The organism is Anaerobacillus sp. (genome assembly GCF_046314235.1).
Taxonomy (GTDB): Bacteria; Bacillota; Bacilli; order Bacillales; family Anaerobacillaceae; genus Anaerobacillus.
On the sequence record NZ_JBKBWN010000001.1, the window covers coordinates 1 to 115343 of the forward strand.

Annotated in this window: 112 protein-coding genes, 1 other RNA gene, 1 riboswitch and 1 other annotated feature (1 of these 115 running past the window's edge); of the genes, 23 read left to right on the forward strand and 90 right to left on the reverse strand. The window is 36.6% G+C overall.

What is annotated here, in order from left to right:
* Both ACK4M9_RS00005 and ACK4M9_RS00010 read left to right on the forward strand, forming a co-directional pair.
* A partial coding sequence (locus ACK4M9_RS00005; RefSeq protein WP_409846596.1) for a sodium:solute symporter family transporter occupies positions 1–713 on the forward strand: 713 nt, incomplete at its 5' end.
* A 195-nt stretch (positions 714–908) separates the two neighbouring features.
* Positions 909–1481: a hypothetical protein gene (locus ACK4M9_RS00010; protein ID WP_409846597.1), complete on the forward strand. Its 573-nt coding sequence runs from the start codon at positions 909–911 to the stop codon at positions 1479–1481.
* A 105-nt stretch (positions 1482–1586) separates the two neighbouring features.
* Here the strand turns inward: ACK4M9_RS00010 and ACK4M9_RS00015 are convergent, their stop codons facing one another.
* The 24 genes from ACK4M9_RS00015 to ACK4M9_RS00130 all read right to left on the reverse strand — a co-directional run bounded on the left by ACK4M9_RS00015 (position 1587) and on the right by ACK4M9_RS00130 (position 24603).
* Positions 1587–1829 carry a YrhC family protein gene (locus ACK4M9_RS00015; protein WP_409846598.1) on the reverse strand — a complete coding sequence of 81 codons (243 nt, stop codon included), beginning with the start codon at positions 1827–1829 and terminating at the stop codon, positions 1587–1589.
* Positions 1830–2037: 208 nt separating this feature from the next.
* Positions 2038–2733, reverse strand: a complete 696-nt coding sequence (gene mtnN, locus ACK4M9_RS00020) for a 5'-methylthioadenosine/S-adenosylhomocysteine nucleosidase (RefSeq protein ID WP_409846599.1) — start codon at positions 2731–2733, stop codon at positions 2038–2040.
* Positions 2734–2873: 140 nt separating this feature from the next.
* Complete coding sequence (locus ACK4M9_RS00025) at positions 2874–3551, reverse strand: DUF1510 family protein (protein WP_409846600.1); 678 nt, start codon at positions 3549–3551, stop codon at positions 2874–2876.
* A gap of 77 nt (positions 3552–3628) precedes the next feature.
* Positions 3629–5407: a peptidoglycan D,D-transpeptidase FtsI family protein gene (locus ACK4M9_RS00030; protein ID WP_409846602.1), complete on the reverse strand. Its 1779-nt coding sequence runs from the start codon at positions 5405–5407 to the stop codon at positions 3629–3631.
* A gap of 276 nt (positions 5408–5683) precedes the next feature.
* On the reverse strand, positions 5684–6160 hold the full coding sequence (greA, locus tag ACK4M9_RS00035; protein ID WP_409846603.1) for a transcription elongation factor GreA: 477 nt from the start codon (positions 6158–6160) through the stop codon (positions 5684–5686).
* A gap of 255 nt (positions 6161–6415) precedes the next feature.
* Complete coding sequence (gene udk, locus ACK4M9_RS00040) at positions 6416–7051, reverse strand: uridine kinase (RefSeq protein ID WP_409846604.1); 636 nt, start codon at positions 7049–7051, stop codon at positions 6416–6418.
* On the reverse strand, positions 7051–8328 hold the full coding sequence (locus ACK4M9_RS00045) for a peptidase U32 family protein (protein WP_409846606.1): 1278 nt from the start codon (positions 8326–8328) through the stop codon (positions 7051–7053). The genes udk and ACK4M9_RS00045 overlap by 1 nt, the downstream gene beginning before the upstream one ends.
* Positions 8329–8341: 13 nt before the next feature.
* A complete protein-coding gene (locus ACK4M9_RS00050) occupies positions 8342–9271 on the reverse strand; it encodes a peptidase U32 family protein (protein WP_409846607.1) in 930 nt (309 codons plus the stop codon).
* An 11-nt stretch (positions 9272–9282) separates the two neighbouring features.
* Positions 9283–9921, reverse strand: coding sequence for an O-methyltransferase (locus tag ACK4M9_RS00055; protein ID WP_409846608.1), 639 nt, complete (start codon positions 9919–9921; stop codon positions 9283–9285).
* Positions 9922–10122: 201 nt separating this feature from the next.
* Positions 10123–11256 carry an endolytic transglycosylase MltG gene (mltG, locus tag ACK4M9_RS00060; protein ID WP_409846609.1) on the reverse strand — a complete coding sequence of 378 codons (1134 nt, stop codon included), beginning with the start codon at positions 11254–11256 and terminating at the stop codon, positions 10123–10125.
* A 242-nt stretch (positions 11257–11498) separates the two neighbouring features.
* The gene (locus tag ACK4M9_RS00065; protein WP_409846610.1) at positions 11499–11801 is read right to left on the reverse strand and encodes a DUF1292 domain-containing protein; all 303 of its coding nucleotides are present in this window, start codon (positions 11799–11801) and stop codon (positions 11499–11501) included.
* A gap of 88 nt (positions 11802–11889) precedes the next feature.
* Complete coding sequence (gene ruvX, locus ACK4M9_RS00070) at positions 11890–12306, reverse strand: Holliday junction resolvase RuvX (protein WP_409846611.1); 417 nt, start codon at positions 12304–12306, stop codon at positions 11890–11892.
* A gap of 1 nt (position 12307) precedes the next feature.
* A complete protein-coding gene (locus tag ACK4M9_RS00075; protein WP_409846613.1) occupies positions 12308–12574 on the reverse strand; it encodes an IreB family regulatory phosphoprotein in 267 nt (88 codons plus the stop codon).
* 99 nt (positions 12575–12673) lie between these two features.
* On the reverse strand, positions 12674–15310 hold the full coding sequence (gene alaS / locus ACK4M9_RS00080) for an alanine--tRNA ligase (RefSeq protein ID WP_409846614.1): 2637 nt from the start codon (positions 15308–15310) through the stop codon (positions 12674–12676).
* A 402-nt stretch (positions 15311–15712) separates the two neighbouring features.
* Entirely contained in the window at positions 15713–16795 is a 1083-nt protein-coding gene (locus tag ACK4M9_RS00085) for an AI-2E family transporter (protein WP_409846616.1), read from the reverse strand.
* Between the two features lie 222 nt (positions 16796–17017).
* Complete coding sequence (locus tag ACK4M9_RS00090; RefSeq protein ID WP_409846617.1) at positions 17018–17206, reverse strand: hypothetical protein; 189 nt, start codon at positions 17204–17206, stop codon at positions 17018–17020.
* 83 nt (positions 17207–17289) lie between these two features.
* A complete protein-coding gene (locus ACK4M9_RS00095) occupies positions 17290–17481 on the reverse strand; it encodes a hypothetical protein (RefSeq protein ID WP_071317955.1) in 192 nt (63 codons plus the stop codon).
* A gap of 15 nt (positions 17482–17496) precedes the next feature.
* Positions 17497–17976: a PRC-barrel domain-containing protein gene (locus tag ACK4M9_RS00100; RefSeq protein WP_409846618.1), complete on the reverse strand. Its 480-nt coding sequence runs from the start codon at positions 17974–17976 to the stop codon at positions 17497–17499.
* 94 nt (positions 17977–18070) lie between these two features.
* On the reverse strand, positions 18071–20347 hold the full coding sequence (gene recD2, locus ACK4M9_RS00105; RefSeq protein WP_409846619.1) for an SF1B family DNA helicase RecD2: 2277 nt from the start codon (positions 20345–20347) through the stop codon (positions 18071–18073).
* A 106-nt stretch (positions 20348–20453) separates the two neighbouring features.
* On the reverse strand, positions 20454–21107 hold the full coding sequence (locus ACK4M9_RS00110) for a tetratricopeptide repeat protein (protein WP_409846620.1): 654 nt from the start codon (positions 21105–21107) through the stop codon (positions 20454–20456).
* A gap of 69 nt (positions 21108–21176) precedes the next feature.
* Positions 21177–22283, reverse strand: coding sequence for a tRNA 2-thiouridine(34) synthase MnmA (gene mnmA / locus ACK4M9_RS00115; protein ID WP_409846621.1), 1107 nt, complete (start codon positions 22281–22283; stop codon positions 21177–21179).
* Between the two features lie 18 nt (positions 22284–22301).
* Positions 22302–23444: a cysteine desulfurase family protein gene (locus ACK4M9_RS00120; RefSeq protein WP_409846622.1), complete on the reverse strand. Its 1143-nt coding sequence runs from the start codon at positions 23442–23444 to the stop codon at positions 22302–22304.
* Positions 23445–23558: 114 nt separating this feature from the next.
* Positions 23559–23978, reverse strand: a complete 420-nt coding sequence (gene cymR / locus ACK4M9_RS00125) for a cysteine metabolism transcriptional regulator CymR (RefSeq protein ID WP_409846623.1) — start codon at positions 23976–23978, stop codon at positions 23559–23561.
* Entirely contained in the window at positions 23911–24603 is a 693-nt protein-coding gene (locus ACK4M9_RS00130) for a YczE/YyaS/YitT family protein (RefSeq protein WP_486303939.1), read from the reverse strand. The genes cymR and ACK4M9_RS00130 overlap by 68 nt, the downstream gene beginning before the upstream one ends.
* A gap of 168 nt (positions 24604–24771) precedes the next feature.
* Between ACK4M9_RS00130 and ACK4M9_RS00135 the strand changes: the two genes are divergently transcribed.
* Together ACK4M9_RS00135 and ACK4M9_RS00140 are read left to right on the forward strand one after the other, a co-directional pair.
* Complete coding sequence (locus ACK4M9_RS00135) at positions 24772–26097, forward strand: AAA family ATPase (RefSeq protein ID WP_409846624.1); 1326 nt, start codon at positions 24772–24774, stop codon at positions 26095–26097.
* 464 nt (positions 26098–26561) lie between these two features.
* Positions 26562–27209: an RsfA family transcriptional regulator gene (locus ACK4M9_RS00140; protein ID WP_409846625.1), complete on the forward strand. Its 648-nt coding sequence runs from the start codon at positions 26562–26564 to the stop codon at positions 27207–27209.
* A 49-nt stretch (positions 27210–27258) separates the two neighbouring features.
* Here ACK4M9_RS00140 and ACK4M9_RS00145 read toward each other — a convergent pair whose 3' ends face one another.
* The 20 genes from ACK4M9_RS00145 to ACK4M9_RS00240 form a co-directional block, all read right to left on the reverse strand.
* Positions 27259–27978: a LutC/YkgG family protein gene (locus ACK4M9_RS00145; protein ID WP_409846626.1), complete on the reverse strand. Its 720-nt coding sequence runs from the start codon at positions 27976–27978 to the stop codon at positions 27259–27261.
* Position 27979: 1 nt separating this feature from the next.
* Positions 27980–29410 (reverse strand): LutB/LldF family L-lactate oxidation iron-sulfur protein, encoded by a 1431-nt coding sequence (locus tag ACK4M9_RS00150; RefSeq protein ID WP_409846627.1) that lies wholly within the window; start codon positions 29408–29410, stop codon positions 27980–27982.
* Positions 29411–29423: 13 nt separating this feature from the next.
* On the reverse strand, positions 29424–30143 hold the full coding sequence (locus ACK4M9_RS00155; RefSeq protein ID WP_409846628.1) for a (Fe-S)-binding protein: 720 nt from the start codon (positions 30141–30143) through the stop codon (positions 29424–29426).
* A gap of 175 nt (positions 30144–30318) precedes the next feature.
* Complete coding sequence (locus tag ACK4M9_RS00160; RefSeq protein ID WP_409846630.1) at positions 30319–32109, reverse strand: L-lactate permease; 1791 nt, start codon at positions 32107–32109, stop codon at positions 30319–30321.
* Positions 32110–32559: 450 nt separating this feature from the next.
* Positions 32560–33321, reverse strand: a complete 762-nt coding sequence (locus ACK4M9_RS00165; protein WP_409846632.1) for a tRNA threonylcarbamoyladenosine dehydratase — start codon at positions 33319–33321, stop codon at positions 32560–32562.
* A gap of 471 nt (positions 33322–33792) precedes the next feature.
* A non-coding RNA gene (ssrS, locus tag ACK4M9_RS00170) (6S RNA) lies at positions 33793–33971 on the reverse strand.
* An 89-nt stretch (positions 33972–34060) separates the two neighbouring features.
* Positions 34061–35335 carry a homoserine dehydrogenase gene (locus tag ACK4M9_RS00175; RefSeq protein WP_409846634.1) on the reverse strand — a complete coding sequence of 425 codons (1275 nt, stop codon included), beginning with the start codon at positions 35333–35335 and terminating at the stop codon, positions 34061–34063.
* Positions 35336–35382: 47 nt separating this feature from the next.
* Positions 35383–35535, reverse strand: a riboswitch (SAM riboswitch).
* Positions 35536–35695: 160 nt separating this feature from the next.
* Positions 35696–37483 carry an aspartate--tRNA ligase gene (aspS, locus tag ACK4M9_RS00180; protein WP_409846635.1) on the reverse strand — a complete coding sequence of 596 codons (1788 nt, stop codon included), beginning with the start codon at positions 37481–37483 and terminating at the stop codon, positions 35696–35698.
* Positions 37484–37509: 26 nt separating this feature from the next.
* Positions 37510–38781 (reverse strand): histidine--tRNA ligase, encoded by a 1272-nt coding sequence (hisS, locus tag ACK4M9_RS00185; protein ID WP_409846637.1) that lies wholly within the window; start codon positions 38779–38781, stop codon positions 37510–37512.
* 171 nt (positions 38782–38952) lie between these two features.
* Positions 38953–39191, reverse strand: a binding site (T-box leader).
* 70 nt (positions 39192–39261) lie between these two features.
* On the reverse strand, positions 39262–39438 hold the full coding sequence (locus ACK4M9_RS00190; protein WP_409846638.1) for a hypothetical protein: 177 nt from the start codon (positions 39436–39438) through the stop codon (positions 39262–39264).
* A 167-nt stretch (positions 39439–39605) separates the two neighbouring features.
* The gene (gene dtd, locus ACK4M9_RS00195; protein WP_409846640.1) at positions 39606–40043 is read right to left on the reverse strand and encodes a D-aminoacyl-tRNA deacylase; all 438 of its coding nucleotides are present in this window, start codon (positions 40041–40043) and stop codon (positions 39606–39608) included.
* Positions 40044–40056: 13 nt separating this feature from the next.
* On the reverse strand, positions 40057–42231 hold the full coding sequence (locus ACK4M9_RS00200; RefSeq protein ID WP_409847331.1) for a RelA/SpoT family protein: 2175 nt from the start codon (positions 42229–42231) through the stop codon (positions 40057–40059).
* 215 nt (positions 42232–42446) lie between these two features.
* The gene (locus ACK4M9_RS00205) at positions 42447–42962 is read right to left on the reverse strand and encodes an adenine phosphoribosyltransferase (protein ID WP_409846642.1); all 516 of its coding nucleotides are present in this window, start codon (positions 42960–42962) and stop codon (positions 42447–42449) included.
* A gap of 85 nt (positions 42963–43047) precedes the next feature.
* Positions 43048–45387 (reverse strand): single-stranded-DNA-specific exonuclease RecJ, encoded by a 2340-nt coding sequence (recJ, locus tag ACK4M9_RS00210; RefSeq protein ID WP_409846644.1) that lies wholly within the window; start codon positions 45385–45387, stop codon positions 43048–43050.
* A 63-nt stretch (positions 45388–45450) separates the two neighbouring features.
* Positions 45451–45759, reverse strand: coding sequence for a LapA family protein (locus tag ACK4M9_RS00215; protein WP_409846645.1), 309 nt, complete (start codon positions 45757–45759; stop codon positions 45451–45453).
* 74 nt (positions 45760–45833) lie between these two features.
* The gene (locus tag ACK4M9_RS00220) at positions 45834–46730 is read right to left on the reverse strand and encodes a cation diffusion facilitator family transporter (protein ID WP_409846647.1); all 897 of its coding nucleotides are present in this window, start codon (positions 46728–46730) and stop codon (positions 45834–45836) included.
* Positions 46731–46925: 195 nt separating this feature from the next.
* On the reverse strand, positions 46926–47849 hold the full coding sequence (gene secF, locus ACK4M9_RS00225; protein WP_409846649.1) for a protein translocase subunit SecF: 924 nt from the start codon (positions 47847–47849) through the stop codon (positions 46926–46928).
* Positions 47839–49128 (reverse strand): protein translocase subunit SecD, encoded by a 1290-nt coding sequence (gene secD, locus ACK4M9_RS00230; RefSeq protein WP_409846651.1) that lies wholly within the window; start codon positions 49126–49128, stop codon positions 47839–47841. The genes secF and secD overlap by 11 nt, the downstream gene beginning before the upstream one ends.
* 222 nt (positions 49129–49350) lie before the next feature.
* Positions 49351–49632: a post-transcriptional regulator gene (locus ACK4M9_RS00235; RefSeq protein ID WP_409846652.1), complete on the reverse strand. Its 282-nt coding sequence runs from the start codon at positions 49630–49632 to the stop codon at positions 49351–49353.
* A 126-nt stretch (positions 49633–49758) separates the two neighbouring features.
* Positions 49759–50244, reverse strand: a complete 486-nt coding sequence (locus ACK4M9_RS00240) for a COG2426 family protein (protein WP_409846654.1) — start codon at positions 50242–50244, stop codon at positions 49759–49761.
* Positions 50245–50441: 197 nt separating this feature from the next.
* Between ACK4M9_RS00240 and spoVB the strand changes: the two genes are divergently transcribed.
* The gene (gene spoVB, locus ACK4M9_RS00245) at positions 50442–52016 is read left to right on the forward strand and encodes a stage V sporulation protein B (protein WP_409846656.1); all 1575 of its coding nucleotides are present in this window, start codon (positions 50442–50444) and stop codon (positions 52014–52016) included.
* Between the two features lie 234 nt (positions 52017–52250).
* Here the strand turns inward: spoVB and ACK4M9_RS00250 are convergent, their stop codons facing one another.
* Both ACK4M9_RS00250 and ACK4M9_RS00255 read right to left on the reverse strand, forming a co-directional pair.
* On the reverse strand, positions 52251–52922 hold the full coding sequence (locus ACK4M9_RS00250) for a DUF421 domain-containing protein (RefSeq protein ID WP_409846657.1): 672 nt from the start codon (positions 52920–52922) through the stop codon (positions 52251–52253).
* A 132-nt stretch (positions 52923–53054) separates the two neighbouring features.
* The gene (locus ACK4M9_RS00255; RefSeq protein ID WP_409846658.1) at positions 53055–54344 is read right to left on the reverse strand and encodes an ArsB/NhaD family transporter; all 1290 of its coding nucleotides are present in this window, start codon (positions 54342–54344) and stop codon (positions 53055–53057) included.
* Between the two features lie 217 nt (positions 54345–54561).
* On the opposite strand from ACK4M9_RS00255, the gene ACK4M9_RS00260 reads away from it, so the two are divergent.
* Entirely contained in the window at positions 54562–54948 is a 387-nt protein-coding gene (locus ACK4M9_RS00260; RefSeq protein WP_409846660.1) for a TIGR04086 family membrane protein, read from the forward strand.
* A 60-nt stretch (positions 54949–55008) separates the two neighbouring features.
* Here ACK4M9_RS00260 and yajC read toward each other — a convergent pair whose 3' ends face one another.
* From yajC to nadB, 12 genes are all read right to left on the reverse strand, one after another.
* Positions 55009–55275 (reverse strand): preprotein translocase subunit YajC, encoded by a 267-nt coding sequence (gene yajC, locus ACK4M9_RS00265; RefSeq protein ID WP_409846662.1) that lies wholly within the window; start codon positions 55273–55275, stop codon positions 55009–55011.
* A gap of 171 nt (positions 55276–55446) precedes the next feature.
* Positions 55447–56586 (reverse strand): tRNA guanosine(34) transglycosylase Tgt, encoded by a 1140-nt coding sequence (tgt, locus tag ACK4M9_RS00270; RefSeq protein ID WP_409846664.1) that lies wholly within the window; start codon positions 56584–56586, stop codon positions 55447–55449.
* Positions 56587–56635: 49 nt separating this feature from the next.
* Positions 56636–57664, reverse strand: a complete 1029-nt coding sequence (gene queA, locus ACK4M9_RS00275) for a tRNA preQ1(34) S-adenosylmethionine ribosyltransferase-isomerase QueA (protein ID WP_409846666.1) — start codon at positions 57662–57664, stop codon at positions 56636–56638.
* A 121-nt stretch (positions 57665–57785) separates the two neighbouring features.
* Positions 57786–58004 carry a DUF2905 domain-containing protein gene (locus tag ACK4M9_RS00280; RefSeq protein ID WP_409846667.1) on the reverse strand — a complete coding sequence of 73 codons (219 nt, stop codon included), beginning with the start codon at positions 58002–58004 and terminating at the stop codon, positions 57786–57788.
* Positions 58004–59002: a Holliday junction branch migration DNA helicase RuvB gene (gene ruvB / locus ACK4M9_RS00285; RefSeq protein WP_409847333.1), complete on the reverse strand. Its 999-nt coding sequence runs from the start codon at positions 59000–59002 to the stop codon at positions 58004–58006. Before ruvB ends, ACK4M9_RS00280 begins: the two co-directional genes overlap by 1 nt.
* A 31-nt stretch (positions 59003–59033) precedes the next feature.
* Positions 59034–59642 carry a Holliday junction branch migration protein RuvA gene (gene ruvA, locus ACK4M9_RS00290; RefSeq protein WP_409846668.1) on the reverse strand — a complete coding sequence of 203 codons (609 nt, stop codon included), beginning with the start codon at positions 59640–59642 and terminating at the stop codon, positions 59034–59036.
* 308 nt (positions 59643–59950) lie between these two features.
* Complete coding sequence (locus ACK4M9_RS00295; RefSeq protein ID WP_409846669.1) at positions 59951–60571, reverse strand: BofC C-terminal domain-containing protein; 621 nt, start codon at positions 60569–60571, stop codon at positions 59951–59953.
* 224 nt (positions 60572–60795) lie between these two features.
* Complete coding sequence (locus ACK4M9_RS00300; RefSeq protein ID WP_409846671.1) at positions 60796–62199, reverse strand: YhcN/YlaJ family sporulation lipoprotein; 1404 nt, start codon at positions 62197–62199, stop codon at positions 60796–60798.
* Between the two features lie 231 nt (positions 62200–62430).
* Positions 62431–63672: a SafA/ExsA family spore coat assembly protein gene (gene safA / locus ACK4M9_RS00305; protein WP_409846673.1), complete on the reverse strand. Its 1242-nt coding sequence runs from the start codon at positions 63670–63672 to the stop codon at positions 62431–62433.
* Between the two features lie 353 nt (positions 63673–64025).
* Complete coding sequence (nadA, locus tag ACK4M9_RS00310) at positions 64026–65129, reverse strand: quinolinate synthase NadA (RefSeq protein WP_409846675.1); 1104 nt, start codon at positions 65127–65129, stop codon at positions 64026–64028.
* 66 nt (positions 65130–65195) lie between these two features.
* Complete coding sequence (gene nadC, locus ACK4M9_RS00315) at positions 65196–66029, reverse strand: carboxylating nicotinate-nucleotide diphosphorylase (RefSeq protein ID WP_409846676.1); 834 nt, start codon at positions 66027–66029, stop codon at positions 65196–65198.
* 37 nt (positions 66030–66066) lie between these two features.
* Complete coding sequence (nadB, locus tag ACK4M9_RS00320) at positions 66067–67644, reverse strand: L-aspartate oxidase (protein WP_409846678.1); 1578 nt, start codon at positions 67642–67644, stop codon at positions 66067–66069.
* Between the two features lie 318 nt (positions 67645–67962).
* Between nadB and ACK4M9_RS00325 the strand changes: the two genes are divergently transcribed.
* Positions 67963–69081, forward strand: coding sequence for an IscS subfamily cysteine desulfurase (locus ACK4M9_RS00325; RefSeq protein WP_409846680.1), 1119 nt, complete (start codon positions 67963–67965; stop codon positions 69079–69081).
* Between the two features lie 11 nt (positions 69082–69092).
* Complete coding sequence (locus ACK4M9_RS00330; protein ID WP_409846682.1) at positions 69093–69644, forward strand: transcription repressor NadR; 552 nt, start codon at positions 69093–69095, stop codon at positions 69642–69644.
* A gap of 247 nt (positions 69645–69891) precedes the next feature.
* Here the strand turns inward: ACK4M9_RS00330 and pheA are convergent, their stop codons facing one another.
* The 4 genes from pheA to ACK4M9_RS00350 all read right to left on the reverse strand — a co-directional run bounded on the left by pheA (position 69892) and on the right by ACK4M9_RS00350 (position 73287).
* Positions 69892–70779, reverse strand: coding sequence for a prephenate dehydratase (gene pheA / locus ACK4M9_RS00335; protein WP_409846683.1), 888 nt, complete (start codon positions 70777–70779; stop codon positions 69892–69894).
* 16 nt (positions 70780–70795) lie between these two features.
* The gene (locus tag ACK4M9_RS00340; protein ID WP_409846685.1) at positions 70796–71248 is read right to left on the reverse strand and encodes an ACT domain-containing protein; all 453 of its coding nucleotides are present in this window, start codon (positions 71246–71248) and stop codon (positions 70796–70798) included.
* Between the two features lie 172 nt (positions 71249–71420).
* Entirely contained in the window at positions 71421–72704 is a 1284-nt protein-coding gene (obgE, locus tag ACK4M9_RS00345) for a GTPase ObgE (protein WP_409846687.1), read from the reverse strand.
* Positions 72705–72738: 34 nt separating this feature from the next.
* Complete coding sequence (locus ACK4M9_RS00350) at positions 72739–73287, reverse strand: Spo0B C-terminal domain-containing protein (RefSeq protein WP_409846689.1); 549 nt, start codon at positions 73285–73287, stop codon at positions 72739–72741.
* A 429-nt stretch (positions 73288–73716) separates the two neighbouring features.
* Here ACK4M9_RS00350 and ACK4M9_RS00355 point away from each other — a divergent pair, with 429 nt between their 5' ends.
* The 3 genes from ACK4M9_RS00355 (at position 73717) to ACK4M9_RS00365 (ending at position 76324) form a co-directional block, all read left to right on the forward strand.
* The gene (locus tag ACK4M9_RS00355; protein ID WP_409846691.1) at positions 73717–74565 is read left to right on the forward strand and encodes an ABC transporter ATP-binding protein; all 849 of its coding nucleotides are present in this window, start codon (positions 73717–73719) and stop codon (positions 74563–74565) included.
* Positions 74498–75265 carry an ABC transporter permease gene (locus ACK4M9_RS00360; RefSeq protein ID WP_409846693.1) on the forward strand — a complete coding sequence of 256 codons (768 nt, stop codon included), beginning with the start codon at positions 74498–74500 and terminating at the stop codon, positions 75263–75265. Before ACK4M9_RS00355 ends, ACK4M9_RS00360 begins: the two co-directional genes overlap by 68 nt.
* Positions 75266–75331: 66 nt before the next feature.
* The gene (locus ACK4M9_RS00365) at positions 75332–76324 is read left to right on the forward strand and encodes an aliphatic sulfonate ABC transporter substrate-binding protein (RefSeq protein ID WP_409846695.1); all 993 of its coding nucleotides are present in this window, start codon (positions 75332–75334) and stop codon (positions 76322–76324) included.
* A 36-nt stretch (positions 76325–76360) separates the two neighbouring features.
* On the opposite strand, the gene hemY is transcribed toward ACK4M9_RS00365, so the two are convergent.
* From hemY to ACK4M9_RS00405, 8 genes are all read right to left on the reverse strand, one after another.
* Positions 76361–77767, reverse strand: a complete 1407-nt coding sequence (gene hemY / locus ACK4M9_RS00370) for a protoporphyrinogen oxidase (protein ID WP_409846697.1) — start codon at positions 77765–77767, stop codon at positions 76361–76363.
* Positions 77767–78714 carry a ferrochelatase gene (hemH, locus tag ACK4M9_RS00375; RefSeq protein ID WP_409846698.1) on the reverse strand — a complete coding sequence of 316 codons (948 nt, stop codon included), beginning with the start codon at positions 78712–78714 and terminating at the stop codon, positions 77767–77769. The genes hemY and hemH overlap by 1 nt, the downstream gene beginning before the upstream one ends.
* 121 nt (positions 78715–78835) lie before the next feature.
* Positions 78836–79882, reverse strand: a complete 1047-nt coding sequence (gene hemE, locus ACK4M9_RS00380; RefSeq protein ID WP_409846700.1) for a uroporphyrinogen decarboxylase — start codon at positions 79880–79882, stop codon at positions 78836–78838.
* 377 nt (positions 79883–80259) lie between these two features.
* Positions 80260–81783 carry a spore germination protein gene (locus ACK4M9_RS00385; protein WP_409846702.1) on the reverse strand — a complete coding sequence of 508 codons (1524 nt, stop codon included), beginning with the start codon at positions 81781–81783 and terminating at the stop codon, positions 80260–80262.
* 8 nt (positions 81784–81791) lie between these two features.
* Positions 81792–82985: a Ger(x)C family spore germination protein gene (locus tag ACK4M9_RS00390; protein WP_409846704.1), complete on the reverse strand. Its 1194-nt coding sequence runs from the start codon at positions 82983–82985 to the stop codon at positions 81792–81794.
* Positions 82986–82989: 4 nt separating this feature from the next.
* Positions 82990–84111, reverse strand: a complete 1122-nt coding sequence (locus tag ACK4M9_RS00395; RefSeq protein WP_409846705.1) for a GerAB/ArcD/ProY family transporter — start codon at positions 84109–84111, stop codon at positions 82990–82992.
* 9 nt (positions 84112–84120) lie between these two features.
* Positions 84121–84318, reverse strand: coding sequence for a hypothetical protein (locus tag ACK4M9_RS00400; protein ID WP_409846707.1), 198 nt, complete (start codon positions 84316–84318; stop codon positions 84121–84123).
* Positions 84319–84532: 214 nt separating this feature from the next.
* Entirely contained in the window at positions 84533–86674 is a 2142-nt protein-coding gene (locus ACK4M9_RS00405; protein WP_409847335.1) for a transglycosylase domain-containing protein, read from the reverse strand.
* A gap of 281 nt (positions 86675–86955) precedes the next feature.
* Between ACK4M9_RS00405 and ACK4M9_RS00410 the strand changes: the two genes are divergently transcribed.
* Together ACK4M9_RS00410 and ACK4M9_RS00415 are read left to right on the forward strand one after the other, a co-directional pair.
* A complete protein-coding gene (locus tag ACK4M9_RS00410; protein ID WP_409846709.1) occupies positions 86956–87684 on the forward strand; it encodes a cytochrome c biogenesis CcdA family protein in 729 nt (242 codons plus the stop codon).
* 152 nt (positions 87685–87836) lie between these two features.
* The gene (locus ACK4M9_RS00415; protein ID WP_409846711.1) at positions 87837–89015 is read left to right on the forward strand and encodes a M20 family metallopeptidase; all 1179 of its coding nucleotides are present in this window, start codon (positions 87837–87839) and stop codon (positions 89013–89015) included.
* A gap of 78 nt (positions 89016–89093) precedes the next feature.
* Here ACK4M9_RS00415 and ACK4M9_RS00420 read toward each other — a convergent pair whose 3' ends face one another.
* The 4 genes from ACK4M9_RS00420 to ACK4M9_RS00435 all read right to left on the reverse strand — a co-directional run bounded on the left by ACK4M9_RS00420 (position 89094) and on the right by ACK4M9_RS00435 (position 93599).
* Positions 89094–89825: an EcsC family protein gene (locus tag ACK4M9_RS00420; RefSeq protein ID WP_409846713.1), complete on the reverse strand. Its 732-nt coding sequence runs from the start codon at positions 89823–89825 to the stop codon at positions 89094–89096.
* Between the two features lie 30 nt (positions 89826–89855).
* Positions 89856–91070: an ABC transporter permease gene (locus ACK4M9_RS00425; RefSeq protein ID WP_409846715.1), complete on the reverse strand. Its 1215-nt coding sequence runs from the start codon at positions 91068–91070 to the stop codon at positions 89856–89858.
* Positions 91071–91072: 2 nt separating this feature from the next.
* Positions 91073–91810 (reverse strand): ABC transporter ATP-binding protein, encoded by a 738-nt coding sequence (locus tag ACK4M9_RS00430; RefSeq protein WP_409846716.1) that lies wholly within the window; start codon positions 91808–91810, stop codon positions 91073–91075.
* Between the two features lie 205 nt (positions 91811–92015).
* A complete protein-coding gene (locus tag ACK4M9_RS00435; protein WP_409846717.1) occupies positions 92016–93599 on the reverse strand; it encodes a long-chain-fatty-acid--CoA ligase in 1584 nt (527 codons plus the stop codon).
* A 291-nt stretch (positions 93600–93890) separates the two neighbouring features.
* Here ACK4M9_RS00435 and ACK4M9_RS00440 point away from each other — a divergent pair, with 291 nt between their 5' ends.
* Positions 93891–94322 carry an HIT family protein gene (locus ACK4M9_RS00440; protein WP_409846719.1) on the forward strand — a complete coding sequence of 144 codons (432 nt, stop codon included), beginning with the start codon at positions 93891–93893 and terminating at the stop codon, positions 94320–94322.
* Positions 94323–94572: 250 nt separating this feature from the next.
* Positions 94573–95673, forward strand: coding sequence for a 3-phosphoserine/phosphohydroxythreonine transaminase (gene serC, locus ACK4M9_RS00445; protein ID WP_409846721.1), 1101 nt, complete (start codon positions 94573–94575; stop codon positions 95671–95673).
* 55 nt (positions 95674–95728) lie between these two features.
* Here the strand turns inward: serC and ACK4M9_RS00450 are convergent, their stop codons facing one another.
* Positions 95729–95929 carry a hypothetical protein gene (locus tag ACK4M9_RS00450; protein WP_409846723.1) on the reverse strand — a complete coding sequence of 67 codons (201 nt, stop codon included), beginning with the start codon at positions 95927–95929 and terminating at the stop codon, positions 95729–95731.
* Between the two features lie 156 nt (positions 95930–96085).
* Between ACK4M9_RS00450 and ACK4M9_RS00455 the strand changes: the two genes are divergently transcribed.
* Complete coding sequence (locus tag ACK4M9_RS00455) at positions 96086–96448, forward strand: YtxH domain-containing protein (protein WP_409846724.1); 363 nt, start codon at positions 96086–96088, stop codon at positions 96446–96448.
* A 381-nt stretch (positions 96449–96829) separates the two neighbouring features.
* Complete coding sequence (locus ACK4M9_RS00460; RefSeq protein WP_409846726.1) at positions 96830–97408, forward strand: HTH-type transcriptional regulator Hpr; 579 nt, start codon at positions 96830–96832, stop codon at positions 97406–97408.
* Here the strand turns inward: ACK4M9_RS00460 and ACK4M9_RS00465 are convergent.
* Both ACK4M9_RS00465 and ACK4M9_RS00470 read right to left on the reverse strand, forming a co-directional pair.
* Positions 97401–97739 (reverse strand): DUF1878 family protein, encoded by a 339-nt coding sequence (locus tag ACK4M9_RS00465; protein WP_409846727.1) that lies wholly within the window; start codon positions 97737–97739, stop codon positions 97401–97403. The genes ACK4M9_RS00460 and ACK4M9_RS00465 overlap by 8 nt on opposite strands.
* 97 nt (positions 97740–97836) lie before the next feature.
* Positions 97837–98421, reverse strand: a complete 585-nt coding sequence (locus ACK4M9_RS00470; protein ID WP_409846729.1) for a YpmS family protein — start codon at positions 98419–98421, stop codon at positions 97837–97839.
* A 95-nt stretch (positions 98422–98516) separates the two neighbouring features.
* On the opposite strand from ACK4M9_RS00470, the gene ACK4M9_RS00475 reads away from it, so the two are divergent.
* Positions 98517–98699, forward strand: coding sequence for a hypothetical protein (locus tag ACK4M9_RS00475; RefSeq protein WP_409846731.1), 183 nt, complete (start codon positions 98517–98519; stop codon positions 98697–98699).
* 277 nt (positions 98700–98976) lie between these two features.
* Here the strand turns inward: ACK4M9_RS00475 and ACK4M9_RS00480 are convergent, their stop codons facing one another.
* Together ACK4M9_RS00480 and ACK4M9_RS00485 are read right to left on the reverse strand one after the other, a co-directional pair.
* On the reverse strand, positions 98977–99063 hold the full coding sequence (locus tag ACK4M9_RS00480) for a YjcZ family sporulation protein (RefSeq protein WP_409847337.1): 87 nt from the start codon (positions 99061–99063) through the stop codon (positions 98977–98979).
* Positions 99064–99179: 116 nt separating this feature from the next.
* Positions 99180–99263, reverse strand: coding sequence for a YjcZ family sporulation protein (locus ACK4M9_RS00485; protein ID WP_409847338.1), 84 nt, complete (start codon positions 99261–99263; stop codon positions 99180–99182).
* Positions 99264–99443: 180 nt separating this feature from the next.
* Here ACK4M9_RS00485 and ACK4M9_RS00490 point away from each other — a divergent pair, with 180 nt between their 5' ends.
* Positions 99444–100310 carry a peptidylprolyl isomerase gene (locus ACK4M9_RS00490; RefSeq protein WP_409846733.1) on the forward strand — a complete coding sequence of 289 codons (867 nt, stop codon included), beginning with the start codon at positions 99444–99446 and terminating at the stop codon, positions 100308–100310.
* A 198-nt stretch (positions 100311–100508) separates the two neighbouring features.
* On the forward strand, positions 100509–100616 hold the full coding sequence (locus ACK4M9_RS00495; protein WP_409846735.1) for a YjcZ family sporulation protein: 108 nt from the start codon (positions 100509–100511) through the stop codon (positions 100614–100616).
* A 125-nt stretch (positions 100617–100741) separates the two neighbouring features.
* Here ACK4M9_RS00495 and ACK4M9_RS00500 read toward each other — a convergent pair whose 3' ends face one another.
* The 11 genes from ACK4M9_RS00500 to ACK4M9_RS00550 all read right to left on the reverse strand — a co-directional run bounded on the left by ACK4M9_RS00500 (position 100742) and on the right by ACK4M9_RS00550 (position 111917).
* Positions 100742–101020 (reverse strand): sporulation YhaL family protein, encoded by a 279-nt coding sequence (locus ACK4M9_RS00500; protein WP_409846737.1) that lies wholly within the window; start codon positions 101018–101020, stop codon positions 100742–100744.
* 153 nt (positions 101021–101173) lie between these two features.
* On the reverse strand, positions 101174–102118 hold the full coding sequence (gene yhaM / locus ACK4M9_RS00505) for a 3'-5' exoribonuclease YhaM (protein ID WP_409846739.1): 945 nt from the start codon (positions 102116–102118) through the stop codon (positions 101174–101176).
* 27 nt (positions 102119–102145) lie between these two features.
* Complete coding sequence (locus ACK4M9_RS00510; protein WP_409846741.1) at positions 102146–103480, reverse strand: sensor histidine kinase; 1335 nt, start codon at positions 103478–103480, stop codon at positions 102146–102148.
* Complete coding sequence (locus ACK4M9_RS00515) at positions 103477–104157, reverse strand: response regulator transcription factor (protein ID WP_409846743.1); 681 nt, start codon at positions 104155–104157, stop codon at positions 103477–103479. Before ACK4M9_RS00515 ends, ACK4M9_RS00510 begins: the two co-directional genes overlap by 4 nt.
* Positions 104158–104279: 122 nt before the next feature.
* Entirely contained in the window at positions 104280–105044 is a 765-nt protein-coding gene (locus ACK4M9_RS00520; protein WP_409846746.1) for an ATP-binding protein, read from the reverse strand.
* A gap of 213 nt (positions 105045–105257) precedes the next feature.
* A complete protein-coding gene (locus ACK4M9_RS00525; RefSeq protein ID WP_409846748.1) occupies positions 105258–107279 on the reverse strand; it encodes an AAA family ATPase in 2022 nt (673 codons plus the stop codon).
* A gap of 4 nt (positions 107280–107283) precedes the next feature.
* Complete coding sequence (locus ACK4M9_RS00530) at positions 107284–108522, reverse strand: metallophosphoesterase family protein (RefSeq protein WP_409846750.1); 1239 nt, start codon at positions 108520–108522, stop codon at positions 107284–107286.
* A gap of 221 nt (positions 108523–108743) precedes the next feature.
* Positions 108744–109127 carry a hypothetical protein gene (locus tag ACK4M9_RS00535; protein ID WP_409846752.1) on the reverse strand — a complete coding sequence of 128 codons (384 nt, stop codon included), beginning with the start codon at positions 109125–109127 and terminating at the stop codon, positions 108744–108746.
* Positions 109128–109240: 113 nt separating this feature from the next.
* Positions 109241–110083, reverse strand: coding sequence for an HAD family hydrolase (locus tag ACK4M9_RS00540; protein ID WP_409846754.1), 843 nt, complete (start codon positions 110081–110083; stop codon positions 109241–109243).
* A 236-nt stretch (positions 110084–110319) separates the two neighbouring features.
* Complete coding sequence (locus ACK4M9_RS00545; RefSeq protein WP_409846756.1) at positions 110320–110667, reverse strand: YlbF/YmcA family competence regulator; 348 nt, start codon at positions 110665–110667, stop codon at positions 110320–110322.
* Between the two features lie 113 nt (positions 110668–110780).
* Entirely contained in the window at positions 110781–111917 is a 1137-nt protein-coding gene (locus tag ACK4M9_RS00550; RefSeq protein ID WP_409846758.1) for a DUF445 domain-containing protein, read from the reverse strand.
* A 167-nt stretch (positions 111918–112084) separates the two neighbouring features.
* Here ACK4M9_RS00550 and ACK4M9_RS00555 point away from each other — a divergent pair, with 167 nt between their 5' ends.
* The 3 genes in view from ACK4M9_RS00555 to ACK4M9_RS00565 are tightly spaced (at most 4 nt apart) and all read left to right on the forward strand, a layout consistent with a single transcriptional unit that may run on beyond the window.
* Positions 112085–113473 (forward strand): YheC/YheD family endospore coat-associated protein, encoded by a 1389-nt coding sequence (locus ACK4M9_RS00555; protein ID WP_409846760.1) that lies wholly within the window; start codon positions 112085–112087, stop codon positions 113471–113473.
* A gap of 4 nt (positions 113474–113477) precedes the next feature.
* The gene (locus tag ACK4M9_RS00560; protein WP_409846761.1) at positions 113478–114554 is read left to right on the forward strand and encodes a YheC/YheD family endospore coat-associated protein; all 1077 of its coding nucleotides are present in this window, start codon (positions 113478–113480) and stop codon (positions 114552–114554) included.
* A protein-coding gene (locus ACK4M9_RS00565; RefSeq protein WP_409846763.1) for a YheC/YheD family endospore coat-associated protein crosses the window boundary here: on the forward strand, positions 114554–115343 show its 5' portion. Its footprint extends 611 nt past the window's final position; the window shows 790 of its 1401 coding nt (coding positions 1–790); it begins with the start codon at positions 114554–114556; its stop codon lies beyond the right edge, outside the window. Before ACK4M9_RS00560 ends, ACK4M9_RS00565 begins: the two co-directional genes overlap by 1 nt.

Consider the following 115343-nt stretch of genomic DNA (forward strand, 5'->3'; position numbering starts at 1 on the left):
GAGATACTGATAAATTAACAATTATTTTAAACTTAGTTTATAACCCTGAGTGGGTTACTGCATTAGTTATCGCTGGAGCAATCTCAGCAGGTTTATCTACATTAAGTGGTAACCTCCTTGATATTGGTGCCTTAATTTCTCAAGATATTGTAACAACGCTTAAACCAAATTTAACAAATAAAACAAAAGTTCGTCTTGGTTATATTTCGATTGCCCTTGGTGGAGTTGCAGCGGTTCTTTTAGCAATAGAACCACCAGCCTTCTTGATTGTAAGTATTCTTTGGGCTTTTGGGCTAGCTGGTACGACAAATGCTCCCCTCATTATAATGGGAGTTTGGTGGAAACAAGCCAACCGTTTTGGCGCAATTGCTGCATCTCTTTTTGGGGGTATCGTTTATGTTGTTGTTTCTCCATTCGTATTCCCTGAAATTGTCGTAAGCGGTCATGCATTAACTGATAGTATGGGACTTTCAGGAGGAATGCTTGCCGTTCCGCTTAGTTTTGTCATCTTAATTGTAGTATCCTACATTACAAACCGTATTCCATCATTAAATGATGAAAAATCAAAAAGTGATATTAATAAACTTGTTGAAAGAATCCATGGCTGGACTGATATTAATCCGAAACGCTACAACAGTACACTTGGTGCCTTTATTATTACGTTTGTTTGTGCATTAGTAGCTATTTGGGCGATTATGCCATGGCAGTTTTAGTGAATAGTAGACATTTTTTAGTAAAAAGAGGTAGAATTTAAGAAGGGCACGGGAGTAATCATGCATTAAAAATCTGATTACTCCCCGTGTTTATCGGAAGAATTGCGAGAACTAGTGAAATTTATCAGTAGCCGCTATTTCCTTAAATATTTTACAGAAGATATAAAGCACCTAAATTTTAAGTTGGAGGGGAATATGGAGAAGACTATTCAAATTTTAAAAGCATTAGTACTTAACAAAGAAGCGATTAGAAAACTTTCTGAACCAAATAGTAACTGGAGATTACTGAGTATGTGTATTACTGTTTTACTAGGTTTAGGTTACGGGTATACAGCTATTTCAATTAATAGTGAAACCATCGCTTCATTCGAAACGCCGCTATTAAGAGACACAATTGTCCCCGCCCTCTTTTTATTTTTTGGATTTCTTATGATTTTAATAACAAAAGTAGGGCTTTCATTATTATTATGGGCTGGATCTAAAGGATTAAGTGGTCAGGGCTTATTAAAGATCTTATATCGAAATACAACAGTAGCACTCATCCCTTCTATTATTGCTTTACCTGCTTTTATTTCTCTTCAAGTCGGTTCACCACTGACACCAATCATGTTACTCTCCCTATTTGTTGCGGTAATTTGGATTTACTTAATATGTTCAAAGGTAGTTGAGGTTACTCAAAAATTTGTACCATGGCGCGCTTACTTGGCCGTGTTGTTAGCCTTCATTTTTTATATGAGTATTTATTATATTGTTTTACCACCTGCATAAGAAAAGCGCAGAGTTCGCGAAGCAAAACATCAAGTCAAATTCAAAAACTCATCTTGTAAAAAATGTAAAAAAAGACCTCTACATCAGGCAAAGAGTAGAGGTTTTTTAGTCTTCGCTATAGAGTTGCTCTTGAAATTTCATTGCTTTTTTATGAAACAAAGCACTAAACGCTAATGAACTGACACTTAAGCCTATTAAAACTAATAGAGAATTTTGACTAACACCTTCGTTAGGAATAATTAACCCAATAAATAAAAATACACTAAGAGCTAACAAGATAAACGCAAATCGCTTGTAATCGGCAATCTTATCTTCTAATACTTTAGTTACACTCGTTTTGTCTGTCATTATGTTCAACCTCCAACAAACTCTATTAAATTTGTTTACTCTTTTCTATAAATACTATTCTAGTATAGCATGGTCTAGAGTTTGAGATTACATGTAAATAAAGCCAAAACTGAGCTCCCTATTACAACTTTGTGTCAGGAAAATTCCTCATTATGTTTTAAGCATAGAAAAGAGTGACTCACAAATCAGTCACTCTCAAAGTTGATTTTTAGTTTTTTATATGCTCAAGCATCAATAATACAAGGTTTGCTGAGTTTACCGCAGCTTTTTGTAAAAATTGATCATAAGACATTTTCGCATCGCTTCCTGCAATATCACTTAGTGAACGAATGATCACAAATGGACAATCAAATTGATAACATACTTGAGCGATAGCTCCAGCTTCCATTTCTGCACAATAAGCATTAACAAAGCGATCTTTTAGTTCAGCAACTCTTCTTTCATCACTCATAAAAGAATCTCCCGATAAGATCAGCCCTTTTACGGAATGAACACCGACTTCATGTGCACTTTTTTCTGCTATAGATACTAGCCTATCATTTGGCGTATAGAAGGCTGGCATCCTTGGTACTTGACCGAACTCATAGCCAAATACTGTAGCATCAACATCGTTATAGCGAACCTCAGTAGAAATAACGATATCACCAACTTTTAAAGATTGTTCAAAACCTCCAGCTGATCCAGTATTAATGATGTAATTCGGGTTATATTTTTCAATTAACAACGTTGTACCAATTGCTGCATTGACTTTCCCAATCCCTGATTTTAATAAAACTACATCAATGCCGTTTAATGTGCCACTATAGAATTCACAGCCAGCAATTGTTTCATCTGCTTTATTGTCAAGTTTTCCAATTAATAATTCTACCTCTTCATCCATTGCTCCAATAATTCCAATTTTCATATGTATCTTTCCTTTCTATTACTACATGTTTTCATATTATCTCACTATAGACGTAAAAAAACAAAGTGCCAGTCACCCGCACTACTATAAAAGTGTTACGGTGTCGTGAGCTGACACTTAGAGACTGCTTTTAGTCCAAACTAATTATCGTCTGATTCACCATCTTCTGAATTTGTTGTAGACGATTGTGGAGGGGTGTCATAAGGATTTTCATTTAATTGCTCGACAGAAACTGGCATCCATCCTTCATTTGTTACCCACTCTATTCTTACTTTATAAGGAGTTGTTCTAGTTGCTGCATCAGAAACATATCCTACAGCACTTAGGTGGTCGCCACCATTTCCAACGCGCCATAAAATGATATTATCACCTAATCCCGTTGCAACTTGAAAAGCCCTTGTCATTTCTTCCCAGTTTACATGGTCTTTTTGATATACGGCAGCAAATGGTTCTTGTTGCACTGTACCAATAGGTTTCCAGGCTCCGCTTTGAGAACTACTCTCTCCTTCACCGGCCTCTGCTGTTTCACTTTCATTAGCTGGATTAGCTTCTTCTTCTGTTGATTCAACAGCATCATTAGAAGCTTCTTCATTACTAGGTTCTTCCACTTCTCCATCTTCAATAACAGAATCAACTTGTTCTTCGATTTGATCCCCCACTGCTTTTTCAGAAGATTTTCCACCTAAAAGAAATTGTCCTCCTACTAGCAATATGAGAAATATGACAACTCCAATTGATATATTTAAAATTTTATCAACTTTCTTCCGTTTTTGTTTATATCTTCGTGCACTACTTCCGTAATAATCTTCTTCTCTCACTTTAACCCCTCCTATGTAGACTACTAGTATCCATTATAATAAAAGCCAGCTGATATTTCGATAAAAATTAAGAAAAATCAGTTCACTTTTTCTTTAACTTCTAAATGTTCATGGAGAAATTCAACAATTTTCTTGTACGCTTTTAATGTTTTTATATTACCATTTTCGTGGTTTAAATCAACGATAACCATGACAAATTGCGGCTTATTTGTTGGAAAATATCCAGCAAACCAGTGACTCAATTGTTGTTTATTTAATCCCTTTTGTGCTGTACCAGTTTTCCCGGCAACAGAGTATGCGCTATTGTGTAAGATTGAATGAGCAGTTCCTTTCTCACTTTTCACTACAGCACTTAATAACTCTTGAAGGCGCATTGCTGTGTATTTAGATATTTGTTCACTATCTTCTAAGTTTTGTTTTGGAAACTCAACAGCAGTTGTTCCATTTTCGTAGACAATTTTTGATGCACTACGAACTTGTCTTTTTTCTCCACCACGAGCAATCGTAGCAAGCATGTTCGCTACTGCAAGAGGAGTGACCTGAACATTTTTTTGGCCAATTGCAGTTTGACTAATAGCATAAAGATCACCAATATCTTTTTCATCGATAATGATCGTACCTAATTCTTCTTCTGGAAAATGTGTGATTTCTTGTAAACGATAAATATCACCTCTCCAACCGACTTTATTAACTAACCCTAATTTCTTAGCGTAGAGCTCTAAAATTTGTGGATCCTTACGAATTAATTGATTAGCTAGCTGACTAAATGTATAGTTACAGCTTTGTGCAAAGCTATCTAAAAATGTAAGGGTACCAAGTCGCCTAGGTTCTTCATTGTCACCATATAAATTTTTATTACAATCAAATACGTCGAGTTTATTGACGAGGTTTAGATCAATTGCAGCTGCTGCAACAACAATTTTAAAGATCGATCCTGGAGTATAAGCTGTCACCATATGATTTTTGGCTCCCTCATCAAATGGAAAATGAACATCAAAGGTGGGCATACTTACAAGAGATAAAAGATCGTTTGAATTAGCATCAATAATAACTGCCCCACCTTTAGTAATTCCTACTTCATGTAAAGCGTCCATAACAAAAGTTTGGATTTCCTTATCGATGGTCGTTATTACTTCTGTAGGGTGGTAAGGATCGGCTGGAGCCATGTAACGCACATCGAAGCCGAAAAGGGGGCGATTTAAATTATCAACAAAATAAGCCAACTCAGAACTTCCCTGGGACACTAAAAATGGGTCAAAAGCTCGTTCCATCCCTGACACACCTATTTCAGTATGGAGTGAGATTGTTCCGTTCTCAACTTGTGTTCCATACCTTCGTTTTATTTCATCGGCATTTTCACCAACAACCCCGATTAAATGTGGTGCAAGATTTTCGACGCGTTCTTGTACGTATTGAGCGTAAACACCTGGGATTTTTAACTCATTGATTTTTTTCATTTCCTCAGTGGAAATGACACGACGCTTCCCGTTAATTTCAAATAGAATTGGCTCATTCTTATCTAAAACTGCGTCAATTAATTTTTGACTATCAACCTTTAAGATTTCTGCCACCTTGGCAACTGGCCAAAAATGCTCTCTCAAAAATGGAAATAATATCAAACTCGGATAATAGTCCATATGTAATGATTGACCATGTCGATCTTTAAAATATCCTCTTCCTGAATGCAACACAAACTTTTTCGTTCTTTGTTTAATGCTTTCTTCTACTAAATCCACATCGTATTTTGATAAATGATGTGTAGCAATGAGCTGCACATAAGCCAGTCTGAACATAAATAAAAGCAACACCAAATTGAATAAAATTAACATTTGAACAATACGTTTATGTACAATCACACTGCCCACCTCCACTTTATCCATTGTTACTTTTTGAGCGGAGTTTATTCAATTTAGAGGACCGATAATTAGTTAAACTAATGATCATCTTACTTCGAAGCTTCATTGTTTTCAGCTAAAAAAAAATGAGACTGTCCCATAAGTATCAGAGCACCTCGAAGTCATACTATAGATAGAATTGTATGTTTCTACAAAATCTATTTATAGTAGGCGAGGTGACTGATGCTTTTGATTATGGGACAGCCTCATCGAATTGACAAAAGCGTGTATGAGTCCTTATTTTATTTCTAAAATTTCAACTTTCATTTCTCCACCAGGTGTCTGAACCGTTACTTTATCTCCAACAGTTTTACCTAGTAAGCTTTGTGCCAATGGTGAGTCATTTGATATTTTTCCTTCGAATGGATCACTCTCTGCACTACCAACGATTGTATAAATCTCTTCATCACCATCCGGAAGTTCCTTGAACTTCACCGATTTCCCTAGAGATACAACAGAAGAATTTGTCTCATCTTCTTTTATGATTACCGCATTGCGGATCATTTTTTCTATTGTAACAATACGGCCTTCTACAAAAGCTTGTTCCTCTTTTGCTGAATCGTACTCTGAGTTCTCAGATAAATCGCCAAAAGAACGAGCAATTTTTATTCGCTCAACTACTTCTTTTCTTTTTTCACTCTTTAGAAAATCTAATTCTTGTTGCAACTTTTCTTTCCCATTTAACGTCATATAAAACTTTTTGTCTTCACTCATCTTGTTCTTTCACTCCTTAAAATTATCTACATTTAAGTTACTATTTGGTAATTGTTTTGCTTTCATACACTTTGGTAAGGTTTTCAATATTTCTAAGCAAAAATTATAAAAGTAAAAATGGATAAAGTAATATCAGCCAACTATATGTATAGAGAAAAGCTTAGCATTCACCAAAGTCGGTTATGCACAAGCTTTTCATTACATCTTATAAGATCTAGTGCAACGGAAAAATTGAAAACCTTATTTCCTATGCTATTACAAAATTTCTTTTTCTTCAAGGATTGTTCTAATTTTTGTCACCATTAGATCAATTGCGACACGATTTTGCCCACCTTCAGGGATAATAACATCTGCATAACGTTTAGTTGGCTCAACAAACTGTAAATGCATCGGTCTGACAATTGAAGTGTATTGATGTATGACCGAATCTAATGTTCTGCCTCGCTCTTCAATATCTCTGACAAGTCTTCTAATGATCCGAATATCAGCATCCGTATCAACAAAAAGCTTAATATCCATTAAATCACGAAGACGCTTATCTTCTAAAATTAAAATACCTTCCAAGATAATAACATCTTTTGGCTCAACAAAAGTTGTCTGTAGGGCTCTTGTATGATTTGCATAATCATAAATTGGTTTTTCAACTTCAGTATAATTTAGTAGCTTTTGTAAATGTTCTATTAACAAATCGTTGTCAAAAGCCAATGGATGATCGTAATTTGTACGCACACGCTCTTCCATTGTTTTATGACTTTGATCCTTATAATATGCATCTTGTTCAATCATTAATATTGATTTATCTTTAAAATTTTGATAAATTTCTCTGGCGACCGTTGTTTTTCCTGAGCCTGTTCCTCCGGCAACACCAATGACAACGGGTTTCTTTGTCATCATAATACTCCTTTACGCATCATATTATTAGGGAATAGTGGTTTGTCCACTTTAAACTTTACAATTTGTAGTGGATGCCTTGCCGCGTCCATTTGTTCCCCGGTTTTCGCATCGAAAATATCTCCTACAGTAACCGTAAAGTTTTCAATCTCTGGGCCAAAGAACTCAACTTTATCACCAGGTTTGAAGTAATTTCGTTGCTGTAATGTGACAATTCCTGTTTCTGGATCATACTCTAAAACAAGTCCTGCAAAATCATAAGTTGTATTCTTTCCTTCAGTTCTTCCAAATAATTGTTCTTTGTAGGTTGGTGTACTTTCAAAAAAAGAAGAAGCTGTATCACGGTTTGCACATTTGTTTAATTCTGCAATCCATTTCGGATCCATTTTAAAATTATCTGGGTCAGCACAGTATGCGTCAATCACTTTTCGGTATACAGAAGTGACAGTCGCAACATAATGAATTGATTTCATTCTACCTTCAATTTTCAAACTGTCAATACCAGCCTCAATCACCTTTGGAATTCCTTCTAATAAGTTTAGGTCTTTTGGACTCATTGAAAAAGGCAAGTCTTGTTCTGAAAACAGTGGATTTTCAATCACACTTTCTTCGTCTTTTTGTTCGTATAAATCATAATCCCAACGACAAGATTGGCAACAACCACCTCTATTAGAATCCCGTGCAGTCATATGGTTACTTAGGACACAGCGCCCCGAATAAGAAATACACATCGCACCGTGTATAAACGTTTCAATCTCAATATCGACGTTTCTCTTCATTTCTAACATTTCTTCTAACCCTACTTCCCGAGCTAGAACCACACGATGAAGGCCTTCTTCCTTCCAAAACTTGATTGCCTGCCAATTCGTTAATGATTGCTGAGTGCTTAAGTGCACTTCAACTTTTGGCGCAACTCTCTTACATGTTTCAATGATAAGTGGATCAGCAACAATGATACCAGCTACACCCACATCTTGGAGATCTCGCAAATACTCCTCTAGACCTTCCATATTTTCATTATGGGCAAAGATATTAGTTGTTACATAAATTTTTGCCCCATATTTATTTGCAAACTCAACACCTTCACGCATTTCATCTATTGAAAAGTTATCAGCGTTTGAGCGGAGCCCAAATTCCTGACCACCGATAAAGACTGCATCTGCGCCATAGTGTACAGCAATTTTTAATTTTTCTAAGCTACCAGCAGGGGCTAATAACTCAGGCTTTTTCAGTATCACACGTTTTCCTTCTGGCGTGACAGTCGAAATTTGTTCCATCGAAAACCCCTCCTTAATAAACAGTTTCTTTAAAGAAAAATCCAGTATCTAATTTTCGATTCGCAGGTTGAATTTTCTCAATTTCTTGCAAATAATAGTATTTCTTATCTTGGTAGGCGTCCGGGTCGCGTAGGAAGAGCTCAACGGCCTCATTAAACAGTGCAGTGACTTTCTCTAAGTAGTCAACACTTTTTAGAATGCCATCAATTTTAAAAGCATCTACACCTGCCTCAAGCATATCTTCTAACTCATCAATAATACAAATATCATTTGGACTCATAATATGCGTCCCATTTTCATCTTCAAAAATGGGGTATTTAGCATCTCGTTCAGGATCATGTAAAATCAATGTCCGATCTTTACTCCGACCTTCTACTTTCAAGTCTTTCCCTTGAAACTCCATGTAGTTACCAAGCAAAGTTCGTTTTGATTGAAACATACATGTCATCCCATGTACTTGCACTTCAATTTCAACTTCTGCATTTTCCTTTGTTTCAACAATGGCATCCATATTAATTTCTCTGGCCATAACTGCACGTTTAGCGCCTTTTTTGCCCCAATAATTTGCTGTAAAGTAGTTAGTAGCTGTTGTCTCTGTATTCCAATGGAGCTTCATCTGTGGGGCAACTTCTCTAGCTACCATTAATACTGCAGGGTCACCAAAAACAATGGCATCTACACCTATTTCAGCTAAAAATGATATATAGTCTGGTAGCAACGGTAATTTGTCATTATGAAAGAGTGCGTTCATCGCAACATATACTTTCGCCGCAGATTGATGTGCAACCGTAACTGCTTCCCTAATATCATCTTTTTTAAATTCACCAGCAAGGCGTAAACCGAATGTTTCTTCACCAATAATAAATGCCGTTGCTCCTGCTTTTATTAATCTGCTAATATCCTCTACTTTTGTCGGCGTTACAAGTAGTTCAGGTTTCTTCATGTTTTCACCACCTATTTTTTCTTGGATATGGCCATTCCATCACCTATTGGATAGAAGGTCGTCTCATACTGCTCATTTGCCATTAACATCTCATTATAAATTCGTAAATTTGTAACCATTGTCCGTATCCCTTTAGCAATTTTACCTTCATTTGCTACGATACCTTTAAAAAGCACATTGTCACTTACAATAAGACCATTCTGTTTTACCAATGGGCTATATTGCTCAAAAAACCGTTTATATTGACCTTTTGCAGCATCTATAAACAAACAGTCAAAAGTACCAAACTGCTTGATCTCAGAAGCCACTTCGAGGGCATCACCAAATATTAGGGTAACACGACTTTCAAGATTCGCTCTTTTAATAAACTCTTTTGCTATTAGATAACGTTCCTCATCTCTTTCAATTGATACTATATGACATTGAGGAAGTCTCTGGGCAACACGCATAGCTGAATAACCGATAGCTGTTCCAATTTCCAACACTTTACTCGTCCCAGCAAATGAAAGAATTTGTAACATCGCTTCGATACTAACAATATCCATAATTGGAACTTCATGTTCCTCGGCATATTGCTCCATTTCAGTTAATAATGAGTTTCTCGGTTTTATTAAAGAGCTTAAATATCCACTTACTTCCTCCGAGACCATGAGAAAAGCCTCCTTATATAAAATCTATACATCTAAAAGAACGATTTATTGTAACACAAACAGAAAGAGAATGCGAATTAATCACACTCTCTAAGAAAAGCGCATAGCGCCCTAGGAAAAAGTCTACTTTTTCCCCGGTTAGCTCCGACTAGCAAATGTCCTGCAAGGAAAAAGTGTGCTCTTTCACTTTATCACTTTTTCCTAATTATCACGATATTGCCTAATAATCTCTTGATGCTGCTGGAAAGTTTCGGTGTAGTGAACCTTTCCTGTACTATCTGCATAAAAATAAAGATATTTATGTTCTTCTGGTTGTACTGCTGCTTTTATTGATGCTTCACCTGGGTTATTAATTGGTCCAACCGGGATTCCGGGATAACGATACGTATTATATGGTGAATCTATAGTAGTATCTTTGATCATTGTCCTAGACAAATGTGTTCCGTGAGCATAGGCAACAGTAGGGTCTACCTGTAAGGCCATATTGATTTTTAAACGATTATAAAGAACTCCTGAGATAGTATAACGATCTTCAGTTTTCTGAGCCTCACCCTCAATGATCGAAGCGAGTGCCAAAATTTCATGAATGTTATAATCATTTTCTTCAATTTCAGCAGAATATTTTCTAAGAACTTGTTCCGTTCTTTCTATCATTGCTTCGATAATCGTTTCAATAGAAGGGTTTTCTTCAAGAAAATCATATCGAGAAGGGAATAAATAACCTTCTAATGGCCATCTTATCCGACTATCTAAAATATCTTCTGATAAAATTGGGTAACGAGCAATTAAGTTCTCAAGATATTCACGATCTAAAACCTTCTCTTCGAGTTCTTCAATTGTATGATCAGTATTTTCAGAAATCACCTTTAAGACATTTTCAAGCCATCTTCCTTCAGGAACAGTAAATGACAACGCATATTCTTGGAGAATAGTTCCCTCTTTTAATGCTGCAATCATTTCATCCATAGTCATAGATTTGGATAACTGATAGTTTCCTGCCTGAAAGCCTGATTCATTCTTATATCGGACATAATAACGAAAGAAACTAGCATTATAAATGAGTCCGTTTTCTTCTAAAATAATTCCAATTCTAGTAGGCGTTGAACCAATAGGAATATCAATACTTACCAGGTCTTCACTTGTTTCGTCAACAGGCTCTAGTGCCCCTTTAACATAATAATAGGCCGAGGTACTTGCAACACCAAAGGCGATCATAAGCAAAAACAAACAAACTAATACTATTTTCCTAACAATACTTGCTTCTTCCTGACGTTCTTTTAACAACTGCTTTTTAATTTCTTGCATTGATTTTTTTGTGTTTTCTTCTGAAGACATTATTTTCCTCCCCCTCAAGTTGTGCTATAGAGGATTTTTTTATAGATTCATTTTGCACTCTTTTTAGTACAACACTCCTATTATACTATATTTCAACAAAATTTCATTAAATATGTGGAATAATATTGTAAAATCAATTAATTAACAAATGAGTCGGTAAGTATTAAACTGTTTTTTCTTTAAGAATCTCTCTCAAAAAAAAAAAACAGCCCTCCCTAAGGAGAACTGTCTAGTTAAACATTTTACTCGTCTTCGTCTTCATCTTCGCCTTCTTGGAATGTGTTAAGCATTTCCTCAACAATTTCCCATTCTTCGTCAGTTTCAATTGGGATAAGCGATAAATCATCATCGCCTTCACCAGTTTCTTCATAACGGAACGCATGTACTTCTACTTCTTCATCATCACTATCTTCATCACCAACTGCGATTAAAACCATGTATGACTTACCCGTTTCATCTACATCAAATGTAAATAATACTTCAAATAAATGCTCATCTCCGTTTTCATCGGGAATAATTATACGTTCTCTTTCTGCATTTTCCACAATAACACCTCATTTTTTATATTTCAAAATGCTTTTAAATACTCATAAGTTAATATTGACATATTTCCTTGTTTGCATTCGTATTACATTATGATGATGAATCTAAGTATCCTTGCAAGATCATAACCGCTGCCATTTTATCAATGACTTTCTTTCGCTTTTTACGACTCATATCTGCAGCTATAAGCATCTTCTCAGCAGCAACTGTCGTTAAACGCTCATCCCACAAGATAACCGGTAGTGCAAATCGCTGTTTCACCTCTTCAGCAAATTGCTGGCACGCTTCGCCACTAGGACCTATTGTGCCATTCATGTTTTTAGGTAAGCCAACTACTACTTTATTAATATCTAGATCTGTAATTAGTTTGCTTAATTTATCCCAATCACTTTGAGGATTTTCACTGTCTCTTTTAATGGTCTCGACACCTTGTGCGGTCCATCCTAATTCATCACTTGCTGCCACGCCGATCGTTTTCGTACCTACATCTAATCCTAATGTTCTCATATTACTCCTCTTGGTGCTGTGATAAATACGATTTTACCAATTCTTCAATCAGTTCATCTCTCTCATGCTTACGAATTAATGATCTTGCATCTTTATGCCTTGGAATATAAGCAGGGTCTCCTGACAATAAATAACCGACAATCTGGTTTATTGGATTATAGCCCTTCTCCTCCAACGCTTCGTATACAGTTAGTAGTACATCTTGCACATTCGTATCTTCCGAGTAATCTTGGAAATTAAATTTCATCGTATTATCCATTGAACTCATCACAAACACCTCTTTCCCTACAGTCCATTATTGATCTTTTGAAAGATCAATAGTGGACAAAAAATTCTATTACCCATATTGTACACTAACATGAATTATTTAGGAAATTGTTTTCAGAAATTCTGGTACAAAATCCAAGGCTTCTTGAAGCTTTTCTGGATTTTTCCCTCCGGCTTGAGCCATATCTGGTCGACCGCCACCGCCACCGCCGCAACGTGTGGCGACTTCTTTCACTATATTTCCTGCATGGTACCCATTCTTTATTAAGTCACTCGTGACTCCAGCAACAATATTTACTTTCCCAGTATTGACAGCACCTAGAACAACAATACCTGAACCTAGCTTGTTTTTTAATGTATCAACAAGTCCACGAATACTATCCATGTCGGCAACATTTACAATTTGGGCAATCACAGAGACATTATTGACCTTAATAACGTTATCAATAAGTCCACCTGCTTCCATATTCCCTAATTTTGCTCCTAAAGATTCATTTTCACGTTGTAACTTGCGAATTTGTAATTGTAGCTGCTCTACTTTATCTGGTACGTCTTTTAAATTAGCTTTTACTAGGCTTGCCGCTTCTTTTAATAACTCGACTTGGGAATTCATGTGCTCATATGCACCTTTTCCTGTTACTGCTTCAATTCGGCGGATTCCTGCACCAATTCCAGACTCAGAGACGATTTTAAATAGACCAATCTCAGCTGTATTTTTCACATGGCAACCGCCACATAGCTCAAGACTATAATCTCCGACTTGGACAACACGGACTACGTCCCCATATTTTTCACCGAATAACGCCATGGCTCCCATTGCCTTCGCCTCAGTAATTTGCTTATTAGATATATTTACAGAGATAGCATCCCATATCTTTTGATTAACAATAGCTTCTATTTTGGCTAGCTCTTCAACGGTTACTTGACCAAAATGAGAAAAGTCAAAACGTAAACGGTTTTCAGAGACTAACGATCCAGCTTGGTTAACATGCTCGCCTAAAGTATCTTTTAAAGCTCGATGAAGAATATGAGTCGCTGTATGATTTTTAACAATACCGATACGCTCTGTTTCTTCAACGGTTGAAGTGAGCTTCATTCCTGTTCTAACCGTTCCTTCAATAACCTTTATTGTATGGAGATTTTGTCCATTAGGTGCTTTTTGGACATCTTCAACTTGAAGTAGAACGCCTTCTGCTTTCATTGTACCTCTATCAGCAACTTGCCCACCACTTTCAGCATAAAAAGGCGTTTTATCAACGATTACTTTAATTATGTCACCTACACTTGCTTCAGTTACTAGCTGCTTATCTTTAATCATAGCTTCAATCAATGAAGTAGCAGAGAGGTTTTCATAACCAACGAATTCACTTTCAACTTTTAATTCACCAAAGACACTGTCTTGCGTTTGCATTGAATCACCGGTTTGACGGGCGGCACGTGCTCTTTCTCTTTGCTTCTCCATCTCCAGTTCAAAACCATTTCTGTCAATTGTCAACCCAGCTTCCTCTACATATTCTTCTGTTAAATCTACTGGGAACCCGTACGTATCATAGAGTCGGAAAACACTTTCACCAGATATCATCTTTTTATTCGCTTCTTTTGCTTGTTCGATTACTTTTGATAAAATGGTTAAGCCTTCATTTAATGTTTCATGGAAACGCTCTTCTTCATTCTTAATCACCTTCTGAACAAACTCAGTTTTCCCCTTTACCTCTGGATAAAAATCGACCATAATCTCAGCAACTACTGGAACCAACTCATACATAAAGGGACGATGAATATTGATCAATTTTGCATAGCGTACTGCTCTACGAAGCAAGCGTCTAAGGACATAGCCACGTCCTTCATTTGAAGGAAGAGCTCCATCAGCGACCGCAAAACTTACAGTTCGAACATGATCTGCAATTACTTTAAACGATACATCATTCTCTTTATTTGACCCATAAGAAGTTCCTGAGATTTGTTCTGTTGCCTTAATGATTGGCACAAAAAGATCAGTATCGAAATTAGTTGGGACGTCTTGAACAATTGAAACCATTCTTTCAAGTCCCATTCCCGTATCAATATTTTTCTTTGGTAACGGTGTGTATGTTCCATCAGGATTATGGTTGAACTGTGAAAACACAAGATTCCAAACTTCTAAATACCGTTCATTTTCTCCACCTGGGTAAAGCTCTGGATCAAGATCATCGCTTCCATACTTTGGGCCACGATCATAAAAAATTTCTGTATTAGGTCCACTTGGCCCTTCTCCTATATCCCAAAAGTTTCCTTCCAAACGAATAATTCTTTCCTCTGGAATACCAATTTCTTTGTTCCAAATCTCATAAGCCTCATGATCTTCTGGATGAACTGTGACTGAAAGTTTATCTGCTTCAAAACCAATCCATTTTTCACTTGTTAAAAACTCCCAAGCCCAATCAATTGATTCCCTTTTGAAATAGTCACCAATTGAGAAGTTTCCTAGCATCTCAAAAAACGTGTGGTGACGTGCTGTTTTTCCGACATTTTCAATATCATTTGTTCGAATCGACTTCTGGGCATTTGTAATCCTAGGGTTATCAGGAATGACACGTCCATCAAAGTATTTCTTTAACGTTGCTACACCGCTATTAATCCAAAGTAGTGATGGATCTTCATGTGGTACAAGTGACGCACTCGGTTCTATAGCATGTCCTTTCTCTCTAAAAAAATCTAAAAACATTTGTCTCACTTCAACAGAAGTTAAGCGTTTCATTTTTTTTGCCTCCCTTTGATTATGTTTTAATATGCTGAATAAAAATGTGAATAGAAAAAGCCCCCATCCCAAACAGGGACGAGAGCTGAACTCACGCGGTACCACCCTAGTTATGAACGAAAATCTGTTCATCACCTTAGTCTAGATAACGGTTTTTAGCCGGCAGGTTTTCGCCTGCTTTCAGGAGTAGCTATTTATTAATCTTCATCTAGAATTTCTCTCAGCCATGGAAATTCCTCTCTGCTTAAGAAAAGTAAACTTTCCTTTTATAGATGGTCTTTAATAAAGGGTTCCTTCATCAAGTTTTCATTATTTTGCTTATAGAAGTCATTATAGTTATGGTACTAACCTTTGTCAATATTAGCCTGACAACTTAATAATCACTGCTTCCACTACTAGTAGTTATAATTCAACTTCTTTCTTAGATTTTTTCTGTAATGCTTCGCGGACATGCATAATAATCACTTTCAAAATCGCTAAGATTGGGACGGCTACAATTAATCCAATAATCCCACCTACTTCGCCTCCAACAATTAAAGCGAACATGATTAAAATCGGGTGCATATGTAAACTTTTCCCGACAATTAATGGTGATAGAATATTTCCCTCAATTAACTGAATACCAAAATTAACAACTAGGCCTAGTAATACAAGTTGAAAAGATTCTGTAAAAGCAATAATCGCTACTGGGACAGCCCCTATGATTGGACCAAAATACGGAATGATGTTTGTAATTCCAATAAAAATACCCAAGATGACTGCATAAGGCATTCCAACTATCCAAAGTCCGATTGAGGCGATGATCGCAACTACTAAGCAAACTAAAAGTTGTCCTCTTATGTAGTTCCCTAAGGATACATTAATATCTCTTACTAATTCTCTGCCAGATTTTCTCCATTTACGGGGTGTTAAATACCAAGCTGTTTTTTCTAGTAAATCAAAATCTTTTAGTAAATAGAAAATTAAAAACGGGATAATAATAGCCATTAAAAAATAATCAACTAAGCCCCCTAAACTTTCAACTGTACCTACAACACCTTCAGCAGCGATTCCCTCTATATTTGTAAAAAAGCCTTCTACTTTTATGCGAAACCCGTCAGGCATCGTTGAAGTTTGCTGATAAAAATTACTAACAACATTTCGGTATACGTTAATGAATTGTGGAATGTTTTCAATTAAGTCTTTTAACTCCTCAATAATATAAGGTGTACCTTTCATTAATAAATAAGCTAGAAAAATCATAAATACAATATAGATAAGCAAAATTGAAATCGTCCTTGGAACACCAAGACTCTTCATCTGTTCAACAATCGGGTGTAATAAGTAAGTAATAACACCAGCAATTAGAAAGGGCGTAGCTACCCTTACGATTACTAATAAAACAGGGTTCCAAATTGGAGCAAGTAATAAAAATACATAGCCGCACAAAAATATAACTAACAAACTAACGAAACGGATAAGCCATTTCATTGATAATGGTTCCAAAAAAACACCCCATTTTTATCCAAGCTAATGTTATTGTTAAACAAAAGCTGATAAATTATAAGGCAAATTGAAAAGCAAAAATTAGAATTCGCACGTGCTCTTGTTAGCCAAGCTACCACAATATACTGTTTGTGTTTTGCATCTAGACATTTGTTATTTAACTCAAATACCATCTTACTCATGATAAAAACCCCTAGCATCAACTAGGGGCTTCATCGAATTTTAAGAAAACGTACGCATCATACGCTTTTGAAGTTTTTGAATTGTTTGCTTTGAAGGCATCATTTCAGCAAATTCAATGTTATTTGTCATTGGTTCCATCATTCGCATCATTCTTTTGCGACGTTTTGGATCCATCATTGTAACTGCGGCTGCACCTAAACCTATAGCAATTAATGTTGTTGTACGCAATTCATTCACCACCAATTTTAGAGTGTAATTCCAATGACTTCTTTGGTCAAATTCCCCTCTAACACTTGATGAACGATAGTTAATTAACTACTTTCAACGCTCATATCTTCATCTTCAAAAAGATCATCAAGTGAGCTTAAACTTCCGTCTTCTTCAACTTGGTGTAGTGAAAATCGTCCGTTTACGATAGTTAATTCAATAAAACAATGCCAGCAATAATATTGATTTGTACCAATTTTCCCAATATCTTTTCCTTTGCAATTAGGACAACGCATCGTAGGGGTCCTCCCTTAACAATTTAAATCGATGACTAGAACATCTTCACCAACTGTCAAGGGAGCTGTTGATTTCAACACTCGTTTCCCCTCTTTTAAATCAGCGATAAAACCGTCTGTCACCTCATACCCTACGATATTGCCCAATTTTTCATTAAAATATACATCTTCTACCAAGCCCAACTTTTCCCCTTCAGATGACATTAATGTTTTCCCAAAAATTTTGCTATTTCCATTATGAAGTGAATGATATGGAAAATGCTTTTGATCATAGTTCGATAGCTTTTTACTATCGGAAATGACTAAAGCATCGCGTCCTATTGCATCGATATTTTCTAAAGGTACAAAAAGGTGGCTGTTTAACCAACCATTCTTATCAATAAGAAAACCTGCCACATTCGTTTCATGAAATAACAAATCGATAACCTTACCGATTTCTTTTCCACCTTTTAAAGAAACAACGGATAAACCATTAAGAACGGAAAACGTTCGCAAAGTAACTCCCCCACCTTTCCGAACATTTATATCATTTGTTAAAATCGGCCAAACATGCTGGGTAACTAATTCCAATCAATAAGATAACAACAGATCAAGGTGTTCTAGCTTCTACATTTATGATGAGTTTTTCCTTAAGCATCGTATTTCGCTTCATCTCATTCTGTTGCTGAATTGCAGTCTGAAATGCCTGAACTTCACCACACAATATCAAGTATTCCTTCGCCCTTGTAATTCCTGTATAAACTAAATTACGACGCAACATCCGATAATACCCCCTTACAATTGGCATAATTACGATCGGAAATTCACTGCCTTGTGATTTATGAACACTGCAGCAATATGCTAATGTTATTTGATTTAAATCCTGTTTAGTGTAGGTAACCTCAATGCCATCAAAAGAGATGATTAATTGATCTTGTTTTTCAACATTTTCCTTAGCGTAAAATAGCGCTACTATTTCTCCTCTATCCCCATTAAAAACATTTTCCTCAGGATTGTTTACAAGCTGCAAAACAACATCACCGACTCGGTAGACTACATCTCCGAAAACAATCTCCCGTTGTTTTTCTTTTTTCGGATTAAAGATATTTTGCAGTTTTACATTTAGGGCTTCGATTCCGGCATTGCCTCGATACATAGGCGCTAGCACTTGAATGTCCTTTGCTGTATAGCCTTTTTTAATGGCATTTTGGCAAATTTGCTCGATGACAGAAATAACCTGTTCCTGACTACATGGAAAAAACCGACGGTCTACTTTCGCTTCTGTAATATCATCTGGCAAATGACCTTCTTTCATTTTATGGGCTAGCTGTATGATTGACGATTCTTTAGATTGGCGGTAAATATCAACAAGATTTACTGTCGGAACGACCTTTGAATGAAGTAATTCACTTAACACTTGTCCAGGTCCTACAGACGGAAGCTGGTCTTCGTCACCAACTAATATAACCTGAATTGAGCTTGGCAATGATTTAAAAAGCTGGTTCGCAAGCCAAATGTCAACCATTGAAACTTCATCAACAATTAACAACTTTCCTTCAATTGGATTGTCTTCATCTTTCTCAAACCCAGAATGCCCACCTTTCCAGCCTAACAGACGATGAATTGTTTCTGCTGGTAAGCCTGTTGCTTCAGACATTCGTTTTGCCGCTCTTCCGGTTGGGGCAACTAAAATAATTGGAAAAGGATTAGTTTTACCGTAATCTTTTTTATTTAAAGAAAGTCCATGGAGTTTCGCATAAGACTCGACAATCCCTCTTATTACAGTCGTTTTCCCAGTTCCTGGCCCTCCAGTTAAAATCATCATTGCTGATTGCAATGCTGTTTTGATTGCCTCCTTTTGTGATTGCGCATATTCAATTTTTAATTCATCTTCAGTCTCACCGATTGCTTTTAAAAATTCTGCTTCTGGAAACTCATCTATTTGCTCTGTGTTCGTTAGTAGTTTAGTAATATTTGTCACAAGTCCTTTTTCAGCAAAGAATAACGAAGGATAGTAGACGTTCTCGCCTTCAACAATTAGCTGACCTTCTTCTTCTAAATATAGAAGTTGCTGTTCAACCTCTTGTTTAGATATCGAATAGCTATAATCGCTAAGTAAGGTAATTGCTTCTAAAATAAGCTCATCCCTAACTAAATAAACATGTCCTTCTGATAGTGACATTTCTTGAACAATATGTAGACAACCAGCATGAATTCGCTCTGGTTGGTCTTTCGTAAAACCAAGTACTTGCCCTAATGCATCTGCTTTAGCAAACCCTATTCCTTCGACATCATAAATAAGCTGATATGGATTATTTTTAATAACTTGTAATGTTTCTTCTTTATAGGCTTGAAAAATTTTCATCGCAAGTTGTGGACCAAAACCATATTTATAAAGCTCAATTAAAACTTGTTCGATTCCTTGATGCTCAATCACCTGATGATAAATTAGTTGAATTTTATCATCCTTAAGAGATGCTATTTTTTTCAGGACATTTTTATCCTCAACAATTTTAGAAATTGCTTGGTCTCCTAGCTTGTCAACAATAGCCTCTGCCGTTTTTCGACCAATCCCTTTAAATCGTTCGCTACTTAAATAGCGAATAATTCCTTCTGTTGTTTTAGGAACTTCTTTTTCGAAACTGCTGACTTGAAACTGCTGACCAAACTTTGGATGCTCGATTAATTTTCCATAAAACGTGTATTGGTGCTCTTCATCTAACTTTGGGAGCGTGCCAACAATAGCAATTACCTTTTCAAAGAGCTCTACATTCGTATGATGAACTTTAACCCTTGCAACAGTATAAAAGTTTTCTTCATTCGAATAAATAACGGTAACGAGCTCTCCTTTAATAAAGGGGCTATCTGTGTGATTTTCTTCAATCATTTTCATAACCTCTTTTTTAGTAAAACTGGCTCTCCTTAGATTGTTATGCCTAGTTTTACTCATACTATTATCATTACCTCAAAAACCATTTTCCTTGTTTATTTGTTTAGAGTAGCGCCTCTAGTTGCTTTTTTCCGTTTCCTGCAAGGAGATGACCGGGCTGGATTTTTAACGCTTGCTCAAAACTAGCTAATGCTTTTTCGATATCTTCTTTAAACGCATAAGCTACACCTAAATTATAGTATGCATCAGCATGATTTTCATCTAGTTTTATTACTTTTTCAAGGACAGAAATCGCTTCATCAACCTGTTCTGTTTGTGCGAGCGTTAGACCATATTGAAACATTGCATCAATATCAGTCGGATTTTTCTCAGTTGCCGTAAGCAGGTTTGCTAACGCATGAGGCAAGTTCCCCAAATTATAATAACAAAGCCCGAGCATAAAGTAAGCATCAGCTTCCACTAAACCATTAGCAATAGCTTCTTTAAACATTCCAACGGCCTCTTCAAACATTTCTTGATCATAATATGTATTTCCTGCACCGTAATAAGCAGTCGCCATCGTTTGATCGATTTCTATTGCCTTTTGATAGAAAGCTATCGCTCGTTCCTTTTCTCCAATAATTGAGAGTAAGTGACCGAAGTTAACATATGCAACTGTATCGTTTGGATTTTCTTGAATGGCTTCGTTTAATATCTTCGCGGCTTCTTCTAATTTTCCTTCTTGAATGAATTGATTTGCTTTAATAATATTGTCCATCGTGATAGCCCCTTTTAAGATTATTTTTACTTTTTTCTGAAAAAAAGACTGTCCCAATTGTAATTAGGATCAGTCCACATTTTTAATTACTTTATCTATTGTTCCCCCACCTAGGCATTCATCGCCATCATAAAGGACAACTGCTTGTCCTGGTGTTATTGCCCGCTGCGGTTCATCAAAGATAACCTTCAAATTCCCATCAACTTCCTGATGAACCGTAACGCCCATGTCTGGCTGGCGATAGCGGAATTTTGCTGTACAATGAAACGTTTCAGGTTTGGGTTTGTCACTTACCCAATTAATTCCAATCGCTGTTAATCCTTCAGAATATAGACTTGGATGATGAAAACCTTGAGCGACATGGAGCACATTTTTTTCTAGATCCTTGCCAACAACAAACCAAGGTTCACCGGAACCACCGATTCCAAGACCGTGCCTTTGGCCCAGCGTGTGATACATTAAGCCCTCATGTTTTCCTTTTATTTCACCTTCCAACGTTTGCATTTCTCCAGGTTGTGCAGGTAAAAACTGGCTTAAAAATTCTTTAAAATTTCGTTCTCCGATAAAGCAGATACCAGTACTATCTTTTTTATTGGCTGTCGCAAGTTCTGCTTTTTGAGCAATTTCTCGGACTTCTTTCTTTGGTAAATTTCCGATCGGAAACATCGTCTTTGATAATTGCTCTTGTCCCAAGGCATTTAAGAAATACGTCTGGTCTTTATTGTCATCTACTCCGCGCAGCATTTTATATTCACCATCGCGAAACTCGACTCTAGCATAATGTCCTGTTGCTAGATAATCGGCACCAAGACTCATCGCGTGTTCTAAAAAAGCTTTAAACTTAATTTCTTTATTACACATAACATCTGGATTAGGAGTTCTACCTGCTTTATATTCATCTAAAAAGTAAGTAAATACCTTGTCCCAATATTGTTTCTCAAAATTGACTGCATAATAAGGGATCCCAATCTGATTACAAACACGGATCACGTCATTGTAATCTTCAGTAGCCGTACAAACTCCGTTTTCATCTGTATCATCCCAATTTTTCATAAAAATTCCAATTACATCATAACCTTGCTCTTTCAAGAGGTATGCCGCAACAGATGAATCCACCCCACCTGACATTCCTACAACAACTCTTGTATCTTTAGGGGCTTTTTCGTTTTGTAGCATGACCCCACCACCTCTCAATTACTGTTTAATTCGGCGAACAATCTTCACTATTTCATGAGCAACTCGCTCTATTTCCGCAAAAGTATTCCCTAACCCAAAACTAAATCGAACCGCAGACATCGTTCTTTCTTGATCGTTTGGAAACATGGCTGCTAGTACGTGAGAAGGTTCCAGACTTCCAGCGGTGCAAGCAGAGCCACTAGATGCCGCGATTCCTGCTAGATCAAGATTAACTAATAAAGACTCAACTCCTACCCCATGAAAGCTAACATTTAATATATGCGGTAGAAAAGAAACCTTGTCCCCATTCAAAGTATATTCGAGATCAAACTCATCAAAAATGGCTAACATCCGCGTGCGAAAAGTTAGATATTGTTCCCTTTTCGCTTCTCTTTCTCTAAATGCAATTTTAGCAGCTTCTTTCATGCCGATAATTCCCGCAACATTTTCTGTGCCAGCACGGCGTTTTCTTTCTTGATCACCGCCAAATACACTCGGATAGATTTTTTTTTCGCTATTTGCGAAAAGAAAACCAACCCCTTTTGGTCCATTAACTTTATGAGCTGATACACTTAAAAAATCAATATGCATTTCTTGCACATCAATAATTTCTATCCCATATGCTTGAACTGCATCTGTATGAAAGGCTATTCCCTTCCCATGTAAAAATTCTCCAATTCCCTTAACTGGTTGAATTGTTCCTACCTCGTTATTCCCAAACATAATTGAAGCTAATATCGTATCTTCGCGAACTGAGTTCTTTAACTCATCTAAAGAAATCATTCCATTTTCTGTAACGTTTAGATACGTAATTTCAAAACCCTTTTTCTCTAAATACTGACAAGTATGCAAAAGGGCGTGATGTTCAATCGAAGTTGAAATAATATGTTTGCCTTTTTTCATATTTGCTGTGGCATAACCGATGATTGCTAAATTGTCAGCTTCAGTACCACCACTCGTAAAGATAATTTCTTTTTCATTAGCATTAATCGTTTTAGCTAAAAAACTTCTAGCTTCATCAAGTGCTTGTCTCGTTTTCCGTCCGTATTGATGAATACTTGATGGATTCCCAAAGTTTTCATAAAAATACGGAAGCATTGCGTCTACAACCGCTGGATGAGTTGGCGAAGTAGCAGCATGATCTACATATATAGATTTCATAATTATTTTTGCACCTTCTTAATAATCAATATAGAATGTAGAATCAAATGTTAATTGCTATCTAGCCTCTTAACAATTCTCCATTCTGAATTTTACATTCTACATTATTATGGACTAAATATAAAACATATAGTATTCTTGGTTTCCTTTATCTTCGTAGTTAGCTAGGTCAGCTAATGTTGTGTTGTCTAAAACATTTTTAACAGCATCTCTTATTTTAATCCAAAGATCTCGCTTTGCAGGTTCCTCGTCTTCTAATACTTCTACAGGACTAATAGGACCTTCTAGAACACGAATAATGTCTCCTGCAGTTATTTTATCTGCTTCTTTTGCTAACATGTAGCCGCCATATGCACCGCGAATACTTTTTACTAAAAGTGCGTTGCGCAGTGGGGCAATTAATTGCTCTAAATAATGTTCTGATAAATCATGGTCTTTCGCAATTGATTTTAATGATACAGGCCCTTCACCTTGCTTCTTTGCTAACGCCATCATAATCGTTAACCCGTAACGTCCCTTTGTCGATATTTTCAACTTTTATCCCTCTTTCTATCATTCCATCTACTAAACGTTGACATTGCGGCAACGTAAAACCTACTACATTACCAATCGTGACACTAAATACAATTGTTCCTATAAACACAGGACCACCTAAAACCCAACCAATGATTAGCACAACAATCTCCATGACGAAACGAACATGCTGAACTTTCCAACCACTACGCTCAGTAATAGCTATCATTAAACTATCTCTCGGCCCTGCTCCACACTTAGGAGCTATATAGAGGCCAATACCATAACCGCAAACAATTACTCCAATCAAGAGCATAACATATTGTCCTATTGTTGTGGCGGGAGTATTAATAAATATCCGAAAAATATCAATAAAAACACCTACAAGCAACATGTTAAAAAACGCACCAAACTGTGGCCATTCTTTTGTTATTATACTCGTTATAGCTATTATACAAAATCCTACAATTATTGACCATGAACCAACTGTAAGTCCAATTTGTTTCGTTAAACCTATGTGGAGAACATCCCAAGGTGCAACTCCTAGGTTAGCCTCAATCATTAAGACAATCCCTAACGACATAACAAGCAAACCTACTAAAAAAATTACCCATCTCTTACGTATTCTGTTCTTGTCTGCTCCCACGGTTGTGTCATCCCCTCGTAGCCTTGCTACTAATCTGTACATATCACCATTAATTATATCACGATTTGCGAAATTGTTGGGAAGTATTAGAAGATGTAGATAATCGTTGCAATTCGTAATCTCATCAGTTATTCTGACTCAAAAGACTGTTAAAGAAGGTGAAGAACAGTGGATTTATTTAATTATTCGTCCGAGCAAAAAGAACGTGTAAAAGGCCCATTAGCAAGTAGGATGCGTCCTAGAACAATTGATGAGGTCATTGGTCAAGAAGATATACTCGGGAGGGGAACGTTACTTAGACGGGCAATTGAAGCTGACCGCTTAACACCAATGATTTTTTACGGACCACCAGGAACTGGAAAGACGACAATTGCAAAAGTCATCGCAAACTCAACCTCTGCCACATTTGAGCAGTTAAATGCTGTTACAGCTGGAATAGCTGATATTAGAAAAGTCATTGACTTAGCGAAAGAAAGACTATTAATGTACGAGCAAAAAACTGTTTTATTTATCGACGAAATCCACCGCTTCAACAAAGGTCAACAAGATGCATTATTACCAAATGTTGAAGACGGCACTGTGATATTAATTGGTGCGACAACAGAAAGCCCGATGTTTGAGATCAATCAAGCCTTGCTTTCTCGCTCCCGTCTTTTCCAATTAAAACCTCATACTGATAAAGATATTAAAGAGATTTTAGCTGTAGCGCTTCGAGACAAGGAACGCGGTTTTGGAGACTATCAAATTCAGATTACCGATGAAGCCTTAAATCATATTGTTAATGTCGCAAATGGTGATGCCAGGTCAGCTTTAAACGCATTAGAGCTCGCTATTTTAACAACGAATCAAAATTCAGACGGAGAAATCTCCATTACATTACGAATTGCCGAGGAATCAATTCAAAAACGGATCGTCCGTTACGACAAAAAGGGCGATAACCATTACGATACAATTTCTGCTTTTATTAAAAGCATTCGCGGTTCTGATCCAGATGCCACGCTATATTGGCTTGCCAAGATGCTTTATGCAGGAGAAGACCCAAAATTTATCGCAAGAAGGCTCTATGTTCATGCTGCTGAAGATATTGGATTAGCAGACCCAAATGCCCTGCTCATCGTTCAAGCTGCCGCTTACGCCGTCAACTTTGTCGGTATGCCTGAAGCGAGAATTCCATTAGCAGAAGCTGCCCTTTATTTAGCAACAGCACCGAAAAGTAATGCCGTAATCGTCGGCATTGACAAAGCACTCGAAGCAGTAAAAAAGGAAAAGACAGGCGATATTCCGGTTCATTTAAGAGATGCGCACTATAAAGGCGCAAAAGAATTAGGTCACGGTATTGGCTATAAATATCCTCATGACTATGAAAAAAATTATGTGCCACAGCAATACTTACCAGACCATATGTTGAATAAACGCTTTTATAATCCTTCTCTTAACGGCTATGAATTAACCGTTAACAAACGTTTGCAGTATTTTGAACAACGGAAGAACTAGTTAGATTGTAGAGTTATTTAATGGGTTATGCTTTGAAGCATAGCTCAAACTCTCAACTCTACAATGGCTTTTCTACTACCGCCTGAATGACATGGGAGAGCCCATGATGATGCTTACCTTCATAACATTCTACTTATACCCTTCTGCACTGAATATCTGATCCCACATATTCATGTAAAACAGCTCCTTTTAGCGTCTCTACTATTTTATCCTAACATTCAGTTATTTCATCTATTATATACGTCTTATACTAAGTAGTTTGACAGAAGAATTTACAGTAAAGCTAGTTTTATTTTCAAGAAGTTCTTTAATTTCATCCATGCAGGAAGGATGTTATCAAAAATTTTAGCTAGTCTATGTATATTTCAAACAAAAGCTGGCAAAAGTATTACTAAACAATTAACCATTTAACATTTTAACAATGGATAGAAAAATAGAAATGATTTAAGGAGCTGAATTTTATTATGAAAATTAGACAGGATGCTTGGTCATCAGAGGATGATTTACTACTTGCTGAAACGGTATTACGCCATATAAGAGAAGGTGGAACCCAGTTAAAAGCGTTTGACGAAGTGGGCGATGAATTAAACCGTACATCGGCAGCATGTGGTTTCCGCTGGAATGCAGTAGTTAGAAATCAATACAATGAGGCAATAAAACTAGCAAAAAAACAACGAAAAGAAATGAAACGAAGAATGTCTTATAAACCTACTACAATCCATTCAACGCAAATGGAAGCTACAGTGATGCCAACTATGACAGCACCTGAAGTAAAAGTTGCAGCGTATCAACAACAAAGTATTAGTCTCAAAGACGTACTTAACTTCATTCAATCATTAGCATCAAAGGAAGGTAGTTCATTAGAATTAAGAAAAGAAAATGAAAAGTTAATGAAAGAAAACTTACAACTTATGACTGAAAAAAAGGAATTAGAAGCGAAGTTTTCTAAGCTTGAAAACGATCATCGTGTCGTTGAAGAAGACTATCAATCATTAATTCAAATTATGAACCGTGCACGCAGAATGGCCCTCCTTCAAGATGAGGAAGAGCAAGTACAAGCACCTAAGTTTAGAATGGACAAAAATGGAAATTTAGAGAAAATAGCAAAATAGATAATACGTGCCGAAACAAAAAGCATCGGAAAACCGATGCTTTTGTTTTTTATTTATCATCTACAATGATATAAGTCGCTTTAATAGGTCCATGAACACCTACAACTAGATTTAACTCAATATCAGCACTATTACTTGGTCCCGAAATAAAGTTAATACACGATGGAATTCTGCCTTTTTGAGCCATTTGATGTATTTTAGTAGCTGCTTGTGACATCCGCGGAACAATTGAACTCTTTGGAATAATAGCAATATAGGTTGCTGGTAGTAGACTTACAGATCTACCTTTTCCTTTTTCACTAAATAAAACGACTGATCCAGATTCCGCTAGTGTAATATCGGAAAATGTAATCCCAATGTTTGCTCGTTCAGATATTGTAATATTTTCCTCCCCTAATGCTGGGTCCCAAACATGAAATTCATTCGACTCTTCCTTTGCAAACTCTTCAAATACCTCTGTTAGACTATACTCTTCAAAGCGAGGATCATTCCAATTAACAATTGATTTGCCACCAAGTTCGGCAATTGCTTCTCTTAGAACATTTGGTAACGTTTGTATAGTGGCTCTTTTAGCGACCGTATGAATTCTTTGACATTGATCTTCTAATTGAGCTGCTAACTCGTCTTGCGACATCCCTTTAAAGACTTCGTATTGAGGTCGATGCTTCCACTCAGGTCTGACAACACCCGCCGTTTTCCGCTCTCTTCCTAAAGACTTTGCAATATTATTTAGGAATTTATCTTTGTTATAAACTGTTCCAACTGTCATATTAGTTTCCTCCTTTGTCACGGTTATCAAACCATGTTCTGAACTTGTCTTTACCTTTACTTAGTTCAGGAAGGTCGCGAATATCTGTCCACAATTTTACTGGCCCTGGACCATCTGTAATAAAACCATTTTTCGTAAAAGGACTCATAACAGAAGGAGCTGATTTGGTTCCAACACCATATACAGTTGGTGATGAAGCAGCAAAAGCATACCCTTTCATTGCTAATTTCTCAGCAAATGGTGCTTTCCCTTCTTGCTCGACCATTACACGACGGTGTTCAATTAATAAATTATGCAGTGGAATTTTCACAGGACAAACCTCAGTACAAGCCCCACATAAACTAGATGCGTAAGGTAATTCCTTCCATTCATCGTAATCACCCAATAATGGATTTAGGACAGCACCAATTGGCCCCGGATAGATTGAACCATAGGAATGACCGCCAATATGACGATAAACTGGACATACGTTAATACAGGCAGCACAGCGAATACACTGAAGCGCACTTTGGAATTGTGTACCTAGAATTTTTGATCTACCATTGTCGACAATTACTAAGTGAAACTCTTCGGCGCCGTCTACGTCGCCTTCTTCTTTTATTCCAGTTAAACCGGTTACATAGCTTGTAAGCTTCTGTCCAACGGCACTTCTAGCAAGCATACTAATTAAAATATCTAACTCTTCCCACGTTGGAACAATTCTTTCCATTCCCATAACGGCAATTTGTGTTTTTGGGATAGTTGTTGCTAGTCTAGCATTTCCTTCGTTTGTAACAAGCGATATTGAACCTGATTCTGCCACAGCAAAGTTACAGCCAGTAATTCCTACTTCTGCAGTTAAGAAGTCTTTACGTAATTCTTCACGAGCAAATAAAGCCATTTCTTTTGGGTCACTCGTTTTCTTGTACCCTCTTTTTTCTGCAAAGGTTTGACGAATTTGTTCCTTATTTTTATGAAGTGCTGGTACGACTATGTGTGATGGTGGATCATGATCATCTAATTGCAAAATCCACTCTCCAAGGTCACTTTCAATTACTTCACAACCAATCGATTCAAGCGCTTGGTTCATACTAATTTCTTCAGTAACCATTGATTTCGATTTGATAATCTTCTTAGCATTTTTACTGGAAACGACACCTTTTATATAATCGTTAGCTTCATCTGCTGTTTCTGCAAAAAAGACACTACCACCATTTTTTATCACATTTTCAGTTAACTGTTCTAAATAAAAATCTAGATTATCAAGTGTATGTTGTCTAATTTCTTCGCCAAGATTTCTCCAATCTTCCCAATCTCCTAATGCACTAATAGAATCCAAACGGCGTCCTTGCATCCGTTCTTGCGCGCCAGCCACTGCTTTACGCATAAAATCATCATTGATTCCCTTTTCTACACGAGTAAAGAACTTGTCATCCCCTGTTTTAATCCCCATTTAGTTCACCGCCTTATCGACTATTTAATACTTCTGCAATATGCATAATTTTAATTGGTTTGCCCTGGCGATTAATCCGCCCACCGATGTTCATTAAGCAACCTAAATCAGCACCAATTAAAACCTCTGCTTCAGTTTCTTCGATGTGTTGTACTTTCTCATCGACCATTTGCTCAGAAATTGGAAGCATCTTTACGGAAAAAGTACCTCCAAAACCACAGCACTGTTCTTTATTTGGTAGTTCAATCAACTCTAAACCTGCTACATTTTCAAGTAACGTGATCGGAGCTTCTTTTACCCCAAGTAGACGAGTCATATGACAAGAAGTATGGTATGTTACCTTCGCGTTAAATTTAGCGCCTACATCATTGATCTTTAAAACATCTACAAGAAACTGTGTTAATTCATACGATTTATTTTTGAGCTCTTCTGCTTTTTTCTTCCACTCTGCGTCATCTTCAAATAAATGTACATATTCATGCAACATCGTTGTACAAGATCCAGACGGTGATACTACGTATTTCGCATCCTTAAAAACGTTAATCATATGCTTTGCAACTTCTTTTGTTTCGCGGTGGTAGCCACTGTTAAAAGCTGGCTGTCCACAGCATGTTTGTTTTTTTGGAAAATCAACCTCACAGCCAAATCGCTCAAGTATTTCTACTGTGCTTTTGCCAACTGACGCTGGATAAACAACGTCTGCTAAACAAGTTAAAAACAAAGAAACCTTCATCACTTTTCCCCCTAAATCGTTATAATAGATGACCCGGTCATCAGATGACCTGTTAATGAAAAATAAACGCATAAACAATATCCGTTTCTATTTCATCTTTCTAAATTATAGTTCCCCAATCTATGATAACCAATAATAGATTGGGGAACAGTGTATTTTTTCACATTTTAGTTATTTAAGCAGCTTTTTTTTGAGCTTCGTCCATTTCTCTATTTTTCTTTATACCTGTAAAGATCATGAAGATTAATAGACCGACTACAGCGACAAGAATGATAGAACCGATGTTAAAGCCAAAATCGTAAAGATAAACGTAACCAATAGAACCAGCAAATAATACATAATACATCATTGGAATTATTGTCTTACGGATCATCGAACCTTCACGCCCTACAACACCAGCTGCAGCAGATGCTGCTACTACGTTATGAACGCAAATCATGTTACCTGCTGCTCCACCGATTGCCTGTAGAGCTACAATAATAGTTGCACTTCCACCTACACCAATAAGTTCTGCTGTATTGTATTGGAAACCTGCAAACATCATATTTGAAATTGTATTACTTCCCGCTACGAATGCCCCAAGAGCACCAATAATTGGTGAGATAATTGGCCATTCTGCACCAAATAACTCAGCAGCCCCTACCGCTAATTGGAATGGCATTGCACGGAATTCATTTGTTAAAACATTCGAGTTAATAAATACTTGAACCATCGGTACTGCAAAAAGTAATGCAGGAGCAGCACTTAAAGTTGTTTTGAAAGCACCATTTGCCGCTTTACCGTATGAACTACCTTTCATACTATAAAGGACGATACAAGCAAGTGAAACTACTAAGAAAATTGCTGCTGGTAAATAAAACGGTGTTTGTGAGGATTGAATTCCTGTTTCGAATAATCCATTTTCATTTCCAAATACATTAACATAATCAATTTTAATTCCTTGTAAGAATTTCTTAACTGGTAAAAAGTCTAGGCGTGAAATTACTAGTAATGCCCCTACTAATACATATGGGAACCAAGCTTTTGCCATTGAAACTTTTGGCCCTTTAAATTCACTTGTGTCTACTTTTAAGCTACCAGACCATTCTGGATCCCAGTTTTCTTCTTTTTCAAACGCCCATGTGTGTTTTGGTAATAAAAATCCAGCTTTTGCTGCAGGAACGACGATTGCCAAACCAATTAATCCACCGAATAAAGATGGGAACTCTGGTCCTAAAAGATTTGCAATTAATGCGTAAGGAACAGTAAACGCTAAACCTGCAAAAATAGCAAACTTCCAAATTGCTAAACCTTCAGCAAATGATTTGTTTTTACCAAAGTATCTAGTTAACATTGCAACCATAACAAGTGGTAAGAAAATACCTACAATCATGTGTAAAATTGCTACTTCTCCAGCAACTTGCAATAAAACAGCTGGAAGACTATCTTTAATTGACTCAATAGAGCCTAAACCACCATTTACACCTACTAAGATTGGAGTCCCAATTGCCCCGAATGTAACTGGTGTTGATTGAATAATTAACGCTACTAATACTGCCCCCATTGCTGGGAAACCGATCGCAACTAATAGTGGAGCTGCAATTGCTGCTGGTGTACCGAAACCAGATGCTCCTTCAATAAATGAACCAAATAACCATGCGATAATAATAGCTTGAACACGACGGTCAGGTGAAACATCTGTAAACCCTTGCTTAATTGTGTTTAAAGCTCCACCTTCTTTTAATGTGTTTAATAGTAAGATAGCCCCAAAAACGATTAATAAAATATCAATCGCCATAACTACCCCACGGAAAGATGCTGCGATAACTTGTATCATTGGTACGTTCCAAACCAACAGCGCAACTGCACCAGTTACTAAGAAAGATAATGGCATTGCGCGACTCGCTGGCCAGCGTAAGATAACCAAGAACAATAACACTGATAAAATTGGTACTAATGCAATGATTGCTAATAAACCTGTACTCAAAATAACTCCCCCTAGAATTAAATTCAAATGATCATCTTGTAACCAAAGGAAAGGAAATAGTCCCCACTAAAACCTATGAATAAATACCAATAACTCCCTTTTTGGTTGACAACCATATGTTATGGTCATCAGATGATTATTTGTAAGTGCTTTCATTATATGAAAAGTATCATATTTTATCAATGATAAGTTCAAAAAAAATTCATAAATATAGTTAATTCGTATAATAGTTAAAAATAGAACTATTATAGTGTTACGATTTTTGTATATAACTACAAACAATCGCAATTTTTAAATAGCTAAAATTTACTAGAGTGGTAAAAAATAAGTTGTTTACGTAAGAAAATCGAAATAGATATGGGATATGAGGAATTAATGAGGAGTTAACTAATAAGAAGGAGAATGTTGAATTAGACATTTACAAACTTCTAATTCAACATTCTTAAGTATCTATCGCTGTATCTCTATATCCTTTAGTAGTGTAGTAATGACATGTCCTGCCATAATAAGTCCTGATACAGATGGCACAAATGCATTTGAAGAAGGGGGCATTTTAGCTTTTCTTAACGGAGATTCTTCTTGTGCTTTTGAAACAATTTCCCTCCGGATTTCTTCACGAATTTTAATTGGTTGTTCATCAGAAAAAACAACATTAACGCCTTTATGTATACCTTCTTTACGAAGTTTTGTACGAATAACTTTTGCAATAGGATCATAACTTGTTTTTGAGATATCGGCAATTCGAAGTCTTGTTGGGTCCATTTTATTCGCTACCCCCATACTCGAGATCATTGGAATTTTACGTCTCAAACATTCTTTCATCAAATGAATTTTATAGGAGATTGTATCTGACGCATCGACAACGAAATCAAGTCCATATTCAAAAAAAGCTTCATACGTTTCCTCGGTGTAAAACATCTTCAAAGCAATTACTTCACACTCTGGATTTATATCAGCAATTCTAGCCTTCATCAAATCAACTTTTGGTTGCCCAACAGTTGAAAGCAATGCGTGAATTTGACGGTTTACGTTTGTAATATCGACGTCATCTTTATCTACCAAAACTAGTTTTCCAACACCAGATCTAGCCAGTGCCTCTGCAGAAAAAGACCCTACCCCTCCAATACCTAAAACAGCAACAGTGCTATTTTTTAAAATATTTAATCCATCATGGCCAATAGCAAGTTCATTCCTAGAAAATTGATGTAACATTAAAATTTCTCCTTCCAAATTCCTATTAATACGATAGGAAATCTAAACTTCACGAATAAAAATATATCATATGCTGTATTAAATGTAAATTTCCCTTTTAATATAGTCACTATACAGAAAAGTACTAGCGCCTGGTTAGCCAAGCTACTACCTCGAGAAACTTCTTGTGCTTTGCGAAGAGTAACCGCAGGAGCAGCGACAAGCAAATGTTCTGGCAGGAAAGCAACTTCTTGGAATACTCCTGTGCAGCTTTGCGACGAGCAAGTGAAACGGCGAAGGAGCACAGTGCGTTTTTTCACTTTTTCGCTGACAGGTTATTTGACCTCGAGGGGCTGGGCGCTAGTACTAGACATCAAAAAAAAGTACTAGCGCCCTGGTAAGCCAAGCTACTACCTCGAGAAACATCTTGTGCTTTGCGATATCATAAGAAAAAAACCTAGGAGAATTCCCAGGTTTGTGTTTCGAATAGAATAGAGTCCCGACATGCCGTATTACCTATAGTTTTGAACCTGCATAAGCAGGTGGGTGCCCTGTTTAACTTCTTGTACTTCCTCTCTAGGAAGGCTTGCACGCCAAGTTAAAACTTCAAGCTCCCATATTAAAAATGTTGGCTCAAAACGTATAGTATCCTACAAACACTTCAGGACTCTCATTTGTTGTTTTTATAATATCACGATTTAATTTTGAATTCAAGTTTGTCAAAAAATGCTCGAAATTTAGACTAATTTATTCACGTTGATCATAAAGCCTTTAACTTTTCATTTTTCTTTTTAATGTGGACTTCTTTTCTAACACGTAAAACGGGGTATAGCTCTATGTTTTGCTGAATTATATTTAATTTGTGACCCGGTTCATCAACAGTTACTAACATCGCTATTTTCTCGTCATTCTCAAATTGGACAACGTCACTTACTTTATATTTTACCTGTTTTAGCAACTGATAAACCTCTTTTTCATACTTTAAATCAAATAATAAAAGAAACTCACTAAACCCTTCTTTACTTACTAGTTTTCTTTTGACTAGCTGTTGTTGAGTGTCTTTCTTTAATAATTGATGAAGATAATCTTCAATCATACTTGTCGCTGTTGGTTTTTTACCGGCACCTGGACCTGAAGCAACAAAATTACCTAACCAATCTCCTTGCAAATAAACTCCATTATTCTCATTTTCGATCGCTGTTAAGGGGTACTTTTCTTCAACAAAACTCGGTGTAATTGATCCTTTCACCTCGTCTCCATCATAATAAGCCTCTGCAATATATTTTAATTTCAACCGAAAATATTCGCCTGCTTTGAAATGCCAACTTTTTAATTGAGACAATCCTTTCCTTTGAAATTGTTCAGGTTTAGGCCAACTACCAAAACAAAGCCTACAAAGAATTTGTAGCTTGTATAGAGCATCATACCCTTCAATGTCAGCGGTAGGATCTGCCTCAGCAAACCCGCGTTCCTGTGCTTCTTTTAAAACACTTTCAAATGTACGAGTTCCATCTTGTAACTTAGTAATAATGTAGTTTGTCGTTCCATTTAAGATACCAGATACTCTCTCAACTGAAGTCCATTGCAACTGACTCTTAAGTGTATTTATAATTGGAATACCACCTGCAACTGTCGCTTCAAATCCGATGAAGGTTTCGTTTTTCTTGGCTAAGTTCTCTAGTAAAAAACCATGCTTAGCTACTAACTCTTTATTTGCTGTGATAATCGCGGTTTTTTTCGTTAATAAAAACGTTAAATAATCCAGTGCAGGTTGTTCACCACCCATTGCCTCAAAAACAACATCAAAATCATGTTTAAAAAATTCAGTAGGAGAATCTGTTAGTAAATGAAAGTTATCTACACCTAAATACCTGTTTTTGTTTCTAATAAGAATTTTTTCTACACTAATTTTTTCTTGTAAAAGGTTCTCTAGATAGTCTTGAGTTTCTGATATCCCCTCATACACACCCGAATTTACTGTACCAAAGCCTAGTAAACCAATCTTAAGCAATGCCATCAGCTCCTTTTTATCCATAAACTAGAAAAAACCTCTCCAGATAAGGAAAGGTTTTCATGTGCCTTCACTTATCTACCAGAGCCGATAGCTCTGCTGAAATTAGCACCTTGTCTTTACGATTAAGATAAACATGTGGACCACTTGCCATCACAGTAATCTTAATCTAAACAGGTTGCCGGGCTTCATTGGGTCAGTCCCTCAGCCTCTCTTGATAAGTAGTATATAATTTTCATAACAGTTACTTTTTGAATTGTATAACTATTTCAAAACTTCTAAAATTGACGTAAACACAATATATCATGTTTAATTTGAAATGTAAATTAATTCTAGCTTGGACAATCGAACTTTTTTTCAGGCAATTCGACCTTGCTTGACAGATTACGCTTGTACTTTCTCTTCCTTTTTGGGAATGACAGAAAGGTTTAACTCTTGTAGCTGAGATGAACTTACGCCACTCGGGGCATTTGTTAATAAACAACTAGCACTTGCCGTTTTTGGGAAAGCAATTGTATCACGTAAATTTGTTCTTCCTGCAAGTAGCATAATTAAGCGGTCTAATCCTAAGGCAATACCGCCATGTGGAGGTGTTCCATATTCAAATGCTTCCATCAAAAACCCAAATTGACTACGAGCTTCTTCATCAGAAAAACCTAGTGCTTTAAACATATTTTCCTGTAGTTCTCGCTCGTAAATACGTTGTGAACCACCACCAAGTTCGTATCCGTTTAAAACTAAGTCATAAGCTTCCGCTCTAACCCTTTCTGGCTCAGTAGTTAATAATTCGATATCCTCTTTAACTGGTCGTGTAAACGGATGATGTTCCGCTACGTAACGGTCTGCATCTTCGTCGTATGACAATAACGGGAAATCTGTTACCCATAAGAAATTAAATTTCGTCTTATCAATTAAATCTAATTCCTTAGCGAACTTCATACGAAGTGCTCCTAAGCTATCAAATACAACTTTCTTTTTGTCAGCTCCAAAGAATAATAAGTCGCCAATTTCAGCATTTAAAGCTTTACGCATTTCTGCTTGCTCTTCTTCGCTTAAGAATTTAGCAATCGGTCCTTTAAATCCGTCTTCCTCAACTTTTAACCAAGCAAGCCCTTTTGCACCGTAAATAGCTACGAACTTAGCTAAATCATCAATTTCTTTACGAGAATACTTTAATGCCCCACCTTTAACATTAATCCCTTTAACTATTCCACCATTTTCAATAGCGGAGGTAAATACTTTAAAACCACAATTTTTTACGATAGCTGAAAGTTCCACAAGCTCCATTTCAAAACGAGTATCTGGTTTATCTGACCCATAGCGGTTCATGGCTTCATCATACGATAATCTTTGGAAAGGAACAGTGACCTCAATTCCTTTCGTTTCCTTCATTACTTTTACCATCATTTCTTCCATCATTGATAATAAATCTTCTTTATCCATAAATGAAGTTTCAATATCGACTTGAGTAAATTCCGGTTGGCGGTCAGCTCGTAAATCTTCATCACGGAAGCAACGAACAATTTGATAATAGCGCTCGAACCCAGATACCATTAATAATTGTTTAAAAATCTGTGGTGACTGTGGCAATGCATAAAACTCACCATGATGTACTCGACTCGGAACTAAGTAATCACGTGCACCTTCTGGAGTACTCTTCGTCAACATAGGTGTTTCGATCTCTAAAAACGTATTTTCATCTAAATAATCACGAATTAACTTCGTTGTTTTATGCCTAAGCATAAATGTTTCTTGCATTTGCGGACGTCTTAAATCTAGGTAACGATACTTTAACCGAATATCCTCAGAAGCATTTACCCCATCCTCAATTTGAAAAGGTAATGATTTTGCTTTATTTAAAACTTCAATTTTCGATGCTAAGATTTCAACTTTTCCAGTTAACATCTTCGGATTAACTGTCGTCTCATTACGAGCAGTAACAGTTCCTTCTATATCGATTACATACTCACTACGAATTTTCTCGGCAATTTGAAGTGCTTCAGCTGAAACTTCTGGTTGGAATACAACTTGAACAATTCCTGATCTGTCACGTAGATCAATAAAAATTACTTGTCCTAAGTCTCGACGGGTTTGTACCCACCCTTTTAAACGGACTTTTTCACCGATTGTTTGTTCTAATATTTCTCCACAATTATGCGTTCTTCCAATCACTTTTCATTCCCCCTATTATGAGTCAGTTAACTTAATTTTTGTTGTAAATAGTTTGTCAGCTCAACTAATTGTATTTCCTCTTGCTCACCTGTTGCCATTTCCTTTACGATCGCCGCACTCTTTTCAAGCTCACTTTCGCCAATAATAACCACAAATGTTGCTTGAAAGCGGTCAGCCGCCTTCATTTGGGCTTTCATCTTTTTATCTAGATAATCTTGATCACAAGAAAGTCCTGCTTGTCGTAACTTAAAGCTGATATTTGCTGCTGCAAGTTTAGCTTCTTCACCGATAGCAATTACATAACAGTCAAGGTTTTCTGTAATTGGCAATGAGATATTTTGAACTTCTAATGCCATTAAAAGTCGTTCTATACTTAATGCAAAGCCGATCCCTGGAGTCTCAGGGCCGCCAATATCTTGGACTAGACCGTTGTATCGTCCTCCACCACTAAGTGTTGTAATTGAACCGAAGCCATCACCATCAATCATAATTTCAAAGGCCGTATTATTATAGTAATCTAAGCCACGGACAAGGTTAGGATCAACGACAAAATCAATATTCATATCGCTCAATAGTTTTTTTACTTTATCAAAATAAATGGTTGATTCCTCGTTTAAGTAATCTAGAATGGCTGGCGCAGATCCCATTAACTCATGATCTCGATCTTTTTTACAATCTAAGATACGTAGTGGATTTTTAGCAAGTCTAGCTTGGCAATCCGAACAAAATTCATTTATTCTTGGTTCGAAATGATTAACTAAAGCTTGGCGATGAGCATTTCTACTTTCAGTATCACCTAGGCTATTGATAACTAGCTTGAGGTTTTTAAGCCCTAATTCACGATAAAACTCCATTGCCAATGCAATTACTTCAGCATCAATTGTCGGATCTGCACTACCTAAAGCCTCAACACCAAATTGAACAAATTGTCGCATTCTTCCTGATTGAGGTCGTTCATAACGAAACATTGGTCCAATGTAATATAACTTCGTCGGTTGGATTGGGTTTCCGAATAGTTTATGTTCAACATAAGAACGCACCGTTGAAGCTGTTCCTTCAGGTCTTAATGTTAAACTTCGCCCACCACGGTCCTCAAATGTATACATTTCTTTTTGAACAATGTCTGTTGTATCACCAACACCTCGCATAAATAACTCCGTTTGCTCAAACATTGGTGTACGAATTTCTTTATAATTATAACGACGACATAAATCTCTTGCTTTTTCCTCCACGAATTGCCAAAGTTCTACTTTCCCGGGCAATATATCTTGTGTTCCTCTTGGTATTTTAAAATTCATTCAAACCCCTCCTAAACCTAAATATGTATCTAATTTAATGTGTTTCTCTAACCATTTAAACTGTATCCATTCTTTTCAAATGAACTCATGGCAAATAACCCTTTTACACTTTAACCCTTTAATATAGTTAAGTGTTTTAGAATACAAAAAACCCCCACCCCTGATATAAATATCAGGGACGAGAGTTTGGATCCCGTGGTGCCACCCTAATTGGACTATACTAATAAAATAAGTCCCACTTTAGACAGTTAACGCCTGTGCACGTTTTCCTCTACTAAAGTTAATCAGCTTATTCAAGGAAAAACCTAAGGAGTGTTCATTCATTAAGCACACGGAGAAATGTTTTCAGCCACGACATTTCCTCTCTAACCATGCAAGCCTTAACTACTGTGCTCCCTCAAAGGTTGTAAAAATATTTTGTTAATCGTTGTATTCTATCATACGAAGTTAATGTTTGCTTGTCAATACTGATTTACGTAATTAATTTCTGGATAGCCTCTTTTTTAGGTCTTTTACATCCCCTAAAGATATTCCAAACTCTAGGGCAAGCTCGTAATTTGTTGCGTTTTGTTCTTTTTGGATAAAGTCATGAAAGTCAACTCCAATAAGTTGATGATGTCCATTTGTTGCTCCTGTTTGTTTATTTCCTGCTCTCATAATCGACTTCCTTTCAAACTCTTTTTCCTATCATGTCCAATTTACACAAATAAAAAACCATTTTCTTCAAATTTAAGAAAAATGGTTTTTTGTCCGTTGAATTTTAAGTTGTATTTATTTAATCTAAGACTAAAATTTAATTTCTTTCTAAGTAAACAGACTAGATTTTAACTTTCTAGAAGTAGCGTAACTGGTCCATGATTTAATAGTTGGACGTCCATCATAGCGCCAAAAATTCCTGTTTCGACTTTAATCCCTTTTTCACGAAGTTTTTCGTTAAATAGGTTATATAAGTTTTCAGCAATATCTGGTTTAGCAGCATTCATAAAATTTGGTCTTCTACCTTTGCGGCAGTCTCCATATAAGGTGAATTGTGAAATCGATAAGATCTTTCCACCAACATCTAGTAACGACAAATTCATTTTTCCTGCCTCGTCTTCAAAAATTCGAAGATTCGCTACTTTATCTGCTAAAAATGCAACATCTTCCTCTGTATCATTATGGGTAATTCCAACTAAAAGCATATAACCAAAGTCGATTTGACCAACGATTTCTTCATCAACAACTACACTTGCTTGTTTTGTTCTTTGAACTACTATCCTCACTCTTTTACTCCTTTTAATGCATAATTCTACGAACAGAATAGATATCAGGAATACGTTTAATTCGGTCAACAACTTTTTGTAAATGATCAACATTGTGAATGGAGATCGTCATTAAAATTGTGGCCATTTTGTTTTTATCTGACTTTCCTGAAACAGCATTAATATTTGTTCTTGTTTCTGTTACGGCTTGAAGGACTTCATTTAGAAGACCTCTACGATCATAGCCTGAGATTTCAATATCGACATTATAGTTTTTTGTTTCTTGATTATTTCCTTCCCATTCAACAGGAAGTAATCTTGTTTTTGCATCATCTGTTTTCACATTTGTACAGTCAGCACGGTGGATTGATACACCACGCCCTTTCGTAATAAAGCCGATAATTTCATCACCTGGAACAGGATTACAACACTTAGATAACCTTATTAACAGGTTGTCGATGTCTTTTACCTTCACACCGATGCTCGTTTTCTTTGTAGGAGTATACTTTTTTATATCAGATACACGCTCAGACAATGCTTGATCTTCTAACTCTTGACCCCGTTTTTTCCGAATTTTTTCCGTCAACCTCGTCGCAATTTGCGCAGCTGTAATTCCGTTATAACCGACTGCTGCGTACATGTCTTCGTCACCTTGAAAGTTGAACTTATTTGCTACAACTTCGATATTTTCACTTGTTAAAACTTCTTTTGGCTCTATCCCATGCTTCTTAATTTCTTTTTCAACAAGCTCTCTACCTTTTGCAACATTTTCATCACGTCGCTCTTTTTTAAACCATTGACGAATTTTATTTTTCGCATGGGAGCTTTGCGTAATTTTTATCCAATCCTGACTAGGTCCATAGGAATGTTTTGAAGTTAAAACCTCAACAATATCTCCAGTATTTAAGCGATGATCTAGTGTTACCATCTTACCATTTACTTTGGCACCTATACAGCGATTTCCTATCTCTGTATGGATTCGATAGGCAAAGTCTAAGGGTACAGATCCTGATGGAAGTTCGATCACATCACCTTTAGGTGTAAACACAAATACAGTGTCTGAAAACAAGTCAATTTTTAAAGATTCCATAAATTCTTGGGCGTCATTGGCATCATTTTGCCATTCTAGTATTTCTCGAAACCAAGTCATTTTCTTTTCTAATGATTGTCCATCTGAAACTGTCTTACCCTCTTTATAAGCCCAATGAGCTGCTACCCCAAATTCTGCGATCTTGTGCATATCTTCAGAACGAATTTGGACTTCTAGCGGGTCACCCTTAGGACCAATCACTGTTGTATGAAGAGATTGATACATATTTGTCTTTGGCATCGCAATGTAATCTTTGAAACGTCCTGGCATTGGCTTCCAGCAAGTGTGAATAACTCCTAAAACAGCATAACAATCTTTAATATTCTCAACAATGATTCGTACTGCTAATAAATCATAAATTTCATTAAACTGCTTATTTTGAAGAGCCATTTTCCGATAGATACTGTAGATATGCTTTGCTCTACCGTGAATATCTGCTTTTACGCCAACATCTTCTAAACGTTCTTCAATTTTCTTGACCAGTTCAGTTATATATTCTTCACGCTCAGCGCGCTTTTTCTTCATTAAATTAACAATTCGATAATATTGCTGTGGGTTTAAATAACGTAATGCTGTATCTTCAAGTTCCCACTTTATCGTCGAAATTCCTAAACGGTGCGCAAGTGGTGCAAAAATTTCTAACGTTTCATTCGCAATTCTTCGCTGTTTTTCTTGCGGTAAGTGTTTTAATGTTCGCATATTATGAAGACGGTCTGCGAGTTTAATTAAGATCACGCGAATATCTTTAGCCATTGCCACAAACATCTTCCTGTGATTTTCAGCTTGTTGTTCTTCATGCGACTTATATTTTATTTTTCCCAGCTTTGTGACTCCATCTACCAACATTGCTACTTCATCATTAAATTCTTTGCGTAACTGATCTAACGTTACATCTGTATCTTCGACAACATCATGCAAAAATGCAGCAGCAATCGTGTCAGGATCCATCTCCAACTCAATCAAGATTTCCGCTACTTGAATTGGATGAAGAATATATGGTTCACCTGACTTACGGTATTGTTCTCCATGAGCTAAATTTGCAAACTCATAAGCCTTATTTAAAAATTCTATATCTTTATCCGGAAGATAAGAACGTGCTTTTTCTAATACTTGTTCGATCAATGGAATCACCAACACCTTACAGCCTTTAATTTATTTCTTTCTATTATCGTTATAAATCGTCCTGATGTAAAGAGAGAATGCTTTTTTTATCAGAAATGTTATTACCAAACATTAAAGTATAAACAAAGAGCGCTCAAAAGAGCACTCTCAAATAATTAGAGAACGTATATATGTTTGAAAAGGGTTAGCACTACAATTCCCTTTTTTTCTCTTTATGAATACTGAGTGAGGGAGAATATTTCGTACTTGCTTAGCTTTTCGCGGCCATCTAAATAATCTAACTCAATCATAAAGACAATTCCTGCCACAATTCCCCCAAGTTCTTCTACTAACTTTACGGTCGCTTCAATCGTTCCACCTGTTGCTAGAAGGTCATCAGCGATTAACACACGTTGACCAGGTTTGATTGCATCTTTATGAATTGTTAGGGTATCTTTACCATATTCAAGCCCATAATCTACTGTAAGAACTTCTCTTGGAAGCTTTCCTACTTTACGTACTGGTACAAAGCCAATCTCTAGTGCATAGGAAATTGGACAACCTACAACAAAACCACGAGCTTCTGGTCCAACAACTACATCAATTTGTTTATCCTTTGCAAATTCAGCCATTTCATCAATTGCCTTTTTATATACTTTGCCATTTTCCATTAAAGTCGTAATATCTTTAAAGCGAATTCCTGCCTTCGGGTAATCCGGGACAATTGTAATATAGTCTTTAAAATTCATTTTTTATGTTCCTCCTAATTGTTGATAAACGCCAGACTAATGATCCAAGCAGCTTCGAAAAAGATTGTTTTTATTTCTTACATAGTTAAACAGGTTGTAAGAAAATTTGTTCAAACCATTCTTTTAATTCATTGTAAGAAGAATAATAGAGGTCGTTTTCTAAGCTTGCCTGCTCTTGCTTACGTTTGTATGTTTTTGAGTGATTAAGGTCTTTTTTCTCGATATTTGTAGAAAGGGAAATAAGTCCATTTTTTATTGTAACAAATTCTAAATCAAAAAACACCTTAACCATAAAATCAATTGTGTCAACTGACCAACCTTTATGTTTTGCTAGCTTCGAACCATGCTTACTCAAGTCAAACGTTTGTTGCTTTGTTAAGAACGCATAGAACCACTTAAAATGGTCTCTTGACGGTATAGTTGTAAAAAAATGATTTTCATTGTGATGAAAAATCGGATAGATTCTTTCCGGTCTTTTGCCTAATGATAATAGCTTTTCTAATTGTTTTTTTTCAAAAGGCAAATCCAATAAGAGTACATATTTCCCTGTAAAATCTAGCTCAGGCAAATCAGCTTCAAAAGGGACATGGAATAAATTATAATTGTCTCCAATTTTCAAGGCTGTTAATGTTGTTTCATCAAAATATACACAGACTATCTTTTCTGACGGTAGGTGCTCAAATCGTTTAAAGTTTTTACTTCCCCGACAGTCAAAAAGTTGCCAGTCCTTAACAGCAACATCTTCAATCATTAATTGTGGTTTGCAATGGCCATTCCATTCATTTATCGAAAGTGTGCCAACCGCCGAAATTTGTGCTGCCGTTGAAATTTCTTCATAGAGATATCCAAGATGGAATCCGACACCATCTATAGTATGACCATTTTGCTCTAATTGCATTTTTAAATGATTTTCTTCACTACCAATGCGCTTCATATGCGCAAGCGAGACACGATCAATCATTACTTTAGGTGTTGGATTACTCACACCAAAGGGCGCTAGTAAACTCATTTCCTCAATGACGGGTAGTGTTATATCTGGTAATAACACTTCTATATCAACATTAGTAATCGGCACATAATCAGCATCAGTTAAAACTTCATTAGCTATTACATGTAAACGACTTCTCAGCTCATCAACATTAGATAATTTCATTGTTAATCCTGCTGCCATTGGATGACCACCAAAATGAGGGAGGATATCGCGACAGTCTGATAAATTTCTAAACATATCAAAGCCTTCAATACTTCTTGCTGACCCCTTTGCTAAACCTTTTTCTGTATCAATGGTCATAACAATTGTCGGGCGATAGTATCTCTCTACTAATCGTGAAGCAACAATCCCTATCACTCCAGCATTCCAGCCTTCTTTAGCGACAACTAAAACTTTATTGTCTTCTAAAGACGAATAGTTTTGCTCAACGATTTCAACCGCTTCCTCGGTAATCTCATTGACAATCCCTTGTCTAACTTTGTTCAATTCATCAATTTCACTAGCCAAATTCTCGGCAGTTAGCTTATCGTCACAAATTAACAGTTCTACTGCAGGGGTGGCAGAATCAAGCCTCCCAGCTGCGTTTATTCTTGGTCCAATTCCAAACCCAACATGTTCTGCAGACAATTCCTTGTCAATCATACCTGTTACTTTTTTTAAAGCGACTAAGCCAGGACGATTCGTTTTTTCCAATGCCTTAATCCCTTTTTTAGCGATTAGACGATTTTCGTCTACTAGCGGCACTAAATCAGCAATCGTTCCGATAACTGCGATATCTAACAAATCTTCTGGTGCTTGACCTAGTAACGCATGTGCTAGCTTAAACGCTACTCCAACTCCTGCTAATCCTTTAAATGGATAATAACAATCTTCTTGTTTTGGATTAACAATTGCATAGGCATCTGGTAGGACAGGCGGCGGTTCATGATGATCGGTTACGATAAAATCTAACCCAATTTCCTTGGCAACATTTGCCTCATGAACGGCTGAAATTCCAGTATCAACAGTGACAACTAATGTATAACCATCTTCCTTAGCCTTCCTTAATGCAGGCTCATTCGGTCCATACCCTTCAGTAAATCGATTAGGAATATAAAAGGAAAACTGTGCGCCCAATCGATCTAGAGCATGAATCATAACAGCGGTACTACTTACTCCATCGGCATCGTAATCACCGAAAATAAGAATTCTTTCGTTGTTTTCAATGGCTTTATGAATTCGTTCAGTTGCTTGTCCCATTCCTTTCATCATGAAAGGATCATGAAACTCTGTTTTTTCAATGTATAAAAAATGACGAGCTTCTTCTACTGAAGAAATCCCTCGATTTAATAGTAAATTTGCCACGAGTGGTGATATTTTTAATTCGCTGACAAACTGCTGTTCTAAGGAATGACCTCTTCCTTCTACTTTCCATCTTTTTTTCGATCTTAACATGAATACCACACCCCTAACCTATATAGTATACAAGAGGTTAGAAGGTGTGGCAATTTAAGTTTTTCAAGTTGTAGTATTGTCTAGTTCTGGTGCCTTTTCAGTTGGTGGCTCCGTCATAGTTTTTCTTTTTAACTCATCATTTTCAGTCTGAAGTTTTTTGAGTTGCGACCTTAGCTTATAAAATTGATAAACACCAACTCCACCAACCAAGATTGCGCCCATTAAAACAGAGCTTATAATGACGATTACAAGCGGCCACTGCGCAGTGCCGAGCATATAATTGACTGTTACTACTTCCATGTTAATAACAGCAAAGCTAGTAATTAGTAAAGCAACTACCAAACCGACAATCAAACCCCATTGCCCTTTCATTTAACCAACTCCTTTTTCTTGAGATGATATTCTACTGTTAGGGTTCGTTTTGCATTACAGCCTAATACTGTAGCTTATTCAGAAAATGGGTTTATGTGTACACGAACATCTTGGACGTGTTCAATAGTTACTAATTTTTCTTTGACTTTTTTACCTATCGCGTGGCCTTGTTCGACTGTAATATCGGGATCAACAGCAATTTTAATATCAATGATAACATAGTGACCATGTTCTCTTGCCAAAAATTCATCAATCTTTAGGACCCCTGTTACTGCCAACGCTGACTCACGCATTTCAGCTGTGTCCTCATCATGAAGGACATGATCCATCGCATTATGGATTGATTGTTTTCCAAGACCCCAAGCCATTTTTATAATAAGCACTGAGACAAATAATCCTGCTAAAGGATCTGCATACACTAACCACCCAATCCCAATATGGCCACCAATAATAGACGCACCTATACCAAGCAATGCTGCAATTGACGAAAAAACGTCAGAACGATGATGCCATGCATCGGTTATTAATGCTTCACTACGATATTTTTTACCTAGGCGATATTTGTATCGAAACATTATTTCTTTGACAACAATTGAAAAAATAACTGCATAAATGGCTATAATTCCTGGAACTTCAATTGGTTCATTGAAGGATTTTATTGCAGATAGTGCTATTTCAAAACCAACAAAAAATAGTAACACCGCAACAATAATGGCTGCAATTGACTCTGCTTTTCCATGGCCATACGGATGATCTTCATCTGGTGGTAATTTCGCAGCACGAACCCCTATTAAAACAGCGACTGAACCCACAACATCTGAGGCGGAATGGACTGCATCCGCAACTAACGCCCGACTATTTGCCAACCAACCAATAACACCTTTAATTAATGCTAGAACGATATTACCAACTATTCCAACCCATGCTGCAAACTGAACTTGCTGATAACGTTCATCTTTTTGTTCTTTCATATAATCACCTATTTCTAAATTAATTACCCCGATTAATTCATAACTAAACACGATATAGTCACAAGTATTTCCAAGTAGTCAATTTTTAAAATGTAAATATGGCTAAGCATTGTATATTTTCTAGTTTATCAATATAGTTCAAAACTAGAAAAGAAAACCGTGGTTAGCCATAACCACGGTTTTCTATTACTACTATTATGCTTCATTCTCAGCTGGTTTAAAGCGCTTTTTCTCTAAACTTTTACTTTTCCAAACTAGCCATAGTTGAGCAGCGATAAATAAAGAAGAGTACGTTCCTGCTACTAGACCTACTAACAGTGCAAACGAGAAAGTTCTGATCGCTTCACCACCGAAAATAAGTAGAGCTGCCGCAGCAAACACGACTGTTAAAACTGTGTTAATCGAACGAGCTAGCGTTTGAACTAAACTTTTATTAACGACGCGAGCTAGATCCTCAAATCCTCTAATTTTCTTCTCATAGCTAAGGTTTTCCCTTATCCTATCAAAGGTAACGATCGTATCATTTATTGAATAACCAACAATCGTCAGTACGGCTGCAATGAACGGTAAATTCACTTCCATTTGTGTGATACTAAATACCGTGATTATGAAAAAGGCATCATGAAGTAAAGCAACAATCGCCGCTACTCCATATAACAACTCAAAGCGGATTGTCACGTAAATAACAATTCCAATTGATGCAAAAATAACTGAATAAAATGCATTTCGAGCAAGTTCTCGACCTACCATTTCTGTTACGGTACTAATATTTGGCTCTGAACCGAAACTTTCATGAAAATGGCGTTGAACCTTTAAAACATCTTCCTGAGGAAGTACCCCAATAAATGAAGCATAAGCCATTTCACTACGGTCACCAGCTAAAAGGACACTATCAGGTGCCAAACCAATTTCAGCAAACTCGGCATTTACTCGTTCCGCAGTTAGTGTTTCATTGCTTAATAGTTCAACCTTTGTACCACTTTCAAAATCAATTCCTAAGTTTAAGCCAATTGTTGAAAGTAGGATAACACCAGTTAATACTAAAAGGGCTGAGAAGATAAAGAACTTTTTGCGATGTTTAACAAAATCTAGTTTTGACTCTCCAAAATTAAAGTTCATTTATCTCACTCTCCTTTACACCAAATAAACGTGGCTTCTTGTTTAAAATTCTACTGTTCACCCATAACCCTAAAAGGAGTCGTGAACCATAAACGGCTGTGATAAAGCTTGTTAATATACTTACGATCAGCATAACCGCAAAGCCTTGAACCGCCATTGTCCCAAAATAGAACAACACTGAAGCAGCTAAAATCGTCGTAATATTCGCATCTAATATAGTAGAAAGAGAACGCCGACTTCCGGCTTTAAACGCAGACATTGTCGTCTTACCTGTACGGAGCTCGTCCTTAATTCGTTCATACGTAATAATATTGGCATCAACTGCCATACCTACCCCAAGAATTAATGCTGCAATACCTGGCAACGTTAAAACTGCATTCATCCAGTTAAAAACGACAAGCACTAAGTAAATATAGAAAGTTAATGTGATAACGGCAATTATTCCCATAAAACGATAGTAAATTAACATGTAAAGGAAGATTAATGCTACACCAATAAATCCGGCATAAATTGTCATTTCCATGGCTTTTTCTCCAAGTGCGGCCCCAACTGAGTTTGAGTATACTTCCTCAAGTTTTACCGGAAGTGAGCCAGCATTTAAAACATCTACTATAAACTGGGCATCTTCTAATGTAAACGTTCCTCTAATCACAACATTTGATGTATTTAGAACTTCATCTACACTCGGGGCTGAAATGAATTTCCGCTCTGCTTCTGGTTTAAGCATCTCCGCCATAAAAGAGTCGCCTTCTTGATAGTCCATCCAAATAACAAGCTGACTTCCAAGCACCTGTCTAGTTACTTCTGCAAATTTGCTTGCACTTTTTAACGTAATTGAAGGCCACGGTTGGTTCACTTCATTAAATGTTACGTTTGCGCCACCTTGCTTAAGATCAGATCCATCAAGCATTAAATTATCATTGACATCGCGGAACGATAACTGTGCTTCTGTCGAAAGTAACTCACGTGCCGTTTGTTGATCTTCGACACCGGCAAGCTGAACACGAATTCGATTTTCTCCTTCAATCGCAATACTTGGTTCAGAAACACCAATCACGTTAATTCGTTGATTCAATGCTGTTACCGTACTATTTAAGACATCAGCATCTATTACATCACCTTCATGAGCAGGATGAACTTCATACAAAACTTCAAATCCACCTTGAAGATCTAAGCCAAGCTTAATTTCTTTTGCAACATCCAATACCGTTGTGGCAACCAGACCTGCAAGAAGTGCAACAATTAGAAAAAAAGCTGCAATCCGACCTTTTTTAACCATTTAAAAATGCCTCCTTGTGGTAAATCTCTCTATGTAAATATTATGTAAAATCTAGAATGTGAAATTATTTAGGAATGCAGTAGATGTTATGCGCTCATCTATAATTCAACATTTACATTCTACATCAGTAAAGCTTGTCCATAAATTTACAACATTACAATTATAGCTGTGCTTAGTTTCTACTGTCAATTTCAATTAAGAGGTTTGCGTTTCTATTTACCCTCAAGACTCGTTTTCATCTTCAGAAGCAAACCAATTTGGTGCTTTATAGGCTCCTACGGTAAGCCAGGTCATATAATCAGTTGCCTTCAGAGTTAATATGGAATTAACTAAGTGGTTAATTTGAACATAATTTTTCTGTTTTTGAAGCTTAGCAATCACACATTCCCATAGTTCCTCTTCAGTTGCTCTGTCATACCCAACCATATGGAATTCTTCGACTTTACTCGTTAACGCAGGCATAACATCTTCTTTCCAAACCTCAAATTGTTGTTGTTCTCCCATTACACTTCCCCCTCTTGATTAGAAAAGATAACCTAATGCCATGTTCTAAATGGCATTAGTCTTAGTTCACCTGAAATTATGATCATAAAAATCTTCGAAGGGACAAGCCCCTCTCCAAAGAAATAGTTAAAACACTGAGTAAACAAACAAACTTACCCCAAGACCAGCGATTAAAACGCCAGTAACAATCGCCAGAAAGGCTTTACGAAACGGGATAAAGAAAAGGATTGCCGCTAAGCAAGCACTATAGGCACCAGTTGTAGGGAGAGGTACTGCAGTAAATAAGATTAAGCCTAGGGCGCCGTATTTTTCAACATTTTCACTTTTATTCATTGTTCGATTATAAAGCCAATCGAAAAAACGTTTATAAAGTGGAAATCTCATCATGAACGTACTTAATGGTCTAAATAAAATTAAAATCGGGATGATCGGCAAGATATTTCCTAAGAGGCTATAAAATAACGCTTCACCATAGGATAATCCAGCTAAAAAAGCAAATGGAAGCCCTCCCCTTAATTCGAGGATTGGCATGGCAGAAATAACCACAACAATTAACTCAGGTGGTAAAAAACTTAAATTCTCAACTAAAAAATTTTGGAAACTCTCTTTCAATGAAATAACTCCCCTTTTGTGTAATAGATTTGGTTGTTAATTAACGAGTTACGTTTAGGAAAATATCGAGACTATGTAAATAAATTGTAGCTTCACAACGATAACTTTAAATAATAACTTGTCATGCTTTGTCCCCTATTAAGCATATAAATAAATACGGAAAATATCCATCATTTTTTAGAGAGTAGGGGTAGTAAATGAGCAAACAAAGCTTTCTCCAAGGAGCGTTTATATTAATACTTGCTGGATTTATCGTTAAAATCTTAGGATTTGTTAATAAAATTGTCGTAGCTAGGATCATGGGTGCTGAAGGTGTTGGTTTATATTCAATGGCTGTACCAACATTAATTCTCGTCATTACAATTACCCAAATCGGATTACCTGTAGCTATTTCGAAACTAGTTGCTGAAGCAGAAGCAGTAAATAACCGCTCAAAAATAAAACAAATATTAGTCGTCTCCCTTGCCACCACAGGGACACTAAGTATTATATTTACGATCGGAATGATCGGCTTTGCTCCAATTATATCAAAGTATTTTCTAACAGATGCAAGAGCTTTTTATCCATTAGTAGCAATATCGCCAATAGTTCCGATTGTTGCGTTATCATCGGTACTCCGTGGGTATTTCCAAGGTAGACAAAATATGAAGCCATCAGCCTACTCTCAGGTAATCGAGCAAGTCGTTAGAATCACTCTTGTTGCCGTCTTAACAAGTGCCTTTTTACCCCTTGGCATTGAGTATGCGGCAGCCGGAGCGATGATATCGGTTGTTTTCGGTGAATTAGCTTCTTTAATCTATATGATTTTTATGTTTAAAACGAAAAAGAGAATTAAAGTTAGAAAAAACTTTTTTGGAAATTTAAAAGAAGGTAAAAAAACTTTCCAAGATTTAATGGCTGTTGCTCTTCCAACTACAGGGAGTCGGCTCATTGGTTCTGTTTCATACTTCTTTGAACCAATTGTCGTATCACAGAGCTTAGCTATCGCAGGAGTTACTACGGTCATAGCGACAAAACAATATGGCGAGTTAGCTGGTTTTGCCATTCCATTATTGTTTCTTCCAACATTCATTACATATTCTTTGTCTGTCTCGCTAGTTCCTGCTATTAGTGAAGCTGCCGCAGGTAAACAATACAAATTAATCCATCATCGACTCTCCCAAGCCTTGCGCTTAGCTTTAGTCTCTGGAGGTATTTCATGTGTGATCCTCTATGTGTTTGCAGTGCCGATCATGGATCTTATGTACAATGCACCAACGGTTTCTACCTATATTAAAATAATGGCTCCTTTTAGTATTTTTCTATATTTCCAAGGACCACTTCAAGCAGCACTACAAGCGTTAAACTTAGCAAAAGCTGCGATGGTTAATAGTTTAATAGGAGCGGTTGTAAAAATCAGTGCCGTATTTGTGTTAGCTTCTAGACCCGAATTAGGAATTATGGGCGCGGCTTTGGCAATAGTTGCCGGGTTTATGCTTGTAACACTACTCCATTTTGCAACATTAGTAAAAACAATTTCGTTTACATTACATGTGCGTGAATTTTTAAAAGCAAGTATTTGTATCATTTTAAGTGGTTGGCTAGCAGTCTATCTCTATAACAGTGCCTTTTTAACTTACAGCCTTTTATCAAAAACGTTAGTGTCTATAACAATTGTCTTTCTTTCATATTTAGTATTACTAATGTTGTTTGGTTTAATAAAAAAAGACGAGATGCGTCGTGTTCCAATGGTCGGGAACTTACTAGCTCATTTTATTATAAGCAAAAATTAAGCTACGTTCTATAATTTCTGATTTTCCGATCTCAACCCTCAATGAAAATTAATTATCTTCATTGAAAATTCGCTGGATCCCCTTTCTCTTCGTTGTAAAACTCTAACGAATTTTAGAGGCTCGTTCAAGGAAATCTAGCGAAAATCTAATCGAAAGTTGTTTTAAAGTGATACTTAAACATAAAAAAACGGAAAAGTTTACGCGTAGTAAAAACTGCGAACTTTTTCCGCTTTTTTATTTTTCATCTTTTAGATCGACATAAAAAGTTTGATTATCATTCAAGGAGCAGTATGATATTTTTTTTATCTCTTTATATCCTAGCTTTCGAAGCTCTTGTCGCAGCCAAAGGGGCGTTTTTTCAATTCGTTCGAGATGTTCTGTTTGAACCACACCATCTAAAACTAAAGGTAATGGTAAGTTTACTTTCTCTGCATAATTGGGATCATTCTTTTCTCTTTCTGTTTTTTTTATGACTGATAATTCTCCTGACGGTTCTAAAATCGCAAATTCTACATCTGACACGTTTCTAATATTACTTTGCCTTAGTTGGATCATTAAGTCATCAAAGTTATACCTCTGTTTTCGCATTTCACCTTCGTCTATTTTCCCTTTATTAATTAGGACAGAGGGCTTTCCGTCAATCATTTTCCGCAACCTTTCGCTCTTCAATGATATCCAAGCCAAAGTGATTTGAATACTGCACAAAATGATGATCGGTATGATTGTATTCAACATCGGAACCCTAATATTTTCAATCGAAATAACAGCTAGTTCTGCGATCATTATCGAAACAACAAAATCTAATACAGATAATTGGCCAATTTCTCGTTTGCCCATAAAACGAAAAACGACTAGGATAATGAAATAAATCAGTACCGTTCTTAAGATTATGGTCGAAAAATCCACGCAATGATCGCCTCCTTAATTTAACATCCGAGCTTCCATATGCGTTTAACAAACCTATTTATCCTAGTTTGACCATATTTGCATAAAAAATTTGGTTTAATAATTGGAAAATATAGCTGACTTTTTTGCTTGTTAATGAAAATAAATTAAATATCTAAAATAGATATAAAAACTCGATATAACGAATGATACAAAAGCAACAGGAGCTCCTACCTTTAAAAATTCGATATAGCTAAACCCTTGATTGGCACGCGCAGCTAAGCCAGCAACGATTACATTTGAGGTAGCTCCAATTAATGTGGCATTCCCACCTAAACAAGCACCTAAAGCTAGTGCCCACCATAATGGGTCTAAATTTGTCATCCCGTAATTTTGAAACTCTATTATTACCGGTATCATTGCAGCAACAAATGGAATATTGTCGACAAATCCAGATAAAATTCCTGATGCCCATAAAATTAGCATCGATGTTTTTGGGAGGTCGCCATCGGTGTAAAAAATAATCGACTTTGCGATTTCATCTATAATTCCAACCTCTTTCAACCCTCCGACAAGCATGAATAAACCTACAAAGAAAAATAATGTAACCCATTCTACTGATTTAAATACCTCTTCAACCTGTTGCTCCTCATGAGTAAGGAGAAGCAGTAATAACGCTCCTGCCATTGCTACACTAGTGAGTTCTACTCTTAAAACAGGCTGAATAATAAAACCAACCGTTGTTAAGACAAGAACGGTGACAGATTTAAATAGTAGTGGTTTGTTTTTTAAATAATTAGTAGCGGTAACTCCCATCAATTTTAACCGATTTTCTTCTGTTACTTTAAGTTTATTACCATAGAAATATGACATTCCAGCAATTACAACCGCAAAAATAATCACAACTACTGGTCCTAGATGAATTAAGAAGGCATTAAAATTCAAATGATCTACAGCTTGCCCAATCATTAAATTAGGTGGATCACCGATTAACGTCGCTGTTCCGCCAATATTAGAAGCTAAGATCGTCACAAGTAAATACGGGATCGCTGAAATATTCAACAACTTCGTTAGGGTTAAGACAATTGGAACGATTAATAGCACTGTTGTTACATTATTTAAAAAAGCAGATCCTACCCCAGTTATTAATGATACAACGATGAGTAATGGTATAGGTCTTCCTTTTACCTTCTTGGCAACGGTTATTGCAATAAACTCAAAAAAACCACTCTGGCTTGTAATTGAAACTAAAATCATCATCGAAAGGAGCAAAGTAATTGTATGCCAATCTATATGATGTATAAAGGCTGAGTTTAAATCTAATACACCAAAAAACAGCATTAACACTCCGCCCAAACAAGCGACTAGCGCTCTATTTAGTTTTTCAGAAATGATAAGTGCGTAACTTATGAGAAATATGATAAAAGCAAAGGTTAACTCCATTACGATCCCCTTTCATGTCAATCCATTGGTACATTGTATGAAAGGTTTGTCTCATTTAGAATTTCAATTCTTGTTTAGCCCGTTCTGTAGTAGTAGTGGAAGCTTGCTAATCTTTTATTACCACTGACATCTCAAAAAAATAATTCTATTTTAGTACAAGGGTGAATAAGCTTTAGTAGGTGAAAATACAGGATTTTTTGAAAGGTGGAGGGTAGGCTTGGAAAATAGAGGCATTTTAACTTCTATGCTATACGGTCTTGTTACAATTCTAGTGATCATTCTTTCAGTAAGTTTTATCATTTCTTTACTTCTAAGATTTACATCTTTAACAGAGGCATCTTTTAATTGGGTCATTATCATTTTAACTTTCGTGGCTTTAATAATTGGTGGCTTTGTTTCTGGAGGAAAATCAAAGCAAAAAGGATGGATGGTAGGTGCTGGAACAGGTCTTTTGTATTCGTTACTCGTTTTTTTAGTCCAATACTTGGGCTATAATTCAACGTTTACACTAGAACAATATTTATTCCACGGTGGCTTTTTACTAGCAGCAATCATTGGTGGCATTATGGGTGTAAACGTTGTGAGAAATTCTAGAATGGTCTAATAAGAAAAGCAAAACGAAAGGGACTTCGTAAAAGAAAGTCCCTTTCATTTTGCCTATGTACTAGTCAGGATTAACTACTTCACGTACAGCATTGCGATCAAACGTTAGTTTTTTGTTATCTGTTACTAAAAGGATTACTTTTTCATCATCGATTGCATCAATTGTTCCATGTAGGCCACCAATTGTAATGATTTTGTCTCCCTTTTTTAAGTCAGCATGCATTTGTTGGATCTTCTTTTGACGCTTTTGCTGCGGACGTATTAACAAGAAGTAAAAAATCGCGAACATAAATAGTAATGGTAAAATCGCTGTAAAAAATTCTGGCATTGTTTTTCACCCCTTTCTAAAAATTAGAAACGTAAGTTGAATCCAAGTTAAACAGATCACTTCGTTTCAATATACTTAGGACTTAATTTCTTCGTATCGAATCCGAAAAAATTAATTCGTTTCCTAACAAGTAAACGTATTACTTTCCATTATCGCTTTTTTTTCACAAATTTAAAAGTTTTTTGCATTAGGTTTATTAAAACCATACATTTCAAAAAACTCTTCACGAAAATCTAAAAGGCGGTCTTGGCGAATAGCGTCTCGGACTTGCTCCATTAATTTTAACAAGAAATAGAGATTATGATAAGAGGTTAATCTAAATCCGAACGTTTCGTCACATTTTACAAGGTGACGAATATATGCTCTTGTATAATTTTTGCAAACATGGCAATCACAATTTTCATCTAATGGTCTAAAATCTCTAGCATATTTTGCATTTCTAACAACAAGTCTACCAGTACTAGTCATACACGTTCCATTTCGACCAATTCTCGTTGGCAGTACACAATCAAACATATCTATTCCCCTAATCGCCCCGTCTATTAAAGCATCAGGCGATCCCACACCCATCAAATATCTTGGTTTATTTGTCGGAAGATGAGGTGTCGTAAATTCTAGAACCCGATTCATCACATCTTTCGGTTCACCTACTGATAATCCCCCAACTGCGTAGCCAGGAAAGTCTAAAGAAACTAAGTCTTCAGCACTCATTTTCCGTAAATCTTCATATTCTCCACCTTGGACAATTCCAAATAATCCTTGGGTATTTGGTTGCTTATGTCCTTCTAAACAACGTTCTGCCCAACGACTAGTTCTCTGTACGGATTTCAACATATATTCATGAGTAGCAGGGTATGGTGGACACTCGTCAAACGCCATCATAATATCAGAACCTAAAGCATTTTGAATTTCCATTGCACCTTCAGGACTTAAAAATAGTTTTTCGCCACTTAAATGGTTTCGGAAATGAACCCCTTCTTCCTCAATTTTCCTTAACGCACTTAAACTAAAAACTTGGAAGCCTCCTGAGTCGGTTAAAATTGGCTTATCCCAATTCATAAACTTATGAAGCCCACCTGCTTCTTTAATAATATCATGACCCGGTCTCAACCATAGATGATATGTGTTACTTAAAATAATTTGTGAGCCTATTTCCTTTAATTCCTCTGGGCTCATCGTCTTTACCGTAGCTAATGTTCCTACTGGCATGAAAATGGGGGTCTCAAAAGTTCCATGTGGTGTGTGTACACTTCCTAAACGCGCGCCAGATTGTTTACATGTTTTTATGTGTTCATAGCGAATGGCTACCATCTATTTGTTACTCCCTTCAATAAAAATACGTATTCCTAAAAGTACAAATTTACTTTATTAGCATTGCATCTCCAAAGCTAAAAAAGCGGTACCTTTCTTTTACAGCTTCTTCGTATGCATGCAATGTGTGCTCTCGTCCTGCTAGAGCACTTACTAACATAATTAACGTCGACTTTGGTAGATGAAAGTTCGTAATCAAGCCGTTAATAGCTTTAAATTCAAAGCCAGGGTAAATGAAGATACTTGTCCACCCAGAGCTTTCTTTGAACAGACCATTATTAGCATGAGCAATTGTCTCTAATGTTCTTGTTGATGTCGTTCCGACTGTCACAATTTTTTTACCTGACTTCTTCACATCATTTAACCTCTCGGCGGTTTCAGCAGTCATCTGATAAAATTCAGCATGCATTTCATGTTCTGCAATGTCTTCTACACTAACTGGCCGAAACGTCCCTAGTCCTACATGAAGGGTAATATATACGATATGTACTCCTTTGGCTGCAATTGCCTCTAACAAGGCTTCTGAAAAATGAAGTCCAGCAGTAGGTGCTGCAGCTGAGCCACGATGTTTAGCAAAGACGGTTTGGTACCGTTCCTTATCTTCTAATTGTTCGGTTATATAAGGTGGTAATGGCATCTCACCAAGAGACTCCAAAATCTCATGAAAAATTCCTTGAAATTCAAATTCGATTACTCGACCACCATGGTCTAGCTCTTCTTTACAAATCCCTTTTAAACGGCCGTCACCAAAAGTTACAACTGTTCCTTTCCGTACTCGCTTAGCAGGCTTAACAAGAGTTTCCCACTCGTTGTTTTCAATTTGTTTCAGCAGTAAAAATTCAATATTTGCACCTGTATCTTCTTTTATTCCATAAAGCCTTGCTGGTAGCACTTTGGTATCATTTAAGACAAGGCAATCCCCTTCATCTAAATAATCGATCACATCTGAAAATGTGCGATGATTTATCTCACCATTATTCTTATCAAGTACCATTAGTCTAGAAGCAGTTCTATCTTTTAATGGGGTTTGAGCAATGAGCTCCTCGGGTAAATAAAAATCAAAATCTTTAACTTCCATTTGAATGTGTCACCTTTTTCATTGATTATTATATAAGACAGCGATACCTTAGCTCCTTTTAGAGCAAATGCACAACAAAATATAAACATACACGATGCTTGAGGTGTTTACAAGTAAATATTTACCTGAAGCGACCTACCACATATAGGATTAACGAGATGACAATACTTAAAACAATTGAAGTTACAATAGGGAAGAAAAAGACAGTATTTCCTTTTTTAACGTAAATATCCCCAGGTAATTTTCCAATTGGGAAAAAACGTCCTCCTAGTTGCCATAAAATACTTATAACAATTAAGATAACGCCAATTGTTATAAGTAATTTCGGTAAGTTTGCCATTATTTAGGTACCTCCATTTGGAAATGTTCATATACTTTATAAGTTACCATTCTCCCCCGAGGCGTACGTTGTAAAAATCCAATTTGTAATAGGTAAGGTTCATAAACATCTTCTATCGTATGTGATTCTTCTCCAATTGTAGCTGCGATTGTATCAAGACCGACTGGACCACCACGAAATTTTTCGATAATGCCTTTTAAAAACTTATGATCAATGTGATCTAAACCTAAAGGGTCTACTTGTAGTCTTTCTAAAGCATCGATCGCTAATTCTAAATTAATAAATCCCGTACCTTGAACTTGAGCGAAATCGCGAACCCTTCTTAATAAACGGTTTGCAATACGTGGGGTACCTCTTGAACGCCGTGCGATTTCGATACTTGCTTGATCTTCAATTTCAACTTGATAAACTTCTGCAGTTCTCACTACAATTTTCTTCAATTCATCATTTGTATAATAGTCTAAGCGAGATAAAACCCCAAAACGGTCGCGTAAAGGTGAAGATAACAGTCCAGCCCTAGTCGTTGCTCCAACAAGTGTAAAGGGTGGTAAATCTAAGCGGACAGAGCGTGCAGTTGGGCCCTTCCCGATGACAATATCTAAACAAAAGTCTTCCATAGCTGGATAAAGTACTTCTTCAACAACACGGTTTAAGCGATGGATCTCATCAATAAACAAAACATCGCCAGGCTCTAAGGCAGTTAAGATCGCTGCTAAGTCACCGGGCCTTTCAATAGCCGGACCTGATGTAGTCCTAATTTGAACATTCATTTCATGGGCAATGATCGTTGCCAGTGTTGTCTTCCCTAATCCTGGTGGACCATATAGCAAGACGTGGTCTAACGATTCATTTCTTAATTTTGCGGCTTCAATAAATACTTTTAAATTATTTTTTACTTTTTCTTGTCCAATATATTGTGTAAGGAATTGGGGCCGTAGTTGATTTTCGAGAGTTTCTTCCTCTTGTTGTACCTCAGCCGAAACCATTCTTTCTTCCATCATTTAACCTCCTGAAAGAGCAACTATTTCTCTATATGTTTAAAAGCATTTGTAATGCTTTCTTAATATATTGATCTGTAGGCAAATTTTCCTCGGCAAGCTTAGGTGCAATCTTCTTAATTTCTCTTTCAACATAGCCTAAAGCTTGTAACGCTTCCATTGCATCTTCTAATTCTTGAGGGTACCTAGCTTTTTGCTCGGTTTTCAGTTGATAAACTGGGCCAACTAAGCTCGGCATGAAATCAGCTAGCTTTCCTTTAAGATCTAAGATCATTTGTCGAGCTGTTTTCTTACCGACACCTGGGAATTTTGTTAAAAACGCTTCATTTTCTTCTTCAATCGCATTGACGACTTGCTGTGGCTGTCCAGAAGCTAAAATAGCTAAGGCTCCTTTAGGACCAATTCCTGATACGTTTAATAGCTTTTCAAACAGCGCCCGTTCATCTCTTGAGCGGAAGCCAAAAAGCTTTATTGCATCTTCTCTAACATACTGATATGTAAACACAGTGATTGCGTTATCTTCGTCTACATTGTAAATAAAGGGATTCGCACAAAATAGTTGATACCCTACTCCCCCTACGTCTACTACAATATATTGTGTATCTATAAAATTTACAGTTCCTTTTACAAACTCAATCAATGAATACCTCTCCTATCCTTTAAACCCGAACGTTTATTTCTATTTTTTATTTTACCATAAAAGTCATGTGGAACAACCTTAAAGGGAATCTCGCTGGGACATTCGCTTTCTCTTGGCTGTAAAATTCTAATGAATTTTACAGGCTCGTTCAAGGAAATTCAGCGACAAGTAAGAAAAGGTTGTTTTAAAATGTCATTATCAACTATTTATAATCGTAAATTTAGTCAATGCCCAAACATTTCTTTTACAGAAAATAAGCTGACTTATAGGTGTGATCAAACACCAATAGGTCAGCTTAAGAAATTGCCTTACATTTCATGTTTGGCATACTTTTTGAATATTTTAAGTACTTCTTCGTAACGGTCTCTAGATTGCACAGGTATGCCATCTTCTAACTCGCGTTGTTGATGACTTTTCAGCTTTTTCATATTGATTTGAAAAAAGGACTGAATAACTTTATCTTCTGAAGGCTTTCCTTCATAGATATTTAAAGTCCCTTCTTCTGATATCCCGAAATACCCGTTAATTTTTAATAAAGGAGAAATATCATCTACCCTTTGTTGAAATACAACTTGAGCCTCATCTTGGTCAATTAAATCCCATTCAGCATACTCTGCCCAAAAATCTTCCATTGATATTATTGTTTCTTCAACTATTTCCTCACTAACTTCTCCATCAAGATAAATTCTCGCTAAGATTACTTTCACGGTCTTAGGATCCATTACTTGATAATTGGCCATTACCGGTTTAGTATCTTCGATTTTGCCTTTATAAATATTCTCCCTCATAAGAGGATAATCTTGAGCAGTTGCTAACTGCTTAGATTGTTGTGATTGATTTAACAATAAACTAACACTGCATAATAATATTAAAAGTGCAAAAAACACTATTCCTTTTATATTCTTTCTGAACCAGCCTTTTTCTACCACAATAATCACCACCATTGACAAAATCAGTTCTAATCTTTTTGACTCATTTTATGCTTTTCCGCTTGCAACCCTTAATAAAACTGCCGCAGAATTGAAAATTTCCCCTCAAAAAAAAGCCTTTATAAATGTCCATCATTATTATCGCCAACCATAAACACTTTTATCCATATATAACAAAAAGAGGCTAGCCATCTAGCCTCTTTTATTTATTTAGTTACTATTAATTAACGTGTACGTTCAAACGGTCGTTGAATAGCTCTTCCAAAATCTTGGAACATAGCATTAATTGTAGCGCCAACTTCTTCGAATGGTTCCCCTGCACGAAGTCGATCGTCTGCTGTACGAATTTGATCGTATTGATCTCTTTCAGATACAACAATAATTTCTCTATCGCCAGTCATCCCTCTAAGTCTTTGGCGGATATCTTGCTCGATTTGCTGAGTATCTTGACCATCAGCATCAACCCCAACTAATACTCTATTGCCATGAACAATTACACGAGAATCCCTTACATTTTCAAGATCAGCTAACCGTGTTGTGTAGTTTTTTGTCGTTTCTGCATCATAGCCTCTTTGTCCAGCATTTGTTCCTTGCCTTCTTTGTCCAACATTTGTTCCTTGCCCTCTTTGGCCAGTGTTTGTATCTTGCCCGTCTGGGTAAGCAAATTCACTCATGCCAGTTCCAGGAACTACACGATCACCAGCACGGCCATTAGCGCCTTCGCGGCTACCAAAACCTAAACCACCCATGTGACCTCTACCTTGTCCATGCCCCATACGTTGTCCACCTTGACCTAATCCAGCCATACCAGTTCTACCAGTACGCTCTCTTAAAATGCCACGGTCATCAACATAACCTGGGCGATTTCCAACAATTCCTGCGCCACGATGATCACCAGTACCGAAAGCTTGTCCTTGTCCTCTGGCAGTTCCTCTCATTCCTGCATTTCCATGGATTCCTAAGCCCGTATCCATACCACGTGTTCCACCATGATAGCCTGTTTCACCTTGCCATCCTGGAGTAGCTGCAATACCGTGCCCAGTTGTGCCACCTCTACCAATTTCAGAACCTAATCCACCTGTAGTACGGCCAGCACCATGACCTGTCATACCTGCACCAGCGCCAGTACCGCGACCAAACATTCCTGTTCCTTGACCTCCACCAGTTGCTCCACCAGCGCCGCCACCAGTTGCTCCACCAGCGCCGCCACCAAACATTCCTGTTCCTTGACCTCCACCAGTTGCTCCACCAGCACCGCCACCGAACATTCCCGTTCCGTGACCTGCACCAGTTGCTCCACCAGCACCGCCACCGAACATTCCCGTTCCGTGACCTGCACCTCGCATACCAGCTCTCTCACCAGCTAAACCTGTTGCCGGCTGACGTGCATCTCTCCCAATGCCCCTTGCTCCTCGACGGTCATCTCTTGTAAACATGTCAGTGATTGGACCTTCACCTGCACGTTGACCTGTAATTCCTGTATCTTGACGTTGATCAGTGGTATGATAGCCAAAACCACGTTGACCTGCGCCACCTTGTCCTGTAGTACCTTGTTGATCAACTCCACAACCAACCAAACCACCTAATAAAAGTGTTGCTGCTGATAACGTAATCGCAATTTTTTTCATTGGTTTTACTCCTCCTTTCACAATTAATTTGTCATTCTTCCTAACAAATTAATCTGTTATATCTAGGAAGTGAGGGGGAAATATGTTTAATCAAAACGAAAAATGACCTTTTAAAATCAACACTAAACCTAAGTTTCTTCGTAATAGTTAATTTAAAACGAAGAGCATATGCTAATACTTTCCTTTCCTGTAATTGAAAAAAGCCAACCCATCCAGGTTGGCTTTTTCATTTTAATCTTCAGTATCATCTTCCTCTTCTTCAGGGCGGAACTGTTGCTGGCCTTGATATGGATTGAATTGTTGATACATAGGCTGTTGTTGGTAACCCCAAGGCTGAGATTGTGGCATCATTGGTTGTTGCATCATCGGTTGTTGCATCATTGGTTGTTGCATCATTGGTTGATGCATAGTGATATCCCCATATAATCCTTGTGCATTAGGGGCACCAAAAAATTGCCCTTGAGGCACTTGCATAGGTGGTACTTGCATCATACCACTTGGGACTGTCGGTGGCGGCACATCATCATCAAAGTCTGTATCTTCAGGTGGTGGTGTCATCGCAAATTGTGCTTGTGGGTAGAACGGCATCTGCTGTGGTGCTTGAGGAAAGCCAGACATTTGTGGTGCCATTGGACCAAATCCTTGCATTGGCGCAGTTGGATATCCCATCATTGGCGCTCCCATTGCAGGAGTTGAGCACCCCATCATTGGTGCTGCCATTGGCGTTTGATATCCATATGTTGGAGCCATACTTGGATATTGCGGAAACGCTTGAGGTGCCATTGGTGCGCAACCTGGCATAACCCCAGTTACCGGATAGCATTGTTGCATTTGCGGTGCTGCCATTAGTGCTGGTTTAACAGCTGGTTGCTTGGCAATTGGTGCTGGTTTGGCAACTGGCTGCTGGGCAATTGGTGCTGGTTTGGCAACTGGCTGCTGGGCAATTGGTTTTTCTGGTGTTTTTGGTAATGGCGATACCATTGGTTTCGGTTTTGGCTTCTCTACTTTTGGTAATTCCTTTATTTCCGGTAATTTTGGTGGCGCAGGCATTTGGATAGGCGCTACTGGTGCAGGTTGTTGCGGCGTTGGTTTATACACATTAAAATTCATATTCATATGGTGAAGATATTGCTGTTGTGTCATTTGTTGTATTGGTTGCACTGGTGGTGCCGGTGGTGGTGGCATTTTTACTTCTTCTTTTAGTGGTGTAATAGCCACCTCTTTCTTAGGCACAGGAACTTCTTTCATCTTTGGTAATTCTTTCATTTCAGGTGCCTTTATCGGCTCTTCTTTCTTTACAGCCTGTTTCTTTACAGGAACTCCGCCAGTCGGAATTTTTATTTTCATCCCTGGCATTATTAAATCTGGATTACTTAAATGGCTATTAACTCCCTTGAGCTGTTCAAAATCAACATCGTACTTCTTGGCTAACTTCCACAATGTGTCCCCTTGCTGAACAATATGAATTTTCACGTTATGTTTCCCTCCCTAAGCTAATTCTTCAGCAAAACCATATATTTTGTCTTACATGCCGCCGTTCAACAATGGCCTTCAGCACAATTTATGCTGTTAGAATAGGATATATAACTAAACTCTGTGATTTCCATGATAAAACCTTACCTTCACAACTTGTATACACTGGAACTGGTTGAGAGGGAAACCTTAGGATGTCTTCTGTCAAAAAAAACTTGAGGGTGTCCGATGAGCTAAGTAACAGTCACCTTAGGTTACGATCTGTCTAGTTTTATTTAAAAACAATACTAGATATATCGTGCAAAACAAGGCGAGCTGTCACTTATCGGACAACCTCAAGTTAGATGATTTTTTTACGCTCTTTCAAGCATTCGATTAACTGCTAAAACAGCATCATGAGCAATTTCTTTCTCTACTGTAACCTGATTAATTGGTGACCCACTTTCAATACTCTCTAATGACCATAGTAAATGTGGAAGATCAATGCGGTTCATAGTTAAACATGGACACATATCAGGATTTAACGATAGTACTTGCTTATCGGAATGAACTTTGGTAAGTCTTTTCACTAAGTTCATTTCTGTTCCAACAGCCCAAATACTGTTTGGATCGGCTTCTTCGAGCTTATCAATAATGTAATTTGTTGAACCAGCATAATCTGCTAATTGAACCACTTCATGACTACATTCAGGATGAACAATAATATTAATGCCAGGATAGTCATTTCTCATCTGTTCAATGTTTGCTACAGTAAATTTTTCATGAACTGAGCAATGACCTTTCCATAAAATTACCTTAATATCTTTTAGTGCTCCGTCGTACTCTAATTGTTCTTTATCTGGATCCCAGACAGCCATAGCTTCTAAAGGTATCCCTAGGTCAAAGGCAGTATTTCTTCCTAAATGTTGATCAGGTAAAAAGAAAATGCGTTCTTTTTGTGTTAGTGCCCATTTAACCATTTTCTTAGCATTAGATGATGTAACTGTAGCTCCTTCATGTTTGCCACAAAACGCCTTGATTGCAGCAGTACTATTCACATACGTAAGTGGTAGCATCGTATCTCCAAAGAGTTCTTGAAGCTTAACCCAAGATTTTTCAGTTTGTTCAATATTCGCCATATCGGCCATTGAACAGCCTGCTCTCATATCTGGTAACAATACTTTTTGGTTTTCATTCGTTAATATATCAGCTGTTTCAGCCATAAAATGAACACCACAAAAAACAATGTATTCTGCCAAGTTATTATTAGCTGAAAGTTGTGCCAATTTTAAAGAATCTCCTGTGTCATCTGCAAATTGAATAACTTCATCCTTTTGATAATGATGACCCGGAATATATAAACGAGTTCCAAATTTTTCTTTGATTTCTTTTACTCGAGCTTCAATTTCCTCAACTGACATTGTCTTATAACGTTCTGGGATAACCGTTTCCTTGTTCATCATTTCTAAAATGCTCATATAATCAACTCCTATTTATGTTTTATGGTTCGCTAGCCACGACTACTAGATTTCCTAAATAGAATATTAAACTTCAATATTAAAACTTATATCTAACGCTTTCACTGAATGTGTAAGTAACCCTAAGGAAATATAATCTACTTCGGTACGAGCATAGCTTGCGATATTTTCAATTGTTATTCCACCTGAAGCTTCAGTAATAATGCCCTTTGGCACTAACTCTTTAAAACGAATAATCTCTTCTGGGGTACGATTATCGAACATAATAATGTCGGCTTTTGCTTTCACTGCTGCGATGACATCTTCCATCGTTTCTGTCTCTACTTCTATTTTTACAGTGTGACCTAACTTTTCTCTAACTTTTTGAACTGCTTCACCAATACCGCCTGAAGCTGCAATATGATTATCCTTAATCATAACTGCATCATATAAGCCGAAACGATGATTGTAGCCTCCGCCACAAGTAACCGCATATTTTTCTAGCAACCTCAAGCCTGGAGTTGTTTTTCTCGTATCACAAATCTTTGTATGAGTACTATTTGCCATCGTCACTGCTCGCTTCGTAAGAGTAGCAATCCCACTCATTCTCTGTACTAAATTTAAGATCACTCGTTCCCCTGCTAATAAATGAATGACAGGGCCTTCGATCGTAGCAATTTTTTCGCCCTTTTTAACGTTATCACCATCTTTAAGATGAAGGTCAATTGATACACTCTCGTTTAACAGTGAAAACCCTTGTTTAATGACCTCTACTCCACAAAAAACACCATCATCTTTAGCGATAAAAACTCCGTAACCGAAATCTTTTTCTGTAAAAATTGACTCACTTGTCAAATCACCAAATCCTAAATCTTCCTCAAAAAATGTTCCTAACATGGCCCTTAACTTTAATCTATTCATGAATGGACAACTCCTTTTAACTTCAGGGAAATTTTTCTTAGCAAATCATTTCCGATAATTCAAAAAAACGCTCTTGAACTAACTCGCCACGAAAAAAAACGTTTCTGTAACCATGCCACATGGCGTCGTTTGTAGAAGGATAGTCGGATCGATAATGCCCACCACGACTTTCTCTCCTCATTAAACTAGATTTTGCCACTAATAATCCAATGGTTAACATGTTACAAATAATTTTTTCTTGAGCGGATAGTTGTAAATGGTTCTGTTCATTTATAATTGTTAAAAACTGTTCAAACCATGAAACAGCTTTTTGTAATCCTTCTTTAGTTCTAATAATTCCTACATAACGGTCCATTACCGCTTGGATTTCTTGTTTAGTAGGAAGTGATAGTTTATTATATGGTTTCAAAACTATTGGGCTTTGTTCATTACTTTGCTTTACGGCTTCAGCAGACGAAATAGAATTTGATAAACGTTCTGCAAAAACAACCGCCTCTAACAAAGAATTACTAGCCAACCGATTAGCGCCATGAACTCCTGTATAGGCACACTCGCCAACTGCATATAAATTTCGTAGTGTTGTTCGTCCCGAGTCATCTACCTTAATTCCACCCATGATGAAATGAGCGCCAGGTTCAACTGGTAACATGCCACTTTCCAAGACCTCAGGGTTTCTAAGACACATCTCATAAATAGATGGAAATCTGCTTGGAAAATGATCAACATCTTTTATATTTAAAAATACTTTTTTATTTTTTAACTTTGCATTAAATATTTCTCGTGCTACAATATCTCGCGGTGCCAAGTCTTCCATTGGATGCTTGCCTTCCATAAGGAATTGACCATCTTCGGTTACAAGTCTTCCACCTTCACCACGCACCGCTTCTGAAATTAAACCACAACTACTGTCCCCATTCATTAGAAGTGTCGGATGAAACTGAATAAACTCCATATCAACAATTGCAGCTCCTGCTCGATATGCCATGACAATTCCATCACCAGTGGCTTCATGACAGTTAGATGTCGCTGAATAAAGTTGACCAATGCCTCCAGTTGCGATGATTACATGGTCAGCTTCAATTAGCCAAATGTTCCCATCCTCATCTTTTGTGTAAACACCCCGACAAACACCATTTTCAATAAGTAAATCATAGGCCATTTCTTTCTCGAAAATTGTAATTTTTGGAATAACTCTCGCCATAATTGCTTCAACTATTACTCTTCCAGTGGCATCCCCACCTGCATGAAGAATTCTTCTTTTTCCGTGAGCACCTTCCATCCCAAGTGCGAGCTCATTGTTTTCATCCTTATCGAAACTTACTCCAATATCAATAAGTCTTTTTATTAGCCTAGTTCCGTGCTTCACAAGGAGCTCTGTCGTCTCTTTACGATTATGGAAGCCACCAGCCACGATTGTATCATTATAATGATCATGCCAATGATCTTCTTTAGTAACCGCAGCAGCAATCCCACCTTGCGCGAGCCAAGAATTACTATGATTTAGTTGCGACTTTGTGATAAGCATCACATCTTTATCATCACAAAGATAATCTGCAGTCATTAAACCAGCAAGCCCACTGCCAATGATAACCACTTCCGCTTTTTTTATCTTCATACTTTTCCTCCTTCTCCAGGGAACTAGACTGTTTATCTATACACTTGGCTAGCCACCAACGTCTCTGCCTTTCTACTTTTCGAGTACTATTTATTGCTTTTAAATGTTACTATTAACTTACACTAATCATACAACTGTCTTGACACCTATATTTACATACTTTTAAACTAGTGACAAGACTTTTTTTATACTTAAAGTTAGTTAAACTTTATGAAGCGGTTACAGTAAAGAGATACTAAAATATAATCACGAATTATTGACAAGTCTCTGGTAAAGACCATTTCCACAAACAACTTTAATAGAAAGAGGTGCTTTGTAATGATTTATTTAGACTACTGTGCGACAACCCCTATGTCAGAAAAAGCATTGGATGTGTTTTCTAAAGCAGCCATTAGTTTTTTCGGAAACCCTAGTAGCCTCCACGATGAAGGCTCTAAAGCAAAAAATTTGTTAGAACATTCTCGCAAAGCAATTGCCAATTGTATAAATGCTGATCCGAAGGGGATTTTTTTTACTGGCGGTGGCTCTGATTCAAATAATTTAGCAATTAAGTCCTTAGTAAAAGGAAAAAAAGGACATATTATTACAACAAGCATTGAACATTTTTCCGTAGTAAACACATTTTTACAATTAGAAGAAGAAGGGTTTGATGTTACATTTTTAGAGGTAAATCAAGATGGAAAAGTATCACTTTCCACACTCGAAAAAGCGATTAAAGAAAATACGATTCTCGTCTCAATTGGGCACGCAAATTCTGATATTGGAACAATACAAAATTTAAGGGGAATTGGGGCTTTTTTAAAAGAAAAAAAGATCCTCTTTCATAGTGATTGTGTTCAGTCTTTTGGGAAGATTCCAGTAGATGTGAGATACGTTGATAGTCTCTCTCTTTCAAGCCACAAAGTATATGGTCCAAAAGGAGTTGGGGCAGTCTATATTTCACCGCAAACAGACTGGAAGCCGATTATTCCTAATACATCACATGAAAATGGATTTCGTGCAGGAACGGTGAATGTTCCTGCTATCGCAAGCTTTGCTGAAGCAGCAATGATTATTTGTAACGAAATGGCACAAGAAAGTGATCGTTTAAAAGAATTAAGTCAGTTACTTTTGCAACGACTATCTGAGAAAAACATCTCGTACAGCCTTGTTGGTCATAATCAAGAACGCCTCAATCACCATCTATCTTTAAGACTTCACGGAATTGAAGGTCAATGGGTAATGTTAGAGCTTAACAAGAGAAATATTGCGATTTCAACTGGAACAGCTTGTAAGGTTGGTGAACAGAACGCGTCAAAAACAATGATTGAACTTGGTTTTCCCAAGGATGCTGCTACTGAGTTAATTCGAATTTCTTTAGGAAAACAAACAACTCAGGCTCATATCGAGGATACTGCAACTGCTCTTGAAAACATTGTTGAAAATTTCTTTACGTAAGGAGACTCAATATGAAGCAACAAAAGAAAAAGGTGTTAGGTGAAGAGCGGAGAGACTTAATTTTACATTGGCTTATGGAGGAAGAACAACCAATTACCGGAACATTGTTAGCATCAAGAACAAATGTTAGTCGCCAAGTAATTGTACAAGACATTTCTATATTAAAAGCAAGAAACTATCCAATACTTGCTACAGCACAAGGATATGTTTTCTTTAAGGAACAATCTAAAACCGAATTATATTCTAGAGTGATTGCCTGTCAACACCTTCCAGAAGAAACAGAGCACGAATTGAATATTATTGTAGATTATGGAGGAATTGTTAAAGATGTAGCAGTAGAACACCCTGTTTACGGAGATTTAACTGCTTCCTTAATGATTAGAAATCGTCGGGATGTTCAGCTATTTATTTCAAAAATGAAAACAACAAAGGCTTCTCTATTATCACAACTTACTGACGGAGTTCATCTTCATACAATAGAAGCAAGAAAAAGAGAAACTCTTGAGGAAATATGTCAGGCTTTATCTGAAGCTGGTTATCTATTAAGTACTGAAGATAATTAATAAAAAACCTCCAAAAATTAACCAGGGGTGAAAACGTCAATCGCTTCCTATTACAGTACTGCTCTTTGTTCCGGTAGTGATGACTTGTTCAAGAAACACTGAAGAAATTACACAGAAAGAGGCTGGGACAAAAGTGTCTGACACCACGCGGGACCTACTAAATATAGACAGTCAAATTTATAAATGTCTATATTCGGTGCCTGGCGTTGTCTGACACTTTGATTTGTCCCAGCCTCTTTCTCTTTGCTTATGTTTCGACTTTTATATCATATTCCTTTTTTAATAATGAAAAGCAAGGATAACTACCTAATGACGTTACTTGGCATTTAAGCGCCTCTAATTCTGCAATTGCCCCTGGGATTAAAACATCATCCAACTTCATAGCTACGTCAATCACAAAAAAGTAATTACCAAGTCCTGTTTTCATGGGTCTTGATTCAATTTTTGAAAGATTTAACTTCCGCCAAGCAAATGCAGAAAGGACATGATGGAGCGCGCCAGGATAATCAGCAGGCAATGTTACCATTAATGTCGTCTTATCGCCAATATAAAGTGACGATGTTTCTGAAAGATTGATTTTTTCATTTCTCAAAATAACAAAACGAGTATGATTATTTTCATAGTCATGGATTTTACTTTGAGCTATTTGTAAGTTGTATTGCTTTGCAGCTAAATGGTTGCCAATAGCAGCAATCGGCTCATCACCATGCCTCGCAACAAAGTCAGCTGCCGCTCCGGTCGAGTTTGTATATTCAAACTTAGCGTTTGGGAGCATTGATCGGAGAAATTGATGACATTGGGCGATCGCATGGGGATGAGAGTACACCTTTTCAATTTTTGCCCAATTATGATAATGGTTGTTATGAATCAATAAATGTTGTTCAATTGGAACAATAATTTCACCATTAATCATAAGTTTCTGATTATGAATTAAATAATCTATCGTTAAATTAACGGATCCCTCGATAGCATTTTCGATTGGAACAACAGCAAACTCCACACTCCCATTAGAAACTCCGTCCATACAATCAGGAATTGATGAAAATGGAACTCGCTCATCATTAGGAAATACGGCTTTTGCAGCCACTTCAGTAAACGTTCCTTTCGGGCCTAAATAAGCAATTTTATTCATCATGTACTCCTTTCGAAAATTAAGCTCCTGAACCTATTAGCTCTACTTTCACAACAAAATCTAGTTGTTGAATTTGCTTTACTAATTTATCAATTTCAATACTCATAGAGGCAGTTTCAATTGACAAAGTGATTGTTGCTCGCCCTTGCAGTGGTATTGTTTGATTAATTGTCAATACATTTGAGCCAGCCTCAGCTACAACTGATAGCAATCTTGACAACGTTCCTGACCGATCCTCAAGATGAATAGACAGGGTGATAATTTTTTCCTTAACCATAGTATGAAATGGAAAAATACTATCTTTGTATTTATAGAAGGCACTTCTACTTAAATCAACAGCTTGGACTGCTTCGCTAATCTTTTTCGCTTTACCACTATCTAACAAAGCCTTTGCTTCTAACGTTTTTTGCATAGCTTCTGACAAAATATCAGCTTTGACTAAATAAAATTCATCACTATTTTTCTTGGACACCAAAACCACCCCTGAAAATTGCTATTAATACATTATAAATTTGTAAGACTATTTTGACAACAATAATTAATTTTAATAAGAGTGCAGTTTACATTTGAAGTTAGTCACGACGATATTTTCTAAGCATAAACAGTTCTAAATAAAAAGCTACCTAGAAAGGCAGCTCTTTTAATTACTCAATAAACTCGAATTCAAATTTTAAGATCCTAACAAGATCTCCATCTTTTGCTCCCCGCTCACGGAGTGCAGCGTCAACACCTAGCCCTCGCATTTGACGGGCAAAGCGTTTTATAGATTCATCTCTTGTGAAATCTGTCATCTTAAAGAGCTTCTCAAGAGCATCACCAGAAAGAACAAATGCACCATCATCTTCTCTGGTAATTTTGAATGGCTCTTCTGCTTTTTCATGACGATAGACAATTCTACTTTCTACTTCTTCCTCTTCACCAAGTGGGAATTCGGATGTTGTGTCTACTTTATCGGCAATGGCAAGAATTAATTCTCTTAATCCTTTTTTAGTAATCGCTGAGATTGGGAATATTGGAATATCCAATCCTAATTTCTCTTTAAACTCAACTAAGTTTTCTTCTGAGTCAGGCATGTCCATCTTGTTAGCGACAATGATTTCTGGACGCTCCGTTAAACGAAGATTATATTCTTTTAATTCTTGTTTAATCTTCACATAATCTTCGTAAGGATCTCTTCCTTCTAAACCTGACATATCAATGACATGAACAATCACTTTTGTTCGTTCGATATGTCGCAAAAATTGGTGGCCTAAACCGACTCCTAAATGCGCACCTTCAATTAAACCTGGTAAATCAGCCATAACGAAGCTTCGGCCTTCTTCTACCTCAACAACACCTAAGTTAGGCTTGATCGTAGTAAAATGATATTCGGCAATTTTTGGTCGTGCAGAAGAAACTACTGATAAAAGAGTTGATTTACCTACACTTGGGAAACCTACAAGTCCAACATCTGCAAGAAGCTTAAGCTCTAGTGTTATATTGCGTTCCTGGCCAGGTTCACCATTTTCAGCAATCTCTGGTGCTGGGTTGGTAGGAGTTGCAAAACGACAGTTCCCACGACCACCACGACCACCTTTAGCAATCACAGCTCTTTGCCCATGCTTAACTAAATCAGCAATGGTTGTTTTCGTATCTTCATCAATAACTGTTGTTCCCGGTGGGACTTTTATAATAAAATCACCGGCATTCTTTCCATGTTGGCTTTTTGAACGACCATGTTCTCCACGTTGCGCCTTAAAATGGCGTTGATAACGAAAATCCATTAATGTTCTTAAGCCTTCCTCGACTTCGAAAACGACGTTAGCTCCATTTCCTCCATCTCCACCAGCTGGACCACCATCAGGAATATATTTCTCGCGACGAAACGCAACCATACCGTTACCACCGTCGCCACCCTTTACATAAACTGTAACCTTATCTACAAACATCTTTTCACCTCAAAAATTCTTCAATGTCGTTCATTTAAGCTTGTAGCTTAAACGTTACGTAAAACTCTTCCTTACTAATATAAGATTCCACTAATACCATCTGTTCATTCCTACTGTTTTCGTTAGCAACAATTTTTTTTATTTCTTCGTCTTGAACTAACACCCCATTAAAATCAAAAGTAAAACGGGGAAGATCGTCTTCTAGTAACTCTATCGTTAACAGTACATGATTTTCGCCATATTGTTCACAACTCTCATTTAAGACACGCGAAAACTGATCGAACCACTTCAACAAATGCTCTTCAAACATATTTAGATTTTGGGGCTCTCCAATCACTTCAAACTCAAGTTGAAAATGATGGCCATTCCCCCAATTAAACACTAGAATTTCACTTGCAAAAGTGGGGATATTAAGGTTTGAAAGCTTACTCTCATGTTGTGTAAGATTAACAACTTCTTGAATAATTTCATCTACACGTTCGTACTTTTTCAAGGCAAGATTGCCTTTTATTAACTGAATTACATTCAACCAATCGTGGCGAGAATGTCGAAGTACTTGTAAGATGTTCCACTCCTCTTTCATATCAACACCTATTTCCAATAAAATTTGCCTTGTTTATTCCTATATAAAAAGATTGGGCCAATAGAAAGTTTATAGAGGGAGTCGCTTGCCAATCGGTACTAATCAAACTGCCTTATTATAGGTGTAAACAAGAAAAGCCTTGTCCGTCAACAAAGCAATACGTACAAAAACATCCAAGACTTGTACATGCATCGAGGCATGCTATGCAAGTTCAGTTGTTTCGCTACACTATATGTTATCATAAAAATCTTTATAAACAATCTTATTCCCCGATTTTTACCAACATTTTCTCCTAATCTTGAAAAAAAATGCGTTTTTTGAGTATTTTATCAGTTGACAGCTAGAATTATCCATCATATACTAAGAGTACTTTAATTCCGAGTAAAAACATATGATTAATATTTTTAATGAAGTTTGGAGGTTTTGCTAGTGGATCACGTTACAATAAAAAACGTTGAAAAGACGTTTACCAATAAAGATGAAAAAACTTCATTTACCGTTTTTAATGACATTAACTTAACAATTAAAAAGGGAGAATTCATATCCTTACTTGGTCCTTCAGGGTGTGGGAAGTCAACCTTATTAAATATTATCGCTGGACTTGATAAAGCAAGTAATGGTGTTGTTCAAATTGGAACAAAGGAAATAAATGGGCCAGGACAAGATCGTGGCGTTGTCTTCCAAGAAGCAGCTTTAATGCCATGGCTTACAGTTTTAGAGAATGTTATGTTTGGTTTAAAAAAACAAAAGATAAGTAAAATCGAGGCTGAAAAGAAGGCTTTAGACTATTTAAAGTTAGTTCATTTAAGTAAGTTCGTTCGTTCTTATCCACATGAGCTTTCCGGAGGGATGAAGCAACGCGTTTCAATTGCTCGAGCTCTTGCAATGGATCCTGAAATATTACTTATGGATGAACCTTTTGGGGCTTTAGATGAACAAACACGATCAATGCTCCACAAAGAAGTTCAGTTTATTTGGGAACAAACCGGCAAAACAATTATCTTTGTTACCCACAATATTCGTGAATCAGTTCTTTTGTCAGATCGAATTGTCTTAATGGGAACAAGACCTGGTAGAATTATTGAAGAATTTAAAGTAAATCTTCCGAGACCACGCAAGCCTTCTTCACCAGAGTTTATTCAATTAGAAGAAGATATTATGAGTTTATTAGCTGGTGAGATCGAGAAAGTGATGAAGGAGGAGATGGGTGATGACTACAATACTAAGAAGGCTAGCCTTCTTTACGGCTCTAATCGCAATATGGGAGAGCATATATAGGTTAAATGTAGAATTCGGCTTTCTTAAAACAAGATTTTTCCCATCACCAAGTGGAGCGATTGAACAATTGTACAAAGGTTTCTTTGAAACTGGTATTTTAAGTACGGCCCTAATTACTAGTTTACAAAGAATTAGTCTTGGTTTTACGTTAGCTCTTATTATTGGGATATTATTAGGAATTTTATTAGGTCAATCCAAACTTGCTGATGAAACACTTGGATCTTTAGTAATTGCGCTTCAATCAATTCCAAGTATCGTCTGGCTTCCAATCGCACTTATCTTTTTCGGGCAAGGAAATACAGCAATCATCTTTATTATTGTCTTGGGTGGAACTTGGGCGATGACAATGAATGTGCGAATGGGGATCAAAAATGTTCAGCCACTTCTAATAAGAGCTGCTCTAACGATGGGATATAAGGGTTCCGAGCTCGTTTGGAAAGTCATGATCCCTGCCTCAATTCCGGCTGCTTTAACTGGCGCAAGATTAGCTTGGGCATTTGGTTGGCGCGCCTTAATGGCCGGTGAATTGTTAGGACGTGGTGGTTTAGGAAGAACGCTGCTTGATGCGAGAGACATGTTTAATATGGATTTAGTCATTGCAATTATGGTTATTATTTCGATCATTGGTTTGATTGTCGAATATTTAATTTTTGCACCTATCGAAAGAAGAGTTATGACTCGTTGGGGGCTGTCTAAGTAAATTAATATTAATAACAAAAGTTAAAAGATGTATTGTAAAAACTATTTATATATGGAGGAATGACAGATGAAAAAAATTTTAACAGGAACATTATTTATTTTATTAATTGGAGTTTTAACTGCTTGCGGTTCGTCTAAATCTGACGATGTCTCAATTGGCTTTTTTCCCAATTTAGATCACGCAGCCGCTATTATCGCAAAAGAGAAAGGTTATTTTGAAGAAGAAATGAAAGACATAAATGTTGACTATACTTCTTTTCCAAATGGAAATGACTTTATAGAGGCTTTAGATAATAATGTCATTCAACTTGGTTATGTTGGACCTGGACCTGCAATAAACTACTTTTTAGCTGGTGGTGACATTGTAGTGTTAGGAGCAGCCGCTAACGGTGCAACACTTATTGTTGCAAGAGAAGGTTCAGGAATTGAAACATTAGAAGATTTTGCAAATAAATCTTTTTGCACGCCTGGTAATGGTTGCACCCATAATGTGCAGCTAGAAATTATGCTACAAGATATGGGCTTAACAACGACAAGACGTGGTGGAGTCGTTGACCACCAACCTCGCGTTAATCCTGCAAATATGATGATAATGTTTGAATCAGGAGAAATCGATGCTGCTGCTGCACCTGAACCATGGGGAACTTATTTAGTTGAAGAGTTCGGAGCAAAGGTGATAACTGAATGGAATGAAGTTTATTTAGGAGAGACTTTAGCTAGTGTTGTTGTCGTGACAACTCCACAGTTCTTAAAGGATAACCCAGAAACTGTTAAGCAATTTTTAAAAGCACACAAACGCGCTGTTGATTACACGTATGAAAATACAGAAGATACATTGGCAACAATTAATGATCTACTATTCAACTTATCACAACAAAGACTTCCTGAGTCAGTGTTAGAAAATGCTTGGAAGCGTATGGTTGTGACAACTGAAACACATGCAGATGCACTTCAAGCATGGGCTACTGCTTCATATGAACTAGACTTTATTGATCAAGAACCTAATTTAGAAGGTTTTGTTGATACTTCGTTGCTTGATAAAATTATTTCAGGAAACTAAAAAGAAGAAGGGAGCCACGGCTCCCCTCTTCTTTTTTTACACTAATTGCTTCTTTAATTTTTCAACGACAGCTTCGCCCTGGTCAATACAGTCTGGAAGTCCGATTCCTTCAAACGAACCCCCGATAGCGTAAACACCTGGTAGTTGCTTTTGAAGCTGCTCTTTTAACTCATCTATGCGTTGCTTATGTCCAACAACATACTGTGGCATTGAGTTTTTCCACCGTTTAATGATCGAAAACTCCGGCTTCGCATCTATTTGCATCGTTTTATTTAAGTCGGTTAAAACCGCATCAATAATTTCATCATCAGACCAGTCAACAATTGCGTCGTTACCAGCACGGCCTACATAACAACGTAGTAAAGCATAACCTTCTGGAGTCGAATGTTGCCATTTTTTATGCGTCCACGTACAGGCTGTAATATTGTAATCATTTTTCTTTGAGACAACAAACCCTGTTCCATTAATATCTTTTTTAATGGCACTTTGTGGGAAGGCCATTGCAATTGTAGCAACTGAAGTCGATGGTATATCCGCAAGCGGTTCGACGAAAGAATAACTTCGCAACGCTTCTTCTGTGACATGATGTGGAGTTGCCATTACTACATAATCGAAAATTTCTGTTTTCCCATTAGAAAAAGAAAGTTCATAGGCATCACCTTTTTTTACTAGACTGTCTAGGCCAACACCTTTAATGATAGCCTCTTCATCTAAATATTTCTCAACGCCATCTACTAATGACTGTAAGCCTCTTTTAAAAGAGAGAAACATTCCTTTTGGCTTTGACTTCGGTGCAGCTTTCGGTTTTGCCGGTGTAGCTTTTTTCATACCCAAGATAAGACTACGATGCTTTTGTTCTACTTGATGAAACTGAGGGAATGTTGCCATTAAACTTAATTTGTCAATATCTCCAGCATAAATTCCAGACAGTAATGGCTCAATTAAGTTATCAACAACCTCATTACCTAGACGTTTACGGAAGAAACTTCCTAAAGACATATCAACGTCAGGGTCACTAGCCCTCGGTAAAATTAAATCGCCAGCTGCTCTCAGTTTCCCTAGTGGTGAAAAAAGTCTCGTTGTCGCAAACGGAGCCATTTGCGTTGGGATTCCCATAATTGCTCCACCTGGTATCGGATAAAGCTTTTCATTATTTAGAATAAAAGCACCGCCACCGCCGTTATGAACCAAATCAGTTTCCAGACCAACTTCTTTAGCTAAGCGTGACGCACTTTGTTTCCTACCTAAAAAGGAGTCAGGTCCCAACTCAATCACAAAGCCATTGCGATAATCTGTTGAAATTTTCCCACCTAGTTTTGTTGACTTTTCAATAAGCCGATACTCACATTGTAAGTTATTCGCTAAGATTTCTTTTTGTAAGTAGTAAGCAACCGTTAACCCAGTTATTCCTCCACCAATAATTGCTACTCTCTTTTTACTCATTAGTCTCCACTTTCTTTCTCATTTAATTTCTGCATAACGACATCTGTTAAGCAATCAATAAATTGTGGCTTCGCATTTGGCATTTCTGGACGGTAATATGCTACACCAAGTTCGTCTGTGACAATTTTACATTCAATGTCATTATCATAAAGTACCTCTAGATGGTCAGCTACAAACCCCACTGGACAGTATACATAGGCTGTATAGCCGTGCTCGTTGTAAAGAGTTCTAGTTAAATCTTGAACATCCGGACCAATCCATGGATCAGGTGTGTTCCCCTCACTTTGCCAGCCAATCGTATAATTTTTAATACCTGCTTCTTTTGCAATTAGGTCAGCAGTTTCCTTTAATTGGTCTGGATAAGGGTCACCGTATTGCAATATTTTCTCTGGTAAGCTGTGAGCTGAGAAAATAACGACGGCCTTCTCAACCTCGTCTTGAGACATGGTAGACATTGTTTTGGTAATTTCATCAGTCCAATATTGTATAAATTTCGGATGATCATACCAGCTATCAATACTATGTATTTTAGGTCCATTAATTTTTTCGGAATGTTCGTTAGCACGACCATTGTAAGACTTTACACTAAACGTTGAGTAGTGAGGAGCTAAAACAATACTTACTGCTTCCTCAATACCATCTGCCTTCATTTGGTCAACAGCATCCTCGATAAATGGGTCAATATGCTTTAATCCTAAATAAAGTTTGAATTTTACATCCTCATTCAATTCATTCAGCCTTTTCTCTAAACCTTGACCTTGCGCTTCGGTAATTTTTGCTAATGGCGAAATACCACCAATTGCTTCGTAACGCTCTGTTAATTCTAGAAGCATTTCCTCTGAAGGCTTTCTGCCACGTCTAATATGAGTGTAATACGGTTCAATTTCCTCAATACTGCGAGGTGTACCATAAGCCATAACAAGTAACCCAATTGTTTTTTTAGACATTTTCATTACACCTTTCTTCTCTAGTCTCGCGTATAGCATGTAAAGCCTAGGGCTGTAAAGAGCTTATTATGTTTAAGCTTTCTACAACTCTAGACTCATTCACTACATTTGACACCTTATATTATGATAATTTATTCGCTGTATACTCATGAACAAAAGCAGTTAATCTACGTAATGTATCAGGGTTAACTTGAGGGAAGACACCATGTCCTAAGTTAAACACAAACCCACCTTGGTGAGCCAATCCTTGATCCAAGATTTCTTTCGTTTTAGTCTCAATTACATCCCAAGTAGCAAGTAAAAGAGCTGGATCTAAATTTCCTTGTACAGCTTTTTTAATGCCACGCTCACTTGCTTCGTTGATTGATAATCTCCAGTCTAGACCAACTACATCTAACGGAAGATCATGCCACTCATTTGCTAAGTGACTAGCGCCAACACCAAACATAATTAGAGGCACGTTTTCTTCCTTAAGAGCTGTAAAGATCTTATGCATGACAGGTTTAATAAACGTGCGATAATCTTGTACGTTTAATGCACCAACCCAAGAATCAAATATTTGAATCGCTTGTGAACCTGCGTTAATTTGCGATTTACAGTACGTAATCGTCATGTCTGCTAGTTTGTCCATAAGTAGGAACCAGCTTTCAGGCTGTGAATACATAAACGCCTTTGTATTATTATAGTTTTTTGAAGGCCCGCCTTCAATCATATAGCTCGCAAGTGTAAACGGTGCACCACCAAAGGAAATTAATGGTACAGTCAATTGCTCTCTTAACAGCTTAATTGTATCTAAAACATAAGGAACATCCGCTTCTGGATTAATTGTACCTAATCTTTCAACATCTTGAAACGTCCTTACTGGATTTGCAATAACTGGTCCAATTCCAGCTTTAATTTCAACATCTACACCGATTGCAGGAAGCGGTGTCATAATATCTTTGTAAAGTATCGCTGCATCATTGTTGTATTGATCTACTGGTAGCTTCGTTACATAAGCACAAAGCTCCGGTTGATGTGTAATTTCAAAAAGTGAATATTTTTCTTTTATCGCTCGATACTCAGGTTGTGATCTCCCTGCCTGTCTCATATACCAAACTGGAACATGAGAAACCTTTTCTCCTCTAGTAGCTTTTAAAAAGTTGTCATTAAATTGATTTGTAGTCATTGTACCCTCACCCTTCATACTTTGTACTTTCTATTAGTTAGTACTTTAATGAATTTCATAATTCGCTATTTTCGCAACTAATTTCTAAATGTAGTTGCGAAGAAACCATTCGCAACCACTTTTATTTTGATATAGCTCGATTAAGGTAATTATGAAATTCACTCACTTAGTAAACATTTATTTATTTTAATCTCTCTAATACACTTTATTAACTATATCCTTTCTCGGAATAAGTGTATAGATTTTCGAACAACTTGTCATAAAATTGATCTTTTTTAAAAGTTAATTACATTTTACCTTTAGCTTTTTTTATTAAATGTGATTTTCCTAACAATTTTGCTCAGAAATAGAAAAGTTCATAAATTTGATATATTTTTTCATCCTTGACGTTTTTTATCTTTTGGTTTTAATTCGGTAAATCGCTCAGTCAACACACTTAACGGCAACCGGATAATTAAATCTTTCCATTCATTAAAACGATAAGGGGCAAAAGGTGACGTATAGTATGTACCCAAGCTTCTTAAGCCTACTAAGTGGATATTCAAAAAAATATAAACAATAACAATTCCATATAACCCAAAAGCAGCTGCACTCAACATCATCATAAAGCGAAGCAAACGTAGCGTAATACTGACGTTATATGCGGGTATTGCAAAGGAAGCTATCGCGGTCAAAGCTACTACAATAACCATAATTGGACTCACTATACCAGCGCGAACTGCAGCATCACCTATAACAAGTCCACCAACAATCCCAATCGTTTGTCCAACTGCTCGTGGCAAACGGACCCCTGCTTCTCTTAACAATTCAATTGTTATTTCCATTGCAATAGCTTCGATAAAGGCCGGGAATGGGACCCCTTCACGTGATCCAGCTATCGAAAGGGCAAGTGTTGTCGGAATCATTCCTTGATGATAAGAAACAATCGCAACATAAATAGCTGGGAGAAAAGTTGCAATGAAAGCACCCAAATAACGTAATATACGAATAAACGAGGTGATTTGCCAGCGATCGTAATAGTCTTCTGGAGAACGAAATAACATATGAAATGTCACTGGCGCCATTAAGCTAAACGGACTTCCATCATGTAAAACGACGACTTGACCATTCATTAACGCCGAAACGGTTTTATCAACCCGTTCCGTTCTTAATGCTTGCGGGAAGACGGATAGCGCATTGTCTTCGACGTATTGTTCTAGTGTTCCTGTATCAATAATCTGATCAGTATCAATACAAGAAATTCGATAGCGCATTTCCTGAATATAAGTTTCATTGGCAACTCCTTTTATAAATAAAAGCGCAAAATCACTCTTCGCCCTTCTCCCTAACGACCCTAATTGAACGGTTAAATTTGGGTCTCTAATCCTTCTACGAATTTGCGAAATATTTGTATTTAATGACTCTACAAAACCATCTCGTGGTCCACGGACAACAATTTCACTCTCTGGTTCGGCGATATTACGCTGTTTATATTGACCAGTTTTAAAAAGAAGTAGCTCTTTAATACCGTCAATAATTAAAATCGTTTCTCCTGATAAAAACGGCAAGATCGCTTTGTCAAGAGAAGACTCCTTTTTTAAATCTGATAAAGTGACTACCTCATTTTCAAGATAAGTGATAAAGTCTTCTGTGTTATACCGCGTATTATCTACAAAATAGATTAGTGGACGGATGATACTTTCTTCAATGCTATCTGAGTTACTTAAACCGTCCACAAAAAATAGTGTTGCCTTTATTTTTTTCCCGATAAGGAAATCTCGTTGGATTACATCATCACTTTCACCAACAATTTTATTCATTGTTTGAACCATTTCAACAATGTCACCACTAAACTCTATTTTGTATTCATCAGTTGATCGAATCTTCGTTGTATTTAACTTTGAAAAAAGTTTGTTAAACATTTGTTCACCTACGTCATCTCTTCTTGTGTCATATGATGTCTAATCTTAATTTCGGCATCAACCTCAATTATCGATTTTGAGAAAAATCCCCCCTCGCCATCCCACTCATCTTTTATTTGTTTCCAATACTGGTATTCTTTTCTCTTAACATAGCTATGGAAGTTAAAAATATCTGCATGAAATTCACGTTGCATCTTCAAAATTACATCAGTTGCTACTCGTTCAATTTGTTTTGCTATTGCCTCTGATAACATTTTGTTTGTTTGTTCATTACCAAGCTCAACGTTTTCCAACCAGCTTTCAACAAAGAAGCCTTCCGTTTTAATGTTTAATTGAAAATAGTCCCTTCCGTCTTTACGTTCGTATGTAATGACAGCGTCTTCATTATCTATTTCATAATTAAATAGCTGATCATCTACACTAACTTCAATTACCATATTTTGCGATTCAGAATGGATTAAATTATAGCCAATTATATCTATTTCACCGAGCCATCCTACTAACTCATTTGTTTTACCTAAAAAAACACCAGCTCCAGTTATTACAAAATCCTTCCCTTTTTTAGCTGTAACACGAGGAACAATATAACTTTTTTCATTGAGAACACTAGTAACTAAATCACCGATAGGTTTTGGGGAAGGCATACCAGGATGAACACCGTAATTCTCATGAATCATATCAATAGATATAGCAGGCATAAGCTCAAGAGGTAGTTTATTGGCGATCACATCACTAGCACATCCTTTCGAAATTAACATAACCGTGTTACGACGCATCTCATGGTCGCGAATATAAAAATCAATCAACTTACCAATTTCCCCTGACTTCACTAAATTTTCATTAAGTATGATGACCTTTAAATGTTCGTAATTTAGCTTTCGGCTACGCCTAGAGGCAATATGGCGGTTCATTTTAAAATTCGTTCTTCCAATCGTAGCAATGTTAAAAAACGGTTCAGGTTCAAGTCCCCCCCCTTCTGCAACGATCGTACTTGGGATAACAACTTGATACGTAGTTTTATGCAGATGATCAATTGCTTCCCCTGTTTCTTTTTGAAACTGTTTTTTATACTGGTCTAATTCCTCCTCACTTAATGGATCCAATGCTACTGCTAGTACAAAACCTAATTGTTCAATTTCAACTAAATCCCAACAAGATGTCAGAAATACTAATATGAATACAGCTAAAATAACTTTCCTCATTGGCTTATATCGCCTCACTCTTCGTTTGCTGACTGTTTTTCTTCTTCAGCCAAACAAATATATACCCAAAAAATAAGCTCAGTATGGTTAAAGAAAAACCAAAATAAGCGGTATAATCACCAAAAGTAAAAGTCTCCTGAATTGAATTAGGACCAAAAGTGACAAATACTCCAAAAAAAACGATCCAAATGGCAATAGTTGAAAAACGAGTTTTCGTAAAGAATTCTTCTTTGATGATTTTCGCTGCTAGAAAATGTATCATAGCCATTGTATTAAAGATTGACATAATCCAAATTGTAATCAACAATGGCTCTACTCTTTCAATTAACCCTTCAATTATTTCAACTTCCTTGGCTAATTCAACTAGCGGAAATGCATTTATTGCCGTTGCTTCAAAAGAAAGAACTGCATAGCATAGAACAACTATGGTCATATATAAAAAAGTCAAAAAAGCAATACTCATGTTAAAAAAGTTGGCCTTTAGATCTTTTGACGTTACATATGGAAGAAAGAAAAACAGAATTTCTATTCCTAAGAAAGCCAAGAGAGTATCAGTAACACCCATTAAAATTGGTCTAATGCCATCAGCTGCAATTGGGAGCAAAACATCAAATTCGGCCTGAGGAATAGTAAAGGACGCTAACCCTACTAAAACAACTACAATTATTGGAAAAAACAGTAAATTTAGATGAACAATCCCTTGTATACCTTTCGTGACAGCGTAGGTTGTTGCTAAAAATATTAACGCTGCCGTTACTTCTGACGGCGTACGGTCAAGGAGATATATGCGAATGATGATCGTTAATACCCGTGCTTCATAACCAAGTAGGAATATAAAGTAGAAGATAAAAAGAAGCGCAAGTGCTTTACTTAAATATTTCCCAAAAACATTATTACTAATGAATTTAATTAACGACATTCCTGGATAGTTTCGCTGTAAACGTACAATTAAATAGACTAAAAACATATTAATTGCTGCTCCGATTAATAGAGAGATCCAGCCGTCTGGAGTTCCTACAGTGTTTGCAAGAGCACGAGGTAAAGTAAGAACACCAACTCCAACTATCATCGATATTAACGATATTACTATTTCTAGCTTTGAAATTTGGTAGCTACCTATACTCACAACCTTCACCTACTCTTTTTCTTGGACCTGTTCAAGCGTTTTCCTTTGTTGCTGATTTTCCTCTTCCATCCAAGGAAACATAATTTTATTTGTAATCCAATCAAATAAACGCTGAATGACAGTCATGAATATACATAAACCTAATGCTGTCCAGAAAATGCCACGATACGGCATAAACCCAAATACTCTATCCATAAAATCATTCATAAATTCCCCTACCCATACTTTTATAGTAATAGTATTTTTAACCAATACTCGAAACATTATGTGAAAAAGCAAAAAGAGAAAGCATCAATATTCCCTAAAACAAAGAGGCGGGGACAAAAGTATCAGACACCACGCGGAACCTACTAATTATAGACAGATTTAATCAAATGTCTATATTGGTTCCTGGCGGTGTCTGATTGTTATGTCCCAGCCTCTAGTCTATTGACAATAAAAAGTTCACTTTTGCTTGATTTGAAGGACTACCTTCAAGGTTTGTTTGTGGATTAAACGGTTTCACAACATACTCATTAAGGGAAAATAAATTAACACCACGTACAATATATTCACCCACTCCTTCGACATCAGCAACCTTCGTTAATGTTCCAGTGCTGCTAACTTCGTAAATATGGTAATGTAGTCGTTCGTCAGTTGCAGGGGTCCAATTTAACCTAACATTTAAACCAAAGCCTTTAAAGGTAAGGTCTGCTTGTAAGTCATTAATGTCAACAAAGCGTATTGGTGGTTCTAACTCGTTAACATCGTCCGGCTTTACAAAGGAGACCGTGCTTGCCTCTACGTTTACGATTTCCTTAAATATTCTTGTCGGAACCGAACTTCCAACAGTTAAATAATGATCTGGATCAGTCCGGTCGAAGCCGATCCATAAAGCACCTACCAAGTTAGGTGTATAGCCAACAAACCAAGCATCCCTTGTCGCCCCAGAAATTTCAGTGTATGAAGTTGTTCCAGTTTTCCCTGCTAACGCAACCTCAACATCGCCATGCTTTCCTGTCCCATCGTTAACAACTGCTTCGAGCATTCTTGTCATATACCAAGCTGTTTGTGGAGTTAGTATTTGCTGTTCTATAATTGTTCTTTCAGCAATCTTATTGCCGTTACGGTCATATATTTCTTTGATAAAATAAGGTTCAACCATTGCTCCCCCTTTAGCAAAAGGACGATATGCCTTGGCAAGTTGAAGTGGCGATAACCCTTCTGACATCCCTCCTAAAGCAAGCGCAAGCCCCTCTTCTTCAATAGGGATATTAAGCTGTTCTAAGTAACTTTTTCCTTTAGTAACAGTGAGCTCATTTAAGAGCCAAACTGCTGCCGCATTAGAGGAATCTTTAATAGCATCATACATCGTCACCTGACCCTCATAAAGATTGTTATAATTTCGTGGTTGATATCCTTCGTAATCGACTAACTCATCTTTAAGCAAGCTATAAGGCTGATACATCCCAGTTTCTAGCGCTGGGCTATAAACAACTAAAGGCTTGATGGTTGAGCCAGGCTGTCTTTTCATATGGACACGATTTAATCCTCTTCGAACATAATTTCGTCCGCCTTGAGCGACAACTGCCCCGCCTGAATGATTATCTAATAATATAAGAGCTCCTTCTACGTCTTGACTAGGTCCACCTTCAGGGAAATACTCTTGATTTTGAAATAACTGATACGATTTTTCCTGGAGTTTTATATCCATTGGGACTACAATCATATAGCCGCCCTTTAAAATTTCATGATTTGACAGTTGATATAGAGCTTCAGCTTCTTCTAAAACCATATCAATGTACGTTAAAAAAGCAGGATTTTCAGTTATTTTATTGAAGTCTACCTTAATCGTTTTCCCTTGGAGCCTTACAGCCTCATCTGCTGTTAAATAGCCTCTTCGTTCCATAACACTTAATGTCAAGTCTCGTCTTTGTTTGCTAAGTTCTAGATTATTAAATGGTGAATACGTATTTGGTGCCTTCGGTAAACTTGCTAAAAGTGCACCTTCATCAACCGTCAGCTCACTAACTTCTTTATTGAAATACAGTTTTGAAGCGGCTTGAATTCCATATGCACCATGACCGAAGTAGATCCGATTTAAGTACATTTCAAATATCTCTTCTTTACTATAGTTACGCTCTAAATTTATCGATATTAACACTTCTTTTGTTTTTCTTAGCCATGATTTCTCATTGGTTAAAAAGGTGTTTTTCACTAACTGTTGGGTAATCGTGCTCCCACCTTCAACTTTTCCACGAGCAACAACATCTCGATAGAGTGCCCTTCCAATTGCTCGAAAGTCAATCCCTCGATGATCATAAAATCTGGCATCCTCCATTGCTATGAACGCATTTTGGACATGAAGGGGAACAGCGGTAATTTCAACAATCTCGCGGTTTTCTACGAATAATTTAGTAATAACTTCTCCATCTTGATCAACTAAAGTTGTCGTTGCATCCATGACAAGCTTTCTATTATCAATTGCATAGTTTCCTGCGATAATAATACTTATATAAATAGAGAAACTTAACAGTAGCATAATAAAAAACAATAGCGCACCTATCAAAATTTTCTTTCGCATCATGACCGTCCCCCCCTTTATTAACGTATTGCCGACACTACCAGTTTAGAATTTTTAAGATATTTCTAGAAGTCTTTATCATCTAACCTGTAATTTAAAACTATTTTAACGTAAAATCGACAAGTAATGAATGTATACGACTTTCTTTTCCATACGAAGAGAGATATCATAAAGTTACAAAATTGTTTTCAGTTTGTTAACAATTGTCCATGATAAGATAGAATAGAGGAACATACCTATCACAATACTCAAGACCAATAACAATTTAAGAGGTGTTTACTTTGTACATTACAGAATTCACGTTTATATCAATTTGGATTGCATTTTTTGCAGGAATTATTTCGTTCTTATCGCCTTGTGTTTTTCCGTTAGTACCAGCATATTTAGCGCAATTAACAGGAACACAAATTTCTAATAACCAGCTAAATGTAGATAAGAAAATTATTTTTACAAGAAGTATTGGCTTTATTTTAGGGTTTACAATTATTTTCTTGCTTTTAGGTGCTTCAAGCACGTTTTTAGGTCAAATCTTCATGAAAAATCGTGAACTTCTTGAAAAAATTGGTGGCATTATTATTGTCGTACTAGGATTACAAATGTTAGGTTTATTTTCGATTAAAATGCTTATGAGTGAAAAACGGTTACAAACAAAACCGAAAAAAACAACTAGCTTTTTCGGCTCTGTATTGTTTGGGCTAGTATTTGCGGCTGGTTGGTCACCTTGCATTGGTTTAGTATTAGGTTCGATTCTAGCGTTAGCTGCACAAGAAACAATGGTCGCTGGAATGTTTCTATTGTTTATTTATTCGATTGGAATGGGCATCCCTTTTCTAATTGTTGCCTTAGTTTATTCAAGATCTTTAAACAAGATTAGAAAAATAAATAAATTCATTCCGATGATCCAAAAAGTCAGTGGTACAATAATGATTGTCCTAGGTATTATGTTATATACTGGTTTGTTTGCAAGACTTTCAGGTTATTTAGCGCAATATATCCCTTTTAATTTTTAAATTAATAGCTCAGTTAATAGTCGCTGTCTTCCCTTTCTCTTCGCTGTAAAACTCTATCGAATTTTAGAGGCTAGTTCAAGGAAATCCAGCGACATTTTGTTAATACCAAAAAATAGGTTTCACCTGGGGCTTTAAAAAACGGAGGTAAGTTTATGAAAGAAAAACTATTTGCAGCTATCGATGAAAATTACGAGGAAATGGTTTCGCTTCGGCGCCATCTTCATGAAAATCCTGAATTATCGTTTCATGAGGTAGAAACACCAAAACTGATTGCTAATTACCATCGACAACTAGGACATGAAGTTCGTGAAAATGTTGGTGGTCGTGGTGTTGTCGCCCTTCTTAAAGGGAAAAAACCTGGCAAAACAGTAGCATTAAGAGCTGATTTTGATGCCTTACCAATTCAAGATGAAAAGGATGTTTCCTACCGTTCGAAGGTACCTGGCGTCATGCATGCTTGTGGACATGATGGGCATACTGCCAGTTTAATAGGTTTGGCAAAAGCGCTGAATTCACTAAAAGATGAACTATCAGGTACGATTGTATTCATTCATCAGCATGCCGAAGAACTAGCTCCAGGTGGCGCTATTGCAATGATAGAGGATCGTTGTTTAGAGGGTGTCGACTATATATTCGGGACCCACCTCTGGGCAACAGAACCTCTTGGGAAAATTCAATATAAAACTGGACCAATTATGGCTGCTGCTGATCGCTTTGAAATCACGATCCAAGGCCAAGGTGGTCATGGGGCAAAACCTCATGAAACGAAGGACTCTATTGTCATTGGTGCGCAAACAGTATTAGCTCTTCAACAAATTGTTAGTCGTCGTGTGAGCCCAATGGACGCTGCAGTAATCTCAGTCGGATCGTTTGAAGCAAAAAATGCATTTAATGTCATCGCTGATAGTGTAAAGATTATCGGAACAGCCAGGTCTTTTAATGAGAAAGTTCAAACATTGCTTGAAAGAGAAATTAAAAGAGTTGTAGAAGGAGTTTGTTTATCTGGAGATGTTACTGGTACTGTTGATTATCAAAGAGGTTACCCAGCACTAGTAAACCATCATGATGAAGCTGTTCAAGTGGCGAGATTAGCAAAAGAAACCCCTGGTGTCATTGAAGTAGAGGATATGGTTCCACAAATGGGTGGCGAAGACTTTTCCTACTATCTCCAAAATGTTAAAGGCGCATTCTTTTTTACTGGAGCGAAAAATCCTGCCTGGGAAAAAGCCTACCCGCATCATCATCCTAAATTTGATATCGATGAAAAATCGCTACTAATCTCAGCAAGATTATTAGGTGAACTAGCATTGTACTATTCAAACGAAAAATAATACTGAAAAGAGCTGTTTAGAGAAAGTACCTCTTTAAACAGCTCTCTGATATTTTTTCCATATGCAACCACATTAAAATTACATTAACAGCCTCATCCGATAGCCATTTTTTGCTGTTTCACCGAGTACTTCGAGAAAGTGATAATTGGCAACAGCTCCTACAATTGCCCCGAAACCAGGAATTAGCTGGAGCAACTTCAATAAATCTATATGGTCGCGATATTCTAACTGGAACGCTTTCCAATCAATTTCTTCGAGATAGACATCCTTCTCTGGTAACTGCGCTTTTACATCTTCCCAGTTCTTTAGTTTCGCAAAAACTTCCTTCTTTTTAACATCACTAGAGAATGCAAGCTGGAAAAGATAGAGAATATAAAGTCTTTCACGATAATCTTTTACATCAAAGCCATACAAACTAGCTGCTTCGAATAGAAATTTCATTTTAATCGACAAAAGTAATGGAAAATCAACCATTCCAAGGAGTATTCCCCCAGCTCCTGTACCGGCTCCCTCGATGGCGGCGGTTTTCTTATAGAACTTTATTTTTTCCTGTAATCTAACTTCACGCTCGAAAAGAGTTACCTCCTCTAACGGGATGGTTGTCGTTGTATATTCCGAACCTACTAATGTCGCATTGATCATATTTTTAATGCTAGTCGTAAAGAGCTCGTGTACTTTTTCAGGAATCCGTTCATTAATTTTTATTTGTAATTTTTTAGCATACTTCTTCGCAAAAAATCCATCTTTACAGACCTTCCGTTGCCAACGCTGTAGTTCTATTCTTGCTTTTTCATCATACAGTTCTGTCATAGTCGATCCCTTCCTGTTCCAAAGCGTTCATCATTCCTTCTTTTTAAGCAATAAGATATAGGAGTATACGTAACTACCGATAATCCCTATACCAAAAACTAGTAAAGGTTCGATAAAATGCATAGTTGCCACAATTGTTGCGCTAGTAAAGACGACCGTTTTTACGACAAGCAAAGAAAAAACAACAGTCCGAAACGATCGTTCTCTTACTTTATCCTCAATTGGATACAAGTCAGTCATTATTTTTAGCTGATGATGATTCCACAGTGTTGAAAGCTGCAGTGCTGACATATAGAGGAGGAGGATTGAAATAAACAGCTTTCCATAATCAAATTGGACATAAAAAACTAGGACAATACCGATGATTAGTAAACGTACATATATTCCAAAGTAATCATTTGCGCGAATAAACGATTTTAAATATAAATAGTTAAAAGTTGATTCTTGTTTAAAAGCAAGCATATTTGGAATTGCACTCCAAGGATTACGTCGTTTTACTTTCGTACTTAATTTCGGTACGTCTGTAAACATATTGGCAATCCGATAAAATGACATGACCATTCGTTCCTCTAATTCAATCAAATATTCCCACTTTAAGCTATGCTGTTTCTTTAAATGTTGATAGTAGAAGAACAATAACAACACTTTGATTGCAAAAATAGCTAGTAGAAAATAAATGCTTGCCCCTGCAAATAGGAAATAGGTTAACGTTGCATTAATTACAAACCTTCCCAGCTTATGAGTAATACGCCAACCTGTAAATAGAAGTCTACCTTCTTCCCATTGGGCTAAAAGGTTCCAAGCTTTACTCACAAACAAGACAATGATGACAAACAAAAGTGCCATCGCATCATCTGCGATAAAATGGCGGTACAAAGGTGTTAACAATACTATGACTAATACAAGTACAAAGCTTTGAATGATAAATGAGTAATAGAAAGAGCTGCGAAAATAAGATGCTAGTCTTCCTTCTACAGGTGACAAAAAAACGAGATCTCCTTCTTTTATAAACGTCCTAAGTGGGCTTTTCGTTAACAGGAGAGCTGTTATAACCGCTAAGAAGATTGTTGCTGGAAACCAGTCAGGGAGCCACTTTAATAATTCACTATAATAATAACTTCCAACAATAATTGCAATATAAATGGCAAACAAAAAGCCACTGTTACCAATGAGACGTAAGTAGCGAATTGCCATATTCCAGTATTCTTTCGCTCGTTTACTCCATAATTTTTGAATACTATTCATATTTAATCTTCCTTCGTTATCTCAATGTAAATGTCATCTAAAGCAGCGTTAGGCATATTCGTTTTCACCCTGAGCTCCTCTAAAGTTCCTTCTACAATGATTTTTCCGTGATGGAGCATAATAAAGCGATCACAATATCTTTCTGCAGTAGATAGAATATGGGTAGACATTAAAATTCCGGCGCCACTTTCCTTCATTGCCACAAAATGATTTAAGAGCGATTTAATCGCAATAGGGTCTAAACCAATAAATGGCTCATCAACAATATAAAGCGGCGGATATAGTAAAAAGGCACACATAATCATTACTTTTTGACGCATTCCCTTTGAGAAATGTCCAGGAAACCAATTCAGCATCTTTTCCATGCGAAACTCTTTTAAAAGTGAGGCACTTCTCTCCTTTAACTCTAATTCAGTTAAGCCGTAAGCCATCGCTGTCACATGTAAGTGTTCCTGTAGCGTCAGATCCTCATATAATATTGGTGTCTCTGGTATGTATGAATACGATCGCCGATACTCATTCGGCTCTTCTAGAAATCTTTTGCCATTAATCCGAATTTCACCCGCCTGCGCCTCCATTAAACCTAAAATATGTTTAATCGTTGTACTTTTACCTGCGCCATTTAATCCAATTAAACCAACAATCTCACCTTTATTGACGGAAAAGGATATATCATGCAAAACTGGTTTGCCTTTATGGTAGCCACCACTAACCTGATCCAATTCTAATAATTTACTCATCCGATTTCTCCTTAGCTTGAAAAGATTTACAACTATTATTATAGTAGCAGATTTTCTCTTTAATTGGTAATTACCTTATTCCCAATTTATGTGCTACTGGGGTGGACAAAACCAAAAATGTCCACGAAGGGTGCCAGGCACCAAAAGAGGCATTAAAAAGAAGGCATCAAAAAGGATGGCCAATTTAGGTCATCCTTAGCTTATATTAGTTTACTAAGCGGTCAGTTTTCCAAAATTCTTTCCGAATATGGACTTTTTGAATTTTACCTGATGCTGTCTTAGGTAATTCTTCTGTAAAGGAAACAGATTTCGGCGCTTTGAAGTGTGCTAGCTTTTCGCGGCAAAATGCAATTATTTCGTCTCCACTAACTAGATGCCCTTCTCTAACAACGATAACAGCGTGTGGTACCTCTCCCCATTTTTCATGAGGAATTGAAACAACTGCTGCTTCTAATATTGCTGGGTGTTCATATAACACACCTTCAACTTCTATTGAAGAAATATTCTCGCCGCCGCTAATAATAACATCCTTTTTGCGGTCAACGATGTCGATGTAACCGCGTTCATCAACAGTTGCCATATCACCAGTATGAAGCCAGCCGTTACGTATTGTATCCATTGTCGCTTCATCGTTCTTCCAGTAGCCTTTCATGACTCCATTTGAACGAGTGACGATTTCCCCAATTTCTTTACCGTTTTTGGCAACTTCTTCTCCATCATCGTTGATTACTTTTACCTTACAGCCGATCATCGCATAACCAGCTTTTGCTTTTAAGCGATACTGATCTTCTTTAGGTAAATCTAAATACTCGGAACGAATTTGCGATGTAGTTACTAATGGTGATATTTCCGTCATCCCGTACACTTGAATAAACTCCCAACCTAAATCTTCTTCAACTCGCCCTACGAAAGCAGGAGGTGGTGCTGATCCAGCAATAACTACTCGCATCTTTTCTTCAATTTTAGGTTGGAACTGCTTATGATATTCTAGCAATGAATTCAATACGGTAGGTGCCATATGTGCAATAGTGACACCATATTTCTGAATCTTTTCAAAAACTAGTTCAGGTAATGCTTTACGAAGCATGACTTGCGTTGCGCCATTTGCAGTGTAATAAAAAGGAGAGCCCCAGCCATTAACGTGAAACATTGGTAAAATATGCAGTAATATGTCTCGGTCAGATACCCGCAAATGATGCATTGTCGTTAATGCATGTAAATAGTTGTTACGGTGAGTTAGCATGACGCCCTTAGGATTTCCAGTTGTACCACTTGTATATAACAAGCTGGCTACATCTTCTTCATCAATTGTCGCGCGAGGATATTCAGTTTTTGAATATCGACTCAGCCAAGCATCATAATCTGTAAACTCCTTATTCTCATTTGTACAATGATGAACAAGTATTTTTTCAACAGATGTTAAATCAGAGATGATCGGCTCAATTAAATGTACTAGCTCCTGGTCAACAAATAAAATCTTACTTTCGCTATGATTTAAAATGAATGTGTAATCATGAGGTTGTAAGCGGATATTTAGCGGCACCATCACCGCTCCTAACTGAAAGACTCCATAAAAACCTTCCAGCATTTCCAGCGTGTTTGGAGCAAGATAAGCAACCTTATCGCCCTTTTGTACACCAAGACTGCCTAGTCCATAGGATAGCTGATTTACACGCTCATTTAATTCTCGATAAGTAATTGATTTGTGATCATCGATAACAGCAACTTTATCCCCGTACAGAGTGACCGCTCGGTCTAAGAAATCTGTAACTATTAATGGTACATGCATAACTTGAGCCTCCCCTTGAAACATTTAGAATATTTGTAATTTTATAAATTATACCATATTTTGTAAGGGTAAAGTTTCTTTTTTTTTCAAAACTATTAACAAATTTATGAAAAAACAAGCCTTTAGTATGAAAATCGCTTCTAAGTCCTTTTTATGATAAAATGTGGAAAAATAATGTAATTAAGATTTTCTCATGCCTTTTAGGAAATAATAGTAAAACTAGCTATCCAAAGATTTAATTTAATTATGAAATTCACTCATTTAAATAAAATTTTTGAAAGGATGATTCATTTGTCTAACCAAGAAAACTGTATCTTTTGTAAAATTGTAAATGGTGAAATTCCAGTAGCAAAAGTATTTGAAAATGAGCATGTTCTTGCCTTTTTAGATATTAGTCAAGTTTCAAAGGGCCATACACTTGTCATTCCAAAACTTCACCAAGAAAACATCTATGAGTTAAAGCCTGACACAGCAAAAGAATTGTTTTCGGTAGTTCCTAAAATCGCTAATGCCATTAAGGAAGCTTTTGATCCCCTAGGATTAAATATTGTCAATAATAATGGAAAAGCAGCTGGACAAACAGTTTTTCATTATCATCTCCACCTCATCCCAAGATACGGAAAAGGGGATGGCTTTGGAGCTGTTTGGAAAGACAATAGTAGCCAATATAGCGGTGAAGACCTCCAGGAAATCGCAAAGCATATCTCCTCTTCTCTGAAATAAGCTTTATAAAAAGTGTCAGTCATCACTAGTAGAACTATCTTTTGATACTACTAGTGATGACTGACCTTTTCTATTTTTCATACGATAGTTGGTTTTCAAAACTACTATAATCAAATTGAAGTAAAGGAAATTTTGTGAATAATAAAAAAAGTAATAGCCTATTTTTATGCTCCATGGTAGGATAAAAATATTATTTTAACAATTTAACGTGTAAATGTATTAAAAGCCTTAAGTAAGAGGAGTGGAAACAATGAAAAGAACGTATAATTTTAATGCTGGTCCTTCTGCATTACCGGAAGAGGTTTTACAAATTGCCCAAAAGGAATTATTGGATTTTAATCAAACTGGAATGTCTGTAATGGAATTGAGTCACCGAAGTAAAGATTTTGAAAATGTTCATAATGAGGCACAGAGATTACTGAAACAACTTTTAGCCATTCCTGATAATTATGAAATTCTATTTTTGCAAGGCGGTGCGAGCTTACAATTCCCAATGATCCCTATGAACTTCTTAAGTGAGGATCAAGTTGGTAATTACGTCTTAACGGGAGTTTGGTCAGAAAAAGCTTTAAAGGAAGCAAAAATCTTAGGTCTGCCCACTGCTATTGCTGCTAGTACAAAAGAAACAAATTATGATCGCATTCCTAATTTGTCAGAATTAGCTGTTTCCCCTGATGATGGATATCTACACATCACATCTAATAATACAATTTATGGAACACAGTGGAAGGAATATCCAAAGGTCAAAGACAACCTCCTTATCGCTGATATGTCTAGTGATATTTTAAGTAAACCTTTACCGATTGAAAATTTTGCGATGATTTATGCCGGTGCCCAGAAAAACTTGGGTCCATCTGGGGTAACAGTAGTCATTCTCCGTAAAGACTTACTTGAAAAGACATTAAACAAGCAAATTCCAACGATGCTTCGCTACGATACACATGCAAAAAATAATTCTTTATATAACACACCACCAACGTTTTCGATTTATATGTTAAATAAAGTGTTGCAGTGGGTTAGTGAGCGAGGCGGTGTAACAGGTATTTCTAAAGAAAATGAATTAAAAGCCTCCCTTATTTACGATGCAATTGATGAAAGTAACGGATTTTATAAGGGGCATGCACTAAACAATAGCCGTTCCTTAATGAACATCACTTTTAATTTGGCAAGTGAAGAGTTAAGTAAAAAGTTTTTATCGGAAGCAAAAGAAGCTGGATTTGTCGGTTTGAATGGCCACCGCTCAGTTGGAGGCTGTCGTGCCTCAACCTACAATGCTGTTCCTTATGAAGCTTGTAAAGCATTGCAACAATTTATGCTAAAATTTAAGCAGGAAAATTCAACTTCAATGTAACGAAGACTTACTCAATTTCAAAAAAAAGCACCATTTTGCAAAAAAAAGAGTTGGTTTACCCAACTCCATAGTAATACACGACAATTCCTAAACCTGAACTAATAAAACCATATAAACCAAGCATCCATGCATATTTAAGATATTTTCTTTTATGTTCATGTTCACATTTCATTTTTCTCACAAAATTTAATGTGTGTATCATTCCATAAAAAAATAACAAAGCTAAAGAGAATAAGCCAAAGACAAACCCGTACATGTAAATTCCTCCTCTTTATGCAACGTTTTAAACAATTTTATTACTGTGTTAAAAAGAATATTATTGAAATATTATAATTATATTCAAACCTTAGCAAAAATGTGATAATCTAATAAAAAAACGGAAACTTCTAAAGAGGAAAGGAATGGTGAAAAGATGAATGGAAAATCCCTATTATACGGTTTTATAGCTGGTGGAATAATTGGTGGAACAATTACGTTGTTATCTACTCCTAAATCTGGAAATGAAGTTCAACAATTATTAGCAAGCAATGTTAATAATTTAATGAATTCACTTTCTAACGTCAAAGAAAAAACGTTACAACTTAAAAGTCAAGTTGAAACTGTTGCTACAGAAGGCGCTACTACCTTGAAAGCTGTCTCTACTGATGTGAAAAACTCTATTTCTGAATGGAAAAGGGATGTCGAACCAACGATGAACGACATTCAAAGGAGCATTCAAGAGCTTCACGAAACGATTGATCAGCTCGAAAGTGAAATTAAACGACCTTTAGCTTAAATTTAGTCGATTGATTTGCACGAGCTATATGAAAGTACATGCAAATTAAATACAAAACTAAGGCTTCCTGTCAGCGATGAAGGAAGCCTTAGTTCTATCCTTTAATAACATAAATGGAATAATTTTATATTTAATACCTTACCTCGTTGCTACAATTAGTAACGAAGTAAGGTATTAAAAGTATTATTTCAGTAGCACTTTCGCCCTTTAAAACCTTAATTTGATAAATATTTTCAGAAAAATATAATAAATTGTTTTTTTGTATTGTTATCGAAATACATATTGTGATATTATTTAAATAACATTTTACTGAAAAAATAATGAATATTCAAAATTGCTTCACTTCATGTATTATAAATTATATTTATACGGAGGTTTCATATGGATAAAAATGCGCCATACTCCATTAAACAGTCAATTATGTTTGCTCATAAAGTCGCTCAATTAAGTAAAGCTTTATGGAAATCAACTGAAAAAGATTGGCAAACATGGATTAAACCCTTTAATTTAAACATTAACGAACACCATATTTTACTAATTGCTTATCAGCTTGAAGGTGCTTCCATTTCTGACATCGCAAAATTTGGAGTTATGCATGTCTCAACGGCTTTTAACTTCTCTAAAAAGTTAGAAGAAAGAGGCTTATTAACTTTTTCTAAAAAACAAAACGACAAACGAAATACCTACGTGTATTTAACTAGTGATGGCGAGAAATTACTTCTAAACACCTTGGAGGTATATGATCCAAAGAAAACCGGAATTTACGAAGGGTCATTACCAATTAAGGAATTGTATGGGAAGTTCCCGGAATTTTCAGAGGTAATGACTATTATCAGACATATTTATGGTCCCGATTTTATGTTAATCTTTGAAAAGACGCTAGAAAAAATGGAACAAGACTTTACTGAAGAAGATGGAAAATTGGTGGCAAAACCAAGTGTTAAAGCGGAAACTAATTAATTTTTTTGACGAGATCCAGAAACTCTTTCATTAGCTCACGATAAATATCTTGCATGTATAGAGCATTGATGGTCTGATGTGGGTCTACCTTGTAATTAAGCATACCAACAAATTGTGTAAGAAGTGGGAGAAATGTAACAAATCCCTCTTCTTTTTGTTTTTTATACTCATTGTTTAACTTCTCACAAAGAAAATAAATTTCTTCAACTTCTCCTTTTGAAAGTTGATGTTTAATGATTAGTGTATAAAAAGGATAGGAGTTATCCATTATTTCTAGTAGAATTTCCTGATAAAATTCTAATCGAAGTAACTTTTCTTCATTTGGTTCCATAATGGTTTCCTTTCCAGTTTTAATCTTTACATACTTTCCTTTCAGGACTATTACTTTACATGATTTCCTTTCAGGACTATTATTAGTTCCTTTTATTTTATTTTTTTGAGGAGACTAATTCAAATTCAATATTATCCATTTCCAAATCAAAGTTAGTAACTTTAATAAACATTGACTCTAGCCCCTCCATTTCCGTTACCTTTAAAATTATTGATTCCTCTCTTGTATTTATTTCGATCCAGTCTGGAAAGGGAAGAGTATTTTTAATAAGCGAAAATAAGGTCTCACTAGGAAGCTGAAATCCTCCAATGTGAAACGATTTACTCTTTAAAAGCAAATCACCTTCACCATACATTTCCGGCTCTAAAAATAATTCAAATGCTATTTTCCTTCCGAATAGCGGGATTGCGGCTTCTAATAACACATGTTCTGATGTTAAAGTGATCTGGAAATTATTATTGCCATCACTTGAGATTTGTTCCGCCATAAATGAGTTTAATTGATCTTTTGTAGTAGATATGACAAACATTGTTTCACCGACGCGATCCTTGCGTTCAAGTTGAACATGGTCAGGTGAAGAAAAGAAAAAATAAAACCATATTAGTAGAGAGATGAAGAGTACTCCTAAACTACAAACCATGCTTATAAATGCTATTTTCCAAACATTTTTCTTTACTTCCATATTCTCACTCCTTTTTAATTTAAATGCAAATGCTATCTTTTTTTATAATAATTTGATAAAGTTATAGAGGGTATCCAACTAAACGGAGGTAACTAATGCTTATTATTTTTTATTTTCCCTTTGCTCTATTTATTTTATTTATGATTAATTCTATGACAAATACTTTGTGTCTTCAAAAAGAAATTCCTGAAGAAAAACAACCAAAGGTATTTCGTACCATAAATGTCTTAATTACAATCCTACTAACATCATCATATATAAAAATCCTCCTCACTTAAAGTGAAGAGGATTTTTTATTTCTACGCTTTTCTTTGGCTAGCTTCGGATAACCAGCCCCTTGGCAAATAACCTCCCAGTTAATAAAGTTAATTTCGACTTTTTTACTGGCAGAACATTTGCTTTCGGGGCTTAGCAGCTGTCCTACGCTTTTCTTTGGCTAGCTTCGGACAACCAGCCCATTGGCAAATAACCTCCCAGTTAAAAAAGTTAATTTCGACTTTTTTACTGGCAGAACATTTGCTTTCGGGGCTAAGCGGCTGTCCTACGCTTTTCTAATTACCAACCCCAAGAAGCACCAATAATCACTAATAGGATAAACAATACAACTAGTAAAGTAAAGCCTCCACCGTGTGCATGAGCCATAATAAATTGCCTCCTTTTTATTAGAATAACAGGCTTTTCGTTGAGAAAAATAGCCACTTTTTAAATTAAAAGTTACATTTTTGATCAATTAGGGGTAATATGAAACCCTCTATTTTTTAAAGCCATGCTGTACCTACAATAACTAATAAAATAAACAGCACAACGATTAACGCAAAACCACCATGATAAGCGTGTGACATTAAAGACCCCCCTTTACAATGGTTTACGTTATCCTATGCATGAAACTAATCTTCTGTTTGGGCGACTGTACGTTTTTTCACAGAATGTTTTCAGGTAACCTTTTTCATTTTTCTAGAATTTATGCTATAGTATTCATTGTGCCGAATTTAGTAGACAAGATATTAAGGAGAGTTGCAAAAATGAAGAAATTAATTACAGCATTAGCTTTAACAAGCCTTATCGCCCTTACAGCATGTAATGGTAATGGAGACATTGAAGGAAAGGTAGTTGCAGAGGTTGACGGAAAAGTCGTTACAGAAGCTGAATTTTTCGAAGCATTAAAAGAAAAACACGGTGAAGATGTCCTGTATTCATTAGTTCAAGACAAGCTGTTTGATACGCATGCTGACAGATTAAATATTACTGAAGATGAAGTTACCGCTGAACTAGACAAAGTTCGTGAAGCTTACGAGTTAGAAGATGATTTAGCATTTTTACAGTTTCTTCAATCGCAAAATTTTGCTGGTGAGGCAGAATTCCGCAGTTTAGTAAGACAACACTTAGTTGTCCAAAAAGTAGCGTCAGAAGGTGTGGAAATTACTGAAGAAGATGTTCGTGCAGAATATGAAGCTGGTAAAGAAGTTACCGCAAGTCATATTTTAGTACAAGATCTTGAAACTGCTGAAGAAGTGATTGCAAAATTGGAGCAAGGTGGGGACTTTGCTGAGCTTGCCGAGGAGTATTCAATGGACACTGCAAGTGCTGTGGCTGGTGGAAGTTTAGGTTCATTTGAACGAGGAAGAATGGTTCCTGAATTTGAAAAAGCTGCATTCTTACTTGATATTGGCGTAATTAGTGAACCTGTCCAATCACAATTCGGATATCATATTATCAAAGTTGAAGAACGCAAACCATTTGACGTTTCATTTGAAGAAGTAGCTGAAGAACTAGAAGAATTATTAGCAAGAAGACAAGCACGTCCACTTCAAGAAGTTCAGAAAGAATTAATTGATAACGCTAAAATCGATATTAAAGATGAAAAATTCAAGGATCTTTTAAACAACTAAAACTTAACTAAATCAGGATGTTTCTCCATTGAAGCATCCTGCTTTTTTGTGCCATTTTATTCTAGGGATTGTTTCCGATAATCTCAGCGATGAGTAAAGAAATAAAATCCATCTTTGCCTAGTACAAAACATTCCTCTTTAACATAATGTGATTAAGAGGCTACCACCTCATAAACTACTTCGAAAGGATGATAAAGTATGGCAGGATGTTTCCCACCAGCAACAGGAGCAGGAGCTACAGGCTTTGCGTTAATTCTAGTATTGTTCATTCTATTAGTAATTATCGGTACAGCTTACGTTTACTAAAAGGAAAAAAAGGAGCTGACACATGTCAGCTCCTTTTTTGTGGGTATTTTCGGTCAAGTCTTTTAGTGAGCCTCTTATACAGGAACTAGATAACAGAGAAGCGAAAGGGAAGCCAGCATATTTATCTAGCCATTCATCATTTCCTTTCTTTCACGGCGCTTACGGATAGGCTCCATAAACGTTTCTCCTTCTTGTTCGATCCAGCGTTGCTCGACCTCGCGATCCTCTTTAGCATATTTAAAAGATAGAAAGCCACTAAATATTATCCCAGCTACTACGAAATAAACCCACCACGGGCTTCCTTGAAGCCTTTCTGATATTGGAGTTACGAGTAATAATAATCTAGCAATGAATAGTAAAAGTAATCCTCCTATTAATGCGCCTACAAATTTAACTGGATTCATATAATCACCTCTATTAATAGTTTCGTAATACTAGTCTATTCTACTCTATTAATAGATATGTCACTTTTAGTTAAAAATTATTGTCGCTATAGTTCCTTGAACGAGATTCTAAAATTCATTCATAAGAGTCTTACATTATCCTTCTACAATTAATTAATTTCCAAAGCTAGGCTTATAGAAACTACGGTTATCCATTGCATATACTTTTTCACTGAATTCTCCAGGTTTAACTCTATCTAAAGCACGATCTAGCATATTCATTTTTGCATCAATATTATCTATCATATGGAGCATTTCTGCTTCACGAATTAATGGTGCCTTAGGACTGCCCCATTCACCTTTTGAGTGGTGGCTAAGAACAAGGTGTTGTAATATCATTACCTCTTCTCCGTCAATACTTAATTCTTTTGCAACCTGACCAATTTCGTTGACCATGATTGATATGTGGCCAAGTAGCTTCCCTTCTAAAGTATAAGTTGTAGCAACTGGCCCGGACAATTCGATTACTTTTCCTAAGTCGTGCAAAATAACTCCTGAGTATAAAAGATCAGTATCAAGTGATGGATATAAATTAGCCAATGCTTTTGCTAAATCTAGCATTGAAACAACATGATAAGCTAAACCGGATACAAATTCATGATGATTTTTAGTAGCTGCTGGCACTTCAATAAAAGCTTCGCGATGCTTTTTTAACAAATGTCTAGTAATCCGTTGAATGTTAGCATTCTTCATTTCAAAAATGTACTGCGTAATTTTTGCAAGCATATCCTCTGGATCAAGTGGTGCACATTGCAAGAAATCAGCTAGTTTAACATGATCCATAGCCGTTGTTGGACGGATTCCTTTTATCTTTAGTTGATGCTTTCCACGGTACTCATGAATGTCACCTGTAACATGAATAATCTCACTGCCAACAAAGGTCGTTTCGTCTTCAGAATTACAATCCCAGAGCTTTGCTTCAACTTCCCCTGTGTGGTCACCTAGCTGCAATGTTAAAAATGGTTTACCATTACTTGCTAAACCCTTTGTCGCTGATTTTATTAATAAGTAACCATCAACCTTTTCGCCAGTTTGATAATGAGCGATGCCTTTATGCATAGCTTACACCTCCAAGTCTTGTTCTACTTAAATTGGTAAATATATTTTAAAACTAACACCTTTAACTTCATTTTTGACAGTCGGATATCCACCATGGAGCTCCGCAATTCGCTTTACAATTGCTAGTCCAAGTCCGAATTGACCTTTATTTCCTTTACGAAACGGTGTAAAAATATGACTTAATTCTTTTGATGGAATGTGCTCTCCATCATTTTCTACCGTTATTTCTACTGTATCATTTGTAAGCTTTGCTTTTATCCAGATTGTCGTTTCGGCATAACGGAGCGCATTTTCAACTAAATTTTCCAGTAAAATTTGAATTTGTTCACGATCTCCATCGAAATTAACTTCTGCACCTTCAACAATAAATGCTAAATCGCTTCGTTGAACTCGATAACGCTCTTGTAACTGATAAGCAATTGAACCGAATACAAGCGTTTGACGGTGAATAATTTCCTCTTTCACAGAATCAAGCTTTGTAAAATAAAGCATATCTTTCACTCGCTTTTCCATACGGTTCGTTTCCTCTATGATTACGTCCATGGCTTGTTCAATATTTTCTGGTGGAAAAATACCATCCTTTACTGATTTTGCATAGCTTTTGACGACCATAATCGGAGTTTTTAACTCGTGAGAAGCATGTTGAATAAATGTTTTTTGAGCTTTATCATAATTAATTAGATTTTGACGCATTTGTTCAAATTGAAACGAAAGCTTTTGGAAGTCTTGATCACCTCTCCATTCAAAAGGCTCTTGCCAATTGCGATTAGAAATTTGCTCAAAATGATTCCCTAATAATGTAAGGGGCTGCCGCAAGTAGTTTTTAAGCCAAAATGCTGGAAAAAGCCCTAAAAGACTTGCTAAAATTAAAATATAAAGAAGCCGTTCCCAAAGCTGATTGATCATCTGATCACGATACGAATCCCACATATACGAGATATGATAGGCATCTCCTACGACCGTTTCGATTTTTAATACAACATAAAAAACTGTTGCTCCACTATAGGTAAGTTCATATCTACCACGATCAGTCATTTGTTTTGTAGCTCGATCTGTCATTTCATCCAGAACACCCTTTGGAACAGGGTCACCTTGTACCCTACCAAATTGACTCATAAAGAAAAGGTGGCCAACTGATCTCTGTGCCTCACGCCGTTCAATAAAATCAATTTCCGTTTGCGGTGGAGCATGTTCTTGAGGTGCTTGGTACCGATCTTGCTCTTCTTCAATAATTCGATACGTCTCTTCAGTCAATGTACTCTTTAATGAAATTGGATAGATAATAATTAACAAAAGAGCAATAATCAAAATTAAAGAAATAAACGAAAGCCAAATTCGATATGTTAAATTTACATATTTCATGAAGATAAGACCCTGTAACCAAATCCGTATAATGTTTCTACGTGTAAGCGTGGCAATTTCTTTCTTACCCTACGAACAACATCATCAACTGCTCGTTCTGAGCCATAATAGTCAGTACCCCAAACGTATTCAATAATTTCTTCCCTAGAAAATGCCTTGCCAATGTTAGAAGTAAGCAAGATAATGACATCTAACTCTTTCGTTGTCATTTCTAGTAATTCATTGCCATCGTATATATTTCTCGTTGTCGGATCAATAAAATATCCGTTTAGCTCAATTCGCTTTTGTTCATCCTCTTTCGTTGGTGAAGTATAAGCCCTTGATAAAATTCTTTTAACACGGATAATGAGTTCCTCCGGTAAAAAGGGCTTTGCTAAGTAATCATCACTACCTAGTTCCAGACCTAAAACTCTGTCTAAATCTTTATCCCTTGCGGAAATAAAGATTACTGGGGTATCATTTTTTGCTTTAATTGCTTTTAATAATTGGTAGCCATCCATATGAGGCAGCATAATATCTAATATCCATAAATGGGGAGACGCATGACCAATTGCATCATAAGCCTCTTGCCCATCAGCAAAATGATGGACGTCCCAACCTTCCCTAACCATATATGCTTTTAATATTTGTGCTAGGTTTTTCTCATCTTCTACTAAATTTATAATATATTTTTCCAATTATATTCACCCTCACTGAGTATTTGCCTTATCTCTATTTTATCGAAAAATTTAAAAAATCCTACTAGATTTTATCAAACCTGAACATTTAAGAAAAGCTATTAATGATTCAATACTGAAAATTAGTTGTTTGGCATGTCTAAACAAAAATGATTTTCTGAAATTTCATCAGCCATGAACGGATGACAAGTAAAAAAAACAATTTGATGCTGTTTAGACATTTCTTTAATTAGTTCAATTGCATTTAAGCGTCGGCCTTTATCAAAATTAACTAAAATATCATCTATAAAGATTGGAAACGGTGTTTGCTTCGAATGAACAGTTGCTAAGCTTAAGCGAATGGCAAAATAAAGCTGTTCTTTCGTACCTTGGCTTAATTCATTCGGTTGAAACTTCAAGCCATCGCTACGCTCAACAAATAATCTTTGTTCCCCGATAGGCGCGTATAGTTGAACATATTCACCGTTAGTCATAGAATGAAACATTCTTGTTGCTTCCTTTATAACATGTGGTTGTCGCTGTTTCTCATAAACTTGCTTCGTTTCGTCTATTAATAACTGTACTGTACGATGAAACGCCCATCTTTTTACTTCTTTATTTAGAATTCCCTTTTCATTTTCAAAATTATGTAGGGATATAGAATAACTGCTTCCCTCTTCCAACTCTAAAATCTCTTGATTAAGTTTAGCTAACTGTTCCTGTAACGTTTTCAGGTGAATTCGATTTTCGCTTTTTTGCTTTTCGAGTTGTGTAAGTTTTTCAGCAATATCATCGTTATACTCTAATATATCTCGTTCTAGTTGCTTAGATTCTTTTTCACTAGTAACTAATGGGGCAATTTGACTGTTAGAAATGCGCAGCTGCTCATGAATATGTTGACTTTCCAACCAAGCCTTTCCTTTTTGGCGAAATTCTTCTTCCGTCCGAACGTTCGCCAATTGGAAGAGAATATTTATCTCTTTTTTATATTGGCTTAATTTTGTTTCAACCGTTAACTTATTTTCTAAAAGCTGAATTTCTTGATCTGTAAACCGATTTAGTAACTTTAAACCTCCCTGCGGGCTTTTTATATAAACTTATATTTTTAAACCGCTTTTATGTTAGATTTTACGATAAAAAGCGACTCCAAGTTCAAGACACAAGTCCTCTACTTGGTTTTCAAACTGTTCTATTTCATTTTCAAGCGTTACTAATTTTTGCTTTAAAAAGGAAAGTTGGCGTTGTTTTTTCTTAATCTCTTCCATCATTTTTAATAATTTATCATAATATTCTGCTTCTAGGTCTAATGGGTATTTAAACTCAGTTGCCCAACTTCGTAGTTCTTCTTGAAAGAGGGCATTCGTATATTCCCACTTATCTAATTCCTTACATATCAGCTCGTATTGTTCCTTTACTTCATTCAAACCTTGCTCCCGAAAAAATAACTGTTCTCGTTTTCGCTGATCTTTCTCGAGCAATTCATAATCATTATTAACGTGTTTTTTTTGTCTTTTTTCAATTTCAGCAATAATTTTTTGTCTCTGATAGGTGAAATTTTCCTGCTGCTTCTTTAAATCTTTTAAGACATTACTAACTGTACTTTTTGCTTCCAACTTCGTGTAGCCTAATACAATAAACGTACCAATAACTACAGAAGCTGCTAATACCATTTGCGAATTTTTAACTAGGATGAAGGCGCAAAATAAACTTAACAAGAGTACAGCTAACAAAAGCAATGTCTTAAAGCTAGTTTTCCTCGAAACAAATTGATCTAATTGACGATTAACCATTTGCAAGCCCTCATCTACATACTTCAATTGCTGTTGGAGCTCTTTTTCCGTATCTTGTTTTGCGAGCGTCTCTTCGAGTTGTTTTTTCGTTTTATCGTCTAATAATTGTCTTTTTATCGTTTCAACTTGGTTTTCTTTGTCTTCGAGGGATGTTTTTACTTGTTCAAATTGAGATTGGAGAAAAAATCCCTGTTGTTTTATCTCTACTTCTTTTTTTATTAAATTCGTAAGCTTTTGTTGTGCAACAAAACTTGTCTCAAACGGAGCAGCATTATCCCCCAACTTTTCCTTAATTACTTCAAACTCCTGCTGTTCAAACTCTATTTGATGTAAAAGAAGGGCTTTTTCATCCCGTTTAGTCTCGTAGATCTTTCTTGACTCTTTTACTTGGCTAATCGCTTCTTCTAGCTCAGTTACGTTTTCATTGACACGAAGCTTTGCTTTTTCACTATATATGTCATCAAGCTTCTTTTCAATAGCAATTAACTCTCCTTCGCAGACTACTGAACTATCGTTAAATTTTTCTAGTCTTTGCAGACCATCCTCAGGATATGGTTGATAAGGTGGCAGTTGTTCTAATCTACTTTCGTAAATCATTTTATTCAAAAATACTGGCGCAAGCGATTGTAGTTTATCAAAATAACGATAATCACGATCTAAGGCGAGTTCATCTCTACTAGCTTTCTCGATCAATTCCACAATAGCCGTTTGTTGCTTTACTAAGTTTTCATGCTGACTTAACTTCCTTCTCCAAGAACTAACTTTCTCTTCTAAATCGACTACTTTTTTTAGCTGATCATTAATAATTGGTTTTCTACCCGTGGGCTTGTACAGAACTTGCATTAGCTTTTCATTTCTTTTCTCAATTTCTAAAAGATTATTGCGCCCGGAAATCCCTACGCCATACATAAACTTATTAAGTTCATCTGCATGTAGCTGTTCAATTGTTTGTAAGTCTGTTAACCCAAAAGAATAAATTCCGGAAAATGTCGTACGGTCAATTTCGCTTAGGATGAGTTTTAACTCCCCTTCACCACCGATATTCCCATTAGAAAAATACACTTTTGCATTACCAGTAGCTTTACCGTGAACTCGTTCAACTGTTACTGTTCCATATTCTTTTGTCTCGATGACAATATTGCCACCATAACGACCACCTAATTTAGGTTCATAGCGAAGTTCACTTTGTTGTTTCGTAGGAAAACCAAATAATACACAACGAATAAAGGCCATCAGTGTCGATTTACCCGCTTCATTGTTGCCTAAAAATAAATGAATAGGTTCCTTTGATAACTCAATTTGAGTATCTTGAAAGCGACCAAAACCATAAAGATGTAGTTTTGTTAATTTCATATCATCATTCGTCCCTTTCCTTCAGAAATTCCGTTAAAATATAGCTTTCAGCTTCTAGTAAAAGCTGTTTTTGCTCTTCTTCTGTGAAAGGTGTTAAGTATCGTTTCAGTTTTTGATTACTAAAAACCTCAGCTAATGCATCTACTAATGGTTCTTGATCAGCTAGTAACCTGTCACAAGCGGTAATAATATCACTAAGCAGATGCTGCTCCTTTTTTATTTGTTGCCGGTCCCATTCGCCAATTGTCTCCAACTTCTTATCGACTATATAAGCAAATTGTTCTTTTTCTTCCTGCCCCCAATTTAAGACTTCAATAAACTCAGCGACGCCTTCGGTTAGATAATTATGGAGTGGGCCACTACCTACAAAACGAAGAATGACGAATAATTTCCGATCACATTTTTTCGCTTCCGTTATAGACAACTCACAGCGGTTTTTTAATTCATCGATCGTTTCAATTCCTTCTATTGAAACGGTTAGCTCCTCCCAATGTAGCTCGGAAGTAGGTAAAAATGTTAACGTTGAAGAATGATAATGGTCTAGCTCTACAAAGTAAATCCCCTTATCGCCTAGCTCTTTTTTATGTCTTCCTTGAAAGTTCCCTGAGTACACAACAAAAGGATTTTCATGAAGAACTTGTCGCTTATGTATATGACCTAATGCCCAATAATCAAACTCTTTCTCAACTAGCTGTTGAACGGAAAATGGTGCATAATGATCATGACCTTCTTGACCATCAGCGGTTCCATGGAGAATACCAATATGAAAATCTGCCTCACCTATCCTTTGATAATTGACAGCAATATTATCTTTAACTGTTTTTTGCGGATAGCTGTATCCATACAAATGAACAGTTAAATCCGCTTTTCTAAATTTATAAACATCTACTTCAGCTTTGAAGAAAAAGACATTATCTGGCCAAGAAATCGATACCCAATTTCCTTTTAAGTGATCATGATTACCATGGATTATATAGCAGTGAATTCCGTATTCTTGCAACTCTTCCATTGCCTTTTTAAATTTTGATTGTGCCTTTAAACTACGATCTTCCCCATCAAAAAGATCACCCGCAAAAATCACGAAATCTACTTGATACTTTATCGCGTAGGCAACAAGTTTTTGTAGCGCTTCAAAAGTACTCTCCCTTGCTTCCTGTAACAATTTTATCGGCAAGTTACTTAACCCCTGAAACGGGCTATCCAAATGTAAATCAGCTGCATGAATAAAACGAGTTTTCTTCATAAATCTCCCTCACCCTAAAATTTTCTATATATATTATACCATTATTAACAAAACATTTGTTCTTATAAGTGTAGTTTTAAATTTGGAAGCGATAACTTTCGAAATGATCTCTCAAATAACTGACAGCCCTCACCGAATCAAAAAAGGGCTGCCCAAAAGCAAAGTAACAGTCACCTCTTCTACTACAAGGTGTGCTGACACTTTTGAGACAGCCTTTCTTCTTAATAATACGGCAATAATGACAGTGCAGTAATTGCAGCGAGAGGCAAGATTAAGCGTTGGAAACGGCGGCGTGGTCTAAATGGATATCCGTATCCCGGAAAACCATAGCCTGGAAAGCCATAACCCGGAAAGCCATAGCCTGGGTAACCATAGCCTGGAAAGCCAAGCCCGGCCCCGTAGCCTAAACCAACTCCACCATATAAACGCTCTTCATTTCCATCTTCTCGTTGCATTGTTTCCCCGGTTGGAACTGCTAAATAAAGATTTGTCTCGTCAACATTCTCGACGATCCCATCAAAAACTTGTTGATCAGCAGTTTGAACCATTACATAGCGGTACATATGATTTTTACAAACGTCGTGCATATTTTGTGTCTGGTGCATGCCCATCTCTCCTTCCACGATATCCTATTCTGGAGCTGGGCAATTGGTTACTGTACTGTCTATTTTTTTCAATGAAAAAAAAGACCCGTTAATAAACGAGTCCTGTTTTTCTACTAATATTGCATATTTAACTGTTTGCGGAATACTTCTTTCACCATGTAGGCTACACCATTTTGATTATTCGAACGTGTAACCCAGTCAGCTTGATCACGGATATGCTTTGGCGCGTTGCCCATTGCTACACCTAATCCAACTTGAGTAATCATTTCGATGTCATTTTCATAAGCACCGATAGCAACCATTTGGTTAAACCCAATTCCCAATTTTTCACCAAGAACTTGTAACCCTTTTGCCTTTGATATACCTTCAGATACAATTTCTAATCCGCCTTCTGAAGATGATGTCACGTGAATACCCGGTATTTCCTTCAATAAATCTTCTTTTGCACTAAGACGTTCTTTTTCATTAAAAAAGAACGCGTGGATTTTCGGTGGCATGACTGGTTCATTTAATAAATAGTTACTTAATGAATCAACAAATGTAACTGGGTAAAAAACTGGATCACCAATGCCAACAGTCATTCTCGCGATGAGGTAATTTTTTTGGCGAATTTTATTACCGATTGCGAATTTCTCATGCATGACACGAATATGACATTTATGTTTTTCTAACAGTTCAACAATATGGTAAGCTTTTTCGTTATTGAGACGACGTTCAAATGTTGGGTTTTCTAATGAAGACCCGATAAATGCTCCATCATGAGTGATAATATCTGTTTCCAAATTTAATGCATTTGCTACTTTTTGGGCTGAAGGAAATGATCTACCTGTTGCTAATGTCACGTAAACACCTTTCATTTTTGCGTACTCAATTGCTTCCCTTGTTTGTTTTGCTAAACGATGGTTCGATTGTAACAGCGTCCCATCGATATCCAATGCTAATAAACGATATGCCACTATTGCTCCCCCTTTTCATGAACATTCACTGTTTGGTAAAAGCCTATGATAAATTCTTGAACAATAGAACAGATTATCAGAGAGAGCTTAAGCGTGGTTGCAGCGAATTAGAAAAGTTGATACGAAAAGCATAGCGCTCTGCCTAGCAACTCACACCTAGACATTTATTTTAGAAACCTCTAATTTCTTTTCCTACTAAAAAAGACGACCTTATGAGGTCATCTTTTTAGCTCTAACTATTCAGCTAATCCATAAAGTTCTTCTAATGGCTCAGCGATAATTCTGTTTAAGTCACCGATTAATTGGCTCATGCGTTGCTCTGCTTCCATTAGCTTTCCGATAACTTCATGCTGTTGCACAAGTTCAAAAACGCTTTGTGCTTTTTGAATTTCTTCTTCAGTAAGCTCCATTCCTTGCATTTGTTTTTGTTGAAGCTCCATTTGGATCGAACGAAAACCATCCAGCATTTGCTTCGCTTGGGCATCTGCATTCACCTGACCGTGAAGTTCTGCTAGTTGCTTAAACTCGTCACTTTCTTTTAATACACGGCTAAGCTCATGGGCCTTGTCATATGTGTTTGACATTAGTAAAAAACCTCCTGATTTTGCCTTTCTTACAAACTAAGAAACGGCTTTGTAATAATTACTCCTTCACGACTATAACACTTTTATAAACTTAATTCACCTTATATGGGAAATTAGCGGAGAAAAATGATAAATATCCCTTGAAATAAACCAATAAGCCCACCTAATAAAGCGCCTAAATATGTGATTAATTTTAACTCTCTTCTTGAAATCGACAACACCATATCCTCTAGTCGACTCACTGAAAATTGCTCTACTTGATTTTTGACGACATCTTCTAGCTGTAGTTTTTTTAGTAGGTGCACTAATTCGTTTGAGATCGCTCGTCCTATTTTCTCGATCATGCGAGGGACGATTTCTTCCACCAAAGGTTTTTCTATCATTGGAGACCACTCATAAAGAGGCTTGTCTAAATGGTCTAGCGGGATATGGTCAATTATTTTTTCTTGGATATATAAGGATACTTCGTTTAGATTTAAACATTCCTCGATGTCTCCTATTCTTAATCGTTTCACTTGCTCCCATTCTTTTTTGAGAAAAACCTCAATTAACTGCTGAGTTCCTTCGTCATTTAGCATTTTGATGATCTCTGGTTGTAACTTATCAACTAAACGCTCATTTCCTAAAAACATTGAAACCATATTCCCTAAAGCACCTCGACCCATTAAAAATCGGTCAACCATATTACTTAAGCTCTCAATACCTTCAGAACTGCTAAAATAACCTTTCGCTTTTTCGATAAAAATTCCCGCCAGTTCAGGAATATACGCATCTACCTTATCATTAATCTTTTGTGGAATGACATTGTTTAAAGGTAATGGTCGTAATTCTTCCAGCATAACCTCTACTTTTTTTCTAATCCAACTAGTTAATTTAAGTTGCACTTCCTGTTTCGGACTTTCAACCCCAGTCCAATTTTCGATTACATTTGCTAACGAAGTTTCACTTTTTAAAAGGTTTCTAAGCTCTTTTTGTACCCATTGTGCCATCTCATTCAAAAACAAATTATTTTCAAGCTTTTTTTGTAAGCCTTCTGCAGTTAATAAATGATTTACTACGAGTTTACCAAGTTGGTCTGCTAACTCTGTCCTCCGCTTCGGAATTAATCCCGGTGTAAAAGGAACTCGCCATGTGCCAAGATAATATGGCCGATACGGTCGAAATAGCATCTTAATTGCCAGCGAATTAGTAACACCACCAATTAAGGCTCCGACAAAAACCATAATTATGATAACAATAAAAACCTCCACTACTTTCACTCCTACTCTTTATCACAGATTTTTCACACATATGCCTATAAGTACATAGGATACGATATCAACAAATGCCTATCAAATCAATCCGCGCGTTTATCTGTTTCAGACGCTACGTTTTGTTACAAATGGCAATCTAAATTCATAAAAATGAGTGGTCAAAAATGTTCCTAAGGAAAATAATTTTACAAGTTGATAGTAATCTTGCAAGAAGTGATCAATTAAAAATATCACGTTCTTTATGTAGGTACTTTGATTTAAAAAGTGGTGATCGTGTTAAGTTTCAATTCGGCTATCAAATAGTAGTTGTCTTCATTGTTGAAACTCCCTCTTTTAAAGTTCCAACAATAGAAATCACACCAGAGCTTGCTGAAAAATTAAAGTTTCCTTTTGAAATATTTCCAATACATTGTCTATATAAACAAGAGGAGAATACACTTAAATTAGGACCAACCATTACATGTATCACTAACCAAATGTATCATGAAGAATCAAAGTTTGGAAGTATGACAACATTTTTTGAAGAACTAGCGATGTTTGCTAAACATCACCACATTTTATTTTATGTCAAACCTCTACGCGGTTTCGATGACGACTTAACAGGCTACTCATTTCAAGAAGAGCAATGGCAAAAGTATTTATTGCCTGTACCTGATGCTGTTTATAACCGCATCGGTTCAAGAGTTTTTGAAACATCTAATACTTATCTACAGTTTACCCAATTATTAGAAGATAAAGGAGTAAATTTCTTTAACCATTGCTTTTTAGATAAATGGGAAATTCATGAAGCACTGTCTAGTTTTCCTGAAATGACACCTTATTTACCTTCCACAATCCCATTTGATGACTATGAAACCTTTGCCAAAAAGCTTACACTCTATGATGTTATTTTTGTGAAACCTGCCCATGGTAGTCAAGGAAGGCAAATCTTAAAAATTGAAAAAGATGAGCAAGGCTTTTCTGTTTATTACTCCTCTTTTTCGGAAAAGATCTCAACACAGTTTAAATCTAGTTATCTTCTCTATAAACGCCTAAAAGAGCGTCTTAAGAAAAAATCCTTTATAGTTCAGCAAGGCATTGAACTTATTAACTTTGAGGAAAAGCGACCGCTTGATTTTCGAGTTCTTTGTATTCGTAATGAAGAAGGTCAATGGAAAGTGATATCGTCGGTGGCAAGAATATCACCACGAGAAAAAATGGTTTCAAATATTGCCCAAGGTGGGGAACAAAGGCGTCCACTTGATATATTAACAACGTTATTTGATGAAAAGCTGGCTAAACAATATGTAAGATTAATGGGTGAACTTGCCGTTGAAGTAGCAAGTTTAATTTCGGAAAGCCATGAAGGTTTGTTTGGTGAACTTGGAATTGACATAGCCCTAGACAAAGAGGGAAAACTTTGGATCATTGAAGTAAACTCAAAACCTTCAAAAATAGATTTAGATGAACCTAATCAGCGAATACGACCATCAACAAGAGCGATTATCGCTTACTTAGCTCATTTATCTGGTTATCCATTAAAACGAAATGACAAAGGGAAAAGGGAGAGATAGATACATGGTAACTCTCGGAATATTAGTAACGGATCTTCGCCAAGAAGAAGATTATTTTACTACAATGGCAAAAGCCAGTTCTACTGAGAATGTTCATATTCTTCTTTTTTTACCTAAAGACATTAATCGCAGTAAAAAGATGGTAAAAAGCAAATCATACTGCCATAAAACAAATGAATGGCAAGAGGATTACTCGCCATTACCTATGTATATTTATGACCGCTGTTTTTACGAGAATGAAGAAGTTTACAAGGTACATTACGCTCATGTTTCTTGGCTAAAGTCTCAACCCGACATTTTCTTTTTAGGCTATGGACTCCCTAATAAATGGTTGGTTTATAACATGTTAAAAGAAGACCCTGTAATAAACCTTTTCTTGCCTGATACAGAGTTAGTAACGACTTCAGAAATCGTATTTTCTATGTTAACTAAACATGACTCTATTCTTTTAAAACCCGTAAGTGGCTCACAAGGAAAAGGAATTTTTATATTAACAAATCAAAACAAAGGTTTTCGTCTTATCGCTAAGAAAAACACTATACCATTTCAAAAATCACTAACAAAAAAACAAGTTCAACATTTAATTAATAAAGTTACCGTAAAGCGAAAGTATTTACTTCAACCGTGCTTACAACTAACAGACAATGACGAGCGGCCATTTGATTTAAGAATTTTCCTTCAAAAAAATGAGGAAGGTAAGTGGAAGGAAATCGGTAGAGGCATCCGCACTGGAAAAATCGGTGATTACACGTCTAACTTAGGTAGTGGCGGTGTGGTTTACCCTTACATCGAATGGCTTCATACACTCCCAATAGATGCATGCCAACCATTACAAGTTAACTTAGCAGCATTGATCGAACGTATTCCATTAGTGTTAGAAAAACATGGTCAACAACTATTTGAACTTGGCCTAGATTTCGGATTTGCCAATGACGGGAAACTTTGGCTTTTAGAAGTTAATTCAAAGCCTGGCAGAAAAGTAATTACAACTAGTTTTCCGGACAAGAAAGAAATTCTCGCTAGAGCGCCAATAGACTATTGTCGTTATTTAGACAGGAAAAGAAAAGGAGTTGGAGTTTAATGATGCAAGCAGCTTTACCTTTAAAAAAGGAAACCAATCGTTTAGGGACACTTTTTGTGCCTATAGAACAATTTAAACAATATGTAGCGCAGGTTCAATTTCCGACTGCGATTTCTTTTGGCACCAAAACTGTAAAATGTGAAGTTGCCCCACACCCAGATCAAAAAGATGAATATAAGCTATCAAGCAACCTTTGGGAAGAATTAATGATTCCTCATGAAGGCTTAATTCATTTATTACAAAAAGATGATACAGTTTTCATAGGTCCTTTAGTGGGAATTTTTACTGCTGGCTTTACTCAATTTAATTTACGCCCGATCGGGGAGCGCTCTTTATTTTTTGCAAAATTACTTTCTGTCGAAAAGAAAGTGGGTGCATTTTACTTTGTCTTTGGGGCTCATCAAATCGATTGGGATAACGGCACTGTCAACGGTTACTTTTACATGAATGACGGCTGGAAACAAATAGAAGTACCAATCCCGAATGTCGTCTATGACCGTCTTCCTAATCGCAAAGTCGAGAATCTTGAGTTTTCAAAACAAGTAAAGGAACGCCTCCAAAAAGAATACGATATCCCTTGGTTTAATCCGGGCTTCTTCAATAAATGGGATATTCATCAGTTGCTAGTTAACGATAATAAGGTGAATAAACATTTACCTAAAAGTTACTTCCAACCTGAGTTTTCCGATATTAATAGTTTAATAGAAACTTATAAGCATGTTTATATAAAACCAGCTAACGGCAGTTTAGGTCTAGGTATTCAGCAACTAATTATCAAGGATGATGAGC

Bases quoted from the DNA above. Each gene is read 5' to 3' on its own strand.
- ACK4M9_RS00525 (WP_409846748.1), bottom strand. From the start codon at position 107,279: ATGAAATTAACAAAACTACATCTTTATGGTTTTGGTCGCTTTCAAGAT.
- hemY (WP_409846697.1), bottom strand. From the start codon at position 77,767: ATGAGTAAAAAGAGAGTAGCAATTATTGGTGGAGGAATAACTGGGTTA.
- ACK4M9_RS00175 (WP_409846634.1), bottom strand. From the start codon at position 35,335: ATGGATAAAAAGGAGCTGATGGCATTGCTTAAGATTGGTTTACTAGGC.
- recD2 (WP_409846619.1), bottom strand. From the start codon at position 20,347: ATGATTGAAGAAAATCACACAGATAGCCCCTTTATTAAAGGAGAGCTC.
- ruvB (WP_409847333.1), bottom strand. From the start codon at position 59,002: ATGGAAGAAAGAATGGTTTCGGCTGAGGTACAACAAGAGGAAGAAACT.
- hemH (WP_409846698.1), bottom strand. From the start codon at position 78,714: ATGTCTAAAAAAACAATTGGGTTACTTGTTATGGCTTATGGTACACCT.
- nadB (WP_409846678.1), bottom strand. From the start codon at position 67,644: ATGAAGATAAAAAAAGCGGAAGTGGTTATCATTGGCAGTGGGCTTGCT.
- ACK4M9_RS00365 (WP_409846695.1), top strand. From the start codon at position 75,332: ATGAAAAAAATTTTAACAGGAACATTATTTATTTTATTAATTGGAGTT.
- ACK4M9_RS00110 (WP_409846620.1), bottom strand. From the start codon at position 21,107: ATGGACAATATTATTAAAGCAAATCAATTCATTCAAGAAGGAAAATTA.
- hemE (WP_409846700.1), bottom strand. From the start codon at position 79,882: ATGACTACAAATCAATTTAATGACAACTTTTTAAAAGCTACTAGAGGA.
- ACK4M9_RS00150 (WP_409846627.1), bottom strand. From the start codon at position 29,410: ATGGGGATTAAAACAGGGGATGACAAGTTCTTTACTCGTGTAGAAAAG.
- ACK4M9_RS00415 (WP_409846711.1), top strand. From the start codon at position 87,837: ATGAAAGAAAAACTATTTGCAGCTATCGATGAAAATTACGAGGAAATG.
- ACK4M9_RS00010 (WP_409846597.1), top strand. From the start codon at position 909: ATGGAGAAGACTATTCAAATTTTAAAAGCATTAGTACTTAACAAAGAA.
- serC (WP_409846721.1), top strand. From the start codon at position 94,573: ATGAAAAGAACGTATAATTTTAATGCTGGTCCTTCTGCATTACCGGAA.
- ACK4M9_RS00255 (WP_409846658.1), bottom strand. From the start codon at position 54,344: ATGGAGTTAACCTTTGCTTTTATCATATTTCTCATAAGTTACGCACTT.
- ACK4M9_RS00420 (WP_409846713.1), bottom strand. From the start codon at position 89,825: ATGACAGAACTGTATGATGAAAAAGCAAGAATAGAACTACAGCGTTGG.
- recJ (WP_409846644.1), bottom strand. From the start codon at position 45,387: ATGTTAAGATCGAAAAAAAGATGGAAAGTAGAAGGAAGAGGTCATTCC.
- secF (WP_409846649.1), bottom strand. From the start codon at position 47,849: ATGAACTTTAATTTTGGAGAGTCAAAACTAGATTTTGTTAAACATCGC.
- udk (WP_409846604.1), bottom strand. From the start codon at position 7,051: ATGACAAAGAAACCCGTTGTCATTGGTGTTGCCGGAGGAACAGGCTCA.
- ACK4M9_RS00495 (WP_409846735.1), top strand. From the start codon at position 100,509: ATGGCAGGATGTTTCCCACCAGCAACAGGAGCAGGAGCTACAGGCTTT.
- ACK4M9_RS00165 (WP_409846632.1), bottom strand. From the start codon at position 33,321: ATGTTACATCAATTTTCTAGGAATGAACTTGCTATTGGCCATGATGGA.
- mtnN (WP_409846599.1), bottom strand. From the start codon at position 2,733: ATGAAAATTGGAATTATTGGAGCAATGGATGAAGAGGTAGAATTATTA.
- ACK4M9_RS00205 (WP_409846642.1), bottom strand. From the start codon at position 42,962: ATGAATTTTAAAGACTATATTACAATTGTCCCGGATTACCCGAAGGCA.
- greA (WP_409846603.1), bottom strand. From the start codon at position 6,160: ATGAGTGAAGACAAAAAGTTTTATATGACGTTAAATGGGAAAGAAAAG.
- ACK4M9_RS00190 (WP_409846638.1), bottom strand. From the start codon at position 39,438: ATGAGAGCAGGAAATAAACAAACAGGAGCAACAAATGGACATCATCAA.
- ACK4M9_RS00530 (WP_409846750.1), bottom strand. From the start codon at position 108,522: ATGAAGAAAACTCGTTTTATTCATGCAGCTGATTTACATTTGGATAGC.
- ACK4M9_RS00095 (WP_071317955.1), bottom strand. From the start codon at position 17,481: ATGCGTTGTCCTAATTGCAAAGGAAAAGATATTGGGAAAATTGGTACA.
- ACK4M9_RS00055 (WP_409846608.1), bottom strand. From the start codon at position 9,921: ATGGTCTCGGAGGAAGTAAGTGGATATTTAAGCTCTTTAATAAAACCG.
- tgt (WP_409846664.1), bottom strand. From the start codon at position 56,586: ATGGTAGCCATTCGCTATGAACACATAAAAACATGTAAACAATCTGGC.
- nadC (WP_409846676.1), bottom strand. From the start codon at position 66,029: ATGAATAGATTAAAGTTAAGGGCCATGTTAGGAACATTTTTTGAGGAA.
- mnmA (WP_409846621.1), bottom strand. From the start codon at position 22,283: ATGCTACAAAACGAAAAAGCCCCTAAAGATACAAGAGTTGTTGTAGGA.
- ACK4M9_RS00460 (WP_409846726.1), top strand. From the start codon at position 96,830: ATGGATAAAAATGCGCCATACTCCATTAAACAGTCAATTATGTTTGCT.
- ACK4M9_RS00220 (WP_409846647.1), bottom strand. From the start codon at position 46,730: ATGAAAGAACAAAAAGATGAACGTTATCAGCAAGTTCAGTTTGCAGCA.
- ACK4M9_RS00360 (WP_409846693.1), top strand. From the start codon at position 74,498: ATGACTACAATACTAAGAAGGCTAGCCTTCTTTACGGCTCTAATCGCA.
- mltG (WP_409846609.1), bottom strand. From the start codon at position 11,256: ATGTCTTCAGAAGAAAACACAAAAAAATCAATGCAAGAAATTAAAAAG.
- hisS (WP_409846637.1), bottom strand. From the start codon at position 38,781: ATGAATTTTAAAATACCAAGAGGAACACAAGATATATTGCCCGGGAAA.
- nadA (WP_409846675.1), bottom strand. From the start codon at position 65,129: ATGAGCATTTTAGAAATGATGAACAAGGAAACGGTTATCCCAGAACGT.
- ACK4M9_RS00425 (WP_409846715.1), bottom strand. From the start codon at position 91,070: ATGAATAGTATTCAAAAATTATGGAGTAAACGAGCGAAAGAATACTGG.
- ACK4M9_RS00465 (WP_409846727.1), bottom strand. From the start codon at position 97,739: ATGGAACCAAATGAAGAAAAGTTACTTCGATTAGAATTTTATCAGGAA.
- ACK4M9_RS00075 (WP_409846613.1), bottom strand. From the start codon at position 12,574: ATGAGTTCAATGGATAATACGATGAAATTTAATTTCCAAGATTACTCG.
- ACK4M9_RS00500 (WP_409846737.1), bottom strand. From the start codon at position 101,020: ATGAATCCAGTTAAATTTGTAGGCGCATTAATAGGAGGATTACTTTTA.
- ACK4M9_RS00280 (WP_409846667.1), bottom strand. From the start codon at position 58,004: ATGGCAAACTTACCGAAATTACTTATAACAATTGGCGTTATCTTAATT.
- secD (WP_409846651.1), bottom strand. From the start codon at position 49,128: ATGGTTAAAAAAGGTCGGATTGCAGCTTTTTTTCTAATTGTTGCACTT.
- spoVB (WP_409846656.1), top strand. From the start codon at position 50,442: ATGAGCAAACAAAGCTTTCTCCAAGGAGCGTTTATATTAATACTTGCT.
- queA (WP_409846666.1), bottom strand. From the start codon at position 57,664: ATGGAAGTTAAAGATTTTGATTTTTATTTACCCGAGGAGCTCATTGCT.
- ACK4M9_RS00545 (WP_409846756.1), bottom strand. From the start codon at position 110,667: ATGTCAAACACATATGACAAGGCCCATGAGCTTAGCCGTGTATTAAAA.
- ACK4M9_RS00015 (WP_409846598.1), bottom strand. From the start codon at position 1,829: ATGACAGACAAAACGAGTGTAACTAAAGTATTAGAAGATAAGATTGCC.
- pheA (WP_409846683.1), bottom strand. From the start codon at position 70,779: ATGATGAATAAAATTGCTTATTTAGGCCCGAAAGGAACGTTTACTGAA.
- ACK4M9_RS00045 (WP_409846606.1), bottom strand. From the start codon at position 8,328: ATGGAACAAATTTCGACTGTCACGCCAGAAGGAAAACGTGTGATACTG.
- ACK4M9_RS00145 (WP_409846626.1), bottom strand. From the start codon at position 27,978: ATGACAGTTGGAACAGTTTATAACAAAGATAAATTCCTAAATAATATT.
- ACK4M9_RS00390 (WP_409846704.1), bottom strand. From the start codon at position 82,985: ATGAGGAAAGTTATTTTAGCTGTATTCATATTAGTATTTCTGACATCT.
- ACK4M9_RS00535 (WP_409846752.1), bottom strand. From the start codon at position 109,127: ATGCACCAGACACAAAATATGCACGACGTTTGTAAAAATCATATGTAC.
- ACK4M9_RS00215 (WP_409846645.1), bottom strand. From the start codon at position 45,759: ATGAAAGGGCAATGGGGTTTGATTGTCGGTTTGGTAGTTGCTTTACTA.
- ACK4M9_RS00475 (WP_409846731.1), top strand. From the start codon at position 98,517: ATGCTTATTATTTTTTATTTTCCCTTTGCTCTATTTATTTTATTTATG.
- ACK4M9_RS00155 (WP_409846628.1), bottom strand. From the start codon at position 30,143: ATGAAGGTTTCTTTGTTTTTAACTTGTTTAGCAGACGTTGTTTATCCA.
- alaS (WP_409846614.1), bottom strand. From the start codon at position 15,310: ATGAAACGCTTAACTTCTGTTGAAGTGAGACAAATGTTTTTAGATTTT.
- ACK4M9_RS00385 (WP_409846702.1), bottom strand. From the start codon at position 81,783: ATGTTTAACAAACTTTTTTCAAAGTTAAATACAACGAAGATTCGATCA.
- yajC (WP_409846662.1), bottom strand. From the start codon at position 55,275: ATGCCAGAATTTTTTACAGCGATTTTACCATTACTATTTATGTTCGCG.
- ACK4M9_RS00405 (WP_409847335.1), bottom strand. From the start codon at position 86,674: ATGCGAAAGAAAATTTTGATAGGTGCGCTATTGTTTTTTATTATGCTA.
- ACK4M9_RS00480 (WP_409847337.1), bottom strand. From the start codon at position 99,063: ATGGCTCATGCACACGGTGGAGGCTTTACTTTACTAGTTGTATTGTTT.
- ACK4M9_RS00235 (WP_409846652.1), bottom strand. From the start codon at position 49,632: ATGGGAGAACAACAACAATTTGAGGTTTGGAAAGAAGATGTTATGCCT.
- ACK4M9_RS00485 (WP_409847338.1), bottom strand. From the start codon at position 99,263: ATGTCACACGCTTATCATGGTGGTTTTGCGTTAATCGTTGTGCTGTTT.
- ACK4M9_RS00435 (WP_409846717.1), bottom strand. From the start codon at position 93,599: ATGCATGTACCATTAATAGTTACAGATTTCTTAGACCGAGCGGTCACT.
- ACK4M9_RS00350 (WP_409846689.1), bottom strand. From the start codon at position 73,287: ATGAAAGAGGAGTGGAACATCTTACAAGTACTTCGACATTCTCGCCAC.
- ACK4M9_RS00560 (WP_409846761.1), top strand. From the start codon at position 113,478: ATGGTAACTCTCGGAATATTAGTAACGGATCTTCGCCAAGAAGAAGAT.
- ACK4M9_RS00490 (WP_409846733.1), top strand. From the start codon at position 99,444: ATGAAGAAATTAATTACAGCATTAGCTTTAACAAGCCTTATCGCCCTT.
- ACK4M9_RS00330 (WP_409846682.1), top strand. From the start codon at position 69,093: ATGAAGCAACAAAAGAAAAAGGTGTTAGGTGAAGAGCGGAGAGACTTA.
- ACK4M9_RS00140 (WP_409846625.1), top strand. From the start codon at position 26,562: ATGAAAATTAGACAGGATGCTTGGTCATCAGAGGATGATTTACTACTT.
- ACK4M9_RS00050 (WP_409846607.1), bottom strand. From the start codon at position 9,271: ATGAAGAAACCTGAACTACTTGTAACGCCGACAAAAGTAGAGGATATT.
- ACK4M9_RS00455 (WP_409846724.1), top strand. From the start codon at position 96,086: ATGAATGGAAAATCCCTATTATACGGTTTTATAGCTGGTGGAATAATT.
- ACK4M9_RS00325 (WP_409846680.1), top strand. From the start codon at position 67,963: ATGATTTATTTAGACTACTGTGCGACAACCCCTATGTCAGAAAAAGCA.
- ACK4M9_RS00430 (WP_409846716.1), bottom strand. From the start codon at position 91,810: ATGAGTAAATTATTAGAATTGGATCAGGTTAGTGGTGGCTACCATAAA.
- ACK4M9_RS00555 (WP_409846760.1), top strand. From the start codon at position 112,085: ATGTTCCTAAGGAAAATAATTTTACAAGTTGATAGTAATCTTGCAAGA.
- ACK4M9_RS00470 (WP_409846729.1), bottom strand. From the start codon at position 98,421: ATGGAAGTAAAGAAAAATGTTTGGAAAATAGCATTTATAAGCATGGTT.
- ACK4M9_RS00450 (WP_409846723.1), bottom strand. From the start codon at position 95,929: ATGTACGGGTTTGTCTTTGGCTTATTCTCTTTAGCTTTGTTATTTTTT.
- ACK4M9_RS00510 (WP_409846741.1), bottom strand. From the start codon at position 103,480: ATGAAATATGTAAATTTAACATATCGAATTTGGCTTTCGTTTATTTCT.
- yhaM (WP_409846739.1), bottom strand. From the start codon at position 102,118: ATGCATAAAGGCATCGCTCATTATCAAACTGGCGAAAAGGTTGATGGT.
- ACK4M9_RS00120 (WP_409846622.1), bottom strand. From the start codon at position 23,444: ATGAAATCTATATATGTAGATCATGCTGCTACTTCGCCAACTCATCCA.
- ruvX (WP_409846611.1), bottom strand. From the start codon at position 12,306: ATGAGAACATTAGGATTAGATGTAGGTACGAAAACGATCGGCGTGGCA.
- ACK4M9_RS00400 (WP_409846707.1), bottom strand. From the start codon at position 84,318: ATGAATGATTTTATGGATAGAGTATTTGGGTTTATGCCGTATCGTGGC.
- ACK4M9_RS00300 (WP_409846671.1), bottom strand. From the start codon at position 62,199: ATGAAAAAAATTGCGATTACGTTATCAGCAGCAACACTTTTATTAGGT.
- obgE (WP_409846687.1), bottom strand. From the start codon at position 72,704: ATGTTTGTAGATAAGGTTACAGTTTATGTAAAGGGTGGCGACGGTGGT.